This is a genomic window from Mesorhizobium sp. M1066, assembly GCF_040318635.1.
Lineage (GTDB): Bacteria > Pseudomonadota > Alphaproteobacteria > Rhizobiales > Rhizobiaceae > Mesorhizobium.
Map to the genome: position 1 here is coordinate 111,000 of NZ_JAMYMR010000005.1, position 113,333 is coordinate 224,332.

Annotated in this window: 106 protein-coding genes, 1 tRNA gene and 3 pseudogenes (2 of these 110 cut by a window edge); 48 read left to right on the forward strand and 62 right to left on the reverse strand. The window is 62.2% G+C overall.

Annotated elements, in window-relative coordinates:
- Positions 1-309: the end of a LysR substrate-binding domain-containing protein gene (locus NKH52_RS10050; protein ID WP_352730589.1), read on the forward strand. Its footprint begins 603 nt before the window's first position; the window shows 309 of its 912 coding nt (coding positions 604-912); its start codon lies off the left edge, out of view; it ends in the stop codon at positions 307-309.
- An 18-nt stretch (positions 310-327) separates the two neighbouring features.
- Here NKH52_RS10050 and NKH52_RS10055 read toward each other — a convergent pair whose 3' ends face one another.
- The 19 genes from NKH52_RS10055 to rpoZ all read right to left on the reverse strand — a co-directional run bounded on the left by NKH52_RS10055 (position 328) and on the right by rpoZ (position 19,447).
- Positions 328-600 carry a DUF3303 domain-containing protein gene (locus NKH52_RS10055; RefSeq protein WP_352730591.1) on the reverse strand — a complete coding sequence of 91 codons (273 nt, stop codon included), beginning with the start codon at positions 598-600 and terminating at the stop codon, positions 328-330.
- Positions 601-618: 18 nt separating this feature from the next.
- Complete coding sequence (locus NKH52_RS10060; protein WP_352730593.1) at positions 619-2,082, reverse strand: RimK family ATP-grasp domain-containing protein; 1,464 nt, start codon at positions 2,080-2,082, stop codon at positions 619-621.
- On the reverse strand, positions 2,082-3,185 hold the full coding sequence (locus NKH52_RS10065; RefSeq protein WP_352730595.1) for a peptidase C39 family protein: 1,104 nt from the start codon (positions 3,183-3,185) through the stop codon (positions 2,082-2,084). Before NKH52_RS10065 ends, NKH52_RS10060 begins: the two co-directional genes overlap by 1 nt.
- A gap of 310 nt (positions 3,186-3,495) precedes the next feature.
- Complete coding sequence (locus NKH52_RS10070) at positions 3,496-4,287, reverse strand: anti-sigma factor family protein (protein ID WP_352730597.1); 792 nt, start codon at positions 4,285-4,287, stop codon at positions 3,496-3,498.
- Complete coding sequence (locus tag NKH52_RS10075) at positions 4,284-4,802, reverse strand: sigma-70 family RNA polymerase sigma factor (protein WP_352730599.1); 519 nt, start codon at positions 4,800-4,802, stop codon at positions 4,284-4,286. Before NKH52_RS10075 ends, NKH52_RS10070 begins: the two co-directional genes overlap by 4 nt.
- Before the next feature lie 239 nt (positions 4,803-5,041).
- Positions 5,042-5,284, reverse strand: a complete 243-nt coding sequence (locus NKH52_RS10080; RefSeq protein WP_352730600.1) for a type II toxin-antitoxin system VapB family antitoxin — start codon at positions 5,282-5,284, stop codon at positions 5,042-5,044.
- A gap of 62 nt (positions 5,285-5,346) precedes the next feature.
- On the reverse strand, positions 5,347-8,094 hold the full coding sequence (locus NKH52_RS10085; RefSeq protein WP_352730602.1) for a DUF2339 domain-containing protein: 2,748 nt from the start codon (positions 8,092-8,094) through the stop codon (positions 5,347-5,349).
- Positions 8,095-8,207: 113 nt separating this feature from the next.
- On the reverse strand, positions 8,208-8,726 hold the full coding sequence (locus NKH52_RS10090) for a PaaI family thioesterase (RefSeq protein ID WP_027162667.1): 519 nt from the start codon (positions 8,724-8,726) through the stop codon (positions 8,208-8,210).
- Positions 8,723-9,499 carry a DNA repair protein RecO gene (gene recO, locus NKH52_RS10095; RefSeq protein WP_352730605.1) on the reverse strand — a complete coding sequence of 259 codons (777 nt, stop codon included), beginning with the start codon at positions 9,497-9,499 and terminating at the stop codon, positions 8,723-8,725. Before recO ends, NKH52_RS10090 begins: the two co-directional genes overlap by 4 nt.
- A gap of 132 nt (positions 9,500-9,631) precedes the next feature.
- Positions 9,632-10,768, reverse strand: coding sequence for a porin (locus NKH52_RS10100; protein ID WP_352730606.1), 1,137 nt, complete (start codon positions 10,766-10,768; stop codon positions 9,632-9,634).
- A 1,136-nt stretch (positions 10,769-11,904) separates the two neighbouring features.
- The gene (gene era, locus NKH52_RS10105) at positions 11,905-12,828 is read right to left on the reverse strand and encodes a GTPase Era (RefSeq protein WP_352730608.1); all 924 of its coding nucleotides are present in this window, start codon (positions 12,826-12,828) and stop codon (positions 11,905-11,907) included.
- Positions 12,825-13,577, reverse strand: coding sequence for a ribonuclease III (gene rnc, locus NKH52_RS10110; protein ID WP_352730610.1), 753 nt, complete (start codon positions 13,575-13,577; stop codon positions 12,825-12,827). The genes era and rnc overlap by 4 nt, the downstream gene beginning before the upstream one ends.
- A complete protein-coding gene (gene lepB, locus NKH52_RS10115; RefSeq protein WP_013532585.1) occupies positions 13,577-14,326 on the reverse strand; it encodes a signal peptidase I in 750 nt (249 codons plus the stop codon). The genes rnc and lepB overlap by 1 nt, the downstream gene beginning before the upstream one ends.
- A gap of 78 nt (positions 14,327-14,404) precedes the next feature.
- Complete coding sequence (gene acpS / locus NKH52_RS10120; RefSeq protein ID WP_128303037.1) at positions 14,405-14,818, reverse strand: holo-ACP synthase; 414 nt, start codon at positions 14,816-14,818, stop codon at positions 14,405-14,407.
- Positions 14,815-15,414 (reverse strand): DUF2062 domain-containing protein, encoded by a 600-nt coding sequence (locus tag NKH52_RS10125; RefSeq protein WP_027038036.1) that lies wholly within the window; start codon positions 15,412-15,414, stop codon positions 14,815-14,817. Before NKH52_RS10125 ends, acpS begins: the two co-directional genes overlap by 4 nt.
- A 254-nt stretch (positions 15,415-15,668) precedes the next feature.
- Positions 15,669-16,049 (reverse strand): VOC family protein, encoded by a 381-nt coding sequence (locus NKH52_RS10130; protein ID WP_352630857.1) that lies wholly within the window; start codon positions 16,047-16,049, stop codon positions 15,669-15,671.
- 25 nt (positions 16,050-16,074) lie between these two features.
- Positions 16,075-16,653, reverse strand: a complete 579-nt coding sequence (gene pyrE, locus NKH52_RS10135; protein ID WP_352730613.1) for an orotate phosphoribosyltransferase — start codon at positions 16,651-16,653, stop codon at positions 16,075-16,077.
- A gap of 50 nt (positions 16,654-16,703) precedes the next feature.
- A complete protein-coding gene (locus tag NKH52_RS10140) occupies positions 16,704-18,932 on the reverse strand; it encodes a RelA/SpoT family protein (RefSeq protein ID WP_023812864.1) in 2,229 nt (742 codons plus the stop codon).
- Positions 18,933-19,045: 113 nt separating this feature from the next.
- On the reverse strand, positions 19,046-19,447 hold the full coding sequence (gene rpoZ / locus NKH52_RS10145; protein WP_013532591.1) for a DNA-directed RNA polymerase subunit omega: 402 nt from the start codon (positions 19,445-19,447) through the stop codon (positions 19,046-19,048).
- Positions 19,448-19,772: 325 nt separating this feature from the next.
- Here rpoZ and NKH52_RS10150 point away from each other — a divergent pair, with 325 nt between their 5' ends.
- The 4 genes from NKH52_RS10150 to NKH52_RS10165 are packed head-to-tail and all read left to right on the forward strand — an operon-like array spanning position 19,773 to position 21,689.
- A complete protein-coding gene (locus NKH52_RS10150; RefSeq protein WP_127289375.1) occupies positions 19,773-20,354 on the forward strand; it encodes a LabA-like NYN domain-containing protein in 582 nt (193 codons plus the stop codon).
- An 11-nt stretch (positions 20,355-20,365) separates the two neighbouring features.
- The gene (locus NKH52_RS10155; protein ID WP_127289377.1) at positions 20,366-21,022 is read left to right on the forward strand and encodes a uracil-DNA glycosylase; all 657 of its coding nucleotides are present in this window, start codon (positions 20,366-20,368) and stop codon (positions 21,020-21,022) included.
- A 59-nt stretch (positions 21,023-21,081) separates the two neighbouring features.
- Entirely contained in the window at positions 21,082-21,393 is a 312-nt protein-coding gene (locus NKH52_RS10160) for a type II toxin-antitoxin system RelE/ParE family toxin (RefSeq protein ID WP_352730616.1), read from the forward strand.
- The gene (locus NKH52_RS10165) at positions 21,384-21,689 is read left to right on the forward strand and encodes an addiction module antidote protein (protein ID WP_023812859.1); all 306 of its coding nucleotides are present in this window, start codon (positions 21,384-21,386) and stop codon (positions 21,687-21,689) included. The genes NKH52_RS10160 and NKH52_RS10165 overlap by 10 nt, the downstream gene beginning before the upstream one ends.
- A 55-nt stretch (positions 21,690-21,744) precedes the next feature.
- Here NKH52_RS10165 and NKH52_RS10170 read toward each other — a convergent pair whose 3' ends face one another.
- From NKH52_RS10170 to dapA, 3 genes are read right to left on the reverse strand one after another with little or no spacing between them, the layout of a single operon-like run.
- The gene (locus NKH52_RS10170) at positions 21,745-22,452 is read right to left on the reverse strand and encodes a glycoside hydrolase family 25 protein (protein ID WP_352730618.1); all 708 of its coding nucleotides are present in this window, start codon (positions 22,450-22,452) and stop codon (positions 21,745-21,747) included.
- A gap of 15 nt (positions 22,453-22,467) precedes the next feature.
- Entirely contained in the window at positions 22,468-22,947 is a 480-nt protein-coding gene (gene smpB, locus NKH52_RS10175; RefSeq protein ID WP_013532594.1) for an SsrA-binding protein SmpB, read from the reverse strand.
- 25 nt (positions 22,948-22,972) lie between these two features.
- Positions 22,973-23,854, reverse strand: coding sequence for a 4-hydroxy-tetrahydrodipicolinate synthase (dapA, locus tag NKH52_RS10180; RefSeq protein ID WP_352441273.1), 882 nt, complete (start codon positions 23,852-23,854; stop codon positions 22,973-22,975).
- Between the two features lie 348 nt (positions 23,855-24,202).
- Between dapA and NKH52_RS10185 the strand changes: the two genes are divergently transcribed.
- Positions 24,203-26,254 (forward strand): lytic transglycosylase domain-containing protein, encoded by a 2,052-nt coding sequence (locus tag NKH52_RS10185; RefSeq protein ID WP_352730620.1) that lies wholly within the window; start codon positions 24,203-24,205, stop codon positions 26,252-26,254.
- A gap of 110 nt (positions 26,255-26,364) precedes the next feature.
- Positions 26,365-27,264: an alpha/beta fold hydrolase gene (locus NKH52_RS10190; RefSeq protein ID WP_352730621.1), complete on the forward strand. Its 900-nt coding sequence runs from the start codon at positions 26,365-26,367 to the stop codon at positions 27,262-27,264.
- A gap of 59 nt (positions 27,265-27,323) precedes the next feature.
- Here the strand turns inward: NKH52_RS10190 and NKH52_RS10195 are convergent.
- Positions 27,324-28,416: pseudogene (locus tag NKH52_RS10195) on the reverse strand (tyrosine-type recombinase/integrase).
- A gap of 236 nt (positions 28,417-28,652) precedes the next feature.
- Positions 28,653-29,786: a porin gene (locus NKH52_RS10200; RefSeq protein WP_352730623.1), complete on the reverse strand. Its 1,134-nt coding sequence runs from the start codon at positions 29,784-29,786 to the stop codon at positions 28,653-28,655.
- A 448-nt stretch (positions 29,787-30,234) separates the two neighbouring features.
- Here NKH52_RS10200 and NKH52_RS10205 point away from each other — a divergent pair.
- The 3 genes and pseudogenes from NKH52_RS10205 to NKH52_RS10215 all read left to right on the forward strand — a co-directional run bounded on the left by NKH52_RS10205 (position 30,235) and on the right by NKH52_RS10215 (position 32,061).
- Positions 30,235-30,325, forward strand: a tRNA-Ser gene (locus NKH52_RS10205).
- 256 nt (positions 30,326-30,581) lie between these two features.
- A pseudogene (locus tag NKH52_RS10210) lies at positions 30,582-30,791 on the forward strand (GIY-YIG nuclease family protein).
- Between the two features lie 124 nt (positions 30,792-30,915).
- Complete coding sequence (locus tag NKH52_RS10215; RefSeq protein WP_352730624.1) at positions 30,916-32,061, forward strand: porin; 1,146 nt, start codon at positions 30,916-30,918, stop codon at positions 32,059-32,061.
- A gap of 324 nt (positions 32,062-32,385) precedes the next feature.
- On the opposite strand, the gene NKH52_RS10220 is transcribed toward NKH52_RS10215, so the two are convergent.
- A complete protein-coding gene (locus NKH52_RS10220) occupies positions 32,386-34,053 on the reverse strand; it encodes a tetratricopeptide repeat-containing sulfotransferase family protein (RefSeq protein ID WP_352730626.1) in 1,668 nt (555 codons plus the stop codon).
- 117 nt (positions 34,054-34,170) lie between these two features.
- Between NKH52_RS10220 and NKH52_RS10225 the strand changes: the two genes are divergently transcribed.
- Positions 34,171-35,283, forward strand: coding sequence for a pyridoxal phosphate-dependent aminotransferase (locus tag NKH52_RS10225; protein ID WP_352730628.1), 1,113 nt, complete (start codon positions 34,171-34,173; stop codon positions 35,281-35,283).
- A 36-nt stretch (positions 35,284-35,319) separates the two neighbouring features.
- On the opposite strand, the gene NKH52_RS10230 is transcribed toward NKH52_RS10225, so the two are convergent.
- The gene (locus NKH52_RS10230; RefSeq protein WP_352730630.1) at positions 35,320-36,312 is read right to left on the reverse strand and encodes a bifunctional helix-turn-helix transcriptional regulator/GNAT family N-acetyltransferase; all 993 of its coding nucleotides are present in this window, start codon (positions 36,310-36,312) and stop codon (positions 35,320-35,322) included.
- Positions 36,313-36,476: 164 nt separating this feature from the next.
- Here NKH52_RS10230 and NKH52_RS10235 point away from each other — a divergent pair, with 164 nt between their 5' ends.
- The 6 genes from NKH52_RS10235 (at position 36,477) to NKH52_RS10260 (ending at position 43,150) form a co-directional block, all read left to right on the forward strand.
- A complete protein-coding gene (locus NKH52_RS10235; RefSeq protein WP_352730632.1) occupies positions 36,477-36,767 on the forward strand; it encodes an acylphosphatase in 291 nt (96 codons plus the stop codon).
- A 65-nt stretch (positions 36,768-36,832) separates the two neighbouring features.
- A complete protein-coding gene (locus tag NKH52_RS10240) occupies positions 36,833-37,483 on the forward strand; it encodes a TetR/AcrR family transcriptional regulator (protein ID WP_352730634.1) in 651 nt (216 codons plus the stop codon).
- 67 nt (positions 37,484-37,550) lie between these two features.
- Positions 37,551-38,714, forward strand: coding sequence for an isovaleryl-CoA dehydrogenase (locus tag NKH52_RS10245; RefSeq protein ID WP_352730636.1), 1,164 nt, complete (start codon positions 37,551-37,553; stop codon positions 38,712-38,714).
- Between the two features lies 1 nt (position 38,715).
- Positions 38,716-40,323 carry a carboxyl transferase domain-containing protein gene (locus tag NKH52_RS10250; protein ID WP_352730638.1) on the forward strand — a complete coding sequence of 536 codons (1,608 nt, stop codon included), beginning with the start codon at positions 38,716-38,718 and terminating at the stop codon, positions 40,321-40,323.
- Between the two features lie 195 nt (positions 40,324-40,518).
- Positions 40,519-40,887 (forward strand): hypothetical protein, encoded by a 369-nt coding sequence (locus NKH52_RS10255; protein WP_352730835.1) that lies wholly within the window; start codon positions 40,519-40,521, stop codon positions 40,885-40,887.
- A gap of 280 nt (positions 40,888-41,167) precedes the next feature.
- Positions 41,168-43,150: an acetyl/propionyl/methylcrotonyl-CoA carboxylase subunit alpha gene (locus NKH52_RS10260; RefSeq protein WP_352730640.1), complete on the forward strand. Its 1,983-nt coding sequence runs from the start codon at positions 41,168-41,170 to the stop codon at positions 43,148-43,150.
- A 90-nt stretch (positions 43,151-43,240) separates the two neighbouring features.
- Here the strand turns inward: NKH52_RS10260 and NKH52_RS10265 are convergent, their stop codons facing one another.
- Together NKH52_RS10265 and NKH52_RS10270 are read right to left on the reverse strand one after the other, a co-directional pair.
- Positions 43,241-44,362 (reverse strand): ABC transporter substrate-binding protein, encoded by a 1,122-nt coding sequence (locus NKH52_RS10265; RefSeq protein WP_109662624.1) that lies wholly within the window; start codon positions 44,360-44,362, stop codon positions 43,241-43,243.
- 393 nt (positions 44,363-44,755) lie between these two features.
- Positions 44,756-45,022: an SEL1-like repeat protein gene (locus NKH52_RS10270; RefSeq protein ID WP_013532614.1), complete on the reverse strand. Its 267-nt coding sequence runs from the start codon at positions 45,020-45,022 to the stop codon at positions 44,756-44,758.
- Between the two features lie 449 nt (positions 45,023-45,471).
- Here NKH52_RS10270 and NKH52_RS10275 point away from each other — a divergent pair, with 449 nt between their 5' ends.
- From NKH52_RS10275 to NKH52_RS10295, 5 genes are all read left to right on the forward strand, one after another.
- Positions 45,472-45,813: a DUF2147 domain-containing protein gene (locus NKH52_RS10275; RefSeq protein ID WP_027035768.1), complete on the forward strand. Its 342-nt coding sequence runs from the start codon at positions 45,472-45,474 to the stop codon at positions 45,811-45,813.
- Positions 45,814-46,037: 224 nt separating this feature from the next.
- Entirely contained in the window at positions 46,038-46,196 is a 159-nt protein-coding gene (locus NKH52_RS10280) for a hypothetical protein (protein WP_352730643.1), read from the forward strand.
- A 40-nt stretch (positions 46,197-46,236) separates the two neighbouring features.
- Positions 46,237-46,431 (forward strand): hypothetical protein, encoded by a 195-nt coding sequence (locus NKH52_RS10285; RefSeq protein ID WP_127292634.1) that lies wholly within the window; start codon positions 46,237-46,239, stop codon positions 46,429-46,431.
- A 116-nt stretch (positions 46,432-46,547) separates the two neighbouring features.
- Positions 46,548-48,011: an AMP nucleosidase gene (locus NKH52_RS10290; RefSeq protein ID WP_245273264.1), complete on the forward strand. Its 1,464-nt coding sequence runs from the start codon at positions 46,548-46,550 to the stop codon at positions 48,009-48,011.
- Positions 48,012-48,081: 70 nt separating this feature from the next.
- Positions 48,082-49,128 carry an endonuclease/exonuclease/phosphatase family protein gene (locus NKH52_RS10295; protein WP_352730644.1) on the forward strand — a complete coding sequence of 349 codons (1,047 nt, stop codon included), beginning with the start codon at positions 48,082-48,084 and terminating at the stop codon, positions 49,126-49,128.
- Positions 49,129-49,132: 4 nt separating this feature from the next.
- On the opposite strand, the gene NKH52_RS10300 is transcribed toward NKH52_RS10295, so the two are convergent.
- The 3 genes from NKH52_RS10300 to NKH52_RS10310 form a co-directional block, all read right to left on the reverse strand.
- Positions 49,133-49,732 carry a DUF922 domain-containing protein gene (locus tag NKH52_RS10300; protein ID WP_352730646.1) on the reverse strand — a complete coding sequence of 200 codons (600 nt, stop codon included), beginning with the start codon at positions 49,730-49,732 and terminating at the stop codon, positions 49,133-49,135.
- Between the two features lie 129 nt (positions 49,733-49,861).
- Positions 49,862-51,541, reverse strand: a complete 1,680-nt coding sequence (locus tag NKH52_RS10305; RefSeq protein ID WP_352730648.1) for an electron transfer flavoprotein-ubiquinone oxidoreductase — start codon at positions 51,539-51,541, stop codon at positions 49,862-49,864.
- Positions 51,542-51,604: 63 nt separating this feature from the next.
- Positions 51,605-51,751, reverse strand: coding sequence for a hypothetical protein (locus NKH52_RS10310; protein ID WP_155930595.1), 147 nt, complete (start codon positions 51,749-51,751; stop codon positions 51,605-51,607).
- Between the two features lie 10 nt (positions 51,752-51,761).
- Between NKH52_RS10310 and NKH52_RS10315 the strand changes: the two genes are divergently transcribed.
- From NKH52_RS10315 to NKH52_RS10325, 3 genes are all read left to right on the forward strand, one after another.
- On the forward strand, positions 51,762-52,406 hold the full coding sequence (locus NKH52_RS10315; protein WP_352730650.1) for a hypothetical protein: 645 nt from the start codon (positions 51,762-51,764) through the stop codon (positions 52,404-52,406).
- A 229-nt stretch (positions 52,407-52,635) separates the two neighbouring features.
- Positions 52,636-53,517 (forward strand): uracil-DNA glycosylase, encoded by an 882-nt coding sequence (locus NKH52_RS10320; RefSeq protein ID WP_352730652.1) that lies wholly within the window; start codon positions 52,636-52,638, stop codon positions 53,515-53,517.
- A 54-nt stretch (positions 53,518-53,571) separates the two neighbouring features.
- Positions 53,572-54,384 (forward strand): helix-turn-helix domain-containing protein, encoded by an 813-nt coding sequence (locus NKH52_RS10325; RefSeq protein ID WP_352730654.1) that lies wholly within the window; start codon positions 53,572-53,574, stop codon positions 54,382-54,384.
- On the opposite strand, the gene NKH52_RS10330 is transcribed toward NKH52_RS10325, so the two are convergent.
- Both NKH52_RS10330 and NKH52_RS10335 read right to left on the reverse strand, forming a co-directional pair.
- Positions 54,385-55,362, reverse strand: coding sequence for a DMT family transporter (locus NKH52_RS10330; protein WP_352730656.1), 978 nt, complete (start codon positions 55,360-55,362; stop codon positions 54,385-54,387). It lies immediately after the preceding gene.
- The gene (locus NKH52_RS10335; RefSeq protein WP_352730658.1) at positions 55,359-57,665 is read right to left on the reverse strand and encodes a xanthine dehydrogenase family protein molybdopterin-binding subunit; all 2,307 of its coding nucleotides are present in this window, start codon (positions 57,663-57,665) and stop codon (positions 55,359-55,361) included. The genes NKH52_RS10330 and NKH52_RS10335 overlap by 4 nt, the downstream gene beginning before the upstream one ends.
- Before the next feature lie 156 nt (positions 57,666-57,821).
- Between NKH52_RS10335 and pepN the strand changes: the two genes are divergently transcribed.
- The 4 genes from pepN to NKH52_RS10355 all read left to right on the forward strand — a co-directional run bounded on the left by pepN (position 57,822) and on the right by NKH52_RS10355 (position 63,765).
- Positions 57,822-60,467, forward strand: coding sequence for an aminopeptidase N (pepN, locus tag NKH52_RS10340; protein ID WP_352730660.1), 2,646 nt, complete (start codon positions 57,822-57,824; stop codon positions 60,465-60,467).
- A 174-nt stretch (positions 60,468-60,641) separates the two neighbouring features.
- The gene (locus tag NKH52_RS10345) at positions 60,642-62,963 is read left to right on the forward strand and encodes a PAS domain-containing sensor histidine kinase (protein WP_352730661.1); all 2,322 of its coding nucleotides are present in this window, start codon (positions 60,642-60,644) and stop codon (positions 62,961-62,963) included.
- 107 nt (positions 62,964-63,070) lie between these two features.
- On the forward strand, positions 63,071-63,331 hold the full coding sequence (locus NKH52_RS10350) for a type II toxin-antitoxin system prevent-host-death family antitoxin (protein ID WP_023812822.1): 261 nt from the start codon (positions 63,071-63,073) through the stop codon (positions 63,329-63,331).
- Positions 63,328-63,765, forward strand: coding sequence for a hypothetical protein (locus NKH52_RS10355; protein ID WP_352730663.1), 438 nt, complete (start codon positions 63,328-63,330; stop codon positions 63,763-63,765). Before NKH52_RS10350 ends, NKH52_RS10355 begins: the two co-directional genes overlap by 4 nt.
- 52 nt (positions 63,766-63,817) lie before the next feature.
- Here NKH52_RS10355 and NKH52_RS10360 read toward each other — a convergent pair whose 3' ends face one another.
- The 4 genes from NKH52_RS10360 to NKH52_RS10375 form a co-directional block, all read right to left on the reverse strand.
- Positions 63,818-66,778, reverse strand: a complete 2,961-nt coding sequence (locus NKH52_RS10360; RefSeq protein ID WP_352730665.1) for a bifunctional [glutamine synthetase] adenylyltransferase/[glutamine synthetase]-adenylyl-L-tyrosine phosphorylase — start codon at positions 66,776-66,778, stop codon at positions 63,818-63,820.
- A complete protein-coding gene (locus NKH52_RS10365) occupies positions 66,778-68,256 on the reverse strand; it encodes a sensor histidine kinase (protein ID WP_352730666.1) in 1,479 nt (492 codons plus the stop codon). Before NKH52_RS10365 ends, NKH52_RS10360 begins: the two co-directional genes overlap by 1 nt.
- A 7-nt stretch (positions 68,257-68,263) precedes the next feature.
- Entirely contained in the window at positions 68,264-68,938 is a 675-nt protein-coding gene (locus NKH52_RS10370; RefSeq protein WP_023812818.1) for a response regulator transcription factor, read from the reverse strand.
- A 350-nt stretch (positions 68,939-69,288) separates the two neighbouring features.
- Entirely contained in the window at positions 69,289-70,842 is a 1,554-nt protein-coding gene (locus NKH52_RS10375; RefSeq protein WP_352441296.1) for a Do family serine endopeptidase, read from the reverse strand.
- Positions 70,843-71,038: 196 nt separating this feature from the next.
- Between NKH52_RS10375 and NKH52_RS10380 the strand changes: the two genes are divergently transcribed.
- Together NKH52_RS10380 and NKH52_RS10385 are read left to right on the forward strand one after the other, a co-directional pair.
- A complete protein-coding gene (locus NKH52_RS10380; protein ID WP_023812816.1) occupies positions 71,039-71,308 on the forward strand; it encodes a CopG family ribbon-helix-helix protein in 270 nt (89 codons plus the stop codon).
- Complete coding sequence (locus NKH52_RS10385; protein WP_128303003.1) at positions 71,305-71,613, forward strand: type II toxin-antitoxin system RelE/ParE family toxin; 309 nt, start codon at positions 71,305-71,307, stop codon at positions 71,611-71,613. Before NKH52_RS10380 ends, NKH52_RS10385 begins: the two co-directional genes overlap by 4 nt.
- Here the strand turns inward: NKH52_RS10385 and NKH52_RS10390 are convergent.
- From NKH52_RS10390 to NKH52_RS10430, 9 genes are all read right to left on the reverse strand, one after another.
- Positions 71,610-72,074 carry a cytochrome c-type biogenesis protein gene (locus tag NKH52_RS10390; RefSeq protein ID WP_352730668.1) on the reverse strand — a complete coding sequence of 155 codons (465 nt, stop codon included), beginning with the start codon at positions 72,072-72,074 and terminating at the stop codon, positions 71,610-71,612. The two genes, NKH52_RS10385 and NKH52_RS10390, sit on opposite strands and share 4 nt — an antisense overlap.
- On the reverse strand, positions 72,071-74,062 hold the full coding sequence (locus tag NKH52_RS10395) for a heme lyase CcmF/NrfE family subunit (protein ID WP_352730670.1): 1,992 nt from the start codon (positions 74,060-74,062) through the stop codon (positions 72,071-72,073). Before NKH52_RS10395 ends, NKH52_RS10390 begins: the two co-directional genes overlap by 4 nt.
- Before the next feature lie 32 nt (positions 74,063-74,094).
- Positions 74,095-74,538, reverse strand: coding sequence for a cytochrome c maturation protein CcmE (gene ccmE, locus NKH52_RS10400; protein WP_352730672.1), 444 nt, complete (start codon positions 74,536-74,538; stop codon positions 74,095-74,097).
- Positions 74,539-74,546: 8 nt separating this feature from the next.
- Entirely contained in the window at positions 74,547-75,686 is a 1,140-nt protein-coding gene (gene ccmI / locus NKH52_RS10405) for a c-type cytochrome biogenesis protein CcmI (protein WP_352730674.1), read from the reverse strand.
- Between the two features lie 93 nt (positions 75,687-75,779).
- Positions 75,780-76,217 (reverse strand): RT0821/Lpp0805 family surface protein, encoded by a 438-nt coding sequence (locus tag NKH52_RS10410; protein WP_352730676.1) that lies wholly within the window; start codon positions 76,215-76,217, stop codon positions 75,780-75,782.
- A 185-nt stretch (positions 76,218-76,402) separates the two neighbouring features.
- On the reverse strand, positions 76,403-77,836 hold the full coding sequence (locus NKH52_RS10415; protein ID WP_352730678.1) for an ATP-binding protein: 1,434 nt from the start codon (positions 77,834-77,836) through the stop codon (positions 76,403-76,405).
- On the reverse strand, positions 77,820-78,485 hold the full coding sequence (locus tag NKH52_RS10420) for a response regulator transcription factor (RefSeq protein WP_023812809.1): 666 nt from the start codon (positions 78,483-78,485) through the stop codon (positions 77,820-77,822). Before NKH52_RS10420 ends, NKH52_RS10415 begins: the two co-directional genes overlap by 17 nt.
- A 118-nt stretch (positions 78,486-78,603) precedes the next feature.
- A complete protein-coding gene (locus NKH52_RS10425; protein WP_127257297.1) occupies positions 78,604-78,906 on the reverse strand; it encodes a hypothetical protein in 303 nt (100 codons plus the stop codon).
- A 175-nt stretch (positions 78,907-79,081) separates the two neighbouring features.
- A complete protein-coding gene (locus NKH52_RS10430) occupies positions 79,082-79,489 on the reverse strand; it encodes a DUF3168 domain-containing protein (protein ID WP_352730680.1) in 408 nt (135 codons plus the stop codon).
- Between the two features lie 290 nt (positions 79,490-79,779).
- Between NKH52_RS10430 and NKH52_RS10435 the strand changes: the two genes are divergently transcribed.
- A complete protein-coding gene (locus NKH52_RS10435) occupies positions 79,780-80,565 on the forward strand; it encodes a 2-keto-4-pentenoate hydratase (protein ID WP_352730682.1) in 786 nt (261 codons plus the stop codon).
- On the opposite strand, the gene NKH52_RS10440 is transcribed toward NKH52_RS10435, so the two are convergent.
- From NKH52_RS10440 to NKH52_RS10460, 5 genes are all read right to left on the reverse strand, one after another.
- Positions 80,562-81,365: an ABC transporter permease gene (locus tag NKH52_RS10440; protein ID WP_127292562.1), complete on the reverse strand. Its 804-nt coding sequence runs from the start codon at positions 81,363-81,365 to the stop codon at positions 80,562-80,564. The two genes, NKH52_RS10435 and NKH52_RS10440, sit on opposite strands and share 4 nt — an antisense overlap.
- Complete coding sequence (locus NKH52_RS10445) at positions 81,365-82,198, reverse strand: ABC transporter permease (RefSeq protein WP_013532644.1); 834 nt, start codon at positions 82,196-82,198, stop codon at positions 81,365-81,367. The genes NKH52_RS10440 and NKH52_RS10445 overlap by 1 nt, the downstream gene beginning before the upstream one ends.
- 25 nt (positions 82,199-82,223) lie before the next feature.
- On the reverse strand, positions 82,224-83,336 hold the full coding sequence (locus NKH52_RS10450) for an ABC transporter substrate-binding protein (protein ID WP_352730685.1): 1,113 nt from the start codon (positions 83,334-83,336) through the stop codon (positions 82,224-82,226).
- A 67-nt stretch (positions 83,337-83,403) separates the two neighbouring features.
- Entirely contained in the window at positions 83,404-84,498 is a 1,095-nt protein-coding gene (locus NKH52_RS10455) for an ABC transporter ATP-binding protein (RefSeq protein WP_352550669.1), read from the reverse strand.
- 119 nt (positions 84,499-84,617) lie between these two features.
- On the reverse strand, positions 84,618-85,514 hold the full coding sequence (locus tag NKH52_RS10460; protein ID WP_023812801.1) for a LysR substrate-binding domain-containing protein: 897 nt from the start codon (positions 85,512-85,514) through the stop codon (positions 84,618-84,620).
- A gap of 84 nt (positions 85,515-85,598) precedes the next feature.
- On the opposite strand from NKH52_RS10460, the gene NKH52_RS10465 reads away from it, so the two are divergent.
- The 6 genes from NKH52_RS10465 (at position 85,599) to NKH52_RS10490 (ending at position 93,488) form a co-directional block, all read left to right on the forward strand.
- Positions 85,599-87,227 (forward strand): zinc-binding metallopeptidase family protein, encoded by a 1,629-nt coding sequence (locus tag NKH52_RS10465; RefSeq protein ID WP_352730687.1) that lies wholly within the window; start codon positions 85,599-85,601, stop codon positions 87,225-87,227.
- Positions 87,214-88,146, forward strand: coding sequence for a dimethylarginine dimethylaminohydrolase family protein (locus NKH52_RS10470; RefSeq protein ID WP_352730689.1), 933 nt, complete (start codon positions 87,214-87,216; stop codon positions 88,144-88,146). Before NKH52_RS10465 ends, NKH52_RS10470 begins: the two co-directional genes overlap by 14 nt.
- A 239-nt stretch (positions 88,147-88,385) precedes the next feature.
- A complete protein-coding gene (locus NKH52_RS10475) occupies positions 88,386-89,825 on the forward strand; it encodes an FAD-binding oxidoreductase (RefSeq protein ID WP_352730691.1) in 1,440 nt (479 codons plus the stop codon).
- Between the two features lie 244 nt (positions 89,826-90,069).
- Positions 90,070-92,223, forward strand: a complete 2,154-nt coding sequence (locus NKH52_RS10480) for a transglycosylase domain-containing protein (protein ID WP_127292540.1) — start codon at positions 90,070-90,072, stop codon at positions 92,221-92,223.
- 121 nt (positions 92,224-92,344) lie between these two features.
- On the forward strand, positions 92,345-92,929 hold the full coding sequence (locus tag NKH52_RS10485; protein ID WP_352730693.1) for a DUF1214 domain-containing protein: 585 nt from the start codon (positions 92,345-92,347) through the stop codon (positions 92,927-92,929).
- Positions 92,922-93,488 (forward strand): DUF1254 domain-containing protein, encoded by a 567-nt coding sequence (locus NKH52_RS10490; RefSeq protein ID WP_352730695.1) that lies wholly within the window; start codon positions 92,922-92,924, stop codon positions 93,486-93,488. The genes NKH52_RS10485 and NKH52_RS10490 overlap by 8 nt, the downstream gene beginning before the upstream one ends.
- 139 nt (positions 93,489-93,627) lie before the next feature.
- On the opposite strand, the gene NKH52_RS10495 is transcribed toward NKH52_RS10490, so the two are convergent.
- Positions 93,628-93,816, reverse strand: coding sequence for a hypothetical protein (locus tag NKH52_RS10495; RefSeq protein ID WP_352730697.1), 189 nt, complete (start codon positions 93,814-93,816; stop codon positions 93,628-93,630).
- A 188-nt stretch (positions 93,817-94,004) separates the two neighbouring features.
- On the opposite strand from NKH52_RS10495, the gene NKH52_RS10500 reads away from it, so the two are divergent.
- Positions 94,005-95,042: a hypothetical protein gene (locus NKH52_RS10500; RefSeq protein WP_352730699.1), complete on the forward strand. Its 1,038-nt coding sequence runs from the start codon at positions 94,005-94,007 to the stop codon at positions 95,040-95,042.
- On the opposite strand, the gene NKH52_RS10505 is transcribed toward NKH52_RS10500, so the two are convergent.
- The 3 genes from NKH52_RS10505 to NKH52_RS10515 all read right to left on the reverse strand — a co-directional run bounded on the left by NKH52_RS10505 (position 95,020) and on the right by NKH52_RS10515 (position 98,099).
- Positions 95,020-95,367 carry a DUF1491 family protein gene (locus NKH52_RS10505; protein ID WP_352730700.1) on the reverse strand — a complete coding sequence of 116 codons (348 nt, stop codon included), beginning with the start codon at positions 95,365-95,367 and terminating at the stop codon, positions 95,020-95,022. The two genes, NKH52_RS10500 and NKH52_RS10505, sit on opposite strands and share 23 nt — an antisense overlap.
- A 229-nt stretch (positions 95,368-95,596) precedes the next feature.
- Positions 95,597-96,394, reverse strand: coding sequence for a peptidoglycan-binding domain-containing protein (locus NKH52_RS10510; protein WP_023812791.1), 798 nt, complete (start codon positions 96,392-96,394; stop codon positions 95,597-95,599).
- Entirely contained in the window at positions 96,369-98,099 is a 1,731-nt protein-coding gene (locus NKH52_RS10515; protein ID WP_352730702.1) for a PAS domain-containing sensor histidine kinase, read from the reverse strand. Before NKH52_RS10515 ends, NKH52_RS10510 begins: the two co-directional genes overlap by 26 nt.
- Positions 98,100-98,635: 536 nt before the next feature.
- Here NKH52_RS10515 and NKH52_RS10520 point away from each other — a divergent pair.
- Entirely contained in the window at positions 98,636-98,989 is a 354-nt protein-coding gene (locus tag NKH52_RS10520) for a DUF5330 domain-containing protein (protein ID WP_352730704.1), read from the forward strand.
- Between the two features lie 100 nt (positions 98,990-99,089).
- Positions 99,090-99,518, forward strand: coding sequence for a SufE family protein (locus NKH52_RS10525; protein ID WP_352730706.1), 429 nt, complete (start codon positions 99,090-99,092; stop codon positions 99,516-99,518).
- A 172-nt stretch (positions 99,519-99,690) separates the two neighbouring features.
- Here NKH52_RS10525 and NKH52_RS10530 read toward each other — a convergent pair whose 3' ends face one another.
- Both NKH52_RS10530 and NKH52_RS10535 read right to left on the reverse strand, forming a co-directional pair.
- Complete coding sequence (locus NKH52_RS10530; protein WP_013532660.1) at positions 99,691-100,116, reverse strand: Ros/MucR family transcriptional regulator; 426 nt, start codon at positions 100,114-100,116, stop codon at positions 99,691-99,693.
- Positions 100,117-100,556: 440 nt separating this feature from the next.
- Complete coding sequence (locus tag NKH52_RS10535) at positions 100,557-100,925, reverse strand: SH3 domain-containing protein (protein ID WP_023812787.1); 369 nt, start codon at positions 100,923-100,925, stop codon at positions 100,557-100,559.
- Between the two features lie 179 nt (positions 100,926-101,104).
- On the opposite strand from NKH52_RS10535, the gene NKH52_RS10540 reads away from it, so the two are divergent.
- From NKH52_RS10540 to NKH52_RS10550, 3 genes are all read left to right on the forward strand, one after another.
- Positions 101,105-103,228 carry a S9 family peptidase gene (locus NKH52_RS10540; RefSeq protein WP_352730708.1) on the forward strand — a complete coding sequence of 708 codons (2,124 nt, stop codon included), beginning with the start codon at positions 101,105-101,107 and terminating at the stop codon, positions 103,226-103,228.
- Complete coding sequence (locus tag NKH52_RS10545) at positions 103,225-103,851, forward strand: LysE family translocator (protein ID WP_352730709.1); 627 nt, start codon at positions 103,225-103,227, stop codon at positions 103,849-103,851. Before NKH52_RS10540 ends, NKH52_RS10545 begins: the two co-directional genes overlap by 4 nt.
- A gap of 154 nt (positions 103,852-104,005) precedes the next feature.
- The gene (locus NKH52_RS10550; protein WP_127292511.1) at positions 104,006-104,413 is read left to right on the forward strand and encodes an SET domain-containing protein; all 408 of its coding nucleotides are present in this window, start codon (positions 104,006-104,008) and stop codon (positions 104,411-104,413) included.
- On the opposite strand, the gene NKH52_RS10555 is transcribed toward NKH52_RS10550, so the two are convergent.
- The 4 genes from NKH52_RS10555 to NKH52_RS10570 all read right to left on the reverse strand — a co-directional run bounded on the left by NKH52_RS10555 (position 104,410) and on the right by NKH52_RS10570 (position 107,713).
- Positions 104,410-105,360: a cytochrome c gene (locus tag NKH52_RS10555; protein ID WP_352730711.1), complete on the reverse strand. Its 951-nt coding sequence runs from the start codon at positions 105,358-105,360 to the stop codon at positions 104,410-104,412. The genes NKH52_RS10550 and NKH52_RS10555 overlap by 4 nt on opposite strands.
- Positions 105,361-105,369: 9 nt before the next feature.
- On the reverse strand, positions 105,370-105,807 hold the full coding sequence (locus NKH52_RS10560) for a c-type cytochrome (RefSeq protein WP_127292506.1): 438 nt from the start codon (positions 105,805-105,807) through the stop codon (positions 105,370-105,372).
- A gap of 324 nt (positions 105,808-106,131) precedes the next feature.
- Positions 106,132-106,728, reverse strand: coding sequence for a superoxide dismutase (locus NKH52_RS10565; protein WP_023812781.1), 597 nt, complete (start codon positions 106,726-106,728; stop codon positions 106,132-106,134).
- A gap of 106 nt (positions 106,729-106,834) precedes the next feature.
- Positions 106,835-107,713, reverse strand: a complete 879-nt coding sequence (locus NKH52_RS10570; RefSeq protein WP_127292503.1) for a branched-chain amino acid aminotransferase — start codon at positions 107,711-107,713, stop codon at positions 106,835-106,837.
- 157 nt (positions 107,714-107,870) lie between these two features.
- Between NKH52_RS10570 and NKH52_RS10575 the strand changes: the two genes are divergently transcribed.
- The 4 genes and pseudogenes from NKH52_RS10575 (at position 107,871) to NKH52_RS10590 (ending at position 111,941) form a co-directional block, all read left to right on the forward strand.
- Positions 107,871-108,533, forward strand: coding sequence for a haloacid dehalogenase type II (locus tag NKH52_RS10575; RefSeq protein WP_023812779.1), 663 nt, complete (start codon positions 107,871-107,873; stop codon positions 108,531-108,533).
- Positions 108,534-108,704: 171 nt separating this feature from the next.
- Positions 108,705-109,529, forward strand: coding sequence for a L,D-transpeptidase (locus NKH52_RS10580; protein WP_127269960.1), 825 nt, complete (start codon positions 108,705-108,707; stop codon positions 109,527-109,529).
- 121 nt (positions 109,530-109,650) lie between these two features.
- Positions 109,651-110,733: pseudogene (locus tag NKH52_RS10585) on the forward strand (alpha/beta fold hydrolase).
- A gap of 158 nt (positions 110,734-110,891) precedes the next feature.
- A complete protein-coding gene (locus NKH52_RS10590; RefSeq protein WP_352730714.1) occupies positions 110,892-111,941 on the forward strand; it encodes a class I SAM-dependent methyltransferase in 1,050 nt (349 codons plus the stop codon).
- Positions 111,942-112,083: 142 nt separating this feature from the next.
- On the opposite strand, the gene NKH52_RS10595 is transcribed toward NKH52_RS10590, so the two are convergent.
- Positions 112,084-113,333: the 3' portion of a helicase HerA-like C-terminal domain-containing protein gene (locus tag NKH52_RS10595; protein ID WP_352730716.1), read on the reverse strand. It continues 298 nt past the right edge of the window; only the last 1,250 of its 1,548 coding nucleotides appear in the window; the start codon falls outside the window, past its right edge; it ends in the stop codon at positions 112,084-112,086.

Genomic DNA, 113,333 nt, shown 5'->3' on the forward strand with positions numbered 1-113,333 from the left:
AACTGGTTCGAGGCGGCCGGCGTCGAGCCCGGCCGGGCAGCGCAGCGCGGCCTCTCGGCCAACTCGTCGCGCGCAGCACTCGATCTTGCCATTTCGGGATTGGGCGTGGCGCTGGTGCAAGGGATCTACTGTGCCGCGGCGCTGGCAGACGGCCGACTTGTCAGGCCCCTCGCCCAGGCACTGGAGCTGCGCCAGCCCTATTGCTTGACGATCCCGGAGCGCAGCGCCAGGCGCGATGTCGTGGCGGCGTTTCGCCTGTGGCTGATCGACGAGTGTCGGCGCGCAGTCGGCTCGCCGGTACTCCGTTGACTGAACACGCGGCGATGGTCAGAGGTGCCCGCTCAATGCCTCTGCCATGTCCTTGTTTGTCGCCACGGGGATGATCTCGAATTCCACCAGATCCGCCCATTCGATGACCCAGCGCTGCAGCAGCGTGACGTCATTGGCTTCCACCAGCAGGAAGCAGCGGCTCATGTCCGCCGCGATCCAGCTGTGGTGCACGAGAAGCTCGTCAGGTTTCAGGCGGCCGCGGTCGCGAAAGCGGCGGTAGATCTCCTTGCGATCGCAGCCGGTGAAATCCTCGATGACGATGAACTGCATGTTCTACCCCCGATCAAATTACCGCCCCGGCCGGTCCAGCCGCTCCAGGAACCACTGCGTCAGCCGCACCCAGACCTCGTCCTTCTCGCCGGAATCCTCCCAGCCATGGTCAAGGTTGGGATTGTCGTTGACCTCGATGACGAAGACGCCGTCCTTGGTCTCCTTGAGATCGACTCCATAGAGCCCGTCGCCGATGCAGCGCGCCGCCTTCACTGCCGTCTCGACGACATGCGCCGGCGTCTCCTTCAGCGTGAAGGTCTTGATGCCGCCCTGGTCGGGCTTGCCGTTGGCCTTGTGGTTGACGATCTGCCAGTGCTTCTTGGCCATCAGATAGTGCACGGCAAACAATGGCTGGCCGCCGAGCACGCCGACGCGCCAGTCATACTCGGTCGGAATGAATTTCTGCGCGATCAGAAGGTCGGAATCCTCCAGCCATTCGGTGGCCAGCGTCTTCAGTTCCTCGAAATTGGCGCATTTCTTGACGCCGCGCGAGAACGACGAATCCGGGATTTTCAGCACCAGCGGAAAGCCCAGCGTCTGCGCCGCCAGTTCGAGATCCGAGGTGCCGGCGATCATCACCGTCGGCGGCACCGGCACCTTGTTGTAGGCCATCAGTTCGTTGAGATAGACCTTGTTGGTGCAGCGGATCATCGACAGCGGATCGTCGATCACCGGCATTCCTTCCTGCTGGGCGCGGCGGGCGAAACGATAGGTGTGGTTGGAGATCGAGGTGGTCTCGCGGATGAACAGCGCGTCGTAATTGGCGAGCTTGGCGAGGTCCCGCTTGGTGATCGGCTCGATTTCGACGCCCATCTTCTCGGCGATCTTGGCCCAATAGCGCAGCGACGATATCTCCGAGGGCGGCAATTCCTCATGCGGGTCGACCAGCGTGGCGAAGGTGTAGCGCGCCGGCGTGCGGCCCTTGGTGTCGCGCCATTCGCGGTTGGTGTAGGTCTCCAGGCACTGGATGAAGCTTTTTTCCTCGTCCTCGGTCATCCGCGCCAGCGGATGGAAACCGATCTTGCGGATCGAGGCCCATTCGGCGCTGTCCTTGATGTGGACTTCGAGCGCCGGCGCGCGGAACCAGTCGAACAGAAGTTTGGCGAAGCGGTCCCAGATTTTCGACGGGCCGATGCCGAAGAAAATGCAGACCTTTTGCGGAAAAACGCCGCCGAGGTCCTTGCGGCATTTGTTGAGCGCCAGCTCCAGTTCCGGCAGCGCGTGTTCATAGAGCTTGCGCTCCGAAAGGTCGATCATCGTTTCGACCGTCGGGATCACCTTGTGGCCGCGCGAGCTTGCCAGCAGCGACGCATAGTAGCCGCGGCTCTGGTAGGCGTAATTGTTCGACAGGTTGATGACCTTCGGCCGCTGGCCGCGAAACAGTGACGGATGCGCGAGATAGTCGCGATTGGTGATGATCTTGTGCGGTGTCGCCACCTGGTCGAGATCGCTCTGCCTGCCGGTAAGGATGACCCAGGTCATTATCTGTCACGCTTTCCCAGAGTGATGGCGGCACGCAGTCCATCGCGACCGAACTGCGCCATGTTCATGAAGATGCCGTAAGGCACGGGAATGTTGGCTGCATCAAGGATGGTCTCCTGCCTTTCATCCTCAACCCAAGGGTCGTGGATCAGGATATGGTCGCCGTCATCGCCGATCGCCAGCACCCAGTGCGGCACCTTCTTGCCGAACATCAGGAAGCCGCTGATCAGCACCAGCACCAGCTTTCCCCCAGCGATCGCAGCGCGGATATCGTCGATTGTGAATGCACGGTAATTCACCGGGATGCCGTAAAGTTCCGCGCGTCGGCGAAAGTCGACCTGGGCCAGTTCCATCACCCTGCGCTTCTCCTCACTGCGCACCGATTGCAGGAACAGCGCGCCATAGAAGGAAACGTAGATCTCCACCGCGAGCCCGCTTTCGTAGCCCGAGACAGCGAGGCCGAATGGCTCGCATCCACCGGGACCCGACATCATGAAGACGGTCGTCGCTTCACGCCACAGGCGGATTTCCATGACCGGATCCGGCACGAAGCCGCGATCGAAATTGGCCATCGCCATCATCAGGCAGCACGGGCCGCAGGTGAATTCGCAGGTCTGCGGGTAGAACGGCACCTTGGTGGCGATCGGAATGTCGCCACGCAAGGTCTTTTCGTAGCGAAGTGCCGTTTCGCCATCCTCATAGTAGCCGGGCTCGCGGCCGATCTTGCGATAACCGGCCCGTTCGTAGATGCGGATCGCGCGGCTGTTGTCCTCGCGAACTTCGAGACGCAGCATCATGCGGTCGTGCTCGAAGGCGGCATCTTCGGCGGATCCGAGCAGCATGCGGCCGACACCCAGCCCGCCGAAAAACGGACTGGTCGCAATCGAGTAGAGGCGCGCCACGCCGCTGCCCTTGCGAAACAGCACGATCGCATAGCCGGCCACGCGGCCGTCGACTTCGGCGACCAGCGTCTCGGCGGTTTCACGCTCGATGAACAGTCGGAAGGAGCGGCGGGAAATACGGTCGCTTGAGAAAACAGCTTTCTCGATGGCGGCGAGATCATCGACGTCAGATGCGCGGGCCGTGCGGATCTCGGCAGGCATGCGGCTTCAGAAAACCTCGATTGGTGGTGGAAATGGCCCTACTCGAACACGTCCTTGACGCCAACCAGGGCGTTGGGAAAACCGGCGTCCACATGGGCGCACGAAGTCCGCTCCACCACCTTGAATCTTCGCCTCGTGTTTCCAAAAACCATTTCCGATTTTCGGGGCGATGCGACGGCATTCATCAAGCGCTATCGCACCTCGATTAGGGCCGAATTGTGACAAATCCAACGCCGGCCCGACGGGCGCAAAAGGTCCTTCGGCCGGATCAGCATTCGCGGATCGACGGCACCGGCAAAAGCGATGCCGTTCAGCTTGCCAGCCCGTTGACAAGTTGCATGTAGGCGCTCCTGGCGACCTCGGCCAGCCGCTCGCGCGGCAAGGAGCCGACCACGGCGCAGCCATAGCCCTTGTCCAGCCAGTAGACGGCCTCGGGTCCGTCTTGCGTGGCGGCGTAGGTGCCCCTGGCATTCTCCGTCGATTCCGTGGTGACGAACAGCGATATACGCTGCCCATTGCCGTCCTCGTAAAGCAGCATGGCGGCCTTGCTCTCGCCTGCCGGCAACAGCCGGCCGCCGACCAGCTGGAATCCGTCGGCGGTCAGGTCCGGCGCCACCAGCTTCAGCCCGACCCGGTTGGACAACCAGGTCTGCAGATGGTCCTTGTCGCTGGCCGGCACCTCGACGGCATGCCGCTTTTCGGCGGCATAGATGACATGGGCCGCGATTGCCTGCTCGGCCAGCCGATCTTCCGCCGGATCCTCCTGCCCGATGCCCTCGATGCCGGCAAAATAGCCACCAAGTCCGCCGGCGACCAGAAGCACGGCGGCAGCAGCGGCAAGCCACCAGCGTGAGCGTGGCACAGCTGCCTTGACCGGCGCCTCGCCAAGCAGCACCTTGCGCAACCGCGCAGGCACGGCTTCGTCCAGCACGTCGGCGAAGGCGGCACTGAGCGCCGCCCGGTCGGCGGTGAAACGGGCGCTCTTGGCCTTCATTTCGGGATTGGCGTCGAGCCAGGCATCGTAGGCTGAGCGCTCGTCGCTGGGCAGTTCGCCATCAAGCGCCATGTGGATGTCACGTTCGGAAAAGTCGCGGCGGATCATTTCTCCACGATCCTTATCGCGCGGCGACGCGCCGTGTCGTCCAGCAACCCGCGCAGTTCCTCACGCCCGCGCGCGATGCGCGACATCAGTGTGCCGGCAGGCACGCCCAGAATGTTGGCGGCTTCGGCATAGGAAAAACCTTCGATGGCAACCATGACAAGGGCTGCGCGACGGTCGGGGCTGATCGCCTGCAATGCTTCGATGATCTCGCGCGAGGCAATGCTCTCCATCTGCTCGGCCGGCTGGGCAACGGCCTCGCCCGCCTCCAGCGGCAGCATCGCCGCCTCGCCGCGGCGGTTCACCTTGCGCATCTGGTCGATGAACAAATGATGCATGATCGTAAACAGCCACCTCCGGGGGCTTTCTCCTGTCTGCCAATTGTCGAGCCGCACAAGCGCCCGCTCGAGGCAATCCTGGACAAGGTCGTCGGCAGCGTCGCGGTCGCGCAAAAGCGAGCGTGCGTAGCGGCGCAGGCGCGGTATTTCGCCAAGGATTGCTGCCTTCTTTTCGTCCATGACCGCTGTTTCTGGGGGTCGCCTTGTTGATCTCGATTGAACGCGCCTTCTCGGCGCGGCGCAAGCGGCCAGCGCGAAGCGGTCCGCCGCCCCGGTCACCCAAGCAATGAGATAACGCTGGCTGGTGCCGATTTATTCCCGACTATCGATCGTAGAAACTCCAGCTTATGTCATATCCGTCTGAAGAAAATCATAGAAGCGCGGAACTATGCAGCGGACCGCCGGCGCGCCGACGAACATCAGTCTTCCCACGCCTCGTCCATGAACGCCTTCATGTCGAAGTTGGGATCGGACGGCCCCAGCGCAGCCGCCTGGGCCTGGAAAACGGCAATCCTCTCGCGCAGTGGCTTGCGGGCGCGGTTGCGCTCAAGCTCGTGCAGAAGCGCGATCCGCACCGCTTCAGTCTTGCTCGAGGCGTTGGTCTCGCGCTTCAGTTGGGTCGCGAGCGCGTCCACCTTGTCGTCGCGGATATAGAGCGGCATTTCGAATATCTCCCGTGGAATATTCAAATATTCCATTTTGAGTATTCCGACACTCCAAACCCTCAGGTCTCCTTCGCCGCCCGCGTCAGCAGCCGCTGATAGAACAGTCCGATGCCGATCAGCACCGCGCCAAGGCCGATGAAGGACAGCGCCCGCAGCACGCCTTCCAACTCCGACATGTCGAAGATGAAGACTTTCAGCACGGCGATCGCGATCAGCGCGGCCGAGGCAATGCGCAGCACCTGCGACTTCAGCCAGACGCCGGCGGTGAGCAGCGCCACACCGATGACCAGCCAGAGCGCCGAGTAGGTGTAGGTTTCCAGCTGGCCGAGGCCGCTCCACAAGCCGATGAACTCGCCCTTGAACAGACGCCTCACCGAGAGCGTGGCATAGGCGAAGGCAAGCGCGGCAGCCACCACAGCCAACATCTGCGCATACCATTTCGGCCGCTTGTCCCTGGTGTAGAGCGCCAGCCCGCCAACGGCGACCGCTGGCAAGAGATAGGCGAGGAACAACAGGTTGAACACCGGGATGCGGCCGGTCGATTCGTCGGTGAACAATGGGTTCAGCAAGACGAAATGCCTGACAACGATGAAGGCGACCGAGGCCACACCGGCGGCCATCGAACCATAGCGCAGCACCGAGCTTGGCGAGCGCATGTCGATGGCGACCAGGATGGCGCCGGTACCGATGGCGATCAGCGTGTAGATCGACTGTTCGGCGAGCGTCATGGCACCCGTGTCGATGACGCCGCCGTGCATGGCGTGGCGCACCAGCATGGCGAGCGTGAGCAGCGCAAACAGCGCCGCCGCCGCTTCCATGGCAAGGCGCGGCCGGCCATTCGTGGTGCGCGCAAGCTGCCAGGCGGCGAAGCCGAAGGCCAGCGCCGGCACGCCGTAGCCGGGCAACAGCCAGTTGAAGACCGGTGTCCTCGACAGGAACCCGGCGCCGACAATGGTCGGGTCGAAAGCGACGCGGCCAAGCACCGCGATCACAGCGCCGACCGAAATCCAGCCGAGCACCGGATAGGCGCGCCAGCGCGTGGCCAGCGCCGGCACGATGGCCGCCGCACCGAGCAGGATGGTGGTCCAGCCGGAATCGAAAGCCATATGCATGAGCAGGAGCCCGGCGATGGCCGCGCCGCCCAGGGCAAACGACACCGCGACACCGCCCTTGAGCGGCGGCTCCTCGGCCCGCGCGATCCACTCGCCACCGGCGGCGAAAATGACGACCAGCAGTGCCGCCGCGGCAGCGTAGACAAAGTCACGGTCGAGATTGCCGAAAGTGAACCAGAGCGCCAGCAGGACGACCAGCGGAACGATGACGCCCCACGCTGCCCATGAGGCCGCGCGCATCTGCGTGCCGGCGGCAAACCGGCGCGCGGCCCAGAAGCCGGCGCCGATGAAAACGAGGCCGAGTACGATGCCGATGCGCAAGGTCAGCGCGTTGGACGTGGCCACCGGCAGTCCGTCGACGCCCAGGGCACCGCCCGAAAATTCGGAAGCGATCGAGGTTGGCGGGATGATGCCGAGATAGATCAGCACCGTGACCAGTCCCGCGGCATAGAGGAGCGGCAGCGCCAGCGGACGATAAAGCGCAACCCCCACCATCGCGGCGATCACCACCGCGCCCGGCAAGGCATAGCCGGCGGCAGCGAAGGCCGGATCGACCGACAGGCCCAGCGCCGAGAATGCGACGAACAGGCCAGGCACGATGGACGGCCAGTCGAAACCCCTGGCCGGCCCGGTTTCGTCGTCACGGCGAGCGAGCCAGACAAGGGCGAGCACGGCCAGCGTGACGGCGTCGATGAACAGGGTGGCAGAGAGGTTCGCCCCCGGCGCATCGGTCATATAGAGGATGGTCCAGACACCGGTGCCGAAAAAGGCGGCCGCCATCAGTAATTTCCAGTCGCGCATGCGGGCGATGACGCCGGTCGCTGCGAGCACGATCGCGAGATAGCCGAACAGCGCCCAGGGACTGGGTGCCTGCGAGGCGACCAGCACCGGCGTCACCATGGCGCCGACAAGGCCGATGCCGGCCAGCGCCTGGCCATGGACAAGGGCTGCCGCGATCGTCGTCACGCCGATGACGCCGAGCAGCGTGAAGGCGAGTGCCGGGCCGATGAAGCCGTAGATGCCATGCGCGGCATAGACGGTGCCGAACAGGATGAAGGCACCGGCAGCCGTCAGGATCGCTGGAATATAAGCGCCGGCGGCCCCTTGCACCGGCACCTTGAAGCCGGTGCGGCGGATGAACTCGCCGCCGGCGACCAGCACCAGGCCGAGCACGCCGGCCATGGCCAGCCGCACGCCGGGACCGAAAATGCCGGCTTCAATGGTGTAGCGGATCAGGAACAGGCCGCCCAGCGCCAGTGCGATGCCGCCAACCCAGACCGCCCAGCGGGTTCCGAGCGCGGTTTCGACATCGGATTGGCGGGCGGCTTTCGCCGCTCCGGGAAGCTCCGCGGGATCCACCGCCTTCGGTGCCGGTTCTGGAGCGGTCCACGGCCCGGAGACGATCTCGCCGGTCGAGTCTTCCGTGTCCGTGGCTGGCGCCTGCACGGTGACCGCTTCGCTTGCCTCAGGCGGGGCGATATCGGCCGCGGCCGCTGCGGCCGGAGCCATATCGGCGGGCACATTGTCGGCCGCCGTCTGTTCGGAAGATTTTGTCGCCGGTGGTAAGGCTCCCGAGAGAACAAGACTGCGCAGCGCGCCAAGTTCGCGCTCGACAAGGCCTATACGGCTCTGCTGGCGCGAAATGATGACGAACAGGGCGATGATGGCGACAAGGCCGATCAGGCTTTCAAACATGGCGGTTCCCCCAAACCAGGCCAGTTTTCACTGACATTCGTCGTACTGACATTCAAATGCGGCGGCCAAGCGGCCAGAAAATCCAAGCTCGGAAAAACTCAATGCGCCGCCGGTCAACGCGCCGCCAGATTGGCGGCCGGAAAGATCGAACATGTTTCAGTGCCGAAAGCCAGCAGCTTGCCGCCGGCATCCTTCAACGTCGCTTCTGACACCGCCAACGTGCGGCCCTTGTGAACAACCCTGCCCTCGCACACCACCTCGCCGGTCTTCGGCGTGATGGGACGCGTCAAATTCACCTTGAACTCCGCCGTGGTATAGGCCTCGCCCTTTTCGAGCAGCGTCTGCACGGCACAGGCCAGTGCCGAATCGAGCAGCGTCGCCGCCCAGCCGCCATGTACGCTGCCCAGCGGATTGAGATGGCGCTCGCTCGGCATGCCACGAAAGACAGCGCGCCCTTCCGAGACTTCGGTGAGAGTGAAATTCAGCTGAAAGGAAATCGGCGGTGCCGGATACTTGCCGTCGACGATGCGCTGCAGCAATTCCAAACCGGTGTATTTCAGGATGTCGGCGTGCGGAATGGTGCCGAGCCCGAGCGGTGAGACCCGGCCAGGATAAAGTTCGACCTCGCTCATGTGATGATTTCTCTGGCTGCGTCCTCGCCAGCTATGGCCTTGCCGCGCGCGTGATGTTTGCGCAAGGCGGCGAGGAAGCCGGTACGAGCGTCCGGTGGCTCGATGCCGCGCGGCTCATAGACATGGCGGTTGAAGAAGAAGCCGGTGAGCCGGAAGGCGTCGTCGACCGCTGCCGCATCGGCGCGCAGGCCGGAGCCGCGCTGCAGGAAAGCCGGCAGAGCCAGCATCTTGTCGCGCCATGGCAAACCGGCTTCGCGCGATACCGCGCGTCCCGACTTCGGCGAGACATAGGCCAGGTCCTGTCGCGTGCCGGTGGCGGCGCATTGGCTGAGATCGAGGCCGAAGCCGAGTTCGTCCAACACCAGAAGCTCGAAGCGCGCCACCAGTTCGCCGGCAATTTCGGCATCGTCGAGATGGACGATCATCACGGCAAGCGTTTCGTAGAGACCTTCATGCGCATCGCGCTCGGGCAGCAGGCGCAGATGCGCGGCCATGGTCTGCAAGCCGTAGACGGCGACGGCGCTGTCCATCAACCGGGCCGCGTTCATCTCGATCGCCTCGGCCTGGAACGTGCCGAGATGTTCATCAAGCCGCGCACGCCACAACAGGTCGACGCGATTGCCGGGCTGGAGCACGGGCTGCTGCTTGCGCGAACGGCCGCCGCGAACAAGGCCGAGATGACGGCCATGCGCGCGCGTCAACACCTCGAGAATGGCGCTGGTTTCGCCATGCTTGCGGGTGCCGAGAATGATTCCCTCGTCGCGCCATTCCATTTCAGGAGCTTTTCACCGATCGGGTGGCGAAATCAAGGTATCGGCTTGGCCCCCGGGTAACTCTCATGCCAATGGCATAAAAAACCGCCCGCAGCGATGTGCTGCGGGCGGGCTGGTGAGGTCAGTCGACTGTTAGAAATTGCGCTGGAAGCGAACGATGCCGCCGACGCTGCTCTTCTTGTCGGCCTTGGTCCAGTTGTTGAAGTCGAAGTCGTCGAATTTTCCTGCATTGAGGTAATCGACTTCAGCCGTGATCGTGTAGCCGGGCACGATGGTGTAAGCCACGTTTGCGGCGACGCCGAGGTTCTTCCAGTCGTCATAGGAGATCTGGGCGTTGAACGAGGTCTTGTCGTTGAACTTGTAGGTGCCGCCGCCCCAGATCGCCCAGTTTCCGCCCCATGGCTTGTATTGGGTCCGGCCTGTGCCGAAGTCGTTGATGTTGTCGTTGGTGCCGTAGCCGCCCATGACGAACAGCGTCAGCTCCTTGCTGACGTTGACGTCCAAACGGACCTTGCCGGACACTTCCTCGTAGTTGCTGTCATAGGCGACGACGCCGGTGATCGCACCCCAGTCGCCCTTGTACTTCAAGCCGCCGACGACATGCGGAACGTAGCTGTCGATCGTGTTGACGGCGGTGCCTTCTTCGAGCGAGACCACGCCCGTAAAGCCGCTGCCAGCGTCGAAGTAGTAGCTGATGAGATTGGTATCCTTGACACCATACGGGATGAGCGTGTCCTGGATGACATTGCCGGCATAACCGATGAACTGGTCGTATACCGTTTCATCCTTACCGACGCGCAGGCCACCGAGCTGGATCCAGGCGAAGTTGAGGGTGGTGGCCTTGTTGCCGGCCTGCCAGCCGGTCCCGTCACCCGTATAGTCGCCGGAGGAGTTGCCGAACTGGAAGCGGGTCTCGGTGAAGGTCTTCAATGTGCCGAGCTCGGTTTCCTGGCCGGTATAAGTCCTCAGCGTGAAGCGCATGTTCTTGTAGTAGGTGTCGTTCCTATCGCCGTCCATGTGATCGGCAACGTTATTGGCGCCATCCAGCGCGCCGGAATCGCCGACGCCCATGTCATAGCGGAGGTAGCCGCCGATGCGCAGGCAGGTCTCGGTGCCCGGAATGTAGAAGTAACCGGCGCCGTAGACGTCGCAGATCTTGACGTATTCGGCCGGTTCCGGTTCGGCGACGACGACAGCGTCGGCGGCGCGTGCGCCGCTGACCGCGATCAGGGCCGCGGCTGAGCCGAGAAGGAGGCTCTTGATGTTCATTTTCTGACCTCTCCAGTCATAGTTATAAATGGCTTCGGATTTGTGGCTGGCGGCAATGTTTTCCCGCCTCACCCCCACAACGAAAAAGGCTCGCACCGCTCGCCCTTTTCAGCGGCGAACATACCCATCGATCATCTGCCTTCAATGACGATTTCCGGAATAATGCCATTTCTGTGAACAGATTAATGGTGTGTTGCACAAATAACACTTGCCATGATAGCGAATGGCACAACTGGCACAACGTCATATATTAAATATATATACCGATACTTTCGCGGCTAAATACAATTCTGACGTGCTATATTTCCAAAATGACCGCATAATGCGGAATATCTACCTGATTTACACCGAAATATACCTGAATCTTGCCGCCCCCTTTATCGTCAGATGACGCCGATCCGCCAAACCCACTTTGATACCGAGGCGAAAAGCGGGATGACGCCTCCAAGCCTGTCTGCCTCTTCCAAAGCGATCGAAACTCCCTGGAGCGCTGTCGCGTCGCTGATTGTGACAGCAGTCAACCGTTGAAGACGATTCCTTCGCGACGCCTCTCGGTCGACCTTGGCGACGCAGGCGACGTGGTCGCCCGCCTCGATCAGGCGGATCGGCACTCCATAAGTCCGGGAAAGCGTCGTTTCGGTTAGAATTTCCCTCGTCGCGCCGAGGCATGACGGTTGGTTCGGCGACGGGACTGGGTTCTGGTTGGCTAGAGCGGCTTATCGTTCGGCGCTTCACGCCCGCGCGTGATCGGCAAGCACTTCATCGATTACGTGCCAGGATTTTTCAACCTCGACGGGATTGGTGCCGATGTGTCCGGCGACCGTGATCAGCGCTTGCGCATCATCGCTTCGTCGGCGGGAAGGCCGGCGCAGAACGCTTCCCGGCTTTTGCCCTCGAAAAGCGTCCAGGCAATTGCCAGATCACAGGCGGGATCGCCCTTTTCCACCTCATCTCGTCGCCAAGATAGAAGCCTCAGCTGCCAATCTCGACCGGTCTGACCGCAAGATCACTCCTGCGTGGCGACCAGTCGGCTGACAAGCGCCGTGTCGATGTTCAGATTGCTGACCATGGATCTGGGGCGATTTATTTGAACTCTCCGAAAACCGCTTGCCGCTGTCGCTACGCGGACCTTCGGTCTAGCGCGGAAACTCGAGCCCCATCTCGCGGTAGCGCTCGGGGTCGTCGCCCCAGTTCTCGCGCACCTTGACGAAAAGGAACAGGTGCACCTTCTGTTCGAGGATGCCTGCTATCTCCATGCGCGCCGCCTGGCCGATGGCGCGGATGGTCTCGCCCTTGTGGCCGAGAACGATCTTCTTCTGGCTGTCGCGCTCGACATAGATGGTCTGGTCGATGCGCACCGAGCCATCCGGCTTCTCTTCCCATTTCTCGGTCTCGATATGCGAGGAATAGGGCAATTCCTGATGCAGCCTGAGATACAGCTTCTCGCGCGTGATCTCGGCCGCGAGCTGGCGCATCGGCAGGTCCGAGATCTGGTCTTCCGGATAGTACCAGGGACCGACCGGCAGAGCCGCGGCCAGATAATCGAGCACGTCCTTGCAGCCGGAACCAGTCAGCGCCGAAACCATGAAGGTGCGCTTGAACGGCACCCTTTCGTTCGCTGCCGCCGACAGAGCCAGCAGCGCTTCGTGCTTGACGCGGTCGACCTTGTTGAGGATCAGCACCATCGGCTGGCGCACATCCTTCAGCCGTTCGAGGATGGCGTCGGCGTCGCCCCTGATGCCGCGTTCGGCATCGATCAAAAGCAGCACGATGTCGGCGTCCTTGGCCCCGCCCCAGGCGGTGGTCACCATCGCTGTGTCGAGCCTCCGCCTCGGCTTGAAGATGCCGGGCGTGTCGACGAAAACGATCTGCGCATTGTCATGCGTGGCGATGCCGCGCACGATGGCGCGGGTCGTCTGCACCTTGTGGGTGACGATCGACACCTTGGCGCCGACCAACTGGTTGACCAGCGTCGACTTGCCCGCGTTGGGCGCGCCGATCAGCGCGACAAAGCCGGAATGCGTGGCGGCTGCGGTCGCCGGCTCTTCGGTGGCGGTCATGCCGCACTCCCTTCACTTGAGCGCGCGCGCTCCGATTTTTGGGCCGACGTGGTGGCCCAGACGCCTTCGCGCAAAAGAAATGCCGAAGCCGCCGCTTCTTCGGCAACCCTGCGGGAGCCGCCAGTACCGCTTATCGGCGCAAAGCCGCGGACCTGCAAGGACACGGTGAAGACGGGCTGGTGGTCCGGGCCTTCTCGCTTTTCGATCACATATTCAGGGCGCGCATCGCTGGTCTTGGCAATCCATTCCTGCAGATCGGATTTCGGATTGAGCGGCTTTGCGATCACCGTATGCGAGCGCGGTTCCCAGTAGCGCAGGACGAACCGCCGCGCGGCCTCGATGCCACCGTCGACGTAAACCGCCGCGATCAGCGCTTCGACCGCATCCGCCAGATAGTTTCCGCCCGAGCCACGCGACCGCATCTTCAAGGCGGAATCGGCGCGGACCAGATCCTCCAGCTGCATTTCGATGCCGATTTCGGAGCATGTCCGCGCATCGACCAGCGCATTGAAGCGCGGCGCGATTTCACCTTCCGGCGCATCGGGAAATTTCTCGAAAAGCATATCGGCGACGACAAGCCCAAGCACGCGGTCGCCAAGGAATTCCAGACGCTGGTTGTTGCTGGCCGCCTTGACCGCGCTGGAATGCGTCAGGGCGGTCTCGAGCAAACGGACATCCTTGAAGACGTGGCCGGTCTTGGCCTTCACCAAACCGGCCAGAGTTTCGCCTGTCGGACGCTTCAAAGCCATCAATTGACGAAGTGGAACAGGCGCGAAGCGCGCATCAGCGACGGCCATTTCCAGATTTCGAGAGGGCTCGCCTTGCCGGCGATCGAGAAGAAAACAAGATTGGCGCGGCCAACCAGATTTTCCGCGGGAACGTAGCCGACGGTGAAACGGCTGTCGGCGGAATTGTCCCGGTTGTCGCCCATCATGAAATAGTGGCCGGGCGGCACGTCGAATTCGCGGGTGTTGTCGCCGATCGAGTTCGAATTCAGGTCGAGCGTGTCGTAGCTGACGCCGTTGGGCAAGGTCTCACGATACACATCGATCGGGCGCGATTCCTCGGTGATGTCGGGATTGTCGATCTGGCCTGTTTTCACGCGCGGCACGCCGACGCCGTTGATGAACAGCTGGCCGTCCTTGACCTGGATCTTGTCACCCGGCAGGCCGACAACGCGCTTGATGTAGTCGACGGACGGATCAGGCGGGAACTTGAAAACCGCTACGTCGCCGCGCTTCGGCTCGGAGCCCCAGATGCGGCCCGAAAAAATATCGGGTCCGAAAGGCAGCGAATAGCGCGAATAGCCGTAGGACCATTTGGTGACGAACAGATAGTCGCCTTCCAAAAGCGTCGGCCGCATCGATCCCGACGGGATCGAAAAAGGCTGGAACAGCAGCGTGCGGATGACCAGGGCGAGCAAAAGCGCCTGGACGATGACGCTGACGGTCTCGCCAAGCCCGCCGGATTTCTTCTCGGATTTTTCAGCCACGCTCATGTCGTCCTCGATTGTGCGTTGGATGGTATAGAGTCTCGGCGCGCGCTGGGCAACGTCAATGCCGGTCGTCAGAGGCAATCAATGTGGCGCTTCTTCGACGGGCAGCGCCTCGATGATCACAAAGGCTTGAGCGAGCGGGAAATCATCCGTGATGGTGAGGTGGATTGCCGCGCGATGGTCTTTTGGCAGGATTTTGTCCAGCCTGGCCTGCGCTCCTCCCGTCAGCGCCATGGTCGGCGCGCCACTGGGCAGGTTGACGACACCCATGTCGCGCCAGAACACGCCCTGCGCCAGACCGGTGCCCAGCGCCTTGGCGCAGGCCTCCTTGGCAGCGAAACGCTTGGCATAGGAGGCAGCACGCGCCTGCCGGTTTTCGGAGCGGGCCTGTTCGATCTCGGTGTAGATTCTCTGGATGAAGCGCTGGCCGTGACGCTCCAGCGACTTTTCGATGCGTCTGATGTCGATCAGGTCGCTGCCGATGCCGATGATCATCGCGCAGTGGAACCGATGCTTGCGCCGGGATGAGACGATTGCGCATGCCGGCTTGCACGCTCGGCCAGACGCTTGCGCCGCTGTTCGCGGAAAGCGTTCATCCCCCAGCGCGTGATGGCGTAGAACAGCAGCCCGAAGGCGAGCCCGAGCGGAACCGCGCCGATCAGCATCGGTTCAAGGACCGGTTTCCACAATTGCGCGAAGGAGAGGTTATGCAGCATCTCGCCCAGATGTGCCGGCGGCCCATGCGTCGGCAAGCGGTCATGCAGGATGAGCTTGCCCGTTTCCCACGACGCGCCCCATAGCAACGGGAAGGTTAGCGGGTTGCCGAAAAAGACCGCGCCAAGCGCCGCCGCCACCAGATTGCCGGCGATCACCCAGCACAGGATGGCAGCGATGATGAAATGGAACCCGACGGGGAAGAATGAAGCGAAGACACCGGCCGCAACACCGGCCGCCACCGCATGCGGTGTGGCCTTCAGCCGCAGGATGCGCTTGGAAAAATACTGAAGCGAGCGCGAAAACGAGCGGCGCGGCCAAAGGTAGGTACGCACCCGCTCATAAAGGCCATCAGGCTTGCGGCGTCGAAAAAGCACTCTGTTCCCGTTCCACAGCGCCCGCAACGGCATCTTCAGCCGGGCGTGGCAGCCACATCTTGCGCTTGACGATCACCCTATGGCAATCGCCACCTTATATAACGACGCGCTGGCGCAAGAACAACCAAACACCTTCTGTGCGCCGCGCTTGTCGCCGCCCTTCGGGGCGGCAGGTCTTGCTTCGAACATGGATAATCGCGGCGAATTTAGGGAACCGGCAGTCGCATCGCCGAAAGGCGCATCGTCGCCGGCGGCTACCGCAGGTATTCGCTGACCTCGACCAGATTGCCGTCTGGGTCACGGAAATAGACCGACATCATAGGACCTCTAGCCCCGACACGTTCGACCGGGCCGAGTTCCACCGCCACACCATTGGCCGCGAGCCGGGCACGGACCTCATCCAGTGGCCGGTCGGTGATCAGGCAGAAATCACCTGATCCTGATGTCGGCGACTTCGCCTTGGGCTCGAAAGTGCGGCCGACCTCATGCACATTGATCTTATGGGTACCGAAAGCCAGCGCCGTCGGCCGATCCGCCGCGTCGATGCGCTCAAAACCCAGCACGCGCTGGTAAAACTCACAGGTCACTTCCAGCGAAGCGACCGTCAGCACGAAATGATCGATGCCTGCGATCATTTTCGCCTCCCCGGTTTCACACTCGTCAGATGTTGCGGCTGCCGGGCTTGATCGCCGGGATGGCGGCAAGCTCCGGCGGCAGCCGGTCGGCCGGATAGGCCGGGACCTCATACTCGGCAAGCGCGATGAGCGGCACACCGACATCGGTCTTGCCAGCCGAACGATCAATGATGCAGGCCGCGGCCACCACCTCGGCGCCAAGATCGCGCAGGCACTCGATGGTCTCACGGATCGACAGGCCAGTGGTGACGATGTCCTCGACGATGACGACACGCGAGCCCCTGGCGATCTCGAAGCGGCGCAAGCGGAACTTGCCGCCTTCCCGCTCGACCCAGATCGCCGGCATGCGGAGATGACGCGAGGTCTCATAGGCCGGAATCAGCCCGCCGATCGCCGGGCCGACGACATAGTCGATGTTGCCGGGCACGCCAGCGCGGATCTTCTCGGCCAACGCCTTGCACAGAAGCTCGGTCTTGTCGGCATGCATGAACACGCGCGCCTTCTGCAGGAAGACCGGACTGCGCAGGCCCGAGGTCAAAATGAAATGCCCTTCCAGAACAGCACCCGCCTCGCGGAAAATGCCCAGCACTTCATCGGTGTTCATGTCTGCCTCTTTTTGATTGACCATGACTTTGTCCGAAACCGGAGCATGGTCTAGCCATTGACGCGTCTTGCGTCGCTGACGCTCGAATTGTCCTTGAGCTGCGACAGCAGCCGGTTGAGGTGCTTGAGATCCCAGACTTCGAGATCGATCAGCATTTCGGTGAAGTCGGGAGCAGTGCGCACCATCGACAGCGTATGGATGTTGGCGTCGTTCGAGGCAACCACCTGCGCTATATCGGCGAGTGACCCCGGCGCGTTGATGGCGGTGACCGATACGCGCGCCGGAAAGCGTTCCTTGGTGCGCTCGTCGATGTCCCAGCGCACGTCGATCCAGCGCTCGGGCTGATCATCGAACGCCTGCAGCGCCGGCGACTGGATCGGATAGATGGTGATGCCGGTGCCCGGCTGGACGATGCCGACGATGCGATCGCCAGGCACTGCCCCCTCCGGCGCGAAACGTACCGGCAGATCGCCGCGCACACCGCGGATCGGCACGGCGCCATCGCGCGGCTGGTCCTTGTCCTTGCGCGCGGCGCGACCCGGAATCTGGAACAGCATGCCGGCGGCATTGCGGATTTTCGACCAGCCCTCCTCTCGCGGCTTGGGGACGGCCGTGGTGACGCGCTCATCCTTGTAGTCGGGGAATACCGCCTTCATGACGTCGGTGGAGGCGAGTTCGCCACGCCCGACAGAGGCCAGCACATCCTCGATGTCCTTGCGCGCCAACCGGTGCAGCACCTGCTTCAGGCTCTCCTTGGTGAAGGTCTTGCCGGCACGCTCGAAGGCGCGTTCCAGGATGCGAATGCCGAGACCCGAATATTGCTTGCGGATGGCGTTCTTGGTGGCACGGCGGATGGCCGAGCGCGCCTTGCCGGTGACGACGACCGATTCCCACGCCGCCGGCGGAACCTGCGCCTTGGAGCGGATGATCTCGACCTCATCGCCGTTCTTCAGTTCCGTCATCAGCGGCATGATGCGGCCGTTGACCTTGGCACCGACGCAGGTGTCGCCGACATCGGTATGCACCGCGTAGGCGAAGTCGATCGGTGTCGCGCCGCGCGGCAGCGCAATCAGCATGCCTTTCGGGGTGAAGCAGAACACCTGGTCCTGGAACAGTTCCAGCTTGGTATTTTCGAGGAAATCCTCGGGATTGTCGCCTTCGGCAAGCTGCTCGATGGTGCGCCGCAGCCAGGCATAGGCGTTGGTTTCCTTCGAAATCGCGTGGGCGGCGCCATTCGTCTTGCCGCCGGTGTCCTTGTAGATCGAATGCGCGGCGACGCCGTATTCGGCGATCTTGTTCATCTCTCGGGTGCGGATCTGCAGCTCGACACGCTGGCGCGACGGGCCGACAATGGTGGTGTGGATCGACCGATAATCGTTCTGCTTCGGCGTCGAGATGTAGTCCTTGAAGCGGCCCGGCACCATCGACCACGCGGTGTGGATGGCGCCAAGCGCCCGGTAACAGTCCTCGACCGTGTCGACGACGACGCGGAAGCCGAAAATATCCGAGAGCTGCTCGAAGGACAGGGCCTTGGCCTCCATCTTGCGGAACACCGACCACGGCTTCTTCTGCCGGCTCTTCACGCCGGCGTTGATCGCATGCTTCTCGAACAGCGTGGACAGAGCCTTTTCAATGTCCGTCAGCACGCCCTTGTTGCGCTCGAAGATTTCGGCAAGCCGTGCGGTGACGGCGCGATAGGCCTCCGGATTGATGAAGCGGAAGGCGATCTCCTCCAGCTCCTCGCGCATGCCTTGCATGCCCATGCGCCCGGCCAGCGGCGCATAGATATCCATCGTCTCCTCGGCGATGCGCAGGCGCTTGGCCTCCGGCATGTGGTCGAGGGTGCGCATATTGTGCAAACGGTCGGCGAGCTTGACCAGCAGCACGCGGACATCTTCCGAAATCGCCAGCAGAAGTTTTCTCAGGTTTTCCGCCTGCTCGGCCTTCTTCGAGACGAGATCAAGCTTCTTCAGCTTGGTCAGGCCCTCGACCAGCTTGCCCATTTCGGGGCCGAACAGATCGTCGATCTCGGCCCGTGTGGCGGTCGTGTCCTCGATCGTGTCGTGCAGCAGGGCGACCGCGATGGTCGCCTCGTCCATATGCATCTCGGTGAGGATGGCGGCGACTTCGAGCGGGTGCGAGAAATACGGGTCGCCGGAAGCGCGCTTCTGGTGGCCATGCTTCTGCATGGCATAGACATAGGCCTTGTTGAGCAACGCCTCGTTGACGTCAGGCTTGTAGCGCTGGACGCGCTCGACAAGCTCATACTGACGCATCATGGGCGGGATCTCGCAGCGGTGAAATGAATCATGCGCCGCACTGCTGTACGGCGCATGTCATAGATAGCCACGAAACTGCCAGGACGGAAGTGCCGGATGCTTGATCCAGGCTCTTAGTAGTCGTCGCTCTTTTCCGGTGGCACCAGACCCTCGATGCCGGCCAGGAGATCTTCCTCGGTCATGCGGTCGAAGGTGATGTTCTCCTCGGCGTCATCGGCGTCGGTGGCAGCAACGGCGGTGCCGGTCTGATCGGCAATCGCCTCGCCATCGGCCTCGGGCTCGTCGACCTCGACATGCTTCTGCAGCGAATGGATCAGATCTTCCTTGAGGTCGTCGGGCGACAGCGTCTCATCGGCGATCTCGCGCAGCGCCACGACCGGGTTCTTGTCGTTGTCACGCGGCACGGTGATCGGCGCGCCCTGGCTGATCTGCCGGGCACGGTGGCCGGCCAAGAGCACCAGTTCGAAGCGGTTGTCGACCTTGTCGATGCAATCTTCAACGGTTACGCGGGCCATGGATTGCCCCTTTCATGCGATGGATTTGATGGAAAACAGGCGCGGTCCATAACCCGAACGCCGCCAAAATACAAGCATCATGGCAATGGCCGGGCTGCAGGGCGCCCAATCCCTCGTTCAAACACCGGGTTCGGCAAAAACTGGCTGTGCTTATGTGTTCGGTATCCTGATCACAATTGCTTGCAGTGCCGCACGCGCCCTTGGATTGCCGTGAATCTGGCGCTATCTCGGATGCGTAGGGTCAGCCGGTTTATTATGAGCCTGACCGAACGTCGCTATCGCATTTCGTTTAGACGGCCGTTTATTTCGAGAAGGAATATTTTCCATGTTCGACCCTCGTGAAAAAATCGCCCTATTCATCGACGGCGCCAATCTCTATGCGACGTCGCGCGCGCTCGGCTTCGACATCGACTATCGCAAGCTGCTGTCGAGCTTCCAGAAACGTGGCTATCTCCTGCGCGCCTATTATTACACGGCGCTGGTCGAGGATCAGGAATACTCCTCGATCCGTCCGCTGATCGACTGGCTCGACTATAATGGCTTCAAGGTGGTCACCAAGCCGGCCAAGGAGTTCACCGACTCGACCGGTCGCCGCAAGATCAAGGGCAATATGGACATCGAGCTTGCGGTCGATGCGCTGCAGCTCGCCGATGTCGTCGACCACTACGTCATCTTTTCCGGCGACGGCGACTTCCGCACGCTGGTCGAGGCGCTGCAGCGGCGTGGCCGCAAGGTGTCGATCGTCTCGACCATGGCCTCGCAGCCGCCGATGATCTCCGACGACCTGCGCCGCCAGGCCGACCATTTCATCGACCTGACGACCTTGAAGAACGACGTTGGCCGCGATCCTTCCGAGCGGCCGGTGCGCAGGCCCGAGCCGGCCGAAGTCGACGAGGATGATTACTGAGGCCGGTCGCCTTGACCGCCCTTTCCGCCTCCGAGCCCAGCCACGATTGCCCGCTTTGCCCGCGGCTGCATGACTTTATCGCCGAGTGGCGGCAGCGCGAGCCATCCTGGTTCAATGCGCCGGTGCCGACTTTCCTGCCCCCGGAAGGTGACGCGACGGTCCAACTGCTGATCGTCGGGCTGGCGCCTGGCCTTCGCGGTGCCAATCGAACGGGCCGTCCGTTCACCGGCGACTATGCCGGCGACCTTCTCTACTCGACGCTGATTTCCCACGGTTTTGCGCGCGGAGAGTTCAAGGCCCGGCCCGATGACGGATTGGAGTTGGTCGGCACCGCGATCACCAACGCGGTGCGCTGCGTGCCGCCGGAGAACAAGCCGGTGGGCGCAGAGATTGCCACCTGCCGGACATTCCTGGTGCCGACGATCGCCAGGTTCCCTAATTTGCGCGCCGTGCTGGCACTGGGATCGATCGCGCATCAGTCGACGGTGCGGGCGCTGGGTGGGCGCGTCGCCGCCTACCCGTTCAAGCATGGCGGGCAGCTGCCGGCCGGTGGCGTCACGCTGTTTTCGAGCTATCACTGCTCACGCTACAACACCAATACCGGCGTGCTGACCGAGGCAATGTTCGTCAGCGTTTTCAGCCAGATAGCGGCGTTCTTGGGCAAGTAGGCACGATAAGCAATTCAGCTTCTCCCCTTGACAATAGTCAACCATGGTTTACAGTTACCATGATGCAGGTTTCCGAAACCGATACATTCAAACGCTGGCTCGAAGACCTCCGCGACGCGCAAGCAAAAGCCCGCATTGTTCGGCGCATCGACCGACTGACTGTAGGCAATCCGGGAGACGTCAAGCCCGTTGGCGAGGGCATAAGCGAAATGCGGATCGACCATGGTCCTGGCTACCGCATCTATTTCCTCCAAGCAGGCAGCTTGTGCGTGCTGCTCCTTTGCGGTGGCGACAAAGGAACGCAAAGCAGAGACATCGCAGCCGCAAAAAAACTCGCCAAGGAATGGAAGGACAAGGCAATATGGCAATGAAAGTCACAGCCTTTGACGGAGCCGAATATCTCGACACTCCAGAGGCAATCGAAGCATATCTGGCGGCGACGTGCGAAGATGGCACCGCAGCGGAGATTGCTCATGCGCTTGGCGTCATTGCGCGTGCGCAGAACATGACGAGACTTGCCGAGAAAGCCGGTATGACGCGACAGGCTCTCTACAAGGCCCTGAGCGGCGAAGGGAATCCCGAATTCGCAACGATCATGAAAGTGGCCGAGGCGCTTGGTCTGAAACTGACCTTCGTGAGCGCGCAGGCAGGACGGAACGCTGCGTAACACGGATCAGCGCGCCGACATTTGGTTCTCCATCTCGCCAGCGGAATTCGTCTGATCAAGGTGCAGCGAACAGCTCGGCCAATTTCTCCGGACCACCCTGCAGCACATTCAGGTCGACATCGCCGTTGATGCCGTCGACGCGACCCCTGTTGTGGTATTGCCAGTAGACCCAGTCGTCGCGATCCGGCTCCAGGAGCAATGAGCGGAGCCAGAGCGGACGGGCAGCAATGCGCCCTGCATACGCTTCCGCTGCGTCGTCGGTCAGATAGACCACCGCCGGCTTGCCGAACGCCGCCTCGACTGGAGCGAGGAACGCGGCCAGTTCGGCGTTCAATTGTTCGGGCGTCGGCCGCTGCGGGCAGTTGCCGCCGAATTCGATATCGACCACGGGTGGCAGCAGGGACTGATCGTGCGGCACCACCGAGATGAAATTCTTCGCCTGGTCCGCACCCGGCCGGCAAAAGGTGAAAAAGTGATAGGCGCCGACGGCGAGACCGGCGGCCCGGGCCTCTTCCAAATTCCGTGCGAAAGCATCATCGACATGATCGCCGCCTTCGGTCGCCTTGATGACGGCAAAGGCGACATCGTCGGCGGCTACGCGCCGCCAATCGATCTGGCCCTGATGATGGGAGACGTCGATGCCCCTGACCGGATATTTATCGCGATCCGGCGAGAATGTGCGGAAGTAGAGATAGCCGCCTGCCGTGACGAGGCACACCGAGACCAGGCTCGCTAGACCGAAAAGAACAATCCGGTTCGTCAAGCGAATGGCCCCAGCCTACCCACGCTCTTTTAAGAGCCGGCCCTTCTCGCGCGACCAGTCGCGCTGCTTCTCGGATTCGCGCTTGTCGTGCAGTTTCTTGCCGCGGCCGACGGCGAGCAACAGCTTGGCGCGACCTTGGTCGTTGAAATAGATTTTCAGCGGCACCAGCGTCATGCCTTCGCGGTCGACACTCTGCGACAGTTTCGCCATCTCGCGCTTGTTGAGCAGCAGCTTGCGGCGCCGGCGCGGCTCATGGTTGAAGCGGTTGGCCTGCAGATATTCCGGCAGATAAGAGTTGATCAGCCAGATCTCGCCGCCTTCGACCGAGGCATAGCTGTCCTGGATGTTGGCTTGGCCCTGGCGCAGCGACTTGACCTCGGTGCCGGTCAGCACCAGACCGGCCTCGACCGTGTCGAGCACCTCATAGGAAAACCGCGCCTTGCGGTTTTCCGAAACGGTCTTGTTGTTGGGATCGGCTTTTCTGACTTGATTCATGATGCGGAGAGGTGGCGCCTCATCCCTAATTAATCAAGCCGGCGTGCTTCATCGCCGCATCGATCTTGTCGGCGGTCGACTGTTCGACCGTCATTAGCGGCGAACGCAGCACATTTTCGACCTTGCCCAGCTTCGACAGCGCATATTTCGCCCCGGAAACGCCAGGTTCGATAAAGATCGCCTTGTGCAGCGGCAGCAGACGATCTTGCAATTCCAGTGCCTTGGCGCTGTCGCCGGACAGCGTCGCCTCCTGAAATTCCGCGCACAGCCGCGGCGCGACATTCGAGGTCACCGAGATGCAGCCGACGCCGCCATGCGCGTTGAAACCAAGCGCCGAAGCATCCTCGCCCGAAAGCTGGATAAAATCCATGCCGCACGTGGCGCGCTGCTCGGAGACCCGTTCGACCTTGCCGGTGGCATCCTTGACGCCGACAATGTTCTTGAAGTCGTGCGCGAGCCGCCCCATCGTCTCCGGCATCATGTCGATGACCGAGCGCGGCGGGATGTTGTAGATGATGATCGGCAGCTTGGTCGCCCTGGCGACCGCCGCGAAGTGCTCGTACAGGCCGCGTTGTGTCGGCCTGTTGTAATAGGGCGTGACAACGAGTGCAGCGTCCGCACCGGCCTTCTCGGCATACTGCACGAGGCCGACCGCTTCCTCGGTGTTGTTGGAGCCGGCGCCGGCGACGACCGGAACGCGGCCCTTGGCCACCTCGATACACACCTTGACGACCTGGCGGTGCTCGTCATGCGACAGCGTCGGCGACTCGCCGGTGGTGCCGACCGGCACCAGGCCCGTCGTGCCCTCCGCGAGTTGCCATTCGACGAACGCGCGAAAGGCTTTCTCGTCGAAACGCCCGCTCTTTTCGAACGGCGTCACGAGCGCAGTAAGCGAGCCTCTCAGCATATCGTCCAACTCCTTGGGACTTGTTTGTTCATGCATGCCGTTGCCCCAAAACTGGTGTCCACTTTTGGGCGACATGCATCTTTAGTTCATGCATGCCGTTGCCCCAAAACCGGTGTCCACTTTTGGGCGACATGCATCGGTGTTTATCGTGCGCGCCTTCTAGCCGAAAGCGAAGCGGCGCACCATAGTCTCGACATGGTTGCGCGGCAAGCATTGCCATGGTGCCAGCAAACGCAATTCGAACGGCCTCGCTAACTCTTTGTTTACGAGCTCTTCACGACCTAAGTTTAGGCTTCGAGGCATCTTCGCCTGCTTGTGGAATGCCAGACAAGGAAAGACTTAAGAATCATGCCGGGCGGTCGGCCTCACATTCTCGCGCTGCTTGGCGCCACGCTCGCGCTGATGCCGGGCATGGCGATCAGTGGTAGCGTGGACGTACGGGTCACCTCAGCCATTCCGATGCCAGGCGCGGCAATTGCGCTGCCTGACCTGCAGGGCAGGACCCCACAGCCGCCCTTGCCCGACGTCGCCCCCTTGAAAAGCGGGCTGGATGCATTGGCGGCGGGCGATAGTCCCCGCGCTCGTGGTGTGCGCGATGGCCTTCCCGCTCAGTCGCTCGACCAGCATATCCTTGCCTGGGCGATTGCGCTTTATGGCGGCGACAAGATTCCGAGCGGCGATATCACTGCTGCGGCCAAGATGCTGCCCAATTGGCCGGGCACCGTCGTCCTACGCAAAAACAGCGAACGCGCACTCTATCGTGAAAATCCCGCCCCCGACATCGTTATCAGGGCGTTCGATGGCAGCCAGCCGCAGACGTTCGAAGGCGTGATGGTTCTTGCCCGCGCCTATGTGGCGTCAGCCAATATCAAGGCGGCACGTTCGGTGCTGTCGCCCTTCTGGCGAACCGCGATCCTGGAGGCCAGGGACGAGGCGGCGCTGATCAAGGAATTCGGCAGCCTGATCCCGGCCACCGACCACCGCTTTCGCATGGAGCGCATGTTCTATGCCGACCGCGCGAATTCCGCCTTGCGCGTCGCCGGCCTGGCCGGTGCCCAGCAGTTCGCCGAGGCCTGGGCGGCGGCCGACAAAGGCGACAAGAATGCCGCCAAACTGCTGAAGGCGGTGCCGGCGGCGCAACGTTCGGCCGGCTACTTCTTCGCGCAGGCCGAATATCTGCGCAAGCAGGAGGATTTTGCCGGGGCCGCCGCCATTGTGATGCAGGCGCCGACCGATCGCGACGCTCTCGTCGATCCGGATGCCTGGTGGGTCGAGCGCCGGGTGCTGTCGCGCGAATTGGTCGACCAGGGCGATATGAATGCCGCGTACAAGATCGTCGCCACACACGCCGCCGAAAGTGCCGCCAATGCGGCAGACGCCGAATTCCATGCTGGCTGGTACGCGCTGCGCGGCCTGAACGACCCAAAAACCGCGGCCATTCATTTCGCTCGCATCGCGGACCTCGCCCAGGGGCCGATGACGCTGTCGCGCGCCTATTACTGGCTCGGCCGTGCCGCGGAAGTCGGCGGTCCGGGCAATGCCAAGGACTATTTTGCGCGCGCCGCTGCCTACGGCACGACATTCTACGGCCAGCTTGCCGCCGAACGCGTGGGCCGGCAGGCGCTGGACATCGTCTATCCCTCGCCAAGTGCAGCCGACCGGCAGAATTTTGCCGGCCGCGAGGCCGTCAGCGCCATCAAGCGGCTGCAGGAGGCGGGCTACGACCGCTATGCCGAGACGCTCTATCGCGACCTTGCCGGGCAGTTGACCAGTCCGGGAGAACTGGCGCTGCTGGCTGTCCTTGCGGAAAAGCAAGGCAACCATTTCATGGCGCTGAAAATCGGCAAGATCGCCGGGGCGCGCGGCATCGATGTCGGCGCATTGTCGCATCCGCTCGGCGTCATTCCCGATTCGGCCGACATTTCCGGCTCGGGCAAGGCGCTGGCCTATGCGATCGCCCGCCAGGAAAGCGAATTCAACATCGGCGCCGTGTCGAGCGCCGGCGCGCGCGGGCTGCTGCAGCTGATGCCGGGAACCGCAAGGCAACTGGCGAAGAAGGCCGGGCTGCAGTTTTCGCAAACACGGCTGACCACTGATGCCGGCTATAACGCGACGCTTGGTTCGGCCTTCCTCGGCGAACAGCTCGACCGCTTCAACGGCTCCTACGTGCTGACCTTCGCCGGCTACAATGCCGGCCCCAACCGGGCCAGCCAATGGGTGGCCAGATATGGCGACCCGCGCGGCAAGGACATCGACGCGGTCGTCGACTGGATCGAGCGAATTCCCTACACGGAAACAAGAAGTTACGTTCAGCGCGTGATGGAGAATTACGAGGTCTACAAGATGCGTATTTCGGGCAAATACGACATTGTCGGGGATCTGGTGAACGGGCGGAGTTGAGGCTTTCTGTCCTTCTCCCCTTGTGGGAGAAGGCAAAAGAGCCTTTCATTTGACCATCCCTGCCCTCGCCTGTAGCTGTCCAGATCGGTACAGCGAGATCGAACATTCCGATGGCAAGCGAGCAAAGTTTCTCCGACTTCTTCTTCAGCGCACCCGATAGGCTGAAGCTCCATGCGCGCATCTATGGTGAGGCCAATACCGGATCCTGGCCGGTTGTCTGCCTGCCTGGCCTGACCCGCAATGCCAGGGATTTTCACGAGCTGGCGCTCTATCTGTCGACGGATGCGGCAACTCCGCGAAAGGTCATCGCCTTCGACTACCGTGGGCGGGGGCAGTCAACCTATGATCCCGACGTCAAAAATTACAATGTCGGCGTGGAGGCTGGCGACATCCTGGCCGGGCTGACGGCGCTGAACATCGGAGAAGCGGCCTTCATCGGCACCTCGCGCGGCGGGCTGATCATCCATGTGCTCGGGATGATGCGGCCATCCATCCTGAAAGCCATTGTTTTCAACGACATCGGACCGGTGATCGAGACGGCCGGACTTGCCCATATCCAGTCTTATCTCGAGCGCGACCCGGCACCGAAAACCCGCACACAGGCGGCGGCCGCCCAGCGCAGCGTGCATGGTGAAGACTTCCCCTCCCTTGCCGGCGCCGATTGGGATCGGATGGCATGGGCTCTCTACCGCGAAACGGATGGTGGGCTGGTGCCGGATTTCGATCCGAAGCTGGTGGATACCATGGCGAGCCTCGATCTGACGCAGAAGCTGCCTGATCTATGGCCTCAATTCGAGGCGTTGGCCGCCATCCCGTTGCTCGCCATACGTGGTGCCAATTCGAGATTGCTGTCCATGGACACGCTCAACCAGATGAGAGAGCGCCATTCCATGATGGAGACGATCACTGTCGAGGGCCAGGGCCATGCGCCATTCCTGGAGACCGCCAGCCTGCCGGGCGACATAGCCGCTTTTCTCGACCAAGCCGAGCGCAAGAATATCCCGAAGTAAATCCCATGACCAAACAAGGTCACGGGATAGCTACAATAGTATAGACAGGATTCTTCAGCCTACTTGGCTTTTGAATTTTTCCGAGCCGCTTTCGGCGACTCTTTTGCGGCGGCGGCTGCCTCATCCCTCTTTTTTCGCCCTGCCGTCGGCGACGAAGGCGTCGTCACGGGCGAAGAAAACATGGAGCCTTCAGCGCGATTGCCGCCCGGCTGAGTCGATCGAGGCGTTTCCAGCACGATGACACAGCCATCGAGATCGTTGGTGGCCAGATGCGCGTAGCGCATGGTCATCGACAACGTCTGATGGCCGAGCCACATCTGCACGCGCCGGATGTCGATGCCGCCTTGGACAAGACGCGAGGCGCAGGTATGGCGCAGTATGTGCGGCACCACCTGATCATCGGCGCCGAGACCGACTTCGGCCTTCGCGTCGTTCCAGATGGCACGAAACTGTGCCTGGCTGAGCTTGGTGAACGGTCCTTTGGGCCGGCGACCCTCAGTGGGAGGCAGCTTGATGACTTCCTTGACTCGCTCGGTCATTGGAATGGTGCGGCTGCGGCCGGATTTGGTGATCCAGAAACTGACGCGATGCTCCTGGATATCGTTCCAGATCAGCCCAAGCGCCTCGCCGAGACGGCATCCGGTGTCGACCAGGAAGACGGAAAGCCTGTAGGCATCCTCGCTGCGGTTCTTGATGGCGGCGAACAGGCGCGCCTCTTCGTCCCTTTCGAGGAAGCGAATCCGACCCGCCCGCTCCTTCTGGCGGCGGAACTCGGGCAGGCTGTGGATATCTCCCATCTTGTGAGCCTTGCGCAGCAGTTTGCTGAGGGCAGCCATCTTTCGATTGATGGTTGCGTTGCTGTTGCCGCGCTGGCGCAAGGTGCCGATAAGGTTGTCCAGGGTACTTTGGTCAAAGGCGCTGAAACGCTCCCCAAGGAGGATCTCGTCTATTTCGCCGATGAACGAGCTGACATTATACTTATGCCGCCCATCATCCCATAATATGTCCCGATATGCTGAAAAGATCTCCGACCCGATGCGACTTTACTTCTCTAATCTTGTTGTAGGTGTATCGAATCTTCGGACTTTGAGAAGAAAACATCGAAAAATGATCAGAGGACTCACCCTCTTGAATCGCTTCGTTCGTCATCATTTGCCACACCCCCGAGTGGGATAGGTCAGCCCTACCCGCTTGGAAGCTTCCTTTCAAGAGATTTTAATCACGCAGTTGTGATTTCATCCGCCCATCAGCGGATCCCACGAAATCACCCCACGGATTTATTCAGCTACCGTTACCCCCATCCTTCCGTTTGCCTTGATCCAGTCACGAAACAAAACAGCCCGGGCGTTGTGCACCCGGGCTGGATTTCACCTGTAAGGAACCAGCCCTTAGAACGAGCGCTGGAAGCGGAGGAGACCGCCGATGCTGCTGTCATCGTCAGCGCCGGTCCAGTTGGACGCCGGGAAGCTGCCCGCATTGACGTAGTCGACTTCGGCCGTGACCGTGAAGCCGGGAACGACGTCATAGGCGATATTCGCCGCGATGCCGAGGTTCTCGTCTTCATCATACGACACCTGGGCGTTGAACGAGGTCTTCTCGTTGAACTTGTAGGTGCCACCGCCCCACACTGCCCAGTTGCCGCCCCAGAGCTTGTACATGCCGCGACCGCCAGCAGGAATGACGTAAGACCCGTCGGTGTAGTTGTCGTCGGTGCCGTAGCCGCCCATGATCCACAGCGACAGTTCGTTGGAAACGTTGACGTCCAAGCGAACCTTGCCGGCAACTTCTTCGTAGTTGCTGTCATACGAGAGAACGCCGGTGATGGCGCCCCAGCCCTGCGTCCACTTCACACCGCCTACGACATGCGGAACGTAGCTGTCGATCGTGAACGGGCCGTAACCTTCTTCAAGCGAGACGACGGCCGAGAAACCGTTGCCAGCGTCGAAGTAGTACTGGATGACGTTGGTGTCGAAGCCGCCGTAAGGAACCAGCGTATCCTGGATGACGTTGCCGGCATAGCCGATGAACGTATCGAAGGCCGATTCGTCCTTACCGACGCGAAGCCCACCGAGCTGGATCCAGGCGAAATTCAGGGAAGTGGCGGTGTTCTCGCCGCCGTTGAGGTTGCTGGCGATGCCGCCAGTACCATTGCCGAAGTTGAAGCGGGTCTCGGTGTAGGTCTTCAACGTGCCGAGCTCGGTTTCCTGGCCGGTCCAGGTCTTCAGCGTGAAGCGGGCCTGCTTTTTCCATGTGTCGTTCACGGAGCCGTCTTCACGGTCGATGGTGCGGGCGCCATCGAAGGAGCCCACGTCGCCAGCGCCGATGTCATAACGGACATAGCCGCCGATGCGCAGGCAGGTCTCGGTGCCGGGGATGTAGAAGTAGCCAGCGCCGTAGACGTCGCAAATCTTGACGTATTCAGCGGGTTCCGGCTCGGCGACGACGACGGCGTCGGCGGCGCGCGCACCGGAAACTGCGATCAGGGCCGCAGCGGAGCCGAGGAGAAGGCTCTTGATGTTCATTTTCTGACCTCCAGTCAAAAGTTAAAAAACGGGTCTGGGTATTCTTTGCTGAAGGACAGCGTTCCCTGCCCCATCCCCACTACCGAAAAAGATGCGCACCGCGCCGCTCCTTCGAAATCGACATTACCCATGAGGCGGCGGCGTTCAACCACGATCGTACCGGCGAAAGGGCTGCCTGGCTGCTATCCCCCGGCGTTGTTGCACAAATGACACGATTTGGCCTCACTCAGAAAGCTCTCGTTAACCATCAGGCCCGCCGCAACCCCTTGTTTGCGCCGAATCCGGCGAAGGGCCGTCGGAATCATGGCAAGTCCCGAGTCGCTAGCCTGGAAACAACCGCAGAACCGCCGCATCCATGGAAGGCCACGGTTCAGTGCATCTTATTTTTCCATATAATGATGCAGGCTTGTTGATTGTGCCGGCGCTTTTCTTTATCCACCGGCGCAACGGAGAGGTGGCCGAGTGGTCGAAGGCGCTCCCCTGCTAAGGGAGTAGAGGTCAAAAGCTTCTCGTGGGTTCGAATCCCATCCTCTCCGCCATCCTGCTTCGCTCTTCGAGCTTCGCAGGACAAGTCCAGACCTCTGCGCGAAGCAGGATGCCCTCCGAAGCCTCGGCGAAGGAGGGCTAAAACCTAGCAAAAACAAGGTTTTCAGCTTGTGCTGTGCGCTTCGCGGGACAAGTCCAGACCTCTGTGCGATCCAGCAAAAGCGGGGGTTGGCAGGCCGCCTTCCCCGAGCCAGGATACCTCACTTGGTTTAGGGGGTGGCTGGCGTGGTACTGCTGGAAAGCAAGGCTATGGAAGGTGAGCGCTACATCGGTGTGACTTCAGACCTGAAGCGCCGGCTTGCCGATCATAACGCCGGAAAATCCAGCCATACATCCAAGTTCATGCCATGGCGGATCGTCATCTAAATCGCCTTCTCGAATCGAGCCAAGGCGATCTCATTCGAACGTTATCTCACATCCGGCTCCGGACACGCTTTCGCCAACAAACGTCTTTGGTGATTGTTCGCGCGACGTCGGAAAATCCAACATATTTCCGAAAAACTTCTGTGATCTCAATCGCTTAACGCATAAAATCGTGTCGCCGGCTCTGCAATTTCCTTCGATTCTGACTGGAGGTCAGAAAATGAACATCAAGAGCCTTCTCCTCGGCTCCGCTGCGGCCCTGATCGCAGTTTCCGGTGCGCGCGCCGCCGACGCCGTCGTCGTCGCCGAGCCGGAACCCGCTGAATACGTCAAGATCTGCGACGTCTACGGCGCTGGCTACTTCTACATCCCCGGCACCGAGACCTGCCTGCGCATCGGCGGCTACATCCGTTACGACATCGGCGGTGGCGACCTCGGTTCGTTCGATGGTGCAAAAGCCGCGGATCACCAGGATGGTGATGACCACAATACCTGGCTGAAGAATACCCGCTTCACGCTGAAGACCTGGACAGGCCAGGAAACCGAACTCGGCACCTTGAAGACCTACACCGAGACCCGCTTCAACTTCGGCGACGACAACGCTTTCGAGGACGTCAACGCCGCCCACAACCGGGACGTCTCGCTGAACTTCGCCTGGATCCAGCTTGGTGGCCTGCGCGTCGGTAAGGACGAATCGGCCTTCGATACGTTCGTCGGCTACGCCGGCAACGTCATCCAGGATACGCTCGTTCCCTATGGCGATTTCGACACCAACGTCGTCCAGTACTACTTCGATGCCGGCAACGGCTTCTCGGCAGTGGTCTCGCTGGAAGAAGGTAACGCCAATGACACGATCGACAGCTATGTTCCGCATGTCGTCGGCGGCGTGAAGTACACGCAGGGCTGGGGCGCCATCACCGGCGTCATCGCCTATGACAGCAACTACGAAGAAGTGGCCGGCAAGGTTCGCCTGGATGTGAACGTCTCCAACGAACTCTCGCTGTTCATCATGGGCGGCTACGGCTCGGACGACAACCTCAACGATAACCTCGGCAATCATGTCGACGCCAACGGTCGCGGCTTCTACAAGATGTGGGGCGGCAATTGGGCAGTGTGGGGCGGTGGCACCTACAAGTTCAACGAAAAAACCTCGTTCAACGCTCAGGTGTCTGCTGACGACTGGAAGAACGTCGGCGTTGCCGCGAACATCGCTTATGACGTTGTTCCGGGCTTCACCGTCACGGCCGAAGTCGACTACCTCCATGCAGGCCGATTTGGCGATGTCAACTATGTCAACCCATCGTTCACACCGGCCGACAAGAAGAACAGCATCGGCGGCCTCCTCCGCTTCCAGCGCTCGTTCTAATATATTTCGACTTGTCGAAATCGAAACCCGGCGGGCAACCGCCGGGTTTTTCATGCCGGATTTTCAGGGGACTCGTCAAATGCAGCTGTGCTGGCTCGACGCGGAGCCCTGACAGCCTCGGCAGCCCGGCAGCGCCTGAGTTTTCGCGCCAAGCGCTTCGAGCGTGTCGACCAGCAGAATCAATCGACCAACCGAGCGATTGCGTTTGGGATCATCGGGTGCGGAACGGCGCGCATCCGTACGCTTCTTCAGCCTAGATTTTTCAGCGCACCAACCAAATCAAGGAGACGTGCGCGCTTGAGCGGCACGCAAGACTGCTTTGAATTACGTTTCCGCCAAGTCGCCCAAAGCATCGATTAGTGGCTGGATCTCGCCTTCATAATTCTTCCACCGCTTGACGGACGATTTGTAGATCGGTTGGCGAACCTGCCAGCGGCTGGGCGTATTGACCGAACCATCCCTGTCGAAAAAACGCAGACAGGCGTCATCCCAAGGCAGCCCAAGGTACTCTATGAGGCGTCGTGACTGCGCTTCCTGATCCTCAACCAGCGTTTCGTAGCGATTTTCGAAGATAAGGCCTGGAAAAATCTTATCCCAATGCCGCATCAAGCGGTCATATTCGCGATAATAGAGGCCCAGTGTTCTCAGATCGCTATTGTAGCTGTGTCCCTCGCTGAAGTTCTGGACAAAACAAGACACGCAATTGTCGATGGCGTCACGGCGGCAATGAATGATGCGCGCGCCAGGAAAAAGAAGACCAATAAGTCCGATCAGCTCAAAATTATGCGGCGTCTTGTCCACCACCCGAAGTGCGGCAGGCGCTCGTTCCCTCAGATAGGACAGATGCTCTTCGGCCAGTGTTCTGGACAGATCCGCCGTGATCGACATGATCGGCCGGCTCAGATCTCCAGCCGATGACGTTTTGAGGCCAATCGCATTTGCAACTCGCCTAAGTTTGCTGAGTTCCCCTGCTCCATGAACATCGGGATGGCTGCCGCAGATCTGTTCCGTGAGCGTTGTCCCCGAGCGCGGCATGCCAACCACGAACACCGGCGCGTCCGAAGAATTTCCATACCCTGCCCTGGCGGCCAACATATCCGGCGTGAAGGTCTCAATCATCGAATCGACCCAGCGACGGTACAGTTCGATGTGGAACTTGTAGCCGGAAGCCTTTTTCGCCTCGTTGAAATGATCGAAAGCTTCTTCATAGCGCTTGAGGTCATTCAGCACCTTGCCTGCAGCGAAATGAAGCTTCTGAGCGCCATCTGAATCAAGCTTGGGATTGCGAAGTTCAAGAAGGATGGATTGGAGTTCCACCGGCTCTTCGGTGAACTTCTGTGTCTGTACAAGATCGTTGTAGGCAGCGGGAACCGCGACGCGACGCTTGATTGTTTCCTTCAAATGGGCGGAGGCGCTGTCCATGCGCCCCAGGCTGGTTAGCGCGCTGGCAAGTCCGACCAGCACCTTAGGGTGATGGCGGTTGATCTTCAGCGCCTTCTCGTAGACCGGCAAAGCCATGTCGGGTTTGCCAAATTCATTGTAAGCGCGCCCCAATGCGCAAAGCGCATCGACCAGATCCGGCTTCAGTTGCAGCGCGTGCAGCATATGCCTGATTGCCGACGAATATTCCCCGACCTTCACATAGGCCTCGCCCAGGCTGAGGTGGTAGTAAGGGTTTTTCGGTTCCTCCCCGACGGCTCTGGCGAAATATCGCAAAGCCGCCTCATCGTCGTAGCCGAGGCAAATGGTCCCCAGGATATAAAGAGCGAGCGGATGATTTGGCGTGCGCGACAGAACTCGAAGGCACAGGTCTTGAGCCTCGTTGAGCCGTTTTGCCTGCTGGAAAGTGTATGCCTGTTGCAGTAACGCTTCATCGACCTGCGCATGTGAAGGTGAATTTGCCACCGGCAAATTGGCTTGCGGCAATCTGAGTTTCGGCGCGGGTCCGGGCTTGATGTGCTTTGACCAAGCAGGCGGTAGACGATTGTTCATTGCGTCTCGCTAGCAAAAACGGCCGAAAGAATCCAGCGCTACGGAACTGCCCAGCGGCAACTTGCACCGACCCATCCGGCGCGCTAGCAAGAAGGCCCTTTCAAGCGAGCTTCCACCATGCACCAGCGCCCTCCCCTCATGCCGCTCATCGCAGCGCTTCCCTCGACGGTGCCGTTTGTCGGCCCCGAAGCGCAGGAGCGCGAGCGTGGCCGCGCTTTCCGCGCCCGCATCGGCGCCAATGAGAGCAGCTTTGGTCCCTCGCCGCGCGTCATCGCCCGCATGGCCGAGATCGCCGGCGACATGTGGATGTATTGCGATCCCGACAATCACGATCTGAAGGTGGCGGTCGCCGCGCATCACGGCGTAAAGGCCGAGAACGTCGTTGTCGGCGAAGGCATAGATGGCCTGCTCAGCCTGGTGGCACGCATGTATGTCGCGCCCGGCGATGCTGTGGTCACCTCGCTCGGCGCTTATCCGACCTTCAACTTCCATATTGCCGGTGTCGGCGGACGGCTGGTGACGGTCCCTTACGAGAACGACAAAGAAAGCCTGGACGGCCTGCTGGCGGCGGTGCGCAGGGACAGGGCCCCGCTGGTCTATCTCTCCAACCCCGACAATCCGATGGGCAGTTGGTGGGAGGCGAGCGAGATCATCGGCTTCATCGAGGCGCTGCCGCAAACCACCATGCTGGTGCTCGACGAGGCCTATGGCGAACTCGGGCCGGCCTCGGCGATGCCGCCGATCGATGTTTCCAGGCCAAACGTCATCCGCATGCGCACCTTCTCGAAGGCTTACGGGCTGGCGGGCATACGCTGCGGCTATGCGATCGCCGAGGCCCAGGTGATCCGCGACTTCGAGAAGATCCGCAACCATTATGGCGTCAGCCGCATGGCGCAGATCGCCGGCGTCGAGGCGCTCGCCGATCAGGACTATCTCAGAAGCGTGGTGGCGCGGGTCTCGGCCGGCCGCCGACGCATCGCCGGCATTGCCGAAGCGAACGGTCTGAAGCCACTGGCGTCGGCGACCAATTTCGTCACCATCGATTGCTGCGGCGATGGCGCCTTCGCGCTGAAAGTTCTGCAAGGCCTGCTGTCGCGCGACGTCTTCATCCGCAAGCCGATCGTGCCACGGCTCGACCGCTGCATCCGCGTCAGCGTCGGCCTCGATCACGAACTCGATATTTTTGCCGAGGAGTTGCCTGGCGCGCTGGCAACGGCGCGGGGAAACTAGGATTGCGTCTGCAAGCAGCCCAGCAGCAAAAGCTGCCTACAAACCCATTTCCCAGGTCTGGCCGGTCAGATCCTTGCCGAAGCTGTGGTGGTGCTCCTGCGAGACCAGCGTGAAGCCGGCACGTTCGTAGATTGCACGCGCCGCAACGAGGATGTCGTTGGTCCACAGCACCAGCTTGGTGTAGCCGCAAGCTCGAGCCCGCTTCACGCATTCCGCGACCAGTCGTTTGCCGATGCCGAGGCCGCGCGCCGACGCCTCGACATGCAGCATTCTCAGCTTGGCCACCTTGTCGTCCTGATGAACAAGGAACACCGCGCCGACCGGCTGACCACCGCGCTCGGCGATCCAGCAGAAATCGCGGCCGGGCACGAAATTGCGAATGAAATCGGCGCCGATCTCGGCGAGCACGGCCTCGAACTCGATCGTCCAGCCATATTCCTCGGCATAGAGTTGGGCCTGGCGCTGCACGACCCAGCCGACATCGCCGACGCGATGCGGCCGCAACGTCACCTCGCTGCTGTCACGGATGGGATCGCCCAGCAATTCCCCCGCCTTGCGCAAGGCGCTGCGCAGTTCATGCAACCTGTCGTCGGGGACGCTTTCGATCAGCCGCGCCGTGTCCCGATCGGCCGCCGCCTGCAGTCTGGCAAGCGCTGCCTCGCCTCTTGCGGTCAGCGAGAGAACCCTTCGGCGCCGGTCAGCCGGGTCCGTTCTGGCCTCGGTCAGCCCCTGGCCCGCGAACTTGCGCAGGATCCGCGTCAGATAGGCGGCATCGACACGCAACTGTCTTGATATTTCGGAGGCCGCCGGGCCATTCTCCAGCCGAAAAGCACCAGCCAGGAAACCGCGCTCCCCGGCGATTTCGGCGGAAGCCGGGTTGCTGCGGTGACCCAATTCGAACAGCACGCGCGCCTCGGTCAAAGTGAATGCACTTTGTGTCAGCGTCTCGTCGAGAAGGCCGACGGTGCGCGTGTAGAAGCGATTGAAGCGCCTGACATCGGCCACCAATGCGTTGCGTTCGTCCAACATCCGCAGCCAACTCCCAATAAGGCAGCTCCATTTTTCAAAATTAATGGACTGAGTCAATGAATTTCAAAGCCAGAGGGCCCAGCTATTGCGTCGTGCGCGCAACTCTCATGTTGCATTCCCTGAGCCATGCACCAGATTTTAACGAGACAGGCTTGGAGAGATTCATGACTGGTCATCGCAGGAAAGTGCAGGCGCGCATCTACGGCAATGTGCAAGGCGTCGGCTTCAGAGCATGGGCCCGGGATGAGGCCACAGGCCTTGGTCTTGCGGGCTGGGTTTGCAATGAAGCGGATGGGTCCGTAACGACGCAAATTGCAGGCCTTGATGAAGCGGTCTCGACAATGATCAAGCGCCTCTGGGAAGGGCCGGCCGGAGCTTCTGTTTCCAAGGTCGACATCGAGGAGTTGGTGGCAGAAAACGCCTCTGTTGGGTTCAGGATCGTTGCATGGAGGTGAGTTTGGATCGGGCGCCTTGAATTAATTGAACGTTCGTTTTATTATTGCTCCGCAGGGGAGCTGACATGGCACGCACCGCTGGGTCCGATGGCGAAAAGACCGAAGCGACTATCCGTGAGGCAGCGGTCAACCTCATCGCGCGCCTTGGGTACGAGGCGATGTCGATGCGTCAGTTGGCCAGCGAAGTCGGCGTCCAGGCGGCCGCGCTCTACCGCTACTTTCCAACCAAGGAAGAGCTTCTGTTCACGCTGATGCGCGAGCACATGGAAGGTCTTACCGATGCGTGGGAAGCCGCCCGCCCCGTCAGCGCAGATCCCGCGCAACGGCTCTCGGCCTATGTCGAAAACCACATCGCCTTTCACATCGAGCGACGGCACGCCACGCATGTGTCGAACATGGAATTGCGCAGTCTGTCGCCCGAACGGCTGACACAGATACTGCGTATGCGCACAGCTTACGAGAAGGAACTGCGCGCCATCCTGCGCGATGGCGACGAGACGGGCGCCTTCAGCATCGACGACACCGGGCTGACGGCCATGGCGCTGATCCAGATGATGACCGGCGTCATCGTCTGGTTTCGGCCGGGCGAACGGCTGTCGATCGCTGAAGTAACGGCGACATATCTTTCAATGACAATGCGGCTCGTCGGCGCGAAGATCGACGCCTACAGCGCCGCGCGTCCCTTCGGACGCGCAAAGGACGCTGCAGCATTTTGATTTCGCGCATGATCCCTTTCCGAAAATCAAAGTCGATTTTTCGGGGTCATGCGCAGGGAGGAAAAGCATGTACACGAACACGCTCAGCTTCGGGCATGACGAGGAGATCGAGGCGCTGCGCGACTTGGTGCGGCGCTTCGCCCAGGACCGGATCGCTCCGGTCGCCGCCGACATCGATCGCTCGAACGAATTTCCGGCGCATCTGTGGGGTGAACTCGGTGCGCTCGGCCTGCTTGGGATCACGGCCGATCCCGATTTCGGCGGCAGCGGCATGGGCTATCTCGCGCATGTGATCGCCGTCGAGGAAATCTCGCGCGCTTCGGCCTCGGTCGGCCTCTCCTACGGTGCCCATTCCAATCTCTGCGTCAACCAGATCAACCGCTGGGGAACGCCGGCGCAGAAGGAAAGGTACCTGCCGCCACTGTGCTCGGGCGAGCGTGTCGGCGCGCTGGCGATGTCGGAATCCGGCGCCGGCTCGGACGTCGTCTCGCTCAAGCTGCGCGCCGAAAAGCGCAACGACCGCTACGTGCTCAATGGCACCAAGATGTGGATCACCAACGGGCCGGATGCCGAGACCCTGGTCGTCTATGCCAAGACCGATCCGGAGCAAAACTCGCGCGGCATCACCGCCTTCATCGTCGAGAAGGCTTTTGCCGGGTTTTCCGTGGCGCAAAAGCTCGACAAGCTCGGCATGCGCGGCTCCAACACCGGCGAGCTGGTGTTTAGGGATGTCGAGGTGCCCTTCGACAACGTGCTGCACGAGGAGGGCCGCGGCGTCGAGGTGCTGATGTCGGGCCTCGACTATGAGCGCACCGTGCTTGCCGGCGGCCCGATCGGCCTGATGGCGGCGTGCCTCGACGTGGCGGTCCCCTATGTGCACGAGCGCAAGCAGTTCGGCCAGGCGATCGGCGAGTTCCAGCTGGTGCAAGGCAAGCTGGCCGACATGTACACGGTGATGAACGCCGCGCGCGCCTATGTCTATGCCGTTGCCGCCGCCTGCGACCGCGGCCAGACGACGCGCAAGGATGCCGCCGGCTGCGTGCTGTTTGCCGCCGAGAAGGCGACGCTGATGGCGCTCGACGCCATCCAGCTGCTTGGCGGCAATGGCTACATCAACGACTATCCGACCGGCCGCCTGCTGCGCGACGCCAAGCTCTACGAGATCGGCGCCGGCACCAGCGAAATCCGCCGCTGGCTGATCGGCCGCGAGATCATGGCGGAGGGGGTATAGCATGGCTACGCTGCAAACCCAGATATCCCCCTCCTCCGAAGCATTCCATGCCAATGCCGAGCGCATGCGGGCGCTGGTCGCCGACATTGCGGAGAAGGCGGCCACCGTCGAGCGCGGCGGCTCGGATGAAGCGCGCGAGCGGCATGTTTCGCGCGGCAAGCTGTTGCCGCGGGAGCGCCTGGCCCAGTTGCTCGACACCGGCTCGCCCTTCCTCGAGATCGGCCAGTTCGCAGCATGGTCGATGTATGGCGAGGAGATCTCTTCGGCCGGAATGATCGCCGGCATCGGCCGCGTCGAAGGCACCGAGGTGATGGTCGTCGTCAACGACGCCACGGTGAAGGGCGGCACCTATTATCCGCTGACTGTGAAGAAGCATCTGCGCGCGCAGGAGATCGCGCTGCAGAACAATTTGCCTTGCATCTACCTCGTCGACAGCGGCGGCGCCAACCTGCCCAACCAGGACGAGGTGTTTCCCGATCGCGAGCATTTCGGCCGCATCTTCTACAATCAGGCCAACATGTCGGCATCAGGCATTCCGCAGATCGCCTGCGTCATGGGTTCCTGCACGGCGGGCGGCGCCTATGTGCCGGCGATGTCGGACGAAACGATCATGGTGCGCAACCAGGCAACCATCTTCCTCGGCGGTCCGCCGCTGGTGAAAGCGGCAACCGGAGAGGATGTCAGTGCCGAGGATCTTGGCGGCGCCGATGTGCACACCAGGCTCTCCGGTGTTGCCGACCACTATGCGCTGGACGACGACCATGCGCTCGCCATCTGCCGCCGCATCGTCAAAAACCTGAATCGGAACAAGACTGTAAGCCTAAACTTACAGAGATCGATTCCGCCGCTTCATCCGGCGGATGAACTCTACGGCATCGTGCCGACCGACCTGCGCCAGCCCTATGACGCACGCGAGGTGATTGCGCGCATCGTCGACGGTTCCGAATTCGACGAGTTCAAGCAGAATTACGGCACCACGCTGATCACCGGCTTTGCCCATCTCCATGGCATGCCGGTCGGCATCATCGCCAACAACGGCGTGCTGTTTTCCGAAAGCGCGCTGAAGGGGGCGCACTTCATCGAACTGTGCTGCCAGCGCAAGATCCCATTGGTCTTCCTGCAAAACATCACCGGCTTCATGGTCGGTCGAAAATATGAAGCAGGCGGCATCGCCAAGGACGGCGCCAAGCTGGTGATGGCGGTCGCCACCGCCCGCGTGCCGAAAGTGACCGTCATCATCGGCGGTTCGTTCGGCGCCGGCAATTATGGCATGTGCGGCCGCGCCTATTCGCCGCGCTTCCTGTGGATGTGGCCGAATGCGCGTATCTCAGTAATGGGTGGCGAACAGGCGGCGACGGTGCTGGCCATGGTCAAGCGCGAGGGCATCGAGCGCAAGGGCGGGGAATGGAGCGCCGAGGAAGAGGCGAAATTCAAGAAGCCGATCCTGATGAAATACGAGCATGAGGGCCATCCGCTCTATTCGTCCGCACGCCTCTGGGACGACGGCATCATCGACCCTGCGAAGACCCGCGACGTGCTGGCGCTCAGCCTGTCCGCTGCGCTCAACGCCGAAATCGAGGACACGCGCTTCGGCGTGTTTCGGATGTGAGAATGGACGGTCAACTTCGACGGACAAACGGCGGAACTATACCGGCAGGCCGTTGCTGCCGTGGGAAAAGGCTGAACTGTATGGACCAACCGATTCATCAGCATAGGCGGCTTCGAATCTCAAACAGTGAACTGGCGGCGAGGCAAAATATTCGATACTGCTTATCCAGCATGGGGCAATGGGGACAGGCTGGAAATGAAACTGAAATATTGCCAGGGAACGGCTGCTTCGATACTTTCCATATTTCTAATATTAACAGCGACCGGCGTCGGCTCGGCGGAATCGCTCGCAGGACGCAAGGGAGACGTGCGTTTTCCGCCGACCTTGGGTTCGGGCGAATGCAACGTTGCCTACAAGGGCTACGTCGCGGCGAGCGGCCATTCGGCCTACGCCACAACCTTTTATTCGCGTGTCGTCGACCTCTACATTGTCTGCGGGACGAAGCTCAACGCGCCGTCCCAGAAGGCGGCGGAAGAGACGGCGCTACGCAATTGCCAGGCCGGCTTGACACGGTGGAAGCTCAAGACCGCGAGTGGCGGCTGCGCAATTTCGTCATCGAAATAGATACTACCGACCGCAAGGTAGAGCACTGCCTTGGTAAGGGAGAGGTCTACGCCGAGGGCTGGAATGGCTCGCTGGACCGTACCCCCCTCTGTCCTGCCGGACGTCTCCCCCGCTTTGGGGGAGATCGACTGTCGCTATCGCTTTCGCCAAATTCCAACATTGAAGGTTCGCAGCGAGGGCAAAGCTGCCAATCTCCCTCCTTGCGGGGGCCGGCAGGACAGAGGGGGGTGTTCAAGCGCCCTGCTTCCCATGGACTGCGAGCCTTACATGCGGAGGCTCCATGTTTGCCAAGATCCTGATTGCCAATCGCGGCGAGATCGCCTGTCGTGTCATCCGCACGGCTCGGAAACTGGGTGTGCGCACTGTCGCCGTCTATTCGGATGCCGACGCGAGATCCCTGCATGTCGAGATGGCCGACGAGGCGGTGCATATCGGCCCCTCGCCCGTCGGCGAAAGCTATCTGCGCGGTGACAAGATCATCGCCGCGGCCTTGGCTACCGGCGCACAAGCCATTCATCCCGGCTACGGCTTCCTGTCGGAAAATCCCGATTTCGTCGACCAGGTGACGGCGGCGGGGCTCATTTTTATCGGCCCGCCGGCGGCCTCGATCCGTGCCATGGGGCTGAAGGACGCGGCCAAGCGGCTGATGGAAAAGGCCGGCGTTCCGGTCGTTCCGGGTTACCATGGCGAGGCGCAGGAGATCGTGCTGCTTGCCTCCAAGGCACGCGAGATCGGCTATCCCGTGCTGATCAAGGCACGCGCCGGCGGCGGCGGCAAGGGTATGCGCCGGGTCGAGCATCCCGATGAGTTTTCCGAGGCGTTGTCCAGCGCGCGGCGCGAGGCGAAAGCCGCGTTCGGCGACGACCGCGTGCTGGTCGAAAAATATGTCGACAAGCCGCGCCATATCGAAGTGCAGGTGTTCGGCGATAATTTCGGCAACGCGGTGCACCTTTATGAGCGCGACTGCTCGGCGCAGCGCCGCCACCAGAAGGTGATCGAGGAATCGCCCGCGCCCGGCATGACCGAGGCTTTGCGCAAGGCGATGACGGATGCGGCGGTGAAGGCCGCCAAGGCGATCAATTATTCAGGCGCCGGCACCATCGAGTTCATCGTCGATGCCTCGCAGGGCCTGAAGGCCGACCGCTTCTGGTTCATGGAGATGAACACCCGTCTGCAGGTCGAACATCCGGTCACCGAAATGGTGACCGGCACCGACCTGGTCGAGTGGCAGTTGCGGGTCGCCAGCGGCGAAAAGCTGCCGAAGACGCAAAGCGAGATCGCGCTTACCGGCCATGCCTTCGAGGCGCGCATCTATGCCGAGGACGCGGCAAAAGGTTTTCTGCCGGCAACGGGCACGCTGCATCATCTGAGATTTCCAGACGCGGCCCCGCAAGGCGCCACGATGCGCATCGAAACCGGCGTGCGGGCGGGTGACGCCATCTCGCCGTACTACGATCCGATGATCGCCAAGCTGGTCGTCCACGCCACGGACCGCCAGGCGGCTCTGGAAGCGCTTGGCGCGGCGCTATCCCGGACCGAGATCGCCGGCTCGACCGTCAACACCGCCTTTCTTGCCGCTCTCGCCGCCGATCCGGATTTCGCCGCAGGCGACGTCGACACCAGCCTGATCGCCAGGTACCAGACGGCGCTGACCGAGGTCGCGCCGCCAAGCGGAGAAACCATAGCCGCGGCCGCAATCGCAGCCTCGGGGGGCGGAGCATCGCCGTTGTCAGACGATCCGTGGTCGTCGCTTGCCGGCTATGCCCATTTCCACAGTGTGGCGCGACGCACATGGCTGAAGTTCGGCGAAGACAATATCGCGGCGAAGGTTTCGGTGCGGCCGGATGGGCGCTTCCAGGTCGCGCTGGAGAAGCCCTATGACGACACCAATTCGCATGATTTTCGCGCCGCGCCGCGCCTTGCCCGCTGGCCCGGCCACATCACCGTGTTCGAAGGCGCCGTTGGCTACACCTTCGCCGTGCCGGACCCGTTGGCACGGGCCGATGAGGCGGCGGCAAGCGCCGGCAGCCTGCGTGCGCCGATGCCGGGACTGGTCAAGCTGGTGCGCGTGGGAAAAGGCGATACGGTGATCAAGGGCCAGCCGCTGCTGATCCTGGAGGCGATGAAGATGGAGCACACCATCGCCGCGCCGCATGACGGCGTGATCGCCGAGATCGCCACCGAGGGCGCGCAGGTGACCGACGGGACGGTGCTGGTGCGGTTCGTCGAGGAGCACAATGCTGCGACCACAGCAGTGAGCTGACGGTTCGGAAGGCCAACGACAGGGCAAACAAGAAAATGGCCGGGACGACCCCGGCCATTTCTCTATGCTATCCAGTCGCCAGGGCGGTGATTACTGCGCGATCGGCGCGTATTTGCCGTCATGCCACTGGTTGATGTCGTAGCTGGCATTCTTGAGGTCGCCCTTCTCATCGAAGGTGACATCACCGACAACGGTGCTGATCGGCGTGCCGTTCTTCAGCGCTTCGGCAACCTTGGCCGGGTCGTCGCTGCCGGCACGCTTGATGCCTTCGGCGAATGCCTGGATGGTGGCGTATGAGAACAGCGTGAAGCCCTCCGGCACGAAACCGCCGGCCTTGATCTTCTCGACGGCTGCCTTGGCTTCCGGCTTTGCCTGCGGATCCGACGGGAAGACGAACATGGTGCCCTCGCCGGCCGGGCCAGCAACCTGCCAGAATTCGGGCGAGGCGATGGAGTCCGGCATGATCAGCTGGAACTTCAGGTTCTGTTCCGCCGACTGACGCAGGATCAGGCCGGCTTCTGGATGATAGCCGCCGAAATAAACAACGTCGGCTTTCAAATCCTTGAGCTTGGTGACGAGAGCCGAATAGTCCTTCTCGCCAGCATTGATGCCGTCATAATAGACCTCCTTGAGGCCGCCGGCATTCATCGTTGCCCTGACAGCGTCAGCCACGCCCTGTCCGTAGGCGCTCTTGTCATGCAGGACGACGACATTCTTGCCGGCGAACTTCTTGGCGATCCATGGGCCGATGAAGGCGCCCTGCGCATCGTCACGCGTGTAAAGGCGCATGATCGTCGGCCAGCCGGCCTTGGCGGCCGCGTCGGTCAGCACCGGGTTGGAAGAAGCCGGGCTCATCATCAGCGCGCCGGCTTCGGCATAGACGGCCGAGGCCGGAATGCTCGAACCGGAGCAGGCATGGCCGTCGATGAACTTGACGCCATCGGCGACGACGCGGTTGGCAACCGACACGGCCTGCTTGGGATCGCACTGGTCGTCTTCGATATCGAGCTTGATCATCGACCCGTTGACGCCGCCAGCGGCGTTGATCGCGTCGGCAGCGGCCTGTGCGCCCTGCTTGAACTGATCGCCGATGGTGGCGAGCTGTCCGGTCATCGGGCCGATCACCGCAAAGGTGATGTCATCGGCGAATGCAACCGGCGTGCTCATCATCAGGCCGAATATGGCCGCGTTCAAAATACTCAATTTTTTCATGATGGTAGAACTCCTCCACTCACGCGCGGCCGCCCCGGCCCCGCTTCTTCCAGAGAGGCCGGACAATTTCATCCTTCATTCGGCCTGTCTAGGCGCATTGGCGCCGCTCGATTGGGCCTGCAAGACGTCATCCACGCAAAAAGCCACGCCAGCCTTGTTCCGGCTGGTCGTGGCTTTTTTGTCCGTCGAGCAATCTCCGGGCACTCTCGCGCCTAAGAATCCCGCTCGCCTTCCCCGTGTCGCGCACAGCTGAGCCTTGCGGCCTGCCACGTTCTTTCTCTTGCCTTCGTGACCGTCTTGCGCGGCCTTCGATTTCGCCGGGTCTGGCCGTCTGTGCGGCCTTGATCCCGGAGCTTCCCTGTCTTCGATGGACCTGTCCGCGATTGGCAGATTTCAGTGCATGGTCATCCATTCGCGGGCTTCGCGCAGCGCCGTGGCGATCTCGACCTTCGACATGGCCGCCGACAGTTCCGAGCGCAGTTCCGCGGCGCGGGCCGAGCCCTTGATGGCGGCGATGTTGAACCATTTGTGGGCGGCAACGACATCGGTCTCGCAATCGCGGCCGGTCGCATACATCATGCCCAGTTCGAAAAGGATGTCGGCCTGGGCAGTTGCCCCCATGGCGCCGAAACCTGCTTCAAGCATTTCAAAACGTGCCATTTCAATCCCCTGTTTCCGGCCCCTGTCAGGCTCCCGAGAGCTGCCTTCTTTTGCCCTTGGCGGCTGCTCTTCCGATGCTTTCGAGAATGCCGTGCAGGCTTGAATCCGTCGTTAAATGGCGTGCTTAATTTGAGGAAAACAAAGCTAAAACAAGAGGTAAACACGGAAATTCGTTAAGGATATAAAGTCAGCAATTCAGCCTGCTTGCGTCAAATTTGACGAAAATTTTCCAATGCCAAGTCAAGACTTCGCTAACCACGGGAGACAAAGGCGAAGCGCCGATCGTTTCATTTCCTTGGCCAGGAGGCTCATTCAGGCCCCTTCAAAATCCGCAACTCTTCCGTTGCGGCACCGCTTTTGTTTTGCCGGGAGCTGGATTAGCTTACGTTTGCGTAAGCGGCAGACCGGCGAGGCGGAGCATCCGGCCGGACATCCAAAGGGAGGAAGACATGTTTCGAAAAGTGAGCCTGGCCCTTGCGGCCACATTGATCATGGCCGGTGCGGCCTGGGCCGATCCGATCGAGGGCAATTGGAAGACGCAGGCCGGCGATACCGCGGCCATCGCTGGCGGCGGCTCGTTTTCCATCACGCTCAAGTCCGGCAAATATGCCGGCAAGACCATCGGCTCGCTCAAGGCGACAGGCGACAACAAATATGCCGGCAACATCACCGATCCGGCAAACGACAAGACCTATTCGGGCAAGGCGACATTGTCGGGCACCTCTCTCAAGATGAGCGGCTGCGTGCTCGGCGGACTGATCTGCAAGAGCCAGACCTGGCACAAGCTCTGATCGAGCGCATCCTTGCGACATGAGGACGGGACCCCGACGGGTCCCGTTTTCGTTTGCCGACACATCCTGCACCGGTGATGCTCGATACCCGCCGGCGGCCATCCAAACCGACGCCGGCGCCGTCGAAACCCCGTCAATCATCTTGAACCGCAGATGAACGCCGGCATCAGAGCCGGTTCAGTTGCATCAGGGCATTCTCCGGCGTGTTGAAGGAGACCGACCCAATGCTTGCTCGCCGCTTCACCATCGTTTGCCTGCTGGTGAGCCTGTTTGGAATGTTCTTCGCCATCCTCGTCGCCGAAGCGGGCCGGGCGGCCCGCGCCTGGGACGAAGCCAGTTCCAGAACCTGCCGCCTCGCCTGCCCCACCCATCTTCGCAACTGAACAAAGAAACCAAGACCTCGAAAAGAAAAGCTGAAACACCATGAACCGCATCGCCGCCAACGCTCTCAAGACCCTTCGGCTTCTGCCGCGGGCGGCGCTTATCCTGGCGGTTCTGGCCGCTCCGGTTCTGGCCGTGCCGATGATGCGCTCCGATGCCGGCTCGACGATCGACGCACCTGCCCTGAAGAAGTCCGGCGTCGGCTTTGTGCTCCTGGTCAGCCTGCAGCGCGGTTGAAGAAAAACGGCGCTTTGGCCGCCTTCGGTCGCGACACCCCTCCCAAGTGCCGATCCAAGTCTCTATATTGAGCCATGGAAAAGCGAATCTACCCACAAGCCATCGAATCTGTCGTCATGCCGGAGCCTTTTGGCCGGCAAAGCTTTGATAGCGCCGAAAAAGCCGTCAAGGCACTGCAGGCGCTTTACGACCGCAACACCAAGTTCCTGCGCGACTCCTTCGCAGAGCTGGCGGCAGCAGGCGGCGACAATGGCAAGCGCTACCGGGCCTTCTATCCGGAGATCGGCGTCACCACCAACTCATTCACCCAGATCGACTCGCGCCAGGCCTATGGCCATATGCCGACGCCTGGGCATTTTTCCACCACCATCACCCAGCCGGGCCTGTTCGAAAGCTACCTCGTCGAGCAGTTGCGCCTGATCATGCGCAATCATGGGGTTGCGGTCACGGTGTCGGAATCGACCACACCCATCCCGCTGCATTTCGCCTTCCTTGAAGGCACCCATGTCGACGGCGCGACGGCAGAGCGCATCAAGCGGCCGATCCGCGACCTGTTCGACGTGCCGGATCTCGATGGCACCGACGACCAGATCGCCAACGGCACCTTCGAAGTCGCCTTCGGCGAGCCGAGGCCCCTGGCCCCTTTCACGGCGCAGCGCATCGATTATTCGCTGCACCGGCTGTCGCACTATACGGCGACCACGCCGCAGCATTTCCAGAACTTCGTGCTGTTCACCAATTATCAGTTCTACATCGACGAATTCGTAGCCCGCGCCCGCGACCTGATGGCCAATGGCGGCGGCGGATACACGGAGTTCGTCGAGCCGGGCAATGTCATCACCAAGGGCGGGCAAAGCGCGCCCAGTGAAGGCGTCGCAGTTCCCCGCCTGCCACAGATGCCGGCCTATCATCTGAAGAAATCGGGACATGGCGGCATCACCATGGTGAATATCGGCGTCGGGCCTTCCAACGCCAAGACCATCACCGACCATATTGCGGTGCTGAGGCCGCATGCCTGGGTGATGCTCGGCCACTGTGCCGGCCTGCGCAACACCCAAGCGCTGGGCGACTATGTGCTGGCGCATGCCTATGTGCGCGAGGACCATGTGCTGGACGACGATCTCCCGGTCTGGGTGCCGATCCCGCCGCTGGCCGAGATCCAGGTGGCGTTGCAGGAAGCCGTCGCCGAAGTCACCGGCCTTACCGGCTACGACCTGAAGCGCATCATGCGCACGGGCACCGTCGCCACCATCGACAATCGCAACTGGGAACTGCGCGACCAGCGTGGCCCGGTCCAGCGTCTGTCGCAATCTCGCGCCATCGCACTCGACATGGAATCGGCGACCATCGCCGCCAATGGCTTCCGTTTCCGCGTTCCCTACGGCACGCTGCTGTGCGTTTCGGACAAACCGCTGCATGGCGAGTTGAAGCTGCCCGGCATGGCGACCGAATTCTACAAGCGCCAGGTGGCGCAGCACCTGACCATCGGCATCAGGGCGATGGAGAAGCTCGCGGAAATGCCGATGGAGCGGTTGCATTCGCGCAAGCTCAGAAGTTTTTCGGAAACGGCGTTCCAGTAGGCCGATACCACGCATCGCGTAGGCATTTCTCATCTTGATTGGGCCGCATTTCTGCCGATAAGCAGGCGGCATGGAGAGAGCGAGCTTCGGGACATTGCTGATTTCGGTTGCATTCCTGGCAATGCTGGCCTGTTCGATCGCGCTGGTGGCCGGGTTTTTCGGAACGCTGCATCCCGCCTTCGATTCCTTCTCGCATTTCCGCGTCCACCTTGCCGTGCTGATGGCGCTCTGCGCGCTGCCGCTGCTGGCCACGACATTTCGCCTGCAGGCGGCCGTGGCACTGCTTTTTGCCGTGGCGGCCTTCGCCACCACTTCCGGGTCGCTGTCCTTCTCCCGCCTGTGGCCGGTTCAGGCCGCCTATGAAGCCAAGAACGAAGACCGCGCGATCTACAAGCTGCTGCAGATGAACCTGCGCTACGACAATCCGACGCCGAAGAAGGTGCTGTCGCTGATCGGTCGGACCAATCCCGACGTGATCACCCTGGACGAGGTATCGGCGATGTGGGCGACCGAGCTTGGCTATATAAGCAGCGCCTATCCATACCGGATCCTCTGTCCCTATCCCAACGGCATATTCGGCGTCGCGCTGCTTTCGCGGCGACCCTTTGCCGCCGGCACCGAGGCGCGTTGCGAAAGGCGCGGCGCCATGGCGACAGCGACCGTCGACTTCGGCGGCATCGACGTCGATGTCGCCGCGATCCATCTCAGCTGGCCCTGGCCACGCGAACAGTACTGGCAGATCGGTGAGCTGACGGAGCCGCTTTCCGCGCTCGGCGAGACGGCCATCATGGCGGGCGACTGCAATGCCACGCCGTGGAGTGCCGCCGTGCGGCGGGTCGCGGCGCTTGGCGGGCTGACCGTGATGCCGTCCGCCGGCCCGACCTGGATCCACATCAAGCTGCCGGACTTGCTGCGGCGCTTCGCCGGCCTGCCGATCGACCAGGTTTTCAGCAAGGGCGGCGTGACCATCCATTCCGCGACACGGCTGGAGGACACGGGCTCGGATCACCTCCCGGTCATGGTGGAGTTCTCACTCAGGCTGAACCAGCAAAAGCCGCTCGACGAACATGAAACCGCGACCGCGGCGATAAGCCAGACCGGCAAGACGCCAGGCTGAAGGATCAGGGCCTGACCAAAGCGACGACGAGATGCTGGACATGGCCGCCATCGCGATGCTCGCGCGCATCGAAAGCGAGCTGCTTGGCCTCATATGCGGCATTGGTGGCCTTGATACGTCGCTGTGCCTCGCGACGTGTCTTGTAGCAGAACCGGTCGTCGGCAATCCTGAGGCCGGAGATCGATCTTTCCGTGGCCCGCATCATCTCCCTGGCGATGCGGCCATGGGTTTCCTCATGGGCGCGGACGCCGGCGAAGAACCGCGTCCAGCGCTTCCGGAGCGTCGGAGTGGTGGCCGAGGCGACACGCGGAAATGTATAGAAGAGATTGAGCGTGCCGTTTGCACGCCGCAAGCGGCAAACGCCATTGTCCTGGCTGGTGTCAAGGTCCCAATCCACTGCGTAGCCGGTCAACGCGATGGCATGCGTCATGAAGCCGTGCTTCGGCCCCTTGCTGTCCATCGCCTGCATCAGCGCCAGCCCCGTGTTCCCGGTGATGTCGTAGGTCCGCGTCTTGACCACCACCCTGGTGCCGGCCGAGGCCGCCGAAGCCAAACCGAACAGCGCACCGATCGCCACGAGGCATGCCAGAACCGCCAGGCGCATTGGCCATCTCCTTATCGTCAAGGAATGGAACCATAAGCGCGCGGCAGTTTCAACAGTCCTAATGTTTCACATGCCACGGGAGACCCCGAGCCGTCGTCGGGGTCTTTGCACGCTGTGGCCGGCGCGGGCCTACATGCCCTGGTAGACTGGGCCTTCTCCGCCTTGCGGCGGCACCCAGTTGATGTTCTGGTTCGGGTCCTTGATGTCGCATGTCTTGCAGTGGACGCAGTTCTGCGCGTTGATGACGAAGCGCACATCCTTGGCCGTGGGATCGGCGGCGGCATTGCCATCCTTGTCGACCCACTCGTAAACCGCGGCCGGACAGTAGCGCGTCGAGGGGCCCGCAAAGACATCGTGCTCGGACCGCTTCTGCAGTTCCATGTCGCCGACAAGCAGGTGGACCGGCTCGTTTTCCTCGTGATTGGTGTTGGACAGGAACACCGAGGACAGCCTGTCGAAGGTCAGCACGCCATCGGGCTTCGGATAGGCGATCTTCTTGTGCCGGGCGGCAGGCTCGAGCGTCGCATAGTCGGCCTTGCCATGCTTCAGCGTGCCGAAGGGCGAGACGCCGAACAGCGTGTTCAGCCACATGTCGAGGCCGCCGAGGCCGACACCGACGATGGTGCCGAAGCGCGACCACAGCGGCTTGACGTTGCGCACCTTCTTCAAATCCTTGCCGATGTCGGTCGCGCGCCAGGCTTCCTCGTAGGAAGCGAGTTCGTCGTTCGCGCGCCCGGCACCGATCGCCTCTGCGACATGCTCGGCCGCCAGCATGCCGGACAGCACGGCATTGTGCGAGCCCTTGATGCGCGGCACGTTGACGAAGCCCGCCGCACATCCCATCAGCGCACCACCGGGGAAGGAGAGTTTCGGCACCGACTGCCAGCCGCCCTCGGTGATGGCGCGCGCGCCATAGCCCAGGCGCTTGGCACCCTCGAAGGTCCCGCTGATTGCCGGATGGGTCTTGAAGCGCTGGAATTCCTCGAACGGCGACAGATAGGGGTTCTTGTAATTGAGGTGGAGGACGAAGCCGACCGCCACCTGATTGTCCTCGAGATGGTAGAGGAACGAGCCGCCGCCGGTCTTCAAGTCAAGCGGCCAGCCGAAGGAATGCTGGACCAGCCCCGGACGGTGGTTCTCCGGCTTGACCTGCCAGAGTTCCTTCAGGCCGATGCCGTATTTGCCCGGTTCGCGGCCATCGGAAAGCTTGTATCTGGCGATCAGCTGCTTGGCGAGCGAGCCGCGAGCGCCCTCCCCGATCAGCACATATTTGCCCATCAGCGCCATGCCGGGGGCGAAGCCCGGACCGTGCGTTCCGTCCTTCTCGATGCCCATGTCGCCGGTGACGACGCCGGTGACGGCGCCTTGCTCATTGTAGAGCAGGCCGGCAGCGGCAAAGCCCGGATAGATCTCGACGCCGAGCGCTTCGGCCTTGGTCGCCAGCCAGCGGCAGACATTGCCGAGCGAAACGATGTAGTTGCCATGATTGTTCATCAGCGGCGGCATCAGCATGTTGGGCAGGCGAAACGAGCCGGCAGGGCCAAGGACCAGGAAATGGTCTGATGTGACCGGCGTCTTGAAGGGATGGCCGTCCTCATCGCGCCAGCCCGGCAAGAGCCGGTCGATGCCGATCGGATCGACAACGGCGCCGGAGAGAATATGGGCGCCGACCTCACCGCCCTTCTCCAGGACGACGACCGAAAGCTCGGGATTGACCTGCTTGAGGCGGATCGCGGCGGCGAGGCCCGCCGGTCCGGCGCCGACGATAACCACGTCGAATTCCATGCTTTCGCGTTCGATGTCGCTCATCAACCCCTCCGCACTGGCTTATCCCATTCGGGTATCTTGCTGGCTCCCGCGCTGCATAGCGCATCAATTGACGACAGGAAACCGGCGCATACGTGACAATGCCGTTTTGGCCAAAAAGTCGCGCATTGCGAGGCTGGAAGACTGCTTTTCGCCCGGCATTGCCTGCGAGGCGCGCGTTTTTAATTGTTCGACGGCTTGCTTATCGGCCATACTTCACGCCATGCGCATTCCTGGGCCAGCCGGCTTTTCATCGACGCGCTTTCTTTTCCCGCCCGGCCGGATCCGCCGGGCGCTCCTTTTGGCCCTTCTGATGCTGGCGCCGCATTACGCTGCCGCCGACGAAGTGAAGGTCTGGGCGGCAGGCGCCTACTCCTTCTCCGACGAGCTTGGCGGCTTCCGCATCACCGGCGCCTCGGGCATCGGAACGAAGGACGATCCGTTCGTCATTACCGAAGAGCTGAATTCGTCAACGCCGGTGACGCTGACGATCCGCACGACAAAGCCGATCCAGGCCTTCGGCAAGGCCGGCGAATTCGCCAACGGCATGATGTATATGCGCATCGAGGTGCTCAACAACAGCGGCCAGGCCTGGATCGAATTCCAGTTCGAATTGCAGGAGATCCTGAACCAGCCGAGCGTGTTCGGCGACGGGCTTTCCTTCGACCAGCGCAACAAGACGCCGGACAATATTTTGTCGAGCAATTTCGCCGATTTCGATCGCGATTTCGAACCCTATGACCGGCTGCTGTTCCGGAATGGCAAGGTCGACCCGTTGAAAACCGCCAGGTTCGCATTCCTGATGACCGACTACACGCCGCGCTGGACCTTCTATCTGGTGCAGGATCCGCGCATACCGACGGGGTAGACATGATAGGAATTTTTTCTTGACTCGGTGACCTCAGCTATGGTACATTTTTGCCTATGGTGCTGATTTTGCGCCAGTGACCCGCCGCACAGGCGGATTTTTCGTTTGATGCTCCGTCAGCCGACGCGCCGACGAAAGGCTCCGAAGGAACCCGTCAACCCGAGTTCGTTGCCCTGGTAGAGAAGCTGCCAGCCTTGCAAATTGTCGCCACGCGGACGAATGTGAATCGATGACTGCCGTTTCCCCAACCAACAGGCCTGATATCGCCGACCTGCTGGCGTTTTACGCCAGCGTAGGCGCCGACGAGGCGCTCGAAGAGCAGCCGGTGAACCGGTTCACCGAGGTCTCGCCAAAGCCGATGGAGCGCGCGCCGACCGCAGCGCCTTCGGGTGACACCGCCGCTCCGCTGCGCTCGACGACCGTGCCCCGCGGCGAAGCCGGGGATAGAGCAGATGCACCACCCGTTGCGCGGTCGCCGTCTGCGACGACTGCGGTTCCCGATGAAGCGCAGGCAGCACTTGCCCGCCAATTGGCAACGACGGCAACAACGCTTGACGAGCTTCGCCAGCACATGGCGGCGTTCGACGGCTGCAATCTCAAGGCCACCGCCAAGAACCTGGTGTTCGCCGACGGCAACCCGGAAGCCGCCGTCATGCTGGTCGGCGAGGCACCCGGCCGCGACGAGGACATCGAGGGCCTGCCCTTCGTCGGCCGATCGGGCCGGCTGCTCGACCGCATGCTGGCGGCGATCGGGCTCGATCGTACTTCAGTCTATATCGCCAATGTCATTCCCTGGCGGCCGCCGGGCAATCGCACGCCGACGCCGCACGAAACCGAGATCTGCCGGCCGTTCATCGAGCGGCAGATCGAACTGGTCAATCCGAAGGTGCTGATCAACCTTGGCGGCCCGTCAGCCAAGACCTTGCTCAACACCTCGGAGGGCATATTGCGGCTGCGCGGCAATTGGCGCGTTCACACGACGGCATCCGGCATCGCGATCCCGGCCATGCCGACGCTGCATCCGGCCTATCTCCTGCGAACCCCGTCGCACAAGAAGCTGGCGTGGCGGGATTTCCTCGAAGTCAAGGCGAAGCTGCGCGCGCTCACCTAGCGATAACCTCGCAGGTAATTGAAATGCACGCCTCTCCGGCCTAGTCATTCACTCATGACAACAGCCCAAACCTCCGCCGGCAGCCTCATTCGCGAGTGGCGCACCCGCCGCCGCATGTCGCAGCTCGACCTCGCCATGGAGGCCGAGATCTCGCAGCGGCATCTGAGCTTCGTCGAAAGCGGCCGCGCCGCGCCCTCGCGCGACATGGTGCTGCATCTGGCCGAGCAATTGTCGATACCGCTGAGGCAACGCAATCAATTGCTGCTCGCCGCCGGCTTTGCGCCGAGCTTCGGCGAACGCTCGTTGACCGACACGACGCTGGCGCCGGCGATGGCGGCCGTCGAGATCGTCCTCAAAGGCCACGAGCCTTTCCCGGCACTCGCCGTCGACCGCCACTGGAACCTGGTTTCGGCCAATGCCGCCATTGCACCCTTCCTCGCCGATGTCAGCGAGGCTTCGCTGCTGACGCCGCCGGTCAACGTGCTTCGCCTTAGCCTGCATCCCGGCGGCATCGCACCGCGCATCGTCAATCTCCAGGAATGGCGAACGCATCTGCTCGAGCGCCTGAAACACCAGAATGATGCGAGCGGCGATGCGGTGCTGATCGAACTCGAGCGTGAGCTGAGGACTTATCCGTCCGGCCTGAGAGGCAGCCGGCAGTCGCCGGTCGAGCCGAATGCCATCGTGCATCCGCTCAGGCTGGCGCATGGCGATCAGGTGCTGTCGTTCATCAGCACCATCACTGTCTTCGGCACGCCGCTCGACGTGACGCTTTCGGAACTGGCGATCGAATCGTTTTTCCCCGCCGATGAACAGACGAGGACAGTGCTGGTTCGGTTGGCGAAGGAGCGAGCCGAGCTGTCGTAATCACCCTTCAGGCAAAGACGCCTTGCGCGTGCGGGTGCGCTCCAGGCCAAGCTGGCGTTCGCGCCAGATGATGAAGATGCCGGCGGCGACGACGATCAGGCCGCCGACAAGCATATGGAGCGTGGCGACGTCGCCGAAGACGAGATAACCGACGACGACGCCGAGGATCATCGAGGTGTATTCGAACGGCGCCACCACCGAGGCCTCGGCATGGCGATAGGCCGCCGTCATCAGGATCTGACCGAGGCCGCCGCAGAAGCCGGCGGCAACAAGAAGAGCCGCCTGGAGCGGCGTCAGCGCCTGCCAGCCGAATGGCAGCGACAGCAGCGACATGACGCTCGCCGTCACCGAAAACCACAGCACGATGGTCGCCGTGCGCTCGCTTTGCACGAGATTGCGCACCAAGAGCATGGCGACGGCCGAGATCGCTGCCGCGACAAGAGCGGCCATGACGCCAAGCACTTCCTGGTCGTCGAGCGCCTCGTCGGAACTCAGCAGTGTCAGTTCCGGCCAGGAGATGATCAGCACGCCGACCAGGCCGACCGCGACCGCACTCCAGCGATAGACGCGGATGGCCTCGCCGAGGAAGATGGAGCTGAACACCACCACCAGCAGCGGCTGCGCGTAGTTCAGCGTGATCGCTTCCGGCAGCGGCAGCCGGATCAACGCAAAAAAGCCGAGCCCCATGGCGCAGACGCCGACCAGGCCGCGGGCGATGTGGTTGAACGGACGCCTGGTGGTGAAGGCAGTGCCGAGTTCTTTCCTGAAGGCCAGGAAGGCGATGATCGGGAAGATGGCGAAGAAGGAGCGGAAGAAGACAATCTGGCCGGCCGGAACCGTGCCTGCGGCTTTGATACAGGTCTGCATGCCGACGAAGACCGCCACCGACACGATCTTGAGCATGATGCCGGTAAGCGTGTCGTGCCCGCCGGCATCATCGCTGGCTGTGGCCGGGGGGCTGCCGGGGCCTGCTGTCACGCTCCCGACGCTTCTCGGATCGTCGCCCAGATACGCGCCGGCGTTGCCGGCATGTCGATGTGCTTGACGCCGTAAGCGCGCCAGAGCGCGTCGGTCACCGCATTGAGTGCCGCCGGCGTCGAGCCGATGGTGCCGGCCTCGCCCGCGCCCTTGATGCCGAGTGCATTGGTGGTCGAAGGCACGTTGCGGGTCTCGAAATGGAAGAACGGGAAATTGTCGGCGCGCGGCATGGCGTAATCCATGAAGCTCGCCGTCAAAAGCTGTCCATCCTCGCCATAGATAGTGTCTTCGGTCAGTGCCTGGCCGATACCTTGCACGACGCCGCCATGCACCTGGCCGGCGAGCAGGATCGGGTTCACGGTGACGCCGAAATCGTCGACGATGGTGTAGCGGACGATCTCGGTCGCGCCGGTGTCGGGATCGATCTCGACCTCGCAGATATGGGTGCCGTTGGGATAGGTGCATTCGTCCTGCACAAACTCGCCAAAGCCCTTGAGATCGTCTGATGTCTTGGCGGCCTTGGCGATGGCGGAAAAATCGATCGAGCGATCGGTGCCGACGATGCGGGCAACACCATCAGACAGCTCAATGTCGCCGGCCGAGGCTTCAAGCTCGTCGGCGGCGATGCGCTTGATCTTGTTGGCCAGATCCTCGCCCGCGCGGGAAGCCGATACACCCCCCAGCGGAATGGAGCGCGAGCCGCCAGTGCCACCGCCGGCCTTCAGCTCATCGGTATCGCCCTGGCGGACATGAATCTTGTCGATGTCGAGATTGAGCTTTTCCGACAGGAACTGCGCATAGGCGGTGGCGTGTCCCTGCCCGTTGGTCTGGGTGCCGATCTTCAGCGTCACCGTGCCATCGCCATTGAGTTCGACGAAGGCCGGTTCGGAGCCCGGAAAGGCACAGGCCTCGATATAGGTCGCCATGCCGAGGCCGCGGATTTTTCCGCCGGCCTTCGATTGCGCCAGCCGCTCGGGAAACGCTTTCCATTCGGATTGCTCGATGGCGCGCTCCATATGGCCTTCGAATTCACCGGTGTCGTAGAGGCGGCCGGTTTGCGTCCGGTAGGGAAATTGCTCCGGCCGGATGAAGTTGCGGCGGCGGATCTCCTCGACAGGCAGGCCGAGATCGTGGGCGCAGGCATCGACCAGCTTTTCCAGCAGGAAGGCTGCTTCCGGTCGGCCGGCACCGCGATAGGCATCGACCGGGCAGGTGTTGGTGTAGAGGCCGGTCACCGAGACGTCGAGCGCCTGGATATCATAGACACCGGTCGACATGGTGACGCCGATATAGGGGATGAACGGACCGTATTGCGAGATATAGGCGCCGATGTTGGCGAGCAGGTCCACCTTCATGCCGAGAAAGCGGCCGTCCTTGTCCAGCGCCATTTCGGCCGTGACGAAATTGTCGCGCCCTTGCGCGTCGGTCAGGAAGTGTTCCGTGCGGTCGCCGGCCCATTTCACCGGGCGGCCCAGCCGCTTTGCCGCTTCCAGCACCAGCGGATATTCGCGATAGACGAAGCTCTTCGGCCCGAAACCACCGCCGACATCAGGCGTGATGACGCGCAGCTGGTCCTTCTTGATCTTGAACACGCTGGCCAGGATATACTGCATGGAGTGCACGCCTTGCGACCCGGTGGTCAGGACGAAGCGCTTCTCCTCGACGTTCCATTCGCCGATCGCGGAGCGCGGCTCCATGTAGTTGCACACCAGCCGGTTGTTGACGAACTCGATGCGGGTGACATGGGCGGCCTTGGCGAAAGCCGCTTCGGTCTTTTTCCTGTCGCCCATGTGGTAGCTGAAGGCGCGGTTGGAACCAAGCTCCGGCCAGACCAGCGGCGTGCCTTCGGCAAGTGCATTTGCCGTCCCCGAGGCCGCGTCTTCGCCGTCGTAGTCGACATCGATCAGTTCGGCGGCATCCTGCGCCAAGGCTCGGCTGTCGGCGACGACGAAGGCAACGGCATCGCCGACATAGTTGACGCGGTCGCGGCACAGGATCGGGATGTCGCGCGTCGGAGCCTTGGTGCCGTCCGGCTGTTCCTGCATGACGCCGGATTTCAGATCGCCGAGATGGGCAAGATCCTTGCCGGTCAGCACCAGATGGACGCCAGGTGCCGCCTTCGCCGCCTCGGTCGAACCGATGGTGAAGCTGGCCTTGGCGACCGGCGAGCGCAGGACATAGCCATGCAGGACGCCAGCCGGCTGGATGTCGTCGGTATAGCGGCCCTGGCCCTGGATGAAGGCGGCATCCTCGCGCCGCAGCACGGATGCGCCCATGCCGAATTTCGGTGTGACGACGGTCATGGATGCCTCGTGATGATGACAGGAGAAGGAACGCCTGAAATAGGCATTGCCTCAGTTTTGTCGAGGGGCGGTTTCGTGTAAAGAGCGCGGACTTCAAATTTCTTGGACCAGCGGACACAATCCGCCGCCAACGCAATCGACAGGAAAACCCACGGAATGCGCACGGACACCGGCCAGGTCTTCAAACTCGAAGACTATCGCCCCAACGACTACCTCATTCCGAAAACCGACCTTACCTTCCGCCTTTCGCCAGACGCAACGCGTGTCACCGCCGTGCTCACGGTAGAGCGCCGTGACGACGTCTCCGTGTCGGCACCGCTGGTGCTCGACGGCGACGGGCTGATGCTCAAGCGCATAGAGATCGACGGCAAGAAGGTAAAACCGGCGGATCTGCTGGCGACGCCTGATCAACTGACCATCCTCAAGCCGCCAGCGGCGCGTCGCTTCCAGCTGCTCATAGAGACCGAGGTGGCGCCGGCCGGCAACGAAGCCCTGATGGGCCTCTACCGCTCGAGCCATGTCTACTGCACGCAATGCGAAGCCGAGGGCTTTCGCCGCATCACCTATTTCCTCGATCGTCCCGACATCCTGTCCGTCTACACGGTGCGCATAGAGGCAATGCGTGACGAAGCGCCGCTGCTCCTGTCCAACGGCAACCCGGTCGACAGGGGCGACCTCGGCGACGGCTGGCACTATGCAGTGTGGCACGACCCTTTTCCCAAGCCGTCCTATTTGTTCGCGCTGGTGGCCGGCAATCTCGGCCAGCTTGCGGACAGTTTCGTCACGCTATCGGGCCGCACGATCGAACTCGGCATCTATGTCGAGCCCGGCAAGGAGAAGCTGGCCGGCTACGCGATGGATGCCCTGAAGCGGTCGATGAAATGGGACGAGGAGGCGTTCGGCCGCGAATACGATCTCGACGTCTTCAACATCGTCGCCGTGTCCGACTTCAACATGGGCGCGATGGAGAACAAGGGCCTCAACATCTTCAACGACAAATATGTGCTGGCCGACCGGGAGACCGCGACGGACGCCGATTTCGCCAATATCGAGGCGATCATCGCGCATGAGTATTTCCACAATTGGACAGGCAACAGAATCACTTGCCGCGACTGGTTCCAGCTCTGCCTGAAGGAAGGCCTGACGGTTTTCCGCGATCACGAATTCTCTGCCGACCAGCGTTCGCGCGCGGTCAAGCGCATCGCCGAAGTGCGCACCTTGCGCGCCCACCAGTTTCCCGAGGACCAAGGTCCGCTGGCGCATCCGGTGCGGCCGCGCCGCTACCGCGAAATCAACAATTTCTACACCGCGACGGTCTACGAGAAAGGCTCCGAAGTGGTGCGCATGATCCGCACAATCCTGGGAGCCGACGTCTTTCGCGCCGGCATGGACCTCTATTTCGAGCGGCACGACGGTGACGCGGCGACGATCGAGGATTTCATCAAGGTGTTCGAGGATGCGTCCGGCCGCGACCTGTCGCAGTTCGCGCTCTGGTATCATCAGGCAGGCACGCCGAACCTGACGATCAGTTCGACGCACAATCCGGCCGCGCAAGAATTCACGCTCGAAATCGAGCAGTCGGTGCCGCCGACACCGTCCGAAAGCCGCAAGCGGCTGATGCACATCCCGCTGGCATTCGGCCTGATCGGCGCCGGCGGCAAGCCTGTGCCGTATAGCGGCGTCGAGGGCGCCAGCGTCGAGGACGGCGTCATCCATATCCGCAAGCGCCGCCACATGGTGCGGTTCTCAGGCATCACTGAGCGCCCGGCCGTGTCGCTCAACCGCGGCTTTTCGGCGCCGGTGACATTGTCCGTCGAGCAGAAAGCCGACGACCAGTTCTTCCTCGCCCGCCATGACAGCGACGCCTTTTCGCGCTGGCAGGCCTTCAACACATTGCTGACCGATGCACTGATCACCGCCTTCCGCGAGGTCCTCGGCGGCAAGCAGCCGGCCTTTGCACCGCGGCTGATCGAACTCGCCAGCAGAATCGCCGGTGACGATACGCTGGAGCCGGCCTATCGAGCACTGGCGCTGGCATTGCCCGGCGAAGCCGACATTGCCCGCGACATCGGCAGGAACATCGACCCCGATGCCATCTATGCGGCTCGCCAGGCACTGGCGCTGGCGATCGGCACTGCGAACCGGGACGTTTTTTCGGGCCTCTACCGCGGCCTTGCCGACAGAGAAGCGTTCAGCCCCGACGCGGCGAGCGCCGGACGACGCGCCTTGCGCAACACCTTGCTGGATTATCTGTCGCTGCAACCCGGTGGAGCAGCACTCGCCGCCGGGCATTTCCAGTCGGCGACCAACATGACCGACCGCGCGGCAGCACTTGCCGTGCTCGCGCATCGTCACCACGGTTCGCCCGAGGCGGTCGATGCGATGGCGGCTTTCGAGACGACCTATGGGTCCGACCCGCTGGTCATGGACAAATGGTTCCAGATCCAGGCCAGCGTTCCGGGGCCGCAAACCGTCGACACCGTGAAGGCCCTGACCAACCACCCGGCCTTCTCGATGGGCAATCCGAATCGAGTTCGCTCGCTGATCGGCACCTTCTCCAGCGCCAACCAGACCGGCTTCCATCGTGCTGACGGCGAAGGCTACTGGTTCTTTGCTCAGACTGTGCTCGAGGTCGAAAAGCGCAACCCGCAAGTGGCGGCCAGGCTGGCGACGGCGCTCAGATCGTGGCGTTCGCTCGAACCTTTGCGGCAAGCCAAGGCCAGGGAAGCGCTGCTGTCGATCGCCGGCGCCGAAAACCTATCGGCGGATCTGCGGGATATTGTCGAGCGTACGCTGGCATAAGCGGGCGCCCGGCAAGAGACATTGGGCCGTTCGGCGTTATTTTAGTCGATTTTTAATCTTTTTTCGCCGGACCACTGGACAAGGCGAATCACCTTTGATTCTTTACTGACGATTCGGATGTGCGGCGTTTGCCGGATCACCAAGCAGCATAGGCAAATTCGGGGAGTGCCATTTATGGCGAAGGCGGACGCGTGGGGCGCGCCCGGAGGGACGGTTTTTGCGCATCGCGAGACGCGCGGCGACGGTCTTGCCGGGAATACGCGGCTCATCGCCGAACCGGCCTACCGGCGGCTTCTGGCCGCCGAGCCACTGCTGCGCCGATCAATACCCGTCCTCATCATCACATTCCTGATCGTCATCGCGGCGCTGCGCGTGCTGTCACTGATGAACGAGCGCGACGACGTCGAGCGCAATGCCAAGGCGATCCTGACGCTGGCGGCGGGCCAGTTGGCCAGTTCGCTCGCCACCACCTCGGAAACGGTGCCCGGCGCCATACAGGATCTGCTGGAGACCACCAGCCGTCAGGGCGCGATGGGCCGCAGCCATGTGCTTGTCATCACCGACAGCGCTTTCAAGATCGTCGCAGTGACGCCGCGCTCGATGCCATGGCAGGGCCATTCGCTGGACGGCCTCGTCGAGGGCGGCCAGCCCTTGTTCATGTTCGGCGATCGTGCCGGCGTCATGGACGTCAACATCGACGGACGGGACTGGTACGCGGCGGTCAGCCTGGCGAATGGCGGCAGGGGCGCATCGGCGGCCCTGGTGCCACAGGACGCGGTTTTCGATGCCTGGCGCAAGACCGTTTCGCTGAACGTCACCCTGTTCGTGCTGACGGCCGGCGTGCTGATCGTCATCCTCTATGCCTATTTCGGCCAGGCGGCACGTGCGCAGGCGGCCGACCGCATCTACCTCGAAGCGCATCAGCGCATCGACATGGCGCTGGTTCGCGGCCGCTGCGGCCTGTGGGACTGGGACATGGTGCGCGGCAAGATGTACTGGTCGCGCTCGATGTACGACATGCTCGGCTACAAGCCGTGCGAAACGATGCTGTCCTTCGGTGAGGTCGATCAGATCATCCATCCCGAGGACGGCGACCTGTTCGAGCTCGCCAACAGAATCGTCGCACGCGAGATCGATCATATCGACCAGGTGTTCCGCATGCGCCATGCCGACGGCCAATGGATCTGGATGCGCGCACGGGCACAGGTCATCGATCCGGAAGCGCCGGAGATCCAGCTGATCGGTATCGCCGTCGACGTCACCGAACAGCGTCATCTGGCGCTGCGTTCCGAGGCTGCCGACCTTCGCCTCAGAACGGCGATCGAGAACATCAACGAATCCTTCGTGCTGTGGGATTCGACGCAGCGCCTGATCATGTGCAATTCCAAATACCAGCAGGACAACGGGCTTTCGGACCGCGACGTGATGCCGGGCACCGCGCGCGCGGCGCTGGAAGAACGCATGCTGGCCTTTGCTTCCGAACGGCGGCTTGCCCACACCAGCGGTCTGCAGGGCGGCGCCACTTTCGAGCGGCAGCTGGCCGATGGCCGCTGGCTGCAGGTCAACGAACTGAAGACCCGGGACGGCGGCATCGTCTCGGTCGGCTCCGACATCACCCAGATCAAGCTGCACCAGGAGAAGCTGGTCGACAGCGAGCGCCGGCTGATGGCAACGATCCATGATCTCAGCCTCGCGCGGCGGGCCGAAGAAGAGCGTTCACGCGAACTGGTCGACCTCAACCGCAAATACATGAAGGAAACCGAACGGGCCGAAGCGGCGAACCGGGCCAAATCCGAATTCCTGGCCAACATGTCGCATGAGTTGCGCACGCCGCTGAACGCGATCATCGGCTTCTCCGAACTGATGGAACAAGGGCTGTTCGGCCCGCTCGGATCGGAGCGCTACGACGAATATGCCACCGACATCAACAGCAGCGGCAAATATCTCCTGGGCGTCATCAACGACATTCTCGACATGTCCAAGATCGAGGCCGGCCAGTTTTCGCTGGACCGGGAAGAGATCGATCTTGGCCCGCTGATCAGCGAAACGGTTCGCGTCGTCTCGCTGCAGGCGGCGCAAAAGGCCATCACCGTGGAAACGCGCATTGCCGATGCGCTGACGCTGGTCGCCGATCGCCGCGCGATCAAGCAGATCGTCATCAACCTTTTGTCCAATGCGGTGAAATTCACCGGCCAGGGCGGCCACATATCGGTCAGGGCCCGCAACACATCCGGCGCGTTGGTGCTGACGATCGAGGACAATGGCTGCGGCATCCCCAAGGAGGCGCTCGGCAAGCTCGGACGGCCTTTCGAGCAGGTGCAGAACCAGTTCTCCAAGAGCCATGCCGGGTCGGGCCTTGGCCTTGCCATCTCACGTTCGTTGGCCGAGCTTCAGGGCGGCGCGCTGAAGATCCGGTCGAGCGAAGGTGTCGGCACGATCGTGTCCGTGCGCATTCCCGTGAAGAAGGCCCCGCCGGCGATCAAGGTTGCAGCGTGAATATTTTATCACCATCCCAGGCCTGATCCCACCTCATGGACGCGAGGTGAAACGCTTTGACAAAGTTATCTATTTTATCTACCTTAGATAAGAAGGGAGACTTTGTCATGCGAGTGACTTCAACAGAATTCCAGCAGAATGTCGGGCGTTTTCAGGACGCTGCCCAGCGTGCGCCGGTCGCAATCACAAAGAATGGCCGGACCCACACGGTACTCCTGTCGGCGGCGATGTTCGAGGTGTTGGTCAAGGGACGAGTCGCCCGTAACGCGGAAGAACTGGACGATGAGACGCTGAACGCCATCGCCGAAAGCGCCGTACCGAGCGAATATGCCGGGCTCGATGCGATGCTCAAAGACTGGACACCGTGAGCCTGCCCAAACCTATCCCGGGTCTGGTGATTTCCTATTCTTACCTCTGGGTGAGAGAACACGAAAAGGGTACCGAAGAAGGTCGCAAAAACCGACCATGCGCCATTGTCGCCGCGCGCCGGGTCGTGGAGGGCCGTGAAGTCATAACGGTCGTTCCGGTCACACACTCGCCACCGGCTGATCCTGCCGATGCAGTAGAAATACCTGCGCCACTCAAAGCCCATCTCGGCCTCGATGACACGCCGTCATGGATCGTCGTGACCGAAACCAATGACTTCCTCTGGCCGGGTCCCGATCTCAGGCCCATCGCGGGAAGCAAACCGTCCCGATTCGACTATGGTATGCTGCCGCCGCGCTTCTACGCCTATCTGCGGGAGAGAATTTTGCAGGCTCACGCACGCCGCGCGCTCCGGCAGATTCGGCGAACAGAGTAGCTGCATGAGACTGGAAAACACGAAACGTCTTCAATTCCAAGGGACGATCGCTTCACGGTGATCCCGAACGAAACAAAAGATCAAAGTCCTTCCTGACCTTCTGCGACGTCTCCTTGAGGTGTGCTTCCAGCACACCGAAATCCGGCAAGTCGGTCACCGCCAGAAGCAGATCCGAAAGCCCCGGCGGAACGTCGTCGCGCTCAAAGGCTCCGGTGAGGCACAGCCGCGTCATCTGGGTCAGTGCAAGATAGAGCGCGTAGGCATCGCCAAGCTCCTGCCTTATCCCGGCATCGGCGAAGCCCGATGCAAGGCGCGACAGGATCTCGGCGGTGCCGGTGGCGCGGCGCCCGGTCTCGACCTGCCCGGTAATGACGGCCACCTGGGCGATGAATTCCAGATCGATCAATCCTCCGGGAATAAGCTTGATGTCCCAGAGATCGCGCGGCGGCTTTTCCTTCTCGATCATGGCCCGCATGTCCGCAGCCTCGGCCATCACCTTGGCGGCGTCGCGCGGCTGTCCAAGCACCGTCGCCACTTCCGCTTCAACCTCGCCGCACAGGCTGGCGTCGCCGGCAATGGCGCGGGCGCGGGCCAGCGCCATGTGCTCCCAGGTCCAGGCCTCCTGGCGCTGGTATTTCTTGAAGGCATCGATATGGGTGGCCACCGGCCCCTTGTTGCCGGACGGCCGCAGGCGCAGGTCGAGTTCGTAGAGCACGCCCTCCGCCGTCGGCGCCGACACGGCCGCGATCAGCCTTTGCGTCATGCGGGTGTAGTAATGCGAAGGCGCCAGCGGCTTGTCACCGTCGGACTCTTCGGCCTCAGGCGCGTGGTCGTAGAGCAGGATCAGATCGACATCCGATCCGGCGGTCAGCTCGCGGCTACCGAGCTTGCCCATGCCGAGCAGCGAAACCACGCCGCCGGCAATGGTGCCGTGGCGCGCCGCGAATTCGGCCGTCACCGCCTGCAACGCAGCCTCGATGGTGAGATCCGCCAGATCGGAAAAGGCGCGGCCGGCGCGCGCCGGATCGATCGAGCCGGCGAGCAGCCGGACGCCGATCAGGAATTTGTGCTCGGAGGCAAAGATGCGCAGCCGGTCGAGCACGTCTTCATAGAGCCGGTCGCCCTCGACAAAGGCGGAAAGCCGCGCCGACAGATAGGCGCGGTCCGGTAGTTCGGTGAGCAAGGCCGGGTCGAGCAAACCATCGAAGACATGCGGCCTGCGGGTGATGATCGCCGCCAGCCGGGGGGCGGCCCCCATGATCGTCGCCAGAAGCTTCAGCAGGGCAGGATTGGACTGCAGCAGGGAGAACAGCTGGATGCCAGCCGGCAGGCCGGCGAGAAACTCGTCGAAGCGCATCAGAGCTTCGTCGGCCCGGCGCGTCTGGCCGAAGGCGCGCAGCAGCGCCGGCGTCAGTTCCGTCAGCCGCTCGCGTGCCTCCGCCGATTGGGTGAGGCGATAGCGGCCGAAATGCCAGCCACGGATGACGCGGCAGATGTCGCTTGGCCGCTGAAAGCCGAGCCCGTGCAAGGTCTGCAGCGTATCGGGATCGTCGACATCGCCGGTGAAGACCAGGTTGCCGATGCCGGTCGATAGTTCGGGTGCTGTTTCGAACAGTGCCGCGTAGTGGCGTTCGACCTGCTGCAGCGAGGCACGGAACGCTTGGGAAAAGGCAGAAGCGTCGGCAAAGGCGAGCATGCGGGCGATGCGCTCCAGGCCTTCATCATCTTCCGGCAGCGTGTGCGTCTGCTCGTCGGCAACCATCTGCACGGCATGTTCGACGCGGCGCAGGAACCAGTACTGGCGGGCAAGCGCATCCCGCGCCTCGGCGGTGATCCAGCCGCGGGTCGCAAGCTCACCGAGCATCGGCACGGTCTCGCGGCCACGCAGTTCAGGGAAGCGTCCGCCGGCGATGAGCTGCTGGGTCTGGACGAAGAACTCGATCTCTCGAATGCCGCCGCGGCCAAGCTTGACGTTGTGGCCTTTGACCGCAATCTCGCCATGGCCCTTGTGGGCGTGGATCTGGCGCTTGATCGAATGGACGTCGGCAATCGCCGCGTAGTCCATGTATTTGCGCCAGATATAGGGCTGCAACTCCTTGAGGAAGGCCGCACCCGCGGCCAGATCGCCTGCCACCGGGCGTGCCTTGATCATGGCGGCGCGCTCCCAGTTCTGGCCGCGCGCCTCATAGTAGCGCAGTGCAGCCTCAACGGGGATCGCCAGCGGTGTCGAACCGGGGTCGGGGCGCAGCCTCAGATCGGTGCGGAAGACATAACCGTGTTCGGTGCGGTCCTGCAGGATGCGCACCAGGCGGCGCGTCAGCCTCGAAAACAACTCGGTGGCGTCGAGCGGATCGACGACGGCGGGCGCTTCCGGATCGAAGAAAACCACCAGATCGATGTCGGAGGAAAAATTCAGCTCATGCGCGCCGAGCTTGCCCATGCCGAGCAGGATCCAGCCCGATTGTTTCGACGGATTGCCGATATCCGGCAGTTTGAGTTTGCCCTGGCCATGCGCGTCGCGCAGCAGGAAGTCGACGGCCGCACGGGTGCAGGCGTCTGCAAGATCGCTCAATCGCCGGACCGTCAGCGCCGTTTCGGCCTCGCCGGCAAGATCGGCCAGCGCGATCAGGAAATGCGCCTCCGCTTTCCACTGGCGCAGCTCCATCATCAGGCCGGATTCCGAGACTGCTTCGGCTGGATGCACCTGGTCGATGGCGGCGCCGATCGCCTTCAGCCGAGCCTCGACTGTCTGCTCGAACAGCGCATCCAGGATTTGCGGCCGGCGACGTGCGGTATCACGCAGGAACGGCGACAGATCGAAGACGGCGGCAAGGAAATCCTGGCCCTCCCCTTTGCCTGCCAGGAACTTGGCCAGCCGCGTCAGCCCCTCTTCGCGCGCGGCGGAAGCGATCTCGGCCAGTTCCAACCGCGCACGGTCCTTGTCAAGCGGGGCAAGCCTGGCAGCCGGCTTCAGCAGCCATCCAGTCTCCACCCGCTTCGCTGCAGTGCTCATCAGTGATCCTCCCGAGCCGGGAAACTCATGACCACGGATAGTCCAGGATTGCCAGGCAAGAGTTCAAGCCGGCCATTGTGAAACGTCATGACCGCCTTGGCGAGGCTGAGGCCAAGACCGGAACCCGGCTGCGAACGGCTCTTCTCCAGCCGCACGAAACGTTCCGTGGCGCGCGCGCGGTCGCCATCGTCGGGAATGCCGTGTCCATTGTCGGCAACCGACAGGCGAACGTCCGCACCGGTTCGCTCGAGCGTGACGCGCACCGCCGGCTGGGCATTGGCGCCGGTGGAATATTTGATGGCGTTGTCGACGATGTTCGACAGCGCCTGACCGATCAGTTCGCGGTTGCCGTTGACGGACACCGCCTCGCGCGCGTCTGCTTCCAGCGATACGCCTGCCTCTTCCGCCACCGGCTCGTAGAGTTCGACGACATCGCGCACGGCCTCCGCCAGATCGACGCGGTTGGTGTTCTCCGAGGAGTAGCCAGCCTCCAGCCGGGAAATCATCAGGATGGCGTTGAAGGTTTTTATCAACTGGTCTGACTCGGCAATGGTGCCTTCCAGCGCCTGCCGGTAATCGGTGGGCTTTTGCTTGCCCGAAAGCGTCGCTTCGGCCCGATTGCGCAGCCGGGTCAGCGGCGTCTTCAGATCATGCGCGATGTTGTCGGAAACCTGCTTCAGGCCTTCGTTCAGCGCGGCGATCCTGGCCAGCATGGCATTGAGATTTTCGGAGAGCCGGTCGAACTCATCGCCAACCCCCGTCACGGGCAGCCTGCCCGACAGATCGCCGCCCATAATGCGGCGGCTGGCTTCCGACACGCTGTCGATGCGCTTCAGCGCGGCGCGGCCGACAAAAAACCAGATCAGCAATCCGCCCAGCCCCATCATGCCGAGCGCCAGCATCAGCGCACGGCGGATGACCGCACGAAACCGCTCCGGCTCGCCAAGGTCGCGGCCGACCAGCATGATCATCTGGTTCGGCAGCCGCAGCACCAGCGCTATGGCGTTGTGGCCCTTTTCGCCCTGCGCCTGCGCATCGTTCTGCTCGGATTGGGTGGTGGTACCCTGCTCGGCGGGAAGGTTGCGCAGGCGCTCGAGCTCTCCCTCGCCAAAGCGCTGATAAGAGAACGGACTGCTGGTCCAGCCTTCGTTCTCGAGAACGCCCGGCTCCAGGCTCTGCACATTGCCGGTCAGGATTTGGCCGTTGGCGTCGGCGATCAGGTAAAGGTTGGCGCCGGGCTGGCGCGAGCGCTGTTCCACCACGCGTACCAGGATCGGCAGGCCACCGCGCTGATAGGCGCGGGCAAGGCCGAGCACTTCGTCATTGATGGTCTCCTGCGTCTGTGCGGTCAGCATTCGCGCCGACAGCGACGTCATGTAGAAGACGAGCGCCACCGCGCAGAGCGCGAAGAGCAGGAAGTAGAGCGCCGAAAGCCGCGCTGCCGTCGTCTTCATGATGGCTGGCACGGAAAGAGCCATGCCGCAGCTAGCCGCTCTTCAGCATATAGCCGGCGCCGCGAACCGTATGCAGGATGGGCTTGTCGAAGCCCTTCTCGATCTTGCCGCGCAGCCGCGAGACATGGACGTCGATGACATTGGTCTGCGGATCGAAATGGTAGTCCCAGACATTTTCCAGCAGCATGGTGCGTGTCACCACCTGGCCGGCATGCCGCATCAGATATTCGAGCAAGCGGAATTCACGCGGCTGCAATGTGATCTCGCGTGACGCACGGCGGACCGAATGCGACAGCCTGTCGAGTTCGAGATCGCCGACGCGGTAGACGGTTTCGGCTTCCTTGGCGCTGGCGCGACGGTTCAGAACCTCAACGCGGGCGAGAAGCTCGGAGAAGGCATAGGGTTTCGTCAGGTAGTCGTCGCCGCCGGCGCGCAGCCCCGTGACCCTATCATCGACCTCGCCGAGCGCCGACAGGATCAGCACCGGCGTTGTGTTGCCCCTGGACCGGAGACCGGCAATGACCGACAGGCCGTCGCGACGCGGCATCATCCGGTCGATCACCATCACGTCGTAGTCGCCGGCGTCGGCGAGCGCAAAGCCGGTTTCGCCGTCACCGGCGACATGAGCGGTGTGACCGGCCTCGGCAAAGGCTTTCTGCAAGTAATCCGCAGCCTCGCGATCGTCTTCTATGACGAGAATCTTCATAGGGCTGTTATACGCGATTTCGCCGGAAGGTTGAGTGGCAGACATCTGCATTGTGGCCTTTGCCAAAGCGCACCGCGATCAAGATTGCCCGAAACCGTGCGCGATAAAGCTGCTCGCCGCCGATGTCGTTTGCATCGGATCGCGGAAGCGCTTTTGAAAGTGTGCGGCAGCGGACGATGGGAAGCCCGCTGCCGCCGGGGGAAGGCGCGATGACTGACTAACGCGCGCTCCTCCATGCTTTCCCGCACGGCGGCTCGGGGTATTGAAACTGCCGCACTGGAAAAGTCCAACCTGCCGCCGGAACGCCCTCACCCACCTGGAAAGGCCGAGAGAACGCTCCGGGACCGACCTCAGCCTTTGGCGACGGGCAGCGCGACGAACCGATTGGTGTCGTCGCGGGTGATCTGCATCAGCACTGCCTTGCGGCCGGATTTGACTGCTTCGGTCATCGCCTTGGTGACGTCTTCGGTGCCGTTCACTTCGGTCGAATTGACTGACGTGATGACGTCGCCCGGCTGGATGCCGCGATCGGCGGCGTCGCTGTCGGGATCGACATCGGTCACCACCAGTCCCTTGCCGTTTTCAGACTTGGTAACGGTCAGGCCGAGATCGGCCAGCGTGTCGGGCTTGGCCGGGGCGGCGGGCTGCTGCTGATCGACAGAGGCCTGCTTGTCGCTCGAAGGCAGTTTGCCGAGATCGACCTTGACCGTCTGGCTCTTGCCGTCGCGCCACACGGTGACATCAACCGACTTGCCAGGCGAGTAGGCGCCGATCAACCGTGCCAGTTCCTTCGGCGAAGCGACGTCCTTGCCGTCGACCTGGGTGATCACGTCACCGGCCGTGATGCCCGCCTTCTTGCCGGGACCATCGTCCTGGGCACTGGAAACCAGTGCGCCGTTGTTGGACTTCAGACCAAGCGACTCAGCGATGTCGGAGGTGACAGGCTGGATTTCCACACCGAGCCAGCCGCGCTGCACGGACCCGCTCTTCATCAGGTCCTGAACGACCTGCTTGGCGGTCGAAGCGGGAATGTCGAAGGCGATGCCGACGCTGCCGCCGGACGGCGAGAAGATCGCGGTGTTGATGCCGACGACCTGGCCGTTGAGGTTGAAGGTCGGACCGCCAGAATTGCCGCGGTTGACCGATGCGTCGATCTGGATGAAGTCGTCATAAGGGCCAGCGCCGATGTCACGGCCGCGGGCGGAGACGATGCCGGCGGTGACGGTTCCACCAAGACCGAACGGATTGCCGACGGCCACCACCCAGTCGCCGACGCGAACCTTGGAGTCATCGGCGAAGTCGACATAGGTAAACTTGCCGACGCCGTCGACCTTAAGCACGGCGAGATCGGTGCGCGGGTCGGTGCCGATCAGCTTGGCGTCGAGCTCCTTGCCGTCATGCATCACCACGGTGAAGGCCGAGCCTTCCGAAACGACGTGGTTGTTGGTGACGAGGTAGCCGTCATCCGAGATGAAGAAGCCGGACCCTTGAGCAACCGGCCGCGGCTGGTCGTTGTTGCGGTCGCGGTGGCTGAAGCGCCTGTTGCCGCCACCCTGGCCGTCCTGGTCACCAAAGCCACGGAATTCCTTGAAGAAGCGGCGCAGCTGTGGATTGTTGGGCAGGTTGTTCATGCCATCCTGGTCGTCGGACGGGTCGGAGCCATCATCGGCGGCCGGGCTGATCTTGGCCTTGACCTTGACGCTGACAACGGCGGGAGAAACGCGCTCGACGACATCGGCGAAGCCCGGCACCTGCGGCGCCTCGACGCGCACGGCATCGGCCAGAACAGGGCTGGTTCCGCTGGTCAGCGCGCCAACGCCGATCGCACCGGCCACCGCGACAGATGCGACGGCAGCCATGAGACGCTTGCGGGTGACGGAATATGAATTGGGGGCAATATTCATGGATTTCTTATCCTCTTTCAACGGACGCTGCTTGATCGGCATCCTCAGGAAAAGAGAATTAGAGCGGCACACATTACAGCGCCATTTCCGACACATGAAACTTTGGTAATGTTTGGGAGTCAGGGGACGTACAATCCCCTTGGCTGCCATGTCCGATGTGCTATCTTATACACAACTCAGCACAAGGCTTTCATAAATGACAGCAAGCACCACCATGACCATCCGGGTCTCTCCCGAAACCAAGCTGAAGCTGGAGCGGATCGCCACCGACACCCGGCGTAGCAAATCGTTCCTCGCCGCCGAGGCGGTCTCGGCCTACGTCGATCGCGAACTCGATATCATTGAAGGCATCAAACGCGGCATGGAAGATGCGGCGGCTGGCCGTGTCGTGCCTCACGACGATGCGATGGCGGAAATCGACGCAGTCATCGAATCGGCGGAAGCCAGGCGCTTGGGCAAGGCGTGAAGCGGTTCGTCGCCTGGTCGCGAGAAGCGCTGGACGATCTTAAGCAGCAAGTTGCCTTTATCGCTCAGGACAATCCTGCTGCCGCCCGACGCCTGGCGGATCGTATTCATGAAATGGGCCAGGGCCTTGGTGAGATGGCGACGGGCCGCCCAGGCCGAGTGACAGGCACATATGAGAAGCTCATCGACCGCCTGCCCTACATCATTGCCTATGAGTTGCGCCCAATCGCTGGCCGTCAGAGCGTCGTTATCCTGCGCGTCATTCACACGTCGCGAGACTGGCCCTCGGAGGAATGGCCAAGCTAATTGCCTAGTATCTTGTCCAGCGCCGCCTGTTCCTCAGTGGTCAACGCATTGGTCGCCAGCACGCGGCGCGACCGCGCGGTCAGCACGATGAAAACGCCTCCTATCAGCAACAGCAGGACGGGCGTGCCCCAAAGCAACGCATTGCGCAGGTCGAAACGCGGCTTCAGCAGCACGAACTCGCCGTAACGCGACACGACGTAATCCATCACCTGCTGGTCGGTGTCGCCGGCGACGAGGCGCTGACGCACAAGGACGCGCAAGTCGCGGGCAAGGTCGGCATCGGATTCGTCGATCGACTGGTTCTGGCAGACCATGCAGCGCAAGCCTTCCGAGAGCGCCCGCGCCCGCGCCTCCAGCGTCGGATCAGGCAGCACCTCGTCAGGCTTCACCGCCAGGGCCTTGCCGGCAAAGGACAGCGCCAGCAGCAGGACAATGGAGGTCAGCGAAAGCCGCGCGTTCATGGCAGGGTCGCGGATGGCACCGCGCTCGCCTGCTTGCGCCGCCGCGACGGCGCGCCGACGCGCAGGCGCCGGTCCATCAGTGACATCGCCGCGCCCGCCATCATCATCAGGCCGCCGCCCCAGATCAACGTCACCAGCGGTTTCCACCACAGACGGACGACGACGGAACCGTCATTGCCCTCGTCGCCGAGCGAGATGTAGAGCTGCGAGAAACCAATCGTCCTGATGCCCGATTCCGTCGTCGTCATCTGCCGCACCGGATAAAACCGTTTGGCGGAGCTGATTTCGCCAACAGGGCTGCCGCTGACGCCGATCAGTTCGAAGCGGCCGAGATCCTCGCTGTAATTCGGTCCCTGGGCCGGATAAAGTCCGACGAAACGCAGCGTATGGCCGGACAGTTCGACGGTCTCACCGGCATGCATCGACAGAATCCTCTCGGTGCCGAAGCAAAGTGTGCCGACGATGCCGAGCGTGGTCAGACCGAGGCCAAGGTGAGCGAAGGCGGTGCCGAAAACCGAGCGCGGCAGGCCGAGCAAGCGCCTGACCATGATCCCCGCTGCGACATTGCCGACCCCCGATTTGACGGCGAGGTCGGTGAGCGCGCCAAGGATCAGCCAGACGGCAAGGCCAACGCCCAGGGCTGCGAACACCGAGGCGCCGTCAATGAACAAAGCGGTGACCAGCGTCGCCAGCAGCGCCGCTGCAAAGGCCACCATAAGGCGCTGCGCGACGGCGAAGACATCGCCGCGCTTCCAGGCCAGCAAAGGCCCGAACGGAACCACGAGCAGCAGCGGCACCATCAGCGGTCCGAAGGTGAGATTGAAGAACGGCGCGCCGACCGAGATCTTGTCGGCTGAGAAGGCTTCGACGGCGAGCGGGTAGAGTGTGCCGACGAGGACGGTCGCCGTCGCCGTCGTCAGGAACAGATTGTTGAGGACCAGCGCCCCTTCTCGGGAAATCGGTTGGAACAGGCCGCCGGTCGTCAGCCGGGAAGCGCGCAGCGCAAACAGCGCCAGCGAGCCGCCGATAAACAGCGTCAGTATGCACAGGATAAACACGCCGCGCGTCGGATCGGTGGCAAAGGCGTGCACCGAGGTCAGCACGCCTGAACGCACGAGGAAGGTGCCGAGCAGCGACAGCGAAAAGGTCAGGATGGCGAGCAGCAGCGTCCAGATCTTCAGCGCCGAGCGCTTTTCCATGACGATGGCCGAATGGAGCAGCGCGGTCCCCGCCAGCCACGGCATGAAGGAGGCGTTCTCGACCGGATCCCAGAACCAGAAACCGCCCCAACCGAGCTCGTAGTAGGCCCAGTACGATCCCATGGCGATGCCGCCGGTCAGGAACATCCAGGCGACCAGCGTCCACGGCCGCACCCAGCGTGCCCAGGACGCGTCGATGCGGCCTTCGATGAGAGCGGCAACCGAGAAGGAAAAACAGATCGAGAAGCCGACATAGCCGAGATAGAGGAAAGGCGGGTGAATGGCGAGGCCGAGATCCTGCAGGATCGGGTTGAGATCGCGGCCTTCGATCGGCGCCGGATTGAGCCGGATGAACGGATTGGACGTCGCCAGGATGAACAGGAAGAAGGCGGCGCCGATGGCGCCTTGCACCGCTAGCACATTGGCGCGCAGCGTCGCCGGCAGGTTGGAGCCGAAAGCGGCGACGAGCGCGCCGAAGAAGGTCAGGATCAACACCCAAAGCAGCATCGAGCCTTCATGATTGCCCCAGGTTCCGGTGATCTTGTAGATCAACGGCTGCAAGGAATGCGAGTTTTCCCACACGCTTGCCACCGAGAAATCGGAGCTTGCATAGGCACTCGCCAACGCTGCGAAGGACAGCGCCGTCAAGGCAAAGCCGGTCACTGCGACCGGACCGCCGACGGCCATGAGGCGCTGGTTGTTCAGGCGCGCGCCAAACAGCGGCACCACCGTCTGCACCAGCGAAAGCGCAAACGCCAGGACGAGGGCGAAATGTCCGGTTTCAACCATGCCCGTGATCCATTGTCGCTCTCCTGCCGGAGCTATTCACTCTTGTTCTCCTGCCAGACGCCCTTGGCCTTGAGGCCGTCCGCAACCTCCTTGGGCATGTAGCGCTCATCATGCTTGGCCAGCACGCTATCGGCAACAAAAACCCCGTCCGGGCCGAAAGTACCCTCGGTGATGACGCCCTGCTCTTCGCGGAAAAGGTCGGGCAGGATGCCGGTGTAGGTGACCTTGACCGATTTGTGCGTGTCGGTCACCGAAAAGCCGACCGTGGCCCCCTGTTCGCGCTGGATCGTGCCTTTTTCGACCAATCCACCCAACCGGATGCGCTGGCCAGGCTGGACGCTGGCGGTGGTGAGATCGGCCGGCATGTAGAAATAGGAGGCCTTCTGGCCAAGCGCGTAAAAAGTCAGCCCGGTCGCGGCACCCAGGAAGACCAGCCCGCCCGCGATCACCGACAATCGTTTCTGCTTGCGCGTCATGTCTTGTTCTACTCCGTCGCCGCAAGCCCAAGCGAAGCGGCAAAGGCAGTGAATTTCTTCGCCTGGTCACTGTCGGCTCCAAAGACGGCAATGGCGCGACCGAGCGCCTCACGCGCCTGATCGGCCTTGCCGAGCACGACATAGGAACGAACGAGCCGCATCCATCCTTCCGGGTCGCGCGGATTTTGCCGCAGTTTGTCGTCGAGGCCGGCAACCATCGTATTGATCATGGTCTCCCGGTCCTGCGGCGACATCGAGGATGCGGCGTCGACATCGCCGGCATCGGGACCGTTGGTGGCGCCGCCGGAAGCGACGTCGGAGCCTCCGGATTTGGCGAGCGCCTGCTCGACGGCACCGCGCCATGGCGAATCCGGCGGCAATCTGCCCAGCATCGCCTGCCATGCCGTGGTCGCTTCCTTGGCGCGACCCTCCTGCGCCAATGCCATGGCCAGGTAGAAGCTGGCCTTCGCATTGGCCGGATCGAGCTTCAGGGCTGCTTCGAAAGCATCCTGGGCATCGGCCGAGACAATGCCGCCTGCCGCGCTGGCGATCGCCTCGCCGAGACCGGCTTGGCGAACGGCGCTGTCGCCATCGAGCCGAATGGCGTTGCGATAGGCTCCTGCCGCGTCGGAAAAGCGCTGCATGCGCAGATAGACCGGTGCCAGCACGTCCCAGCCCCTGCCGTCAGTGGGATTGGCGGCCAGATGGGCTTCGGCCCGCGCCACCAGCTCGTCGACCGAACTGTCGGCGGGATTCTTGGCCAACCGCTCGCTGAGCGGTTGCGACGGCAGGTCAGGGGAGCCAAGCTTGACATAGAGCCCCCAACTGACCAGCGGCACCGCCAGCACGGCTACGGTTGCCACCAGCCTTGCCGTGATCGACGCTCGGCCAGGGTTTGCGCCGCCGGCGGTACCCGCATTGTCAAGGCGAAGGATGCGGCGAGCGATCTCGGCGCGGGCCTCGGCGGCTTCGGCCGGCTGGATCAAGCCACGCGCGGTGTCGCGGTCAAGTTCAGACAATTGGTCCCGATAGACTTCGAGATCATGTTCGCCGCTCGACGACGCGCCCTTGGCGCTGGCGGCCAGCGGCAGCAGCACCGCCAGGCTTGCACCCAGCGTGAGAATGGCGGCTATGACCCAGAACAGCATGGTTCTTCCAATACCGGCAGAGCTCTGCCGTGCCAACAGATGCATGCTGCGACGCTTTGACGACGCCAGCCGCCAATCGTCGGCAGACGGTCGTCAGGTCAGCGGCGTCCAGCTGCCATCGGCGTTGCGGCAAGCGGTTCCACGCGCCGTGACCCCGGCGCCGGCGGAAAACACCGTCTGCGTGTACTGGCGGCAGTCCTGCGAACCGACGCGGTACGGCTGGGCCGGAACCACCTCGCCGTAGCGCGAAGCCTGAGCGCCCTTCCACGTCACCTTCTGGCCACTGGTCGTATATTCTAGCGCCTTGTATTCAGCCTCGAGCGCGCTGCGCTTCTCGGTCTCGCTGAGGCCGTTGCCGATCGCCCCGCTGATGAGGCCGCCGCCCATCGCCGAAATGATCGTCGTGGACATCGTGGCGCTGGAAGGAGGTGTCGAGGCCGGTGTCACTGCCACGGCTGGACCCTTGCCGCTCAAGGTGGTGCAGCCGGAAACGGCCAGCAATGCGGAAACGAGAGCGACGCGAATCTTCATGCCAACAACCGATTTTCTTGAGTGGGAGCCTGCCATGGATGCGCCGGGGGCCGCGTCATCGGAGAAGTTGGCGTGGCCATAGTATTGATATTTGTCGGAAATTTGGCCGCTGGCCGCTGCAGGACCAATCGACATGCCGCCAATAACATCTCCCGTCCCTCTATGTCGATTGGCCCTAGTGAACATCACTGAAGGCTCCGCAATCGCACCGCCGCCTTCAATCCGCCCATACCGGACCGTTCGAGCGCCAGAACGCCTCCATACTCGTTGACAAGGTCTGCGACAATGGCCAGCCCCAGACCTGTTCCGGGCTTTGTCTCGTCCAGACGCCGTCCCCGCTTCAGCGCGTCGCGCGCCTTGTCCTCGGGAATGCCTGGACCGTCATCCTCTATGCCGATCTCAAACAGGCCGGCCGGGTCGTCCTTGCCGGTCAAGGGCACGACCGAAACCTGCACCGCGCTCTTTGCCCATTTCATCGCGTTTTCAAGGAGATTGCCCAGCAACTCCTCAAGGTCCTCGCGCTCGCCGGCGAAGACGATCTCGGCCGCCGGCAGCGACAGCGACAGATTTGTCTGCGGATTGAGCTTCTGCATAACCCGCACCATGCGCTGCACCAGCGGCGTCACCGGCGTGCGGTAGACGACGCTGTCGCGTTGTGCCGCGACGCGGGCGCGCTGGAGATAGTGTTCAACCTGCTTCTGCATGGAAGCGGCCTGTTCGGCGATCAGCTGCCCCTTGGCACCGCCGAGCGCGCGGCCCTCGTTGAGCAGTACCGCCAGCGGCGTCTTCAGCGAATGGGCGAGATTGCCGACCTGTGTTCGCGACCGTTCGACGATGCGCCTGTTGTTTTCGATCAACGCATTGGTTTCGTTGGCAAGCGGTTCGATCTCGGCTGGGAAGCGGCCGTCGAGCCTCTGCGCGGTGCCCTCGCGCACCATGGCAAGCGCGTTCCTGACCCGGCGCAACGGCTGCAGGCCAAGCAGGATGGCGATCGCGTTGATGGCGATCATGCCGACGCCGAACAGGGAGAGGTAAGTCAGCAGGCGGCGCTGGAAGGTAGCGATTTCCTGTTCGAGTTCGCTTTGGTTGCCCATGACGCGGAAGCGCGCGGCGCGGTTCTTGGAATCGAGAACGAATTCGCTCTCGAACACTTCGAGCTGCTCACCATCGATGCCTTCGGTCGGATAGCTGCGCTGGAAGTTAGCGTTGAACGGCACATCGGCAACGCTCGGCGACGGGATGTTTTTCAACATCGAAGACGAATGAAGATCACCATGCACACCTTCCGAAGCGGGCTCCACCGACCAGTACCAGCCCGAATTCGGCTCCGAGAACCGAAGGTCGCCGAGGTCTGGCGCGCCGGTCAGCGCACCGCTGTCGGAGATGCCGATCGAACCGATCAGGTTGAACAGATGCGCCGAAAGCAGGCTGTCGAAGCCCCGCTCGCTGGCCTGGCGATAGAGCGTGGTGATCAGGGTGAAGATGACGACAAGCGTTACGATCGCCCAGACCGTGGAAAAGGCGATGACGCGGAACGTCAGGGAACGCGGCCACAAACGCAGCGAAAGCGGCGCCCTTGCGGTTGGTTTGAGCGGTTCCGAGTTACGCCTCCGGCTCACGCATGCGGTAGCCCATGCCGCGCACGGTTTCGATCATGTCGATGCCCATCTTCTTGCGCAGCCGCCCGACAAACACCTCAATGGTGTTGGAATCGCGGTCGAAATCCTGATCGTAGAGGTGCTCGACCAGTTCGGTCCGCGAGACGACCTCGCCCATATGGTGCATCAGATAGGCAAGCAGGCGGAATTCGTGCGACGTCAGTTTCAACGGCACGCCGTCGACATCGGCCTTGGAGGCCTTGGTGTCGAGACGCAGCGGCCCGCAGGTCAGTTCGGACGAGGCATGGCCGGCAGCCCGCCGGATCAGGGCCCGTAACCTCGCCAGCACCTCCTCGATGTGGAACGGCTTGGTGACGTAGTCGTCGGCGCCGGCATCGATGCCGGAGACCTTGTCGCTCCAGCGGTCGCGCGCCGTCAGGATCAGCACCGGCATCTTGCGGCCGCCGCGTCGCCAACGCTCGACCACGCTGATGCCGTCCATCTGCGGCAGGCCGATATCGAGCACGACGGCGTCGTAGGGCTCGGTGTCGCCAAGGAAATGGCCTTCCTCGCCGTCGAAGGCGCGGTCGACGACATAGCCGGCATCGACCAGCGCATCCGATATCTGCCGATTGAGATCCTTGTCATCTTCGACGACGAGTACACGCATGCGGAGTTCGATACCTGTTGAAGAGCTTTACCTGTTGAAGAGCTTTGTCAGATTGAAGACTGGGGCAGATATAGGCCGATTCCGGCGGCCTGGGAAACGTAGCCTAAGGTTGATTGGATCAGTTCAGCGGAACGACGATTTCGGAACGGCGCGGACGTTGTCCGTCCTTGCCCGGAACGAGCACGACGATGACACAGACCGGCTGGCCGCCGCGCGTCGACTGCGAGGCCTTGGCCAGCGTTCCGCCATTCTGTTCGGCCACCTGTTGGCCGATGGCGTAGCAATCGGACGCCGCCAGTACGATCGGACTGGCCAACTCGGGCGGCGCGATGACCGGCATCGCCATCGCCTGCGACGCGAACAGCCCGGCAGCACAAAGCGCCAGTGTCGCGGTTCGGAAGTGGGAGCGAAGCGTTTTCATGACCGGCGTTGTAACGCATCGGTGCTGAACGTGAAATGAACGGTGAACGCCGCTGAAAACATCCTCGCCACACCCCTGCAACGCGAGACAGTCAATCTGGAATTTCACCGCCTCGAACAGGTGAAATCCCGCGAAAGCCCAGTCTAGACTCCGTTTTGACCATATTGAAAGCGCATCAGGCATTTTCCTGGGTTGTCGCGCGAAAACGCAGCAGCCCGTGATGCACGAGCAGATCCTCGTCATGGCGGGCTTCGGCAAATTCCAGCGACAGTCGTGTCTGGCCGCGAGGGCCGATCACCAATGCTGCGTCGGCAAGGCGCGCCTGGATGGCGGCCATGATGGCAAGCGTTTCCGCGTCGCCATGGGCTTTCGACCAGACATGCAGCGTAATCAACTGATCGTCGGTGTTCTCGGTGCTCGTATCCCAGTCGAAAGCGGAGGTCTGGCCGCAGGTCACGTACGGAAAAGCGGCATTGTCGGTTGGCCGTTCGAGCAGTCCGGCGCCGCCCAGCAAGGCCGATAGCGATGCATCGCTTTTCAGCCTGAGAAACAGTGCCTGCTGTAAATCGCCTGGCGCGGTCATCGTCTTTTCCTCCGGTTCCTGCGCTGCCGACTATTGCTTTTCGGAAGCCCGCGTTCTGCGTGTTCTGACAGATATAGCCATTCGACGCGCGGAGGCGATGGCGATTCGTCATCGGAATGATGGATGCCGATGATCTCGAAAGGGCGACTTTGCCAACACCATCGTCCGCGGGCACCGAGCTGTGAACATGGACTCTCGATTCCTGGTCACATATTCTCGCTCCATACAGGGTCGCATGACGCAATGTTCCTTGCCGTTTTTGATCCACGAAGCCATTTCGGAAGCTGATGATGCTCGATGCAGAAAAGACCAGGGCTGCGTCGCGGCTGTTGGTAGGCCACTGGGACAAGGGCACCCGTCTCGACGCCATACCCGAGGCGTTGCGCCCACAAACACGGCTCGAAGGTTACGCTATCCAGTCGCATGTCATGGATCGCTCGGTGGCTCCGCTTTTCGGCTGGAAGATTGCCGCAACCAGTCTGGCCGGACAAAGGCACATCAACGTCGACGGCCCGATGGCCGGGCGCCTGCTGGCCGAAAAAGCGGTTGAGGTTGGCGGGACCGTTTCCCTGGCGACGAGCAAGATGCGCGTGGCCGAGATCGAATTCGCTTTCCGCTTTGGCCGCCAGTTGCCGCCGCGCCCAGCATCCTATGAAATCGCCGAGGTGATGGATGCCGTGGCCGCCTTGCACCCGGCGATCGAAATTCCGGACTCACGCTATGATGATTTTTGCGCCGTCGGGGCGCCGCAGCTCATAGCGGACAACGCCTGTGCCAATCTGTTTGTCATCGGTGAGGCGGCGGACGACTGGCGGGACGTGGACCTTGCAAAGCACCCCGTGGTCGCCTCCGTTTCCGGAAGGTCGCAACATGACGGATCGGGAGCGGCCGTGTTGGGCGATCCTCGCATTGCGCTCACATGGATCGTCAACGAACTGTCGGGCCTCAGCATAACGCTCCAGCCGGGACAGGTGGTGATTACAGGCACCTGCGTGACGCCGATAAGTGTCGAGGCAGGTGACGAAGTCACTGGCGATCTAGGCAGGTTTGGCCGTGTCTCTGTGCGGTTTGTTTAGGCTCCGCGCTGCCTGGCCACGAAACTGCGCACCGCCAGCACCAGAACGGTGATGATGATCAGGATCACCGAGAGCGCGGCGATCGCAGGATCGATGTTGTCGCGCAGGCCCATCCACATCAGCCTCGGCAGCGTGATGGCGTTGACCGAGGTGATGAACAGGGTGACGCCGATTTCTTCCCATGACAGCACGAAGGAGAGAAGTGCGGCGGTGACGATGCCGAACTTGATGTTGGGCATGATGATGCGGGTGGCGCGCTCCCATACAGTGGCCCCTAAGCCACGGGCGGCAAGGTCGATGCGGCGGTCGAGCTGGCTGAGCGAGACCAGCATCAGCACGGTGGCGAAGGGCACCGTCATCACCGAATGGGCCATGGCGACGCCAAGCCAGGTGTCATAGCCGAAGAACGCGCTGAACCCCGAGATCGAGGTCAGCAGGAAGTAGAGCGTGATCGCCGAGACCACCGGCGGCACCACCATCGGCAGCAGAACGAAGCCGACCAGGGCTGCGGTAAAGCGCGGCTGGAACATCCAGACGCCAAGGCTGAAGCACAGCGCGAGCACGGTGGAAAAAACGCTGCTGACGACACCGATACGGATCGAGAGCAGGATCGATTGGAGCCAGCGCGGATCCTCGACCAGCGCCCGGTAGTGGCGCAGCGACAGTTCGCCCGATGGCATTGCCAGCATGCGGCTCGGCGTCAGGGACACCGGGATGACCGCGAGCAGCGGCATCAGCAGGAACAGCGCCACGAAGGCGGCGATGATCAGCGAGACGGGACCGGGGCGATAGGTCGGCATCAGATCAACTGCTTCGGTCTGACATAACGGAACAGCAGCGCCATCAGCGCGCCGACGAACAGCACCAGCACGACGCTGATCGCTGCACCCAGACCCCAGTCCGGGCTCTGGAAGATCCTGAGATAGATCAGTTCGGCGATCATGACGCTGCGGCCGCCGCCGAGGATCGCCGGCGTGACGAAGAAGCCGAGCGAGAAGACGAACACGATCATCGCCGCGCCGATGATGCCGGAGCGCGTCATCGGCACGAACACCGTCCAGAAGGTGCGCATGCGGCTGGAACCGAGGCCACGCGCAGCTAAAAGCACGCGGTCGTCGAGGCTGCGCATGGCCGACGCCAGCGGGAAGACGGCGAACGGAATGAGGAAGTGCGTCATGCCGACGATGACGCCGAATTCGTTGCGCACCAGTGCCAACGGTTCGGAAATGAAGCCGATCGCCTGCAGCCAGGTGTTGATCAGGCCGCGATTGGAGAGCAGCGCCACCCAGCCGAAAGCACGGGTCAGCACGGAAATCCAGAAGGGGACGAGAATGCAGAACTCGGCGATCAGGCGCTGTGCCGGGGTTCCACGCACCCAGACGACGGTGATGGCGTAGGCAGCTGCCACCGAAACGACAGTGACGACCGCCGCGATGCGCAGCGTGCGGATGAACACCGACTGCACGAGATCGTCGGTGAGCAGCGCCTCATACTGGCCGAGGCCGGGCGTCGGCAGTGTAAAGCTCCATTTGACGACGCCGAGGAACGGCCAGGCATAGGCCAGGACAAGAAACAGGAGCAGCGGCGCCATCAACAGCGCCGCGCCCATCCTGTCGGAGAGATAGGATCTCATTTCGACCCGATTACCCCGCCCCTGATCAGGCCGAGATGATCTTGGTGTATTCGTCGAGCGCCGGCCCGTAATTCTTGGCGTACCAGTCCATGTCGAGCGCGATCTGCTTCTTCATGTTCTCGGGATCGACCGGATTGATGCGCTTCTTGTCGGCCGGGATCAGCGCGTCTGCCGCCGGGTTTGCAGGACCTTGGCCGAGCTTGTCGAACATGACCAGCTGCTTTTCAGGGTCCTGGGTACTGGCGATGAACTTCATCGCAGCGTCCTTGCCGCCGGGGTTGTTCTTGAGCACGGCCAGCGCGCCGGGCGAGATCAGGCCCTGGTCCCAGATGAACTTGATCTTGCCGCCCGAATCCTGCTCGATCAGCGAGGCGCGGGTCGACCAGACGATCGCCATCGAGGCTTCGCCATTGAGCAGCACGCTCTGGCTTTCGGCGCCGCCGCCCCAATAGGCAACGACGTTTTCCTTGAAAGCGGCGATCTTGTCATGGGCGCGCTTGAGGTCGAGCGGGTAGAGCGACGCAGGCGCGATACCGTCGGCGAGCAGCGCCGCTTCCCAGCTCGACACGCCCCATTTGTAGAGCGAGCGCTTGCCGGGGAATTTCTTCACGTCGAAGAAATCGGCCATGCCGGTCGGCGCGTCCTTGCCGTACTTCTCGGAATCATAGGCGATGACATAGGAGAAGAAATAGGTCGAGGCGGCGTATTCCCAACCAAAGCCGGGCCGCATCTTCTTCTTGTCGACGATGTTGTAATCGATCGGCTCGAGAGCCCCCTGGGCGCCGAGCGTGATGGCCGAGAACGGATCGACATCGACGAGATCCCAGGTCGGCGCGCCGCTCTTGAACTGCGCGGCGATGGCACCTTCGGTCGGACCCGAACCGTCCATCTTGACGGTGATGCCGGTGTCCTTGGTGAAGGCCTGGCCATAGGCGGCATCGTAGGCGGTGATGGCATCGCCACCCCAGTTGACCAGCACAAGTTCCTTGGCCTGCGCAAAGGCACCTGTCGAGCGCAGCATCGGCGTGCCGGCCAGCACGAGTGCCGCCAACTGTGTGAACTGCCGGCGCGAGATCTCGCCGCGACCTGCCCTGGCGGACAGGCTATCGATGGCTTGTTTCTTGGTATCATGTGTCATGTCAGTTCCCCTTTTTTGTTGTTGATAGTGCCGGAAAGCGGTCTGCGATGTCTCGCCACACCGCTTGTCATTGTCCTCCATGCGGAAGAAGGAAACCCTTTTCCGCCGGCCAGGTGAGCCAGACGGAGTTACCCTTGCTCAACGCCGCGGCAGCCACCTCGTTCGGCACCGAGACCGTGACCTTGGCGCCTTGCCGCGTTGTCAGGTCGAGCCGCGTTGCAGCACCTAGGTAGGTGGAGTTGGTGGCGGTAGCGGCGATCCCATTCTCACCATCTGCCGCCTCGCCCGATATCGACATGTATTCGGGCCGGATCGCCAGGATGGCGTCGCCGCGCACGAGTTCGGCCTTGCAGCCCATGCTGACCGCGCGGTCTTCGCACAGGCCGGTCGAGCCATTGCCGGCGGGCTTGACCCCCTTTAGCGGCAGCATGTTGATCTCGCCAAGGAACTCGGCGACGAAGCGGTTGTCCGGCCGGTCGTAGACCTCGTCGGGCGCGCCGACCTGCAGCAGTTTGCCGTGGTTGAAGATGGCGACGCGCGACGACAGCGCCAGCGCCTCGCTCTGGTCGTGGGTGACGAAGACGAAGGTGGTGCCGGTCTCCTGGTGCAGCCGCTTCATCTCGGCCTGCATCTGGCCGCGCAGGCCCTTATCGAGCGCGGAAAACGGCTCATCGAGCAACAGCACGCCAGGTTCGAACACCAGCGCACGGGCCAGCGCCACGCGCTGCTGCTGGCCGCCCGACAGTTGCGCCGGCAGTTTTTTCTCGTGGCCCTTGAGGCCGACGCGCTCGATCATCTCGCCGACACGGCGCTTGATGTCGGCGGCCGATTTCTTGCGCACCTTGAGTGGGAAGGCGATGTTGGCTTCGACGCTCATATGCGGGAACAGCGCGTAGCCCTGGAACACCATGCCGGCGGCGCGTTGCTCGGCCGGCCGGTCGGTGATGTCGACGCCGTCGCTGAACAGCTTGCCCTCGGTCGGCTGCACGAAGCCGGCAAGGATCATCAGGAAGGTGGTCTTGCCCGAACCGGACGGCCCGAGCAGGGTCAGGAACTCGCCACGGCCGATATCGAGCGACAGATTGTCCAGCGCACGGAACGAGCCGAAGCTCTTGCCGATCCCGATTGCCTTGATCTCTGCGGCACGGCCGGGTTGCTGCATACTGCCCTTTCCCTAACGCTTGTCGAAATCGTAGGCAGGGTGCCGGCTCACCGCAACCGAATAGTTTTCGCGTGATCGGCAAATTCCATTCATCTATGGCGAGATGTCGCCAACTGCCCTCAATACGGCAGAATGCGGTTCTCCTGGAGTTTCGACCGCAGCCATCCCGCGAACGCTTCCAGAACCGGATGCGAAGCCTTGGCATGTTCGGAAACCAGGAAATAGGAGCGCGGCGACTTGATCGCTATATCGAACGGCCTGACCAACCGGCCTTCGCTCAGCGCCCGCCGGCTGGTCAGTTCGTCGCCCATGGCGATGCCCTGGCCGGCAATCGCCGCCGAAAAGACGAGGTTCATGTCCGAAAAGAAGATGCCGCCCTCAATGTCGGGGTTTTCCACCTTGGACAGCGCCAGCCAGCGCGCCCAATCCTCGGTGTCGTCGAGATGCAGCAGGTTGGCGCGCAGCACGTCGGACGGCCGGGAAAAGCCGCCGATCTTGTTGAGCAGCGTCGGGCTGCAGAGCGGCGTGAACGAGATTTCGCAGAGCGGTTCGACCGCCCGGTTCGGCCAATTGCCGACACCAAACGCAATGAAGGCATCGGCATCGGCATTGCTGACATCGTCGAGCCGCCGCGGCGTCAGGATGCGCAGCGCCACGTCAGGATACATCTGCCGGAACTCGCCGATATGGGTGCACAGGAACAGCGAGGCGAAGCCGGGCGTGCAACTGACGGCGAACGAGCCGCCGACGCCGGTGCCGGCATCACGCGTCACCGCGTCACCCAGAACGGTCAGCGCCTTGCGCACGTCGCTGGCGTAGCGCTGGCCGCGCGGCGTCAGCGCCACGCCCTTGCCGATGCGTTCGAGCAGGTCGAAGCCGAGGTCGCGCTCCAGCAGGCGAAGCTGATGGCTGACAGCGCTGCGGGTCAGGTGCAACTCGTCGGCGGCGCGCCAGACGCTGCCGTGCCGGGCGAAGCTGTCGAGCGCGCGCAGCGCTTGTGTCGATGGTATACGCAAGGAGCCTCAGGTGAACCGAATTTGCACGAACCGGGAAAACATATCACTTTTTAGCGAACCGCTTCACTGCTTTCTTCTCATGCCATGGAGAAACCGGTGGCCACCTCGGCGCAAGCAACCGCCCTTGCCTGTCTCGACGGCATCCAGCCGTTGTTGTCCGCGTGGACACGCACCATCTTCGATTACGGCGAGACCGCGTGGCGGGAGTATCAATCCGCCGCCTGGTATGTCGAGCGACTGAAACTCGAAGGCTTTTCCGTCGAAGAAGGTTCCGGCGGCATGCCGACCGCCTTCTGCGCGCATTGGACCAATGGCCCCGGCCCGACCATCGGCATGTACGCCGAATACGACGCGGTGCCGGGCAATTGCCAGGATGCCGCTACGGTCGAGCGTCCGCGCCGGGGACTTGGCTACCAGGCCGGCGGCCATACCGACCCGCATTCCGGGCTGGGTATTTCGAGCCTCGGCGGGCTGCTGGCGACCAAGGCCGCGATGCAGCGCCACGGCATATCAGGCACGCTGCGCTTCACCGGCGAGCCGGCGGAAAAGGTGCGTGGGTCCAAGCCGATCCATGCCGCCAAGGGTTATTATGACGGCCTTGCCGGCATGATCTCCTTTCATCCGTTCTATATGCTGCCGCTCTGCAACACGGCGCGCTGGGACACGCATTGCGGCGCGGCCTACGCGATGATCTATCGATTCATCTGCGACCAACCGGAGCGCTGGGCGCTGGCTGCGGGTGCCGCACCCATTCCGCAAGCACATTCGGCGGTGCGCGCCCCCGGCGCCAACGACGCATTGATGACGATGTACATGGCCTCCAAGGCTCTGCGCGATTCCATGCTGCCTCACCAGGGCGGCTGGTCGATCAGCGAGGCGATCCTGACGGCGGGGCAAGCGACCGCCGACAATTTGCCGGCGGGGCTGGCCGAGATCCAGTACATGATCCGCGTGCCGACGCTTGCCATGGCCGAGCAGGTCACCGCTGTGCTCGACCGCAATGCCGAGGCGGCGGCAGCGATGAGTGGTTGCCGCACCGAGCGGCATTGGGTGTCGAAGTCACGACCGGGACTTGCCAACCATGCCATGGCCGAAATCGCCTATGAAGCACTGTCGACCGTGGGGCCGCCGCGCTGGGACGAGGACGCCAAGGCAGTCGCGCGCGAAATACAGGTCAATGCCGGGCGCATGGCGAGCGATGAGCCGTTCATCGAAGAGCTGGAGCGCCTGATCGAGCCGCAGGCGGCAGAAGCGATCCTGCGCCGTGACCTGCCGCCCTCGCAGGTCAATTCGACCTCCGACGATTACACCGATATGAGCTGGCATACGCCGACGGCGCGCTTCTATGTCGCCCGACCGGCTCTGCGTTCGGAGACCGGCTATCCCTATCCGGCATGGGCAATGAATGCGCTGGGCGGTATTCCCGCCACCATCGACCCGATGGTGGCCTGCGCCTCCCGCACGATCGCGCTCGCCGCCCTTCGCCTGCTGGAAGACCAGACCGCTCGCGATGCCGCGATGAATGAATTCGTCGCCCGCACCGGCGGCGGAATCGGCGGGTCGAACTGGATCGCGCCGCTCTGCGATTACGAACCGCCGATCCATTTCCGTTGGCCGGAATATGTCACCACCCCGCGCGGACGCGACTGGTGGATTCCAAGCAATCAGACACCCCAAGCCACCTCACGAGGAGCATCCCATGACCGTTCATGACCGGATTGTCGCTGAACCGTTTTCGCTGCAGCGCCGGAACCCCGCCGGCGGCACCGAGCCGCTGACCGCCTGGGGCTTCGCCAACGAGACCGACGTGCTGACCGACGTCCTGCTTGGCTCACCCAATTTCCTGCGCCATCTCTCGACCAGCTCGCTGTCGCGAAAGCATCTGCGCGAGGCGCCCTGCAATGTCCAGATCGCGCAGGCGCAGCACAAGGACCTGGTCGCCGCCTACGAGCATTTCGGCGTCAACATCCACTGGCACGAGCCGACGCCTGAGCTGCCGATGCAGGTCTATTCCCGCGATTCCAGCGTCATGACGCCCTACGGCGCCTTCATCACCGCCATGGCCAACTGGTGGCGACGCGGCGAGAACTATGCCGCGATCCGCACCTATGAAAAGCTCGGCATCCCGATCTACGACATGGTCACGGCAGGCACGTTCGAGGGCGGCGACTTCAACGTCATCGAGGACGGCGTCGTGCTGATCGGCTGCGGCGGCGCCCGCACGCAGGAAGAAGGTGCGCGCCAGGTTCAGGCCTGGTTCGACAAGGAGGGTTGGGAAACCCGCATCGCCTTCATCGACGAGTATTACGTCCATATCGACCTCATGGTGGTGCCGATCGCCGAGAAACTGACCGCCGTCTGCCTCGCCTGCACCGAACCCGGCATTGTCGACTGGCTGAAGGGCAAGGGCCACGAGATCATCGACGTGCCGTTCCAGGATACGATGGCGCTCGGCTGCAACTTCATGTCGCTCGGCAAGGACCGGGTGATCGCACCGACCTCCAGCCAGACGCTGATCGGCCAGCTCAAGGCGCGCGGTTTCGAGGTCGCGGCCGTCGACATGAGCGAGATTTCGAAGACCGGCGGCGGCATCCACTGCATGGCGCAGGCGCTGAAGCGCGAACCGGCCTGAGGAGTGGGATAGCGCTACGCTGCTTCGCTCACATTCGCATCAGCATGATCGGCATCCTGGCGGCCGAGGGTGCAAGGTCGCGCGGGCAAAACGGCTGAGATCGCCGGCTGGCGGCACCGGGTGCCCCGCTTGCGAGTCGGAACGCTGCCCGATGCGAAACTTGCGCCATAGCTAATATAAGCGCACAGTAAAACCGTCTTTTGGGAGAGGACAGCTCATCTGCAAATCGGGAGGAAACCATGAACGCCATGAGCCTCACCACGCTTGAACGCGGCAAAACGACAGTCGACGCCGCAGCCCTGGAAGCGTTTTCGGCACAATTGCGCGGCAAAATGCTGAGCGAAGGCGATGCCGCCTACGACGAAGCACGAACCGTCTGGAATGCCACGGTCGACCGACGGCCCGGGCTGATCGTGTGCTGCGTCGGCGCTTCCGATGTCGTCAGTGCCGTGAATTTCGCCAGGGAGAACAGGCTTCTCGTCTCCGTGCGCGGCGGCGGCCACAACATTGCCGGAAGTGCGGTCTGCGATGGTGGCCTGATGATTGATCTGTCATTGATGAAATCGGTGCGGGTCGATGTCGCTGCGCGGCGGGCATGGGTCGGGCCTGGTGCGACGCTTGCCGATGTCGACAAGGAAACGCAGGCCTTCGGGCTGGTGGTACCGACCGGCATCAACTCGACCACCGGCATATCCGGCCTGACGCTGGGTGGCGGCTTCGGCTGGATCACCCGCAAATTCGGCCTGACCATCGACAATCTTGCCTCCGTCGATGTGGTCACCGCCGATGGCAAACTGCTCCGGGCCAGCCATGCCGAAAATCCGGACTTGTTCTGGGCGCTGCGCGGCGGCGGCGGCAATTTCGGCGTCGTCACGGCATTCGAGTTCGAACTCCATGAGTTTGGACCGCAAGTGCTGGCGGGGCTTGTCGTCCATCCCCTCGCCGATGCCGAAAAGGTGCTGCGGGAGTATCGCAAGGCGCTCGAGACCGCACCTGACGAGTTGACCTGCTGGGTGGTCATGCGGCAGGCGCCGCCGCTGCCCTTCCTGCCCGCGGAGTGGCATGGCAAGGAGGTTCTGGTGCTGGCCATGTGCTATTGCGGCGACATCGAGGCAGGCGAAAAGGCGACGCAAAAACTTCGAGCCATCGGCACGCCGATTGCCGATGTCGTGGGCCCCAGCCCGTTCACCGGCTGGCAGCAGGCATTCGACCCACTGCTCACGCCCGGCGCCCGCAACTACTGGAAGAGCCATGACTTCACCGAGTTTTCCGAGGAGGCGGCTGCGGTCGTCAGGGGGGCAATAGCCAGGCTGCCGGGACCCGAATGCGAGATATTTATCGGCCATGTCGGCGGCGCGGCAGGTCGCGTCAAGGCGGACGCGACAGCGTTTCCACAGCGCAGTTCGCATTTCGTCATGAACGTTCACGCCCGCTGGCGCGAACCGGCGATGGACAAAGCCTGCACCGACTGGGCTCGTGCAATCTACGAGGCGGCCAAACCTTATGCCGCCGGCACCGCCTATGTGAACTTCATGCCGGAGGACGAGGTCGACCGGGTCGAAGCGGCCTATGGTGGCAACCATCGACGGCTTCTGGAAATCAAGCAGCGCTACGACCCATTGAACCTGTTCCGCATGAACCAGAATTTGCGCCCGAAAGAAAGCCTGCGAGCTGCTTGAGGCGCGCCTGTGCTGCAGTGATAAAAAAAGCTCACGTCGCCGCTGGAGGCGCGGGCTTTTGCTGTCACATGCTGTTGGCGTCGGGTTGTATTCCCGGCCCGCGCCATCAGCAACAAACCCGATACTGTGTCTTCGCCGCCCTTGTGAGTGCTGGAAAAATGGAGGAATAGTCTTACGGAATGCATCGCCCTGAAATTGCCGGTTTGCGGTTCTCAAGTCGTGCAATTGCCTAGCCGGATTTCGAATGGCCAGTCCTGAACCGCGCAAGAGAAGAGGTCCGATCGCCGCCCGGCTGTTGGCGCTCGACGCGTGGATCGATTCGTCGCTCTACGAGATCGGTTTCAAGGCGCGCCAGTTCTGGGAATCGGCGACGATCTTCTCGCGGCGCTTCCGCGTCAACGGCTGGCGCCGTGGCATCATCGAACTGTTGAGCGAAGGTTTCACGCTCGGCGCCGGCGGCATCGTGGTGATGCTGGCGCTGGCCATCCCGGCTTTCCAGGACACTGCCGGCGACTGGCGCGCCCAGGGCGACTTCGCCGTCACCTTCCTCGACCGCTACGGCAACGAGATCGGCCAGCGCGGCATCATCCAGCGCGATTCCGTACCGGTCGATGAGATGCCCGATCACGTCATCAAGGCGGTGCTTGCCACCGAGGATCGCCGCTTCTTCGATCACTACGGCATCGATGTGCTCGGCCTTTCGCGCGCCATCTTCGAGAATGTGCGGGCGAACTCCGTCGTCCAGGGTGGATCGAGCATCACCCAGCAATTGGCCAAGAACCTGTTCCTCACCAATGAGCGTACGCTGGAGCGCAAGATCAAGGAAGCTTTCCTGTCGCTGTGGCTCGAGGCCAATCTGTCGAAGAAGGAGATCCTGCAACTCTATCTCGACCGCGCCTATATGGGCGGCGGCACGTTCGGCATCGAGGCTGCCGCCGACTTCTATTTCGGCAAGAGCGTCAAGGACCTGAACCTGGCCGAGGCGGCGATGCTGGCCGGCCTGTTCAAGGCGCCGACCAAATATGCGCCGCACATCAACCTGCCGGCGGCGCGCGCGCGCGCCAATGTGGTGCTGTCCAACCTTGTCGATGCCGGCTTCATGACCGAGGGTCAGGTCCTGCAGGCAAGGCTGCACCCGGCCGATGTCGTCGACCGCGGCGAACAGAAAAGCCCTGACTATTACCTCGACTGGGCATTCGACGAGGTCAAGAAGATCGCCAAGCCGGGCCAGCACTCGCTCGTCGCCCACACGACCTTCGACGCCAACATCCAGAAGGCGGCGGAAGAATCGGTGGAGTTCCACCTGCGCCAGTTCGGCAAGGAGTATAACGTCACCGAGGGCGCGGTCGTGGTCATCGAGACCAACGGCGCCGTGCGCGCCATCGTCGGCGGCCGCGACTACGGCGCCAGCCAGTTCAACCGCGCCACCAAGGCGCTGCGCCAGACCGGCTCGTCATTCAAGCCCTATGTCTACGCAACGGCGATGGAACACGGCTTCACTCCCAACTCCATTATTTCCGGCGGCCCGATCAGTTGGGGCAGCTGGTCACCGCACAATTACAACGGCGGGTCGGCGGGCAACGTCACGTTGATCATGGCAATGGCCAAATCGATCAACACCGTGCCGGTGCGGCTGGCCAAGGATCATCTCGGCATCGGCCCGATCAAGGCCATGGCCGAGGCGATGGGTGTGGAATCGCCGATCGAAGCACACAAGACGATGGTTCTCGGCACCTCGGGCATGACCGTGATGGACCAGGCGACGGGCTACAGCGTGTTCGCCGACAATGGCTTCGTCGGCTCCCGGCACGGCGTCAGCCAGCTCGTCACCCGCACCGGCGAGGTGGTCTATGATTTCGCCAAGGATGCGCCGCCGCCGCACCGGGTGCTGTCGGAGCAGGCACTGAAATCGATGAACACCATGCTGGCGGCAGTGCCGGTGATGGGCACCGCGCGGCGGGCTCAACTTCCCAACATCGTCGTCGCTGGCAAGACGGGCACGACGCAATCCTACCGCGACGCCTGGTTTGTCGGCTTCACCGGCAACTACACGGCGGCGGTGTGGATGGGCAATGACGACTTCACGCCGACCAAGAACATGACCGGCGGCTCGCTGCCGGCGATGGTGTGGCAGCGACTGATGGTCTACGCGCACCAGAATATCGACCTCAAGCCGATCCCCGGCATCGACAAACCTTTCGTCGACGAGGAGATCGCGGCCAAGGCCGAGGAAGCGCTGAAGAAGAGCGACGAACAGGCGGCGGCCAATGCGGCGGCCGAGCGGCCGCCGGTGCTGTCCAGCCGCACGACCCAGACGCTGCGAGACATGACCACGCTGTTCCAGTCGGCCCCCGTCCTCAGTACGCCGCAACCGCCGGAGACGCTGTCGGCGCTGTGATCTTTTCCGACTGGGCAGGTCTTTCGACTGGTCCGGGGCGGGCAAATCCATCGGCCCGCTTGCCACAAGGCCCCGCGCCGCGATATCCCCGAGCGGCAACTCTTCGTGTTCCCGGCCCCTCATGCTCAAGAATGCCTTCCTGACGCTGCTTTCGCTTGCCATAGCCATCGTCGGCGGTGGCGGCAGCGTCTGGTATGCGCTGAAAGTCCAGGATGGTGTCGGCGCCATCAGGATCGGCCAATGGACGGCCTTTCCCGATATCGGCACGCCGGCCGCCGATCCCTATTCCAAAGCCCGTGTGGCGCGCGAGGGTGTGCTTGCGCTCGGCCGCGCCGAGGGGCTGTCCTTCGTCGCCGAGCGCGACACGGGCGGCGCCGAGCTCAAGCGCGAATGCACCTACACAATCGAGGGTGGTTTCCCGACGGCACGGTTCTGGACGCTTTATGCCGCCGACCAGTCGCTCGGCGTCGTCGAAACCGGCAAACCCCGGCTGGCGGCGCTGCAATCCTACGGGGTGGTGCGCCAGCCCGACAATTCGGTCATCATTTCCGCCGGACATCACCCGATGCCGGGCAACTGGCTGCTGACCGACGGCTTCGGCAGGATGTATTTCGTGCTGACCTTCTATGACACGCCGATCGCCAGCAGCACCGGCCTGTCCGACGTCTCGCTGCCGCATATCGTCAAGGTCGGCTGCAATGCGTAGTTTCTATGCGGCGCTGCGCAGGCTTTTTCATGCGATCCTGCTTGGCCTGCTCGGCGCCGGCATCGTCCACATCGTCGTGCTGCTTCTGGTGCCTGAATTTTCCGAACGCGATGCCTGGTCACGGCTGTCCATGGCGTCGGATCTCTACAAGATGACACGGCTCGATGCCGAGGCCGGGGGCGCGCCCGTGGTGAAATCCGTTGACCCGCTGTTCTATGCAACGGCGTGCCGGTTCGACCTGGGAGAAGGCATGGTGCGGATCAAGGCGCCTGGACATGTCCCGTTCTGGTCGGTGTCGGTCTATGACCGCAGCGGCCACAACATCTATTCCTTCAACGACCACACAGCGACCGGCGGCGTTCTGGATGCCGTCGTGCTGACGCCGGCGCAGATGATCGACGTGCGCAAGGATCCAGAGGATCTTCAGGGGGCGATCTTCGTCGAAGCGCCGATCGAGGAAGGCATCTTCGTCATCCGCGCCTTCGTCCCCGACGAGAGCTGGAAGCCGATCGTGTCGCACTTCTTCGAACAGAGTTCCTGCGAGTTGCAGGACTTCTAAGCGTGTCGCGTCTGAACGGATTCAGACGACCCGCTTTAGATCTTTGTTTTTATGCATGTCGTTCTCCCAGAACCGAGGTCACTTTTGGGCGACATGCACTAGCCATGATCCCGGACCAGTGGTCGGTGGCCGCCGAAACTCAGTGGTGTGGGACCGGTTTTGGTCCTGGCGAGCCCGGCTTGTCGGGATCGACCGGCCGCACTTCGCCGGCACACGGCCGCTCGTAGCGGATGCCGGGAAAGATGATCACCGCCGCCGGCATTTCAGCGGTTTGCTTTACTCTGGTGTTTGGTGCCGTACGCGGCACGAAAGACAGTACCATGCCCATGGTTCGCGCATTCCTCTCGGTTTCCCCGGAGCACAACGCAACGCCTCCAAATGTCATTAAGGCCGGCAGAGGGTTAACGGAACGCTAACGGATCGTCGCTAACTTGAACTTTGTTCTTGGCACTCTCGGAACCGACACGGTCCCGGTCGAGCGTCGTCAAGGTTGTGTCGAGTACGGGCGTATCCTTCGTGTCATCTTCGGACTTCAGGCAAATCGCGGTGCGAAAAGACTCGGGAAAGGCCGAAAGGCTGTTCCGCGCCGCGGTGTCGGCGTTCTGCTCGCTCACCCGCCCTTCACGCCGTGAGATTGGCCAACTCGAAGACCTGACGCTGCCGCTGTTCGACAATGTGTCCGTCGAATCTCGCCGTTACGTGGCGGCCGCCCTTTCCGAATGCGAATACGCCCCCGCCGCCCTGGTGCGCCGCCTTTGCGAGGAACCGGTCGACATTGCCGCGCCGCTGCTCATCCGCTCACGCGCCGTCAGCGACATCGATCTCATCGCCCTGATCGGGCGACATGGCCTGCCGCATGCGCGTGCCATCGCCCGCCGCAAGGGCTTGAACCCGACCATTGCTGATCTGATCAGGGCCCTCGAGAGGCCAACCCTGGTGCGTGCGCCTGAACCGGATGCGAACGCCGCCGCGGCAGACAAGATCGCGCCAGCGAGCGCGGAAACCGCCTCTGACGAGCTGGCCCGGGAACAGGCGCTCGGCATCGCAGCCGAGAATGCACGGCGCAGGCTGCGCTCGATGATGCGCACGGGCGACGAGGCGGCAGCGACGAACGCCGACCCTTTCAAGAGCGCCGACACCTATGTGAAATTGCGCGAGACAGCTCTGACGGGAAATGCCGCGTTCTTCCAGACCGCGCTCGCCGATGCACTCGATATCGATTTCGAGATCGCGCGATCGCTCACCGCCAACCAGAATTATGCCTCGCTGCTTGCCGCCTTGCGCTCGCTCGACCTCAGCGAAGACAGGGCCTTCCTGATCGCGGTTGCCGTCTATCCCAGCCAGTTCCCGCATCCGCAGGCTATCCGGACTTTCCTCGACCGTTACCGGCTGCTGCATCGCGAAGCGGCCCAGGACAAGATGCGGTCGTGGCGGGCGGAAACCCTTTCAAGGTCGGTTCGCGGCGCAGCACCTGCCAACAGCGATACACGCACCGCCTCGAACAGCGACGATGCGGCTGATACCTCCGGCCTCAGGGCGTCTTCACGGAAATAAGCTCCTCGACGGGCACGGTGCCGGCCTCGATCTCGACCACCCAGATGTCGGGATCGAATTTTTTCTCCCTTTCCAGTCTGGCCTCGAGCACCGCGGCATCCTCGCCAGCTCCGAGCAGAGTGAAAAACCGGTCGTCGGGCTTGGCCGAATCATAGCTTGTCTGCGGCGCCGGCCCGAACAGGGCAACCTCACCCAGCCTGCCCCGCGCCAGCACGAACACAGCGCCGGCCTCAGTCGCGCCGCGCTTGACCACGGCGGCAAATCCACCGGCGCTGAAAACCCGGCGCAACAGGGCCGAGACCCACAGATCCGATGTGACACGCATGAGAAAACTCCGCGAATGCATGTCGCCCAAAAGGTGGGTCCCGGTTTTGGAACAACGGCATGCATGAGAACAAGGCAGGCGGGTTCTCTAAAGTAGTTTGCCGTTTCAAGGAAACGGCAAACTACTTTAGCCCTTGTTTGACGCGATTCCGGACGGAAAACCGTTTCACACTTTTCCTGGAATTGCTTTGTCGATATTTCCGCCGCTGGGCGAGCCGTCGTTTCAGCCGTCAGTTAGTCAGGCCGATCTCGCGCATCTTGACGTAGACGATCTCATCGGGCTCGCCGGTCTGCGGCAGCCCGAACAGCGACTGGAATTCCTTGATCGCTGCCTTGGTGCGCGCGCCGACGACACCATCCAGCTGCATGTCGTCATTGCCGAACGCCTTGAGCCCGGCCTGGATCTTGACGATGCGGGCATCGGGCGCTTGCGTCGCGGCATTCGCCTGTCCGGAATTTGTCTGTCCCGAACCTGTCTGCAAAGACACAGGAACGGCGGCCGGCGTATCCGGACGCGGCTGCGGCCTGGGTACCACGGAAGCGGTTTTCGGCGTCGCGCCCAGTTGATCGAGCAGAAGCGCGTCGATCTCGCCGGACGTGTTGAGCCCAACCTTCTGCTGATAGTCCTGGATAGCCTTGCGGGTGTTGGGTCCGGAAATGCCGTCGACCGTTCCCGAATAGAAATCGAGATCCTTCAATATGCCTTGCACCTGCTCGACAACCGGATCGCCCTTGATCGGCGCCGGCGCGCCGGATGGCCGCACGATGTTGAACGTCGTTTCCGGCTCGTCGGGCGCCGCGTGCGGAAAGCCCGCAATGCTGCGGGTCGCGAAGAATGCGCCGGCATGCGGGAAAGGCTGGTACCACAAGGCATTTGCGGAGACGTAGAACAGCGTCACCAGGAATGCCGTCGAGCCGCCCACCAGGACAGGGTTGCGCGAGATCATGCCGCCGACGGCGACAGCGCCGTCCTGAAAGGCGTTGCTGCGGCGCTTGACCGCCTTAGCCTGTTTTGCGGAGCGAGCCATTTCTGTCCCCTTTCGCCATCGCCACAGGCATGGTCAGCACGCCGGCCTTCTCCGCCTGATGTCCCTTCGGTCCATTCACCGGCAGGCTGATGGTCACCGTGGTGCCCTCGCCCGGCATGCTTTCGATGGACATCGTGCCTTCGTGCAGCGCCACCAGGCCCTTGACCAGTGAAAGGCCAAGACCAGTCCCCTCGAAACGGCGGGTATAGTCGTTCTGGATCTGCATGAAGGGCTTGCCGAGATTGGCGAAATCCTCCTCGGCAATGCCGATGCCGGTGTCCCTGACCCAGAAATGCAGGCGCGAACCGATCCGCTTGGCACCGACGACGACGTCGCCGCCGTCGGGGGTGAACTTGATCGCGTTGGAGACCAGGTTGATGAGCATCTGCTGCACGGCGCGCTGATCGGCATTGATGTCGCCAGCGTCCGGCGCGATCTGCGCCCGCAGATCGATGTTCTTGGCCTGCGCCTGCAGCTGCATCATCGACTGGCACATGTCGACCGCTTCCGCGAACCGGAATGGCTCCGGCTCTGTCGCATAGACGCCCGATTCAATCCTGGATACATCGAGTATCGAGGTTACGACGGCGAGCAGATGCTGGCCCGAATCCCTCACCAGGCCGACATATTCCTTCTGGCGCGGATCCTTGAAGGCGCCGAACATCTCGTGCAGCAACATATCCGAGAAGCCGATGATGGCATTCAACGGCGTGCGCAGTTCGTGGCTGACCACCGCCAGGAAGCGCCCCTTCGCCACTTCGGCGGATGCGGCCGCCTCATTGGCCGCTGCGAGATCCTCGCGCAACCGGCTGATCTCGTCATTCTCGCGCAGGACGAGCGTAAAGACGTCACCCTGTTCCTCACCACGCACCAGATCAAGCGAGAACGGCCGGTAATTGTCGGCCGTCAGGCTATTGCCATTCTGAGGCAGCCGGATGCGCAATTCGAGCCGGCGCGACAGCGCGCCGTCGCGCATGTCGGCCATCGCGCTGAGATAGGAAACGCGATCCGACAGATGGACGCGATCGAAGAGGCCGTTTCCGGACAGCAGTTCGGGCGGCAGTTTCAAAAGCGTGCGGGCCTTTGGCGACGCGTCCAGGACCTCGCCATGACGGGCAACGCGCAAGACCACCGCATCGATGATGTCTTCGAGCTGGTCGGCAGTGTCGACCACAGCCGCGTCGGCCGTGTTTTGAAACGCCGATGCACGCGGCATCAGTGTCAGCGCCCACACCAACGGCACCAGCCAGTGCCACGCCGCGATCTGCGCTCCTGCGAACGGGAATACGGTTCCAGCCAAAGGCTGAGCCAGGATGGCGACAGCGGCCGACACGGCTCCCCACAGTGCTGCACGTCGCGAGCCGCCGATCCACCAGGCTTCGAAAGGCAGCGCCAGGACAAGCATGGCGACAGGCGAACCCAACCCGCCCGCGGCGGCAATGACACTGCCGAGCGAAATGCCGGCCAGCACCAGGGCGACCCGACTCGCTATCGCCATCTTGCCGGTCGCCGCCACCAGCAAGGCAACGAACCAGCACAGGCCAAAGGCGGCGAAGATGGCGGCCATGGTGACGGCAACGCCCATGCCTGAAGTGACCAGCGTGACCGCGGCGCCGGCGGCAAAGAAAGGAGCGGCGAGCATGACGCCGATGAAACGGCGCTGGCGCTCGCGGTCGCTCCGCCCAAGGATGGACGGATGGACCATACGTTCGCAACCGGCAGAAATCGCGCCAGGCAATTCAACGTATTTGGCCTTGATTGAACTCAACTCAACGCACTCGCACTTGTCGTGGACAGCTCTGCTTTGCAGATGGTTCTGGTTGGCTTTGAAACTCGCATCCAGCGTTTAAGGAATGGATAAGGCAGGGCCGACCAAGGCCTTGGCCTGCGGCAAATATCGGGATGCCGGCCGCCGAAAGCACGGGCAAATGCAGCCATAGTAAACGGAGAGTTATCCGGCGACGGCACCTATCGGACAGACGCACACGGCACCCGGACTTCCACATTCCAAGAAAAATACAGGAGAATCATGGGGATATATGGTTATTTGTTGTTAAGGAAATTCACTGGCAATTGAGACAAATCGATTGCAGAACGCTTCGCTTCGAATTTGCCTAAAATTTGAGGAAAATTCTCTCTTTCCCCGCAAGCCGTCCTTTGCGCCTGTGTGCCAAGATCCTGCCTACAAAAGAGGTCATGCCATATGGATGCATGATCCGGTCACGACGAGAGGGCAAGGGCATGGTCTTCCTCATAAGAATGGCTTTCTGGTTTTCGCTGGTGCTGCTGGCGCTGCCGCTGGCTGTCGGCCCCGATGAATCGGGCCGCGAAAGCGTCGGGCCGATCCAGGCCTTGTTTGCGGCACGCGAAGCGGTTGGCGATATCGCCGGCATTTGCGAACGCAAGCCCGATGTCTGCGAGACCGGCAAGTCGGCAATGCACACCATTACCGCCCGCGCCAAGGAGACCGCCAAGATCGCGGCAGCGATAATGGACGACAAGTCCGCCGCCGGCCCCGACACATCGACGATGACCGGCAGCCTGCCCGAAGAAATCGTCTTGCCCGAGACCGTCAACCTGCCGCCTCAGAATTAAGCCGCTTCGACGGCGCACCGCGGGCTGTCTGCCCTCTCGACGCCCGCGGTGTCCTTGTTTTTTCCGTGACGCGGCGCCGCCGCGTGACTATATCCGGGCCATGACCACCACGATCCAGACGATCCGCGACGATTTTTCGTTCCTCGAGGAATGGGAAGACCGCTATCGCTATGTCATCGAACTCGGCGAGGCGCTGCCGCCATTTCCCGACGAGCAGCGCAGCGCTGCCAACAAGGTGCCGGGATGCGTGAGCCAGGTCTGGCTGACCACCGAACGCGGAGCCGGGACCGACCCGGTCGTCACCTTCACCGGCGATTCGGACGCTCACATCGTGCGTGGACTGGTTGCGATCATGCTGGCGCTGTTTTCCGGCAGGACCGCCAGCGAAATCCAGAAGACCGATGCGGAAGCGACATTGAAAGAACTCGGCCTCGACGAACATCTGTCGCCGCAGCGCGCCAACGGCCTTCGCTCGATGGTCAAGCGCATCAAGCGCGACGCCGAGGCAGCGCTCAAGCAGACCGCCTGACACCTCCATACCCGATCCGCGCGTCGCGGCGCGCAAAAATCAAACGGTGCCCGAAGGCGCCGTTTGATGTCGATCCGATCTGGCTTATTTTAACGCAATTCCCAAGGGAAAGCTCTATGCGCTTTCCCGGGAAAACCGTTTCACACTTTTCCTGGAATTGTTCTGGCAGCGATTACCGCGCTTTGCGCTTGCGGCCGAGGCCCATCTTCTTGGCAAGCTGTGACCGGGCAGCCGCATAGTTGGGTGCAACCATCGGATAGGTCGGGTCAAGGTTCCACTTTTCGCGATACTGATCCGGTGTCAGGTCATAGTGGGTCATCAAATGACGCTTCAGCGACTTGAACTTCTTGCCGTCTTCAAGGCAGACGATGTAGTCGTCATGAACCGACCGCTTCGGGTTGACCGCCGGCTTCTGCTTGTCGGCAGGCGGCTGTTCGGCGGTTCCGCCCACACGCCCGAGCGCAGCATGGACATCGGATATCAGGTTCGGCAATTCGCCGACCGGCACGGGATTGTTGCTGACATAGGCGGCCACCACATCGGCGGTCAATTCGATCAGCGCATCGCTGTTTCTGGAAGGTGTTTCGACAATATCCATGGTCTTCGGGCCCCAACAAGAGTTACATCGATCTGCGCCCTTTTTACAAGCAGGGCATCGCACGAATTTTGTGCAGGTAGAGTTTCTACGATTCGTGTCGCGGGCACATCAATGAGCGCGCAGACCAAGTAAGTCAATTCGGCCCTTACGGTATATTGAACGATATTGATCAATTATTCCACGATCAGCTTCAATCTTTCGTGCATTGTGTAATTTATCGATATTTCGCGCTCCCGCCGGCGGCGGCTGACGTAACGTCAGATCGCCGTTACATTCGTGGCAACTCACGAAACGGGTTTTAATGTTTGATCTTGCTTGGCTATCGCCCGAGCAATATTGGTTGTTCACATTTATCCACAAAACCATAGGTTGCCGTGGCCATACGCAAGCAATCATGCATGCCTGTCATCCAACCGATCGGCTGATTGCTGCCGCGTCAATCAATGCGGGGTGATGTATTTGCCATAGGCCCAGCCGGTGATGAAATTGCCGTTCTGGGCCGGATCATGCCAGACTTCGCACCAGCGATAGCGAATCTTCTGTTCCTGCTTCCATGCCGGCTGGTTGGCGATGTCGAGCAGGTTTATTCCGCCGGTGCATCGCCCGGTCATCTGCAGAACGGTCCCGTTCGGATATCCCGCCTGCTTCTGGGATGTGCCCGAAGGGTATTTGCGTACATTGAGCGTATCGCCGAACGGCACATTGGCCACTTGCCAAGCCGCGAATACGGTCGCATGAGACTGGCCGGCAAAGGCCAGAGTTAGTGAAGCAACGGCGAAAGCCGCAGCAGTCCGAGACCAAATAGTCATCATCTCTCCTCCCGGCTCATCTCCTGGAGCCGACACAACCCATACGCTGTGGCTCTTGAACCTGCCCTGAGCGGCGTGTTCATTCGCCGTTCAAGATATTTCTCCATTCGAGATGGTCCATTCAAGATACTGGCCTATTCAAGATACTGGCCCATTCAAGATACTGGCAGCGAGACGCAATGACCAAGACATCCATATTTCCGATCGTCAGCCCGCCTACGCCCGAGAAGCGGCCGGTTTCCGACACGCATCACGGCATCACGCGAACCGACGACTATGCCTGGCTGCGGGCCGGCAACTGGCAGGAGATGTTCCGCGACCCGTCATTGCTCGATGCGGGGATCCGCACAGAACTCGAGGCGGAGAACGCGTACCAGTCGAAGCTGATGGCCGACACGGTCGAACTGCAGAAGCAGCTTTTCAAGGAGATGAAGGGCCGTATCAAGGAAGACGATTCTTCCGTGCCGATGAAGGACGGACCCTATGCCTATGGCTCGTCCTTCAAGCTTGGTGGCGAGCAGCCGCGCTATTTCCGTATGCCACGCGGCGGCGGTGCCGAGCATATCCTGCTCGATGGCGACGCGGAGGCCGCGGGCAAGGCCTATTTCCGTCTTGGCGGCGTCGACCATTCGGCCGACCACGCAAGGCTGCTGTGGGCATTCGACGACAAGGGCTCCGAATTCTACACGCTTCGCGTGCGTGACCTTGCCGACGGCAGGGAGCTTGAGGACCAGATCCCCGACACCGGCGGTTCAGGTGTCTGGAACGCCGGCAATGACGGCTTCTTCTATACACGTCTCGATCCCAACCACCGTCCGTCGAAGGTGCTGTTCCATGCGCTTGGCGACAGCCCGCAAAGCGACCGGCTGATCTATGAGGAAACCGATCCCGGCTTCTTCATGAATGTCGACGGCACCCGCAACAACGAGTGGATCATGATCGGCATCAACGATCACGAGACGTCGGAATACCGCCTGATGCGCGCCGCCGATCCGTTTGCCGAACCGAAACTGGTGTCGCCGCGCGAGATTGGCCTTCAGTACGAGCTGGAAGAAGGCGGCGATATCTTCTTCATCCTGACCAATGCCGACGGCGCCAAGGACTTCAAGATCATGACGGCACCAGCGAGCGATCCCGTGCGCGCCAACTGGCACGAACTGGTCCCGCACGAGCCCGGCCGGCTGATCCTGTCGGTGATCGGCTTCAGGGACCACATGGTCCGGCTCGAACGCAAGGAAGGCCTGCCGCGCATTGTGGTGCGCGACCGTATTAGCGGCGAGGAGCATCTTCTGTCCCTCGACGAGGAGGCCTTCTCGCTTGGCCTGTCGGGTTCCTATGAGTACGACACCGAGATCATGCGCTTCTCCTACTCGTCGATGACGACGCCGGCGCAGGTGTTCGACTACAATATGCGCACCCGCGAGCGGGTGCTGCTGAAGATCCAGGAAGTGCCGTCCGGCCATGATGCGGACCACTATGTCACGCGGCGCCTGATGGCGCCGGCCAGCGATGGCGAACTGGTGCCGATCTCGCTTTTGCATCATCGCGACACGCCGCTGGACGGATCCGCGCCTTGCCTGCTTTACGGCTACGGCTCCTATGGCATCACCGTGCCGGCCGCCTTCAACACCAACTGGTTCTCGCTGGTCGACCGTGGCTTCGTCTTCGCCATCGCTCACGTTCGCGGCGGCAAGGACAAGGGCTATGGCTGGTACGATGACGGCAAGCGGGAGAACAAGATGAACACGTTCACCGATTTCATCGCCGTCGCGCGCCATCTGGTCACGGAGCGTTACACGGCCCATGACCGTATCGTCGCGCAGGGCGGTTCGGCCGGCGGCATGCTGATGGGTGCCGTCGCCAACATGGCGCCGGATTGTTTTGGCGGCATCGTCGCCGAGGTTCCCTTCGTCGATGTCCTCACCACCATGCTCGATGCGACCCTGCCACTGACGCCGCCGGAATGGCCCGAATGGGGCAACCCGATCGCGTCCGCTGACGACTACCGAACCATTGCCGCCTACTCGCCCTATGACAATGTCGCTGATCACGACTATCCGCCGATCCTGGCGCTCGCCGGTCTCACCGATCCGCGCGTCACCTATTGGGAACCGGCCAAATGGGTGGCCCGGCTGCGCGACCGCAAGAGCGGGGACAATCCGGTTCTGTTCAAGATCAACATGGATTCGGGCCATGCCGGTGCCTCCGGCCGGTTTTCGCGGCTGGAAGAGATCGCCTACACCTACTCCTTCGCGCTGAAGGTGATGGGTAAGGCGCAGCCTACGGGAGCAACCAACAAATGATCGACCTCCCTACCCTGATCGCCTACATCGCGGTCGTTTTCGGCTTCGTCTTCATTCCAGGCCCCGCCACCCTGCTGACGATCGCCCGGGCAACGAGTTCCGGAACCAAGGTCGGCATCGCGACGGGCGCCGGGATCGCTGCCGGCGATGTCTTTCACACCGTCATGGCGATGATCGGCATATCGGCGGTCATCGCCGCGTCGGCGACGCTGTTCAGCGTCATAAAGTACATCGGCGCGGCCTACCTGATCTATCTCGGCATTCGCGCGATCATGGAGAAAACACCAGCCGTCCCGGCTGCCGGCGCGCTTGCGCTCTCTGCCGGCAAGGCGTTTCGACAGGCTGTCCTGACCGAAGTGCTCAACCCCAAGACCGCTCTGTTTTTCCTCGCCTTCCTGCCTCAGTTCGTGCGGCCTGAAAACGGGACGGTGATGCTTCAGATGACCGTGTTGGGGGCCATCTTCGTCGTACTGGGCCTTTTCAGCACGGTCGTCTTTGCCGTGAGCGCTGGCCGGCTCGGCACGTTCCTGCGCCGAAATCCGTCGGTGTTACGATGGCAGGGCAAAGTTGTCGGCGGCATCTACTGCGCTTTGGGCGTCCGTCTGGCGCTGCAGCAACGCTGACTCAGACGATGATCGACGCGCCTTCCGAAGAAGCTGGGTGATCAGGACTTTTTAAGTTCCCGTTGCTCATTTCACTCGCAATTGCGGTGACCGCGCGCTACCCAGTGCGCGGCTTTTCCCGGCCTGACAGCCTCCAATCGCGTAAAGGTTCATTATGCTGCTCGTCGACGTCTATCTCGACAAATCGTCCATCCAGGGAATCGGCGTCTTTGCCAAGAACCACATTCCTCGCGGTACTCTGATCTGGAAGCTGGACCCAAGGTTCGATCGGCTCATCAAGGTCGAGACTTATGAGCGCGCGGCCGGCCCGGTGAAGAGCTATCTCGATCGCTACTCCTATCCCGACCGCCGCGATCCGAACTACATCGTCTTCGAAGCCGACGACGCGCGCTATATGAACCATGCCGACGAGCCGAACTGCGACGTCTCCTCACCCGAGGAGAGCTTTGCGCTGCGCGACATCGCGCCTGGCGAAGAGCTGACATGCAACTACAACCATTTCTTCGAAACGGGCTTCGATTTTCTCGGCGACCGCCACCTGTCATCCGCAGACTCGGTCTAGTTCGCCGCCTTCTTGCGGGCCGGATAGCCGTTTGGATGCGCCGGGATCGCCTTCAGATAGGCGGCGATGGCCGCACGGTCCTGCGGCGTCAGTTCGGCGATATTCCGCTGCACGTCTACCATGGCGCCGCCGACGGAATCGAAATCTGGCGTGAAGCCGGTTTCGAGATAGTTGGCGATGTCAGCCTCCGACCATTCGGCGAGACCGCCCTCGCCCGACGTGATGTTTGGCACGACGCCACTGCCTTCCGCGGCCACGGCGCCGGCCAGCCATTCGTTCTTCTTCGTGCCGCCCGCAAGATCGCGCGGCGTGTGGCATTCGCCGCAATGGCCTGGCCCTTCGACCAGATAGCGGCCTGATATCACCGGATCAGGCGTGCCTTCGGGGAAGGCAACAACCGGCTGGTCGCTGAGGTAGAGCAATTTCCACAGGCCGATGCCGCGGCGGATATCGAAGGGGAAATCGAGCGAATTGCCCGCTGCCTTGCCGGCGACGGCCGGCAACGTCTTCAAGAAAGCATAGAGATCTGCAATGTCGGCCGGATTCATGCGCGCGTAGGATGCATAGGGAAACGCCGGATAAAAATGCTCACCAGAAGGCGACACGCCCTTCAGCATGGCATTGGCGAGGTCCTCGACAGACCATGCGCCGATACCGTCCTTGGGATCTTGCGAAATGTTGGGCGGCACGAAGGTTCCGAACGGCGTCTTGAGTTCGAGGCCACCCACGAGTTGAAGCCGGGCGTCGCCCTGTGAGCCCGGCTTTGCATGGCAGGATGTGCAACCGCCGGCATAAAAGATGCGCTTGCCCCTGGCTGCGTCGCCAGGACCGAGCTTGGCCAAGGTTTCCCTGTCGAGCCTCACCGGGGCCGACAGGACCCACCCGGCAACTGCACCGACGCCGCCCAGAATGACGACGGCGCCGACAAGTTTCTTCAGCCATGCCATGGCTGGTGATCAGCCCTTCTTGATTCTGTAGCCTTGATGGCAAGTGCCGCAATCCGAGCCGATAGCGCCGACTTGCGCCTTCAGCGCGTCGGCATCGGCGGGAGCCGCAGCGACCGCGGCCTTGACGTCGGCGAGATATTTGTCCTCGGCTGCGTTGAAGCCAGCCATGTCTTCCCAGATTTTCGGCGAGGCCGTGGTGTCGCCGGTGTCGCTGCCGGCCGGGAACAGCGCATCGGCATCGAATTTGTCGGCATTCGCCTGCAGCGCCTGGAGTTGCGTCAACACAGCCGCCGCATCAAAGGGTTCCTCGCCCTTGACCACTTTCGACAGGCCCCCGACGATCTTTCCGCGTTCCTTCATCAGTGCCTGCCGATCGAGGATCGGGTCGGCAAAGGCCGCCGAAGCCGCGAGTGCGAGCATAGAGATGGCGATAACAAGCTTTCTCATTCAATTGGCTCCATGATGAAGGCATTTCGGGACAGGACGTTAACGGATGCTACAGGGGAAAAATTCCCTTCCCCCGGATGATTTTTGCCAGACCTTTGTTACGGGAATCTCGACGCAGAAAAAGAAAAGCCCCGCGCGATGAACTGACTCCCGAAAGTTGGGCATCAACCTTCGGGGGGAGCAGTTCATCGCGCGGGGCTTCTCTACGATCGATCAGGACATCAAACGCGCTGTGTTCAAGCGGACTCGAACGACGCGGTTTGAGTCTTTGTTTTCGTGCATGTCGTTATCCCAAAACCGCTGCGCACTTTTGGGCGACATGCATCAGGCCTTTTCGTACAATTCGAGGACATGGTCCCAGTTGATCAGGCTATCGACGAACGCCTCGAGATATTTCGGCCGGGCGTTGCGATAGTCGATGTAATAGGAGTGCTCCCAGACATCGACGCCAAGGATCGGCGACGCGCCATGAACGAGCGGGTTCTCGCCGTTCGGCGTCTTCGAGATCGCCAGCTTGCCATCCTTGACCGAGACCCAGGCCCAGCCGGAACCGAACTGAGTCGTGCCGGCGGCAATGAAGTCGGCCTTGAACTTGTCATAGCCACCAAGATCGCTATCGACTGCCTTCTGCAAGGCGCCCGGCAGCTTGTTGCCGCCGCCGCCTTTCTTCATCCACTTCCAGAAATGGATATGGTTGTAGTGCTGGGCGGCATTGTTGAAGAGGCCGGCATTCTTGCCGAACGACTGCTTGACCACCTCTTCGACCGACAGATCACCCAAGCCGGCCTCGGCGGCGAGCTTGTTTCCGTTATCGACATACGCCTTGTGGTGCTTGTCGTGGTGATATTCCAGCGTCTCTTTCGACATGTAAGGCTGCAAGGCCTCATAGTCGTAAGGCAGAGCGGGCAATTCAAAGGCCATGGATAGTACTCCCTCGTGGAAAAATCCGGTGTCGATACCGGAGTAAGATAGGTCTGGAATGGATTGGGACAACTCCGGATGAAGCGTCGGTCGCCTTTTTATCCGCTCAAGCGGCGGAAGTCGAATGCGCCCAAGCCCAATAGAGTTCGCGCGCCTTTTTGGCCACCGGCCCGGGTTGCAGATTGCGATCCTCGATACGCGTGACCGGCACCACCTTGGAATGGTTCCCGGTCGAAAAAATTTCGTCCGCTTCGAGGAAATCTCGCACCGACAGCGTCTTTTCCGTGGTCCTGAAGCCATATTCGCCGAGCAGCGTTATCGTGCGCGAGCGGGTGATGCCGGACAGGAAGGTGCCGTTCGGCGCAGGCGTAAAGACGTGACCGTCCTTGACCAGGAAGATGTTCGAGGTTCCGGTCTCGGCGACGTTGCCCAGCATGTCGAGCACCATTGCGTTGTCGAAGCCGCGCATCTTGGCTTCGAGAATGGCCCGACCGTTGTTGGGGTAAAGGCAGCCGGCCTTGGCGTTGGTCGGCATGGTTTCGATGGTCGGACGCCGGAACGGCGACACGGTCACCGAAAAGCCAGTCGCCGGAATCATCGGTGATTCATAGAGGCAAAGGCAGAAGCGGGTCGAGGCGGGATCGGCCGGCACGCCCATATAGCCGCCATGCTCGGCCCAGTACATCGGCCTGATATAGACCGCCGTCTTGCCGTCGAACTTCTTCAACCCATCCCATGTCAGCCCGACGATCTTGTCGGCGCTCATGTTCGGCTTCAGGCCGAGTGCGATCGCCGAAGAATTCACCCTGGCGGCATGCAGGTCGAGATCCGGCGCCACGCCTTCGAACCAGCGGCCACCGTCGAACACGCTGGTGCCGAGCCACATGGCGTGGCTGCGCGGCCCCAGAATGGCGACGTTGCCCTCGTGCCAATCACCATCGACGAAAGTCCATGTCGCGGATTGCGCCGCAGCCGCCAGTGTCATCTTGTCGTCCCGCCTCAATCGGTCTCGTGTGACGGCCATTGGAAGATGCTTTGGCGGGCGCCGTCAACCGGCATCATGGAGTTTTGTTGAGGCCAGTGCCGGGGCGCAATGCAATCAAAGCTTGCACCTTGTCGCACCTGCCCTCAAAACTGTTGTCATGCAATACGCCGCCTATGTCTTCGACGCCTATGGCACACTGTTCGACGTGCATGCCGCCGTGCGCCGTCATGCCGACCGGATCGGGCCGGACGGCCAATTGTTGTCGGAGATCTGGCGCGCCAAGCAGCTCGAATATTCCTGGGTGCGCACGCTGATGGGCGCCTATGCCGATTTCTGGCAACTGACCGAACAGGCGCTCGATTTCGCCTTGCGCAAGGTTCCCTCGGCCGACCCCGGCCTCAAGGCGATATTGCTGGATGCCTACTGGCGGCTGGATTGCTATCCGGAAGTGCCGGCCGTGCTCAAGGCGCTCAAGGCTTCGGGAGCGAGGCTGGCGATTCTGTCAAACGGTTCGCCCGAAATGCTGCAGGCAGCGGTCAAATCCGCCGCGCTCGACCAGGTTCTGGATGACATCTATTCCGTCGACAGGGTGCGGCGCTTCAAGACCGATCCGGCTGTCTACGATATGGTCGCCACCGGCTGGCGCCTCTACCCCGGCGCGGTTTCCTTCCAGTCCTCCAACCGCTGGGACATTGCAGGCGCCACCAAATTCGGTTTTCGCACGGTGTGGATCAACCGTTCCAACCAGCCCGAAGAATACCAGGATTTCCCACCGGCCCTTATCCTGCCGTCGCTCGAAGCCCTTGTGCCCGGCAGCTAGGAGACCTGTGTCTCTGGCGCCACAGTAGCGGCTCGGTCACAGCTTCGCCTTTGTTTGCCCACGTTCGGGCCAGAATCGGAACCGCCTATCGCCCCAGGTGTTGTCAGGCACCCTGCGGAACTGTCGGCGAATTCACGCTTTGTTGCGATTTGAGACTTAAAGAAGGCAACCATGTCCATAACCGAAATCGAATCTTTTCGCCTGAGCCGTCGCGGCTTTCTCAACGCCGCAGCCCTGGGCGCCGCTTCGATCGCGGTTTCCGCATGCGCCACCACCGGGCCGGGTCCGGTCGAGCCGCCGCCACCAACCTATGTCGAGCCGCCCCTGGCCGATTATGTGACGATGTACGCAGCAGTCAGCGACGGCGGCTTCGATTTGCCGGCAATCCCCGTCGACAAGATCGATCCGCAGTTCCTGCGTCAGATCGTTCCCGATCCGACGGGACAGAAGCCGGGAACCATAGTCGTCGATACCACCGGCCACTTCCTTTATCTGGTTCGTCCAGGCGGTCAGGCGATACGCTACGGTGTCGGCCTTGGCCGCGCAGGCTTCGAATGGTCCGGCGACGCCGTCGTTCAGTGGAAGCAGAAATGGCCAAAGTGGACGCCGCCGGACGAAATGATAGCCCGCCAGCCGGAATTGAAACCCTACAGCGCTGACAATGGCGGCATGCCCGGCGGCCTGAAGAACCCGCTCGGCGCACGCGCGCTCTATCTGTTCCAAGGCAATGTCGACACGCTCTATCGTCTGCACGGCTCGCCGGAGTGGCGGTCGATCGGCAAGTCGGTGTCGTCAGGCTGCGTGCGTCTGATGAACCAGGACATTATCGATCTCTATGATCGCGTGCCCTCGAAGACGCCGGTCGTCGTGACCAGCGACGCCAGCCAACCCATGGTGGCAACGGCCAACCGACAGGCGATCCCGATCGACGCCGGCGTGCCGGATGGTTCGGTGCTGCTTGGACCAGTAAAGGCGATCACCAATTCGATCTTCTGATCAGGCGAAGGGGCGGCGGTTACGACGCTCCTTCACCGGATTGTCTCTCTGAAACGGAAACGATTCCGCATCAGCGGAGACCGGTCTGTCGCGTGGCGTCCCACTGCGATATTCTGTGGTGATGAAACTCAGCCAGAGCATACGGTTCTGCACGTCCGAGGACGGTACCGGCATCGCTGTCGCATCATGCGGGGAAGGCAAGGTGATCGTTCGGGCGGCGCACTGGCTGAGCCATGTCGATTATGATCTCGAAAGCCCGGTTTGGCGGCCATGGCTCCAGTCCCTTTCGGCCCACAACCAGTTTGTGCGCTACGATCCACGCGGTTGCGGTCTGTCGGATCGCCATGTCGCCGACCTCTCGATCGAAGCATGGCACGCAGACCTGGACGCCGTGACGGCGACCTTGAGCAGCCAAGTTTCGTTCTGCTCGGTCTTTCGCAAGGCGGCGCTCTCAGCATCGCCTATGCGCTGCGGCATCCTGAGCGGGTGTCGCATCTGGTGCTGCTGAATGCCTACGGCCAGGGTGCGAGAGTTCGAGCGCAGACCGAGGCCGAGCGGTTGGAAGCCGAAACACTCGTCAATTTCGTGCGCATTGGCTGGGGACGCGAAAATCCTGCGTTCTGCCAGTTCTTCACCAACCTTTTCATTCCCAACGGGACACAAGAACAGCTACCGCTGGTGGGGCGATCTTGAGCGCGTGACGGCAAGCGCTGACGTAGCCGCCCGCCTGCTCTGGCAGATGCAGGGGATCGACGTCCTCGACCTCGCGGTGAAACTCCGCGTCCCGACGTTGATCGCGCACAGCCGCGGGGACATGCGCGTGCCATTCGATGAAGGCTGCAAGCTTGCCGCAGCGATCCCTGGAGCCCGCTTCCTGCCGCTTGAAAGCAAAAATCACGTTCTCCTGCCGACCGAGCCAGCTTGGAAGGTGTTCCAGGATGAACTCGATGCCTTCCTCGGACATGAGCGGCCCAGGCAGCCGCGCGCAGTCCGAGAGGCCGGCCTGACACCTGCCGAGGCGGCGCTTCTGGATCTGGTCAAACAGGGGCTGGACAACCGCGCGATCGCGCAGCGCTTGAGCAAGAGCGTGAAGACCGTGCGCAATCAACTGTCGATGATTTTCAGCAAGCTCGGCGTCCACAGCCGATCGCAGGCAATCGTGATGACGCTGTCCGACAGAGAGCGAGCGCCCCAGCCCGATTGAGTTCCTCGCAGACCACAAATAAGGGACTTCTGTCCCTATTTGGGTTCGCTTTCACTTCCCCCACGGGACTGCTGCATCATGCCCATCATCCGAGGGTGTCTCATCCTCGGAATCGACGGAGCGATAGGCCGTCGTCCGAAGATCAGGAGGAACCCGACATGACGCAACTCAATGAAACCAGGCTCAATGAATTGGTAGGCCGCGTTTTGGGCGACCTTGGTGGTGCGGTCAGCGTGCCGTTGGTTCGGATCGGAGATGCGCTGGGTCTTTACAAAACGCTCAAGGAAATCGGCCCTGCGAAGGCCGACGAACTTGCCGATGCTGCAGGATGCGCGCGTCGCTACGTTCGCGAATGGCTGTCGGCGCAGGCGGCGTCCGGCTACGTGCACTATGAACATGGACGGTTTTCGCTGACGCCCGAGCAGTCATTCGTATTTGCCGAACCCGACAGCCCGGTCCATCTGATTGGCGGGTTCGATACCGCGGCTGCTATGGTCGAGAACCAGCCAAAAGTGGAATCGGCTTTCAGGACCGGGCGAGGCGTTGCCTGGGGCGATCAGGCAGGGTGTCTGTTCTGCGCCGTGTCACGTCTGTTTCGGCCGGGTTATGTCAATGCCCTGGTGAAGGACTGGCTACCGGCGCTTGACGGAGTCGTCGCCACGTTGAAGGCAGGGGCATCGGTGGCCGACGTTGGATGTGGGCACGGTCTGTCAACGATCCTGATGGCGCAGGCGTTCCCCGCCTCCCGCTTCGTAGGTTACGACTTCCATCCGGCCTCGATTGCCGCCGCGACCGCGCATGCCCGGTCGTATGGACTGACGAACCTGAATTTCGAGGTCGGCCGGGCCCAGGATTTTGGCGGGCGCGACTTCGATCTGATCACCTGCTTCGACTGCCTGCACGATATGGGCGGCCCAAAGACCGCGGCGGTGCATATTCGCAAATCGCTAAAAGAGGGCGGCACCTGGATGGTTGTCGAACCCATGGCGGGAGATACTCTGGAAGAAAATATCAATCCGGTCGGACGGCTGTACTACTCGGCCTCGACAATGATCTGCGTTCCCACATCACTGGCACAGGAGACAGGCCTCGCGCTCGGCGCTCAAGCAGGAGAGAACCGGCTGACGGAGGTGATCCGGTCAGGTGGGTTCTCTCGTGTCCGGCGGGCTGCCCAGACCCCACTCAACATGGTGCTCGAAGCGACCTGACGCAGAAAAGGTCGGTTCGGGCCCTCCTCGAACCGGCCAACCAACGTCTGTCCGCCAAAACCGGCTCAATGCCGCCTATCCGATGCGGCTTCAAGCCACGGGCATTTCGCCAAAGCGGATGCCCCTGCCTCAGATCCGAAGCTCACCGCCCTCTGGAAAGACTGCCCAATATCCCGCGCACGATTGCCCGGCCGACCGACGAGCCGACGGAGCGCACCACGGACTTGATCGCCGCCTCGGCCACGGTCTGGCGGCTGGACGGGCGCGGAGCAGATGTGCGCCTGCCACCGGATTGCGGCGCGGGATCGTCATTGCCGAAGCCCGGAATGGTCCAGCGCGAGCCGCCGCTGCCGGCCTGCTGGGCCTGCTCTTCGGCATCCTGCGCGTCCTTGGCCTTTTTTTGCAGCATTTCGAAAGCCGACTCGCGATCAACGGCCTGATCGTACTGGCCGGCGACCGGGCTTTCCTGGATCAGCTTTTGCCGCTCAGCGGCAGTTATGGGTCCAAGCCGCGAGGATGGCGGGCGGATAAGCGTCCGCTGCACCATGGACGGAACACCCTTGGCCTCAAGCGTCGAGACCAGCGCTTCGCCTGTGGCAAGCTGAGTAATGGCGGTCATGCAGTCAAAATCGGGATTTGGCCGGAACGTCTCGGCTGCCGTCCGGACTGCTTGCTGCTCACGCGGCGTATAGGCGCGCAGCGCGTGCTGGACGCGATTGCCGAGCTGGGCCAGAACCTTTTCAGGGATGTCCAAAGGGTTCTGCGTGACGAAATAGACGCCGACGCCTTTCGAGCGGATCAGTCGGACCACTTGTTCGACGCGATCGATCAGCACCTTGGGTGCTTCGTCGAACAGAAGATGCGCCTCGTCGAAAAAGAACACCAGCTTCGGCTTGTCGGGGTCGCCGACTTCCGGCAGCACCTCGAACAGTTCCGACATCAGCCATAGCAGGAAGGTCGCGTAGAGCCGCGGATTCATCATCAGCTTGTCGGCGGCAAGCACGCTGATGGCGCCGCGTCCGTCACGGGTGGTGCGCATGATATCGGCGATACGCAGTGCCGGTTCGCCGAAGAAATTTGCGGCCCCCTGCTGCTCCAGGACCAGCAGCGTGCGCTGGATCGCCCCGACCGATGGCTTCGTCACGTTGCCGTAGCGTGAGCCGATCTCGTCGGCACGCTCGGCGATGTTGGCCAAGAGCGCCTGCAGGTCCTTCATGTCGAGCAGCAGCAGACCTTCCTCGTCAGCCAGGCGGAAGGCGATGTTCATGATGCCTTCCTGCGCCTCGGTCAGGTTCATCAGACGCGACAGCAACAACGGCCCCATTTCCGAAACCGTGGCGCGGATCGGATGACCCTGCTCGCCGAACAAGTCCCAGAAGATAACGGGGAATT

Bases quoted from the DNA above. Each gene is read 5' to 3' on its own strand.
- NKH52_RS10080 (WP_352730600.1), bottom strand. From the start codon at position 5,284: ATGCCGCTCTATATCCGCGACGACAAGGTGGACGCGCTCGCGACCCAA.
- NKH52_RS10090 (WP_027162667.1), bottom strand. From the start codon at position 8,726: ATGAGCGAGGTCGAACTTTATCCTGGCCGGGTCTCACCGCTCGGGCTC.
- NKH52_RS10525 (WP_352730706.1), top strand. From the start codon at position 99,090: ATGACCACCACGATCCAGACGATCCGCGACGATTTTTCGTTCCTCGAG.
- NKH52_RS10165 (WP_023812859.1), top strand. From the start codon at position 21,384: ATGGCAATGAAAGTCACAGCCTTTGACGGAGCCGAATATCTCGACACT.
- NKH52_RS10255 (WP_352730835.1), top strand. From the start codon at position 40,519: ATGAAACTGAAATATTGCCAGGGAACGGCTGCTTCGATACTTTCCATA.
- NKH52_RS10280 (WP_352730643.1), top strand. From the start codon at position 46,038: ATGCTTGCTCGCCGCTTCACCATCGTTTGCCTGCTGGTGAGCCTGTTT.
- NKH52_RS10345 (WP_352730661.1), top strand. From the start codon at position 60,642: ATGGCGAAGGCGGACGCGTGGGGCGCGCCCGGAGGGACGGTTTTTGCG.
- NKH52_RS10485 (WP_352730693.1), top strand. From the start codon at position 92,345: ATGCTCAAGAATGCCTTCCTGACGCTGCTTTCGCTTGCCATAGCCATC.
- NKH52_RS10295 (WP_352730644.1), top strand. From the start codon at position 48,082: ATGGAGAGAGCGAGCTTCGGGACATTGCTGATTTCGGTTGCATTCCTG.
- NKH52_RS10060 (WP_352730593.1), bottom strand. From the start codon at position 2,082: ATGACCTGGGTCATCCTTACCGGCAGGCAGAGCGATCTCGACCAGGTG.
- NKH52_RS10540 (WP_352730708.1), top strand. From the start codon at position 101,105: ATGACCAAGACATCCATATTTCCGATCGTCAGCCCGCCTACGCCCGAG.
- NKH52_RS10380 (WP_023812816.1), top strand. From the start codon at position 71,039: ATGACAGCAAGCACCACCATGACCATCCGGGTCTCTCCCGAAACCAAG.
- acpS (WP_128303037.1), bottom strand. From the start codon at position 14,818: ATGATCATCGGCATCGGCAGCGACCTGATCGACATCAGACGCATCGAA.
- NKH52_RS10450 (WP_352730685.1), bottom strand. From the start codon at position 83,336: ATGACACATGATACCAAGAAACAAGCCATCGATAGCCTGTCCGCCAGG.
- NKH52_RS10250 (WP_352730638.1), top strand. From the start codon at position 38,716: ATGGCTACGCTGCAAACCCAGATATCCCCCTCCTCCGAAGCATTCCAT.
- NKH52_RS10520 (WP_352730704.1), top strand. From the start codon at position 98,636: ATGGTCTTCCTCATAAGAATGGCTTTCTGGTTTTCGCTGGTGCTGCTG.
- NKH52_RS10545 (WP_352730709.1), top strand. From the start codon at position 103,225: ATGATCGACCTCCCTACCCTGATCGCCTACATCGCGGTCGTTTTCGGC.
- NKH52_RS10160 (WP_352730616.1), top strand. From the start codon at position 21,082: ATGATGCAGGTTTCCGAAACCGATACATTCAAACGCTGGCTCGAAGAC.
- NKH52_RS10445 (WP_013532644.1), bottom strand. From the start codon at position 82,198: ATGAGATCCTATCTCTCCGACAGGATGGGCGCGGCGCTGTTGATGGCG.
- NKH52_RS10555 (WP_352730711.1), bottom strand. From the start codon at position 105,360: ATGGCATGGCTGAAGAAACTTGTCGGCGCCGTCGTCATTCTGGGCGGC.
- NKH52_RS10235 (WP_352730632.1), top strand. From the start codon at position 36,477: ATGACTGGTCATCGCAGGAAAGTGCAGGCGCGCATCTACGGCAATGTG.
- ccmI (WP_352730674.1), bottom strand. From the start codon at position 75,686: ATGCTGTTCTGGGTCATAGCCGCCATTCTCACGCTGGGTGCAAGCCTG.
- era (WP_352730608.1), bottom strand. From the start codon at position 12,828: ATGACCGCCACCGAAGAGCCGGCGACCGCAGCCGCCACGCATTCCGGC.
- NKH52_RS10325 (WP_352730654.1), top strand. From the start codon at position 53,572: ATGACAACAGCCCAAACCTCCGCCGGCAGCCTCATTCGCGAGTGGCGC.
- NKH52_RS10475 (WP_352730691.1), top strand. From the start codon at position 88,386: ATGAACGCCATGAGCCTCACCACGCTTGAACGCGGCAAAACGACAGTC.
- NKH52_RS10565 (WP_023812781.1), bottom strand. From the start codon at position 106,728: ATGGCCTTTGAATTGCCCGCTCTGCCTTACGACTATGAGGCCTTGCAG.
- NKH52_RS10465 (WP_352730687.1), top strand. From the start codon at position 85,599: ATGGAGAAACCGGTGGCCACCTCGGCGCAAGCAACCGCCCTTGCCTGT.
- NKH52_RS10350 (WP_023812822.1), top strand. From the start codon at position 63,071: ATGCGAGTGACTTCAACAGAATTCCAGCAGAATGTCGGGCGTTTTCAG.
- NKH52_RS10240 (WP_352730634.1), top strand. From the start codon at position 36,833: ATGGCACGCACCGCTGGGTCCGATGGCGAAAAGACCGAAGCGACTATC.
- NKH52_RS10510 (WP_023812791.1), bottom strand. From the start codon at position 96,394: ATGGCTCGCTCCGCAAAACAGGCTAAGGCGGTCAAGCGCCGCAGCAAC.
- NKH52_RS10290 (WP_245273264.1), top strand. From the start codon at position 46,548: ATGCCGGAGCCTTTTGGCCGGCAAAGCTTTGATAGCGCCGAAAAAGCC.
- NKH52_RS10505 (WP_352730700.1), bottom strand. From the start codon at position 95,367: ATGCGTGTCACATCGGATCTGTGGGTCTCGGCCCTGTTGCGCCGGGTT.
- NKH52_RS10480 (WP_127292540.1), top strand. From the start codon at position 90,070: ATGGCCAGTCCTGAACCGCGCAAGAGAAGAGGTCCGATCGCCGCCCGG.
- NKH52_RS10315 (WP_352730650.1), top strand. From the start codon at position 51,762: ATGCGCATTCCTGGGCCAGCCGGCTTTTCATCGACGCGCTTTCTTTTC.
- NKH52_RS10535 (WP_023812787.1), bottom strand. From the start codon at position 100,925: ATGACTATTTGGTCTCGGACTGCTGCGGCTTTCGCCGTTGCTTCACTA.
- NKH52_RS10275 (WP_027035768.1), top strand. From the start codon at position 45,472: ATGTTTCGAAAAGTGAGCCTGGCCCTTGCGGCCACATTGATCATGGCC.
- NKH52_RS10425 (WP_127257297.1), bottom strand. From the start codon at position 78,906: ATGAAAACGCTTCGCTCCCACTTCCGAACCGCGACACTGGCGCTTTGT.
- recO (WP_352730605.1), bottom strand. From the start codon at position 9,499: ATGGAATGGCGCGACGAGGGAATCATTCTCGGCACCCGCAAGCATGGC.
- NKH52_RS10335 (WP_352730658.1), bottom strand. From the start codon at position 57,665: ATGACCGTCGTCACACCGAAATTCGGCATGGGCGCATCCGTGCTGCGG.
- NKH52_RS10580 (WP_127269960.1), top strand. From the start codon at position 108,705: ATGTCCATAACCGAAATCGAATCTTTTCGCCTGAGCCGTCGCGGCTTT.
- NKH52_RS10245 (WP_352730636.1), top strand. From the start codon at position 37,551: ATGTACACGAACACGCTCAGCTTCGGGCATGACGAGGAGATCGAGGCG.
- NKH52_RS10490 (WP_352730695.1), top strand. From the start codon at position 92,922: ATGCGTAGTTTCTATGCGGCGCTGCGCAGGCTTTTTCATGCGATCCTG.
- NKH52_RS10285 (WP_127292634.1), top strand. From the start codon at position 46,237: ATGAACCGCATCGCCGCCAACGCTCTCAAGACCCTTCGGCTTCTGCCG.
- NKH52_RS10300 (WP_352730646.1), bottom strand. From the start codon at position 49,732: ATGCGCCTGGCGGTTCTGGCATGCCTCGTGGCGATCGGTGCGCTGTTC.
- rpoZ (WP_013532591.1), bottom strand. From the start codon at position 19,447: ATGGCCCGCGTAACCGTTGAAGATTGCATCGACAAGGTCGACAACCGC.
- NKH52_RS10225 (WP_352730628.1), top strand. From the start codon at position 34,171: ATGCACCAGCGCCCTCCCCTCATGCCGCTCATCGCAGCGCTTCCCTCG.
- NKH52_RS10260 (WP_352730640.1), top strand. From the start codon at position 41,168: ATGTTTGCCAAGATCCTGATTGCCAATCGCGGCGAGATCGCCTGTCGT.
- NKH52_RS10560 (WP_127292506.1), bottom strand. From the start codon at position 105,807: ATGAGAAAGCTTGTTATCGCCATCTCTATGCTCGCACTCGCGGCTTCG.
- NKH52_RS10570 (WP_127292503.1), bottom strand. From the start codon at position 107,713: ATGACACTGGCGGCTGCGGCGCAATCCGCGACATGGACTTTCGTCGAT.
- NKH52_RS10070 (WP_352730597.1), bottom strand. From the start codon at position 4,287: ATGATCCGCCGCGACTTTTCCGAACGTGACATCCACATGGCGCTTGAT.
- NKH52_RS10410 (WP_352730676.1), bottom strand. From the start codon at position 76,217: ATGAAGATTCGCGTCGCTCTCGTTTCCGCATTGCTGGCCGTTTCCGGC.
- NKH52_RS10185 (WP_352730620.1), top strand. From the start codon at position 24,203: ATGCCGGGCGGTCGGCCTCACATTCTCGCGCTGCTTGGCGCCACGCTC.
- NKH52_RS10550 (WP_127292511.1), top strand. From the start codon at position 104,006: ATGCTGCTCGTCGACGTCTATCTCGACAAATCGTCCATCCAGGGAATC.
- rnc (WP_352730610.1), bottom strand. From the start codon at position 13,577: ATGGCTTTGAAGCGTCCGACAGGCGAAACTCTGGCCGGTTTGGTGAAG.
- NKH52_RS10360 (WP_352730665.1), bottom strand. From the start codon at position 66,778: ATGAGCACTGCAGCGAAGCGGGTGGAGACTGGATGGCTGCTGAAGCCG.
- NKH52_RS10190 (WP_352730621.1), top strand. From the start codon at position 26,365: ATGGCAAGCGAGCAAAGTTTCTCCGACTTCTTCTTCAGCGCACCCGAT.
- NKH52_RS10230 (WP_352730630.1), bottom strand. From the start codon at position 36,312: ATGTTGGACGAACGCAACGCATTGGTGGCCGATGTCAGGCGCTTCAAT.
- NKH52_RS10220 (WP_352730626.1), bottom strand. From the start codon at position 34,053: ATGAACAATCGTCTACCGCCTGCTTGGTCAAAGCACATCAAGCCCGGA.
- NKH52_RS10130 (WP_352630857.1), bottom strand. From the start codon at position 16,049: ATGATCGCAGGCATCGATCATTTCGTGCTGACGGTCGCTTCGCTGGAA.
- NKH52_RS10140 (WP_023812864.1), bottom strand. From the start codon at position 18,932: ATGATGCGTCAGTATGAGCTTGTCGAGCGCGTCCAGCGCTACAAGCCT.
- NKH52_RS10215 (WP_352730624.1), top strand. From the start codon at position 30,916: ATGAACATCAAGAGCCTTCTCCTCGGCTCCGCTGCGGCCCTGATCGCA.
- pepN (WP_352730660.1), top strand. From the start codon at position 57,822: ATGCGCACGGACACCGGCCAGGTCTTCAAACTCGAAGACTATCGCCCC.
- NKH52_RS10370 (WP_023812818.1), bottom strand. From the start codon at position 68,938: ATGAAGATTCTCGTCATAGAAGACGATCGCGAGGCTGCGGATTACTTG.
- NKH52_RS10435 (WP_352730682.1), top strand. From the start codon at position 79,780: ATGCTCGATGCAGAAAAGACCAGGGCTGCGTCGCGGCTGTTGGTAGGC.
- NKH52_RS10305 (WP_352730648.1), bottom strand. From the start codon at position 51,541: ATGAGCGACATCGAACGCGAAAGCATGGAATTCGACGTGGTTATCGTC.
- NKH52_RS10515 (WP_352730702.1), bottom strand. From the start codon at position 98,099: ATGGTCCATCCGTCCATCCTTGGGCGGAGCGACCGCGAGCGCCAGCGC.
- NKH52_RS10390 (WP_352730668.1), bottom strand. From the start codon at position 72,074: ATGAACGCGCGGCTTTCGCTGACCTCCATTGTCCTGCTGCTGGCGCTG.
- NKH52_RS10530 (WP_013532660.1), bottom strand. From the start codon at position 100,116: ATGGATATTGTCGAAACACCTTCCAGAAACAGCGATGCGCTGATCGAA.
- NKH52_RS10265 (WP_109662624.1), bottom strand. From the start codon at position 44,362: ATGAAAAAATTGAGTATTTTGAACGCGGCCATATTCGGCCTGATGATG.
- NKH52_RS10455 (WP_352550669.1), bottom strand. From the start codon at position 84,498: ATGCAGCAACCCGGCCGTGCCGCAGAGATCAAGGCAATCGGGATCGGC.
- NKH52_RS10420 (WP_023812809.1), bottom strand. From the start codon at position 78,485: ATGCGTGTACTCGTCGTCGAAGATGACAAGGATCTCAATCGGCAGATA.
- NKH52_RS10430 (WP_352730680.1), bottom strand. From the start codon at position 79,489: ATGACCGCGCCAGGCGATTTACAGCAGGCACTGTTTCTCAGGCTGAAA.
- ccmE (WP_352730672.1), bottom strand. From the start codon at position 74,538: ATGACGCGCAAGCAGAAACGATTGTCGGTGATCGCGGGCGGGCTGGTC.
- NKH52_RS10590 (WP_352730714.1), top strand. From the start codon at position 110,892: ATGACGCAACTCAATGAAACCAGGCTCAATGAATTGGTAGGCCGCGTT.
- NKH52_RS10375 (WP_352441296.1), bottom strand. From the start codon at position 70,842: ATGAATATTGCCCCCAATTCATATTCCGTCACCCGCAAGCGTCTCATG.
- pyrE (WP_352730613.1), bottom strand. From the start codon at position 16,653: ATGAACACCGATGAAGTGCTGGGCATTTTCCGCGAGGCGGGTGCTGTT.
- NKH52_RS10100 (WP_352730606.1), bottom strand. From the start codon at position 10,768: ATGAACATCAAGAGCCTCCTTCTCGGCTCAGCCGCGGCCCTGATCGCG.
- NKH52_RS10150 (WP_127289375.1), top strand. From the start codon at position 19,773: ATGTTCGACCCTCGTGAAAAAATCGCCCTATTCATCGACGGCGCCAAT.
- NKH52_RS10075 (WP_352730599.1), bottom strand. From the start codon at position 4,802: ATGGACGAAAAGAAGGCAGCAATCCTTGGCGAAATACCGCGCCTGCGC.
- NKH52_RS10495 (WP_352730697.1), bottom strand. From the start codon at position 93,816: ATGGGCATGGTACTGTCTTTCGTGCCGCGTACGGCACCAAACACCAGA.
- NKH52_RS10065 (WP_352730595.1), bottom strand. From the start codon at position 3,185: ATGCCTGCCGAGATCCGCACGGCCCGCGCATCTGACGTCGATGATCTC.
- NKH52_RS10365 (WP_352730666.1), bottom strand. From the start codon at position 68,256: ATGGCTCTTTCCGTGCCAGCCATCATGAAGACGACGGCAGCGCGGCTT.
- NKH52_RS10200 (WP_352730623.1), bottom strand. From the start codon at position 29,786: ATGAACATCAAGAGCCTTCTCCTCGGCTCCGCTGCGGCCCTGATCGCA.
- NKH52_RS10440 (WP_127292562.1), bottom strand. From the start codon at position 81,365: ATGCCGACCTATCGCCCCGGTCCCGTCTCGCTGATCATCGCCGCCTTC.
- NKH52_RS10470 (WP_352730689.1), top strand. From the start codon at position 87,214: ATGACCGTTCATGACCGGATTGTCGCTGAACCGTTTTCGCTGCAGCGC.
- NKH52_RS10085 (WP_352730602.1), bottom strand. From the start codon at position 8,094: ATGTTTGAAAGCCTGATCGGCCTTGTCGCCATCATCGCCCTGTTCGTC.
- NKH52_RS10575 (WP_023812779.1), top strand. From the start codon at position 107,871: ATGCAATACGCCGCCTATGTCTTCGACGCCTATGGCACACTGTTCGAC.
- dapA (WP_352441273.1), bottom strand. From the start codon at position 23,854: ATGCTGAGAGGCTCGCTTACTGCGCTCGTGACGCCGTTCGAAAAGAGC.
- NKH52_RS10310 (WP_155930595.1), bottom strand. From the start codon at position 51,751: ATGGCCGATAAGCAAGCCGTCGAACAATTAAAAACGCGCGCCTCGCAG.
- NKH52_RS10270 (WP_013532614.1), bottom strand. From the start codon at position 45,022: ATGGCACGTTTTGAAATGCTTGAAGCAGGTTTCGGCGCCATGGGGGCA.
- NKH52_RS10055 (WP_352730591.1), bottom strand. From the start codon at position 600: ATGCAGTTCATCGTCATCGAGGATTTCACCGGCTGCGATCGCAAGGAG.
- smpB (WP_013532594.1), bottom strand. From the start codon at position 22,947: ATGAATCAAGTCAGAAAAGCCGATCCCAACAACAAGACCGTTTCGGAA.
- NKH52_RS10320 (WP_352730652.1), top strand. From the start codon at position 52,636: ATGACTGCCGTTTCCCCAACCAACAGGCCTGATATCGCCGACCTGCTG.
- NKH52_RS10395 (WP_352730670.1), bottom strand. From the start codon at position 74,062: ATGGTTGAAACCGGACATTTCGCCCTCGTCCTGGCGTTTGCGCTTTCG.
- lepB (WP_013532585.1), bottom strand. From the start codon at position 14,326: ATGAGCGTGGCTGAAAAATCCGAGAAGAAATCCGGCGGGCTTGGCGAG.